This is a genomic window from Sphingomonas canadensis (assembly GCF_026013525.1).
In the GTDB taxonomy this organism is placed as follows: domain Bacteria; phylum Pseudomonadota; class Alphaproteobacteria; order Sphingomonadales; family Sphingomonadaceae; genus Sphingomonas; species Sphingomonas canadensis.
The window spans coordinates 1-109837 of sequence record NZ_JAPDRA010000002.1 but is presented as its reverse complement, the minus strand read 5'-3'; the positions used below and the strand labels follow the sequence as shown (position 1 = coordinate 109837).

Annotated in this window: 116 protein-coding genes, 1 tRNA gene and 2 pseudogenes; 73 read left to right on the top strand and 46 right to left on the bottom strand. The window is 68.2% G+C overall.

Annotation, left to right across the window (positions count from 1 at the left end; genetic code table 11):
* Nucleotides 1–12 precede the first annotated feature (12 nt).
* Nucleotides 13–663, top strand: a complete 651-nt coding sequence (locus OM513_RS05510; protein ID WP_264943155.1) for a YceI family protein — start codon at nucleotides 13–15, stop codon at nucleotides 661–663.
* A 79-nt stretch (nucleotides 664–742) separates the two neighbouring features.
* On the opposite strand, the gene OM513_RS05505 is transcribed toward OM513_RS05510, so the two are convergent.
* Nucleotides 743–3433 carry a TonB-dependent receptor gene (locus OM513_RS05505; RefSeq protein ID WP_264943154.1) on the bottom strand — a complete coding sequence of 897 codons (2691 nt, stop codon included), beginning with the start codon at nucleotides 3431–3433 and terminating at the stop codon, nucleotides 743–745.
* A 234-nt stretch (nucleotides 3434–3667) separates the two neighbouring features.
* On the opposite strand from OM513_RS05505, the gene folE reads away from it, so the two are divergent.
* From folE to OM513_RS05490, 3 genes are read left to right on the top strand one after another with little or no spacing between them, the layout of a single operon-like run.
* Nucleotides 3668–4288, top strand: a complete 621-nt coding sequence (folE, locus tag OM513_RS05500) for a GTP cyclohydrolase I FolE (protein ID WP_264943153.1) — start codon at nucleotides 3668–3670, stop codon at nucleotides 4286–4288.
* Complete coding sequence (locus OM513_RS05495) at nucleotides 4288–5052, top strand: SDR family oxidoreductase (protein WP_264943152.1); 765 nt, start codon at nucleotides 4288–4290, stop codon at nucleotides 5050–5052. The genes folE and OM513_RS05495 overlap by 1 nt, the downstream gene beginning before the upstream one ends.
* Complete coding sequence (locus tag OM513_RS05490; RefSeq protein WP_264943151.1) at nucleotides 5045–5398, top strand: dihydroneopterin aldolase; 354 nt, start codon at nucleotides 5045–5047, stop codon at nucleotides 5396–5398. The genes OM513_RS05495 and OM513_RS05490 overlap by 8 nt, the downstream gene beginning before the upstream one ends.
* Before the next feature lie 67 nt (nucleotides 5399–5465).
* Here OM513_RS05490 and leuA read toward each other — a convergent pair whose 3' ends face one another.
* Nucleotides 5466–7124 (bottom strand): 2-isopropylmalate synthase, encoded by a 1659-nt coding sequence (gene leuA / locus OM513_RS05485; RefSeq protein WP_264943150.1) that lies wholly within the window; start codon nucleotides 7122–7124, stop codon nucleotides 5466–5468.
* Between the two features lie 177 nt (nucleotides 7125–7301).
* Nucleotides 7302–7499, bottom strand: a complete 198-nt coding sequence (locus OM513_RS05480) for a hypothetical protein (RefSeq protein WP_264943149.1) — start codon at nucleotides 7497–7499, stop codon at nucleotides 7302–7304.
* Between the two features lie 230 nt (nucleotides 7500–7729).
* On the opposite strand from OM513_RS05480, the gene OM513_RS05475 reads away from it, so the two are divergent.
* Nucleotides 7730–7987 carry an SWIB/MDM2 domain-containing protein gene (locus OM513_RS05475; RefSeq protein WP_264943148.1) on the top strand — a complete coding sequence of 86 codons (258 nt, stop codon included), beginning with the start codon at nucleotides 7730–7732 and terminating at the stop codon, nucleotides 7985–7987.
* A gap of 105 nt (nucleotides 7988–8092) precedes the next feature.
* Here the strand turns inward: OM513_RS05475 and OM513_RS05470 are convergent, their stop codons facing one another.
* Nucleotides 8093–9130 (bottom strand): M48 family metallopeptidase, encoded by a 1038-nt coding sequence (locus OM513_RS05470; RefSeq protein ID WP_264943147.1) that lies wholly within the window; start codon nucleotides 9128–9130, stop codon nucleotides 8093–8095.
* Nucleotides 9131–9243: 113 nt separating this feature from the next.
* Here OM513_RS05470 and OM513_RS05465 point away from each other — a divergent pair, with 113 nt between their 5' ends.
* Nucleotides 9244–10041 (top strand): metallophosphoesterase family protein, encoded by a 798-nt coding sequence (locus tag OM513_RS05465; protein WP_264943146.1) that lies wholly within the window; start codon nucleotides 9244–9246, stop codon nucleotides 10039–10041.
* Nucleotides 10042–10058: 17 nt separating this feature from the next.
* On the opposite strand, the gene OM513_RS05460 is transcribed toward OM513_RS05465, so the two are convergent.
* A complete protein-coding gene (locus OM513_RS05460; protein ID WP_264943145.1) occupies nucleotides 10059–10817 on the bottom strand; it encodes an alpha/beta hydrolase in 759 nt (252 codons plus the stop codon).
* A gap of 2 nt (nucleotides 10818–10819) precedes the next feature.
* On the bottom strand, nucleotides 10820–11821 hold the full coding sequence (thiS, locus tag OM513_RS05455) for a sulfur carrier protein ThiS (protein WP_319951601.1): 1002 nt from the start codon (nucleotides 11819–11821) through the stop codon (nucleotides 10820–10822).
* Nucleotides 11822–11986: 165 nt separating this feature from the next.
* Here thiS and aroQ point away from each other — a divergent pair, with 165 nt between their 5' ends.
* The 6 genes from aroQ (at nucleotide 11987) to purL (ending at nucleotide 18384) form a co-directional block, all read left to right on the top strand.
* Nucleotides 11987–12421, top strand: coding sequence for a type II 3-dehydroquinate dehydratase (aroQ, locus tag OM513_RS05445; RefSeq protein ID WP_264943144.1), 435 nt, complete (start codon nucleotides 11987–11989; stop codon nucleotides 12419–12421).
* A 34-nt stretch (nucleotides 12422–12455) separates the two neighbouring features.
* On the top strand, nucleotides 12456–12932 hold the full coding sequence (gene accB / locus OM513_RS05440; RefSeq protein WP_264943143.1) for an acetyl-CoA carboxylase biotin carboxyl carrier protein: 477 nt from the start codon (nucleotides 12456–12458) through the stop codon (nucleotides 12930–12932).
* A 4-nt stretch (nucleotides 12933–12936) separates the two neighbouring features.
* The gene (accC, locus tag OM513_RS05435) at nucleotides 12937–14295 is read left to right on the top strand and encodes an acetyl-CoA carboxylase biotin carboxylase subunit (protein ID WP_264943142.1); all 1359 of its coding nucleotides are present in this window, start codon (nucleotides 12937–12939) and stop codon (nucleotides 14293–14295) included.
* A 61-nt stretch (nucleotides 14296–14356) separates the two neighbouring features.
* Nucleotides 14357–15262, top strand: coding sequence for a hypothetical protein (locus OM513_RS05430; protein ID WP_264943141.1), 906 nt, complete (start codon nucleotides 14357–14359; stop codon nucleotides 15260–15262).
* 25 nt (nucleotides 15263–15287) lie between these two features.
* Nucleotides 15288–15626 carry an arsenate reductase (glutaredoxin) gene (arsC, locus tag OM513_RS05425; RefSeq protein WP_264943140.1) on the top strand — a complete coding sequence of 113 codons (339 nt, stop codon included), beginning with the start codon at nucleotides 15288–15290 and terminating at the stop codon, nucleotides 15624–15626.
* A 529-nt stretch (nucleotides 15627–16155) separates the two neighbouring features.
* Nucleotides 16156–18384 (top strand): phosphoribosylformylglycinamidine synthase subunit PurL, encoded by a 2229-nt coding sequence (gene purL, locus OM513_RS05420; RefSeq protein ID WP_264943139.1) that lies wholly within the window; start codon nucleotides 16156–16158, stop codon nucleotides 18382–18384.
* A gap of 389 nt (nucleotides 18385–18773) precedes the next feature.
* Here the strand turns inward: purL and OM513_RS05415 are convergent, their stop codons facing one another.
* Together OM513_RS05415 and OM513_RS05410 are read right to left on the bottom strand one after the other, a co-directional pair.
* Complete coding sequence (locus OM513_RS05415; protein WP_264943138.1) at nucleotides 18774–19112, bottom strand: hypothetical protein; 339 nt, start codon at nucleotides 19110–19112, stop codon at nucleotides 18774–18776.
* A gap of 8 nt (nucleotides 19113–19120) precedes the next feature.
* Nucleotides 19121–19444 (bottom strand): hypothetical protein, encoded by a 324-nt coding sequence (locus OM513_RS05410; RefSeq protein WP_264943137.1) that lies wholly within the window; start codon nucleotides 19442–19444, stop codon nucleotides 19121–19123.
* Nucleotides 19445–19532: 88 nt separating this feature from the next.
* Here OM513_RS05410 and OM513_RS05405 point away from each other — a divergent pair, with 88 nt between their 5' ends.
* From OM513_RS05405 to bfr, 4 genes are all read left to right on the top strand, one after another.
* Nucleotides 19533–19946: a DUF3052 domain-containing protein gene (locus tag OM513_RS05405; RefSeq protein WP_264943136.1), complete on the top strand. Its 414-nt coding sequence runs from the start codon at nucleotides 19533–19535 to the stop codon at nucleotides 19944–19946.
* A 95-nt stretch (nucleotides 19947–20041) separates the two neighbouring features.
* Nucleotides 20042–21301, top strand: coding sequence for a DUF418 domain-containing protein (locus OM513_RS05400; protein WP_264943135.1), 1260 nt, complete (start codon nucleotides 20042–20044; stop codon nucleotides 21299–21301).
* Nucleotides 21302–21391: 90 nt separating this feature from the next.
* The gene (locus OM513_RS05395) at nucleotides 21392–21562 is read left to right on the top strand and encodes a (2Fe-2S)-binding protein (protein ID WP_264943134.1); all 171 of its coding nucleotides are present in this window, start codon (nucleotides 21392–21394) and stop codon (nucleotides 21560–21562) included.
* 103 nt (nucleotides 21563–21665) lie between these two features.
* The gene (bfr, locus tag OM513_RS05390) at nucleotides 21666–22148 is read left to right on the top strand and encodes a bacterioferritin (RefSeq protein WP_264943133.1); all 483 of its coding nucleotides are present in this window, start codon (nucleotides 21666–21668) and stop codon (nucleotides 22146–22148) included.
* A 58-nt stretch (nucleotides 22149–22206) separates the two neighbouring features.
* Here the strand turns inward: bfr and OM513_RS05385 are convergent, their stop codons facing one another.
* The 6 genes from OM513_RS05385 to panB form a co-directional block, all read right to left on the bottom strand.
* Nucleotides 22207–22620: an Hpt domain-containing protein gene (locus tag OM513_RS05385; protein WP_264943132.1), complete on the bottom strand. Its 414-nt coding sequence runs from the start codon at nucleotides 22618–22620 to the stop codon at nucleotides 22207–22209.
* A gap of 71 nt (nucleotides 22621–22691) precedes the next feature.
* The gene (locus OM513_RS05380; protein WP_264943131.1) at nucleotides 22692–22901 is read right to left on the bottom strand and encodes a sulfurtransferase TusA family protein; all 210 of its coding nucleotides are present in this window, start codon (nucleotides 22899–22901) and stop codon (nucleotides 22692–22694) included.
* Nucleotides 22898–24277, bottom strand: a complete 1380-nt coding sequence (der, locus tag OM513_RS05375; RefSeq protein WP_264943130.1) for a ribosome biogenesis GTPase Der — start codon at nucleotides 24275–24277, stop codon at nucleotides 22898–22900. The genes OM513_RS05380 and der overlap by 4 nt, the downstream gene beginning before the upstream one ends.
* 125 nt (nucleotides 24278–24402) lie before the next feature.
* Nucleotides 24403–25722 carry a PQQ-like beta-propeller repeat protein gene (locus OM513_RS05370; protein ID WP_264943129.1) on the bottom strand — a complete coding sequence of 440 codons (1320 nt, stop codon included), beginning with the start codon at nucleotides 25720–25722 and terminating at the stop codon, nucleotides 24403–24405.
* Complete coding sequence (locus OM513_RS05365; protein WP_264943128.1) at nucleotides 25719–26426, bottom strand: tetratricopeptide repeat protein; 708 nt, start codon at nucleotides 26424–26426, stop codon at nucleotides 25719–25721. Before OM513_RS05365 ends, OM513_RS05370 begins: the two co-directional genes overlap by 4 nt.
* Before the next feature lie 80 nt (nucleotides 26427–26506).
* On the bottom strand, nucleotides 26507–27379 hold the full coding sequence (gene panB / locus OM513_RS05360) for a 3-methyl-2-oxobutanoate hydroxymethyltransferase (protein WP_264943127.1): 873 nt from the start codon (nucleotides 27377–27379) through the stop codon (nucleotides 26507–26509).
* A gap of 128 nt (nucleotides 27380–27507) precedes the next feature.
* On the opposite strand from panB, the gene OM513_RS05355 reads away from it, so the two are divergent.
* From OM513_RS05355 to OM513_RS05335, 6 genes are all read left to right on the top strand, one after another.
* Nucleotides 27508–27930 carry a hypothetical protein gene (locus OM513_RS05355; protein ID WP_264943126.1) on the top strand — a complete coding sequence of 141 codons (423 nt, stop codon included), beginning with the start codon at nucleotides 27508–27510 and terminating at the stop codon, nucleotides 27928–27930.
* A complete protein-coding gene (locus OM513_RS05350; protein ID WP_264943125.1) occupies nucleotides 27923–28129 on the top strand; it encodes a helix-turn-helix transcriptional regulator in 207 nt (68 codons plus the stop codon). The genes OM513_RS05355 and OM513_RS05350 overlap by 8 nt, the downstream gene beginning before the upstream one ends.
* Nucleotides 28130–28249: 120 nt before the next feature.
* Nucleotides 28250–28708: a surface-adhesin E family protein gene (locus tag OM513_RS05345; protein ID WP_264943124.1), complete on the top strand. Its 459-nt coding sequence runs from the start codon at nucleotides 28250–28252 to the stop codon at nucleotides 28706–28708.
* 121 nt (nucleotides 28709–28829) lie between these two features.
* Entirely contained in the window at nucleotides 28830–29333 is a 504-nt protein-coding gene (locus OM513_RS20810) for a helix-turn-helix domain-containing protein (RefSeq protein ID WP_380916283.1), read from the top strand.
* 111 nt (nucleotides 29334–29444) lie between these two features.
* Nucleotides 29445–29756 carry a hypothetical protein gene (locus OM513_RS05340; RefSeq protein WP_264943123.1) on the top strand — a complete coding sequence of 104 codons (312 nt, stop codon included), beginning with the start codon at nucleotides 29445–29447 and terminating at the stop codon, nucleotides 29754–29756.
* Nucleotides 29753–30085, top strand: a complete 333-nt coding sequence (locus OM513_RS05335) for a hypothetical protein (protein WP_264943122.1) — start codon at nucleotides 29753–29755, stop codon at nucleotides 30083–30085. The genes OM513_RS05340 and OM513_RS05335 overlap by 4 nt, the downstream gene beginning before the upstream one ends.
* A 329-nt stretch (nucleotides 30086–30414) precedes the next feature.
* Here the strand turns inward: OM513_RS05335 and OM513_RS05330 are convergent, their stop codons facing one another.
* From OM513_RS05330 to OM513_RS05300, 7 genes and pseudogenes are all read right to left on the bottom strand, one after another.
* Nucleotides 30415–31395, bottom strand: a complete 981-nt coding sequence (locus tag OM513_RS05330; RefSeq protein ID WP_264943121.1) for a hypothetical protein — start codon at nucleotides 31393–31395, stop codon at nucleotides 30415–30417.
* Nucleotides 31364–31687 carry a hypothetical protein gene (locus OM513_RS05325; RefSeq protein ID WP_264943120.1) on the bottom strand — a complete coding sequence of 108 codons (324 nt, stop codon included), beginning with the start codon at nucleotides 31685–31687 and terminating at the stop codon, nucleotides 31364–31366. Before OM513_RS05325 ends, OM513_RS05330 begins: the two co-directional genes overlap by 32 nt.
* Before the next feature lie 57 nt (nucleotides 31688–31744).
* Complete coding sequence (locus tag OM513_RS05320; RefSeq protein ID WP_264943119.1) at nucleotides 31745–32005, bottom strand: hypothetical protein; 261 nt, start codon at nucleotides 32003–32005, stop codon at nucleotides 31745–31747.
* Nucleotides 31976–32060: transfer RNA gene (locus OM513_RS05315), tRNA-Leu, on the bottom strand. Before OM513_RS05315 ends, OM513_RS05320 begins: the two co-directional genes overlap by 30 nt.
* Nucleotides 32061–32120: 60 nt before the next feature.
* Nucleotides 32121–33302 carry a FecR family protein gene (locus OM513_RS05310; protein ID WP_264943118.1) on the bottom strand — a complete coding sequence of 394 codons (1182 nt, stop codon included), beginning with the start codon at nucleotides 33300–33302 and terminating at the stop codon, nucleotides 32121–32123.
* Between the two features lie 2 nt (nucleotides 33303–33304).
* Nucleotides 33305–33676, bottom strand: a complete 372-nt coding sequence (locus OM513_RS05305; RefSeq protein WP_264943117.1) for a hypothetical protein — start codon at nucleotides 33674–33676, stop codon at nucleotides 33305–33307.
* A gap of 116 nt (nucleotides 33677–33792) precedes the next feature.
* Nucleotides 33793–34584 (bottom strand): annotated as a pseudogene (locus OM513_RS05300) (ATP-binding protein); the annotation flags it as partial.
* A 68-nt stretch (nucleotides 34585–34652) separates the two neighbouring features.
* Here OM513_RS05300 and OM513_RS05295 point away from each other — a divergent pair.
* Nucleotides 34653–35087, top strand: a complete 435-nt coding sequence (locus OM513_RS05295; RefSeq protein ID WP_264943116.1) for a hypothetical protein — start codon at nucleotides 34653–34655, stop codon at nucleotides 35085–35087.
* 2 nt (nucleotides 35088–35089) lie between these two features.
* Here OM513_RS05295 and OM513_RS05290 read toward each other — a convergent pair whose 3' ends face one another.
* From OM513_RS05290 to OM513_RS05280, 3 genes are all read right to left on the bottom strand, one after another.
* Complete coding sequence (locus OM513_RS05290; RefSeq protein WP_264943115.1) at nucleotides 35090–35692, bottom strand: hypothetical protein; 603 nt, start codon at nucleotides 35690–35692, stop codon at nucleotides 35090–35092.
* A 70-nt stretch (nucleotides 35693–35762) separates the two neighbouring features.
* Nucleotides 35763–35996: a hypothetical protein gene (locus OM513_RS05285; RefSeq protein WP_264943114.1), complete on the bottom strand. Its 234-nt coding sequence runs from the start codon at nucleotides 35994–35996 to the stop codon at nucleotides 35763–35765.
* A 219-nt stretch (nucleotides 35997–36215) separates the two neighbouring features.
* Nucleotides 36216–37175, bottom strand: coding sequence for an IS1595 family transposase (locus OM513_RS05280; protein WP_264943113.1), 960 nt, complete (start codon nucleotides 37173–37175; stop codon nucleotides 36216–36218).
* A 73-nt stretch (nucleotides 37176–37248) separates the two neighbouring features.
* On the opposite strand from OM513_RS05280, the gene OM513_RS20805 reads away from it, so the two are divergent.
* Nucleotides 37249–37512 (top strand): DUF6471 domain-containing protein, encoded by a 264-nt coding sequence (locus tag OM513_RS20805; RefSeq protein WP_406701327.1) that lies wholly within the window; start codon nucleotides 37249–37251, stop codon nucleotides 37510–37512.
* On the opposite strand, the gene OM513_RS05275 is transcribed toward OM513_RS20805, so the two are convergent.
* Together OM513_RS05275 and OM513_RS05270 are read right to left on the bottom strand one after the other, a co-directional pair.
* The gene (locus OM513_RS05275) at nucleotides 37445–38182 is read right to left on the bottom strand and encodes a hypothetical protein (RefSeq protein ID WP_264943112.1); all 738 of its coding nucleotides are present in this window, start codon (nucleotides 38180–38182) and stop codon (nucleotides 37445–37447) included. The two genes, OM513_RS20805 and OM513_RS05275, sit on opposite strands and share 68 nt — an antisense overlap.
* A 303-nt stretch (nucleotides 38183–38485) precedes the next feature.
* A pseudogene (locus tag OM513_RS05270) lies at nucleotides 38486–39211 on the bottom strand (magnesium chelatase domain-containing protein); the annotation flags it as partial.
* A gap of 124 nt (nucleotides 39212–39335) precedes the next feature.
* On the opposite strand from OM513_RS05270, the gene OM513_RS05265 reads away from it, so the two are divergent.
* The 9 genes from OM513_RS05265 (at nucleotide 39336) to OM513_RS05225 (ending at nucleotide 45283) form a co-directional block, all read left to right on the top strand.
* On the top strand, nucleotides 39336–39752 hold the full coding sequence (locus OM513_RS05265) for a hypothetical protein (RefSeq protein WP_264943111.1): 417 nt from the start codon (nucleotides 39336–39338) through the stop codon (nucleotides 39750–39752).
* Between the two features lie 86 nt (nucleotides 39753–39838).
* Nucleotides 39839–39973, top strand: a complete 135-nt coding sequence (gene rpmH / locus OM513_RS05260; RefSeq protein WP_044332822.1) for a 50S ribosomal protein L34 — start codon at nucleotides 39839–39841, stop codon at nucleotides 39971–39973.
* Entirely contained in the window at nucleotides 39970–40296 is a 327-nt protein-coding gene (rnpA, locus tag OM513_RS05255; protein ID WP_319951607.1) for a ribonuclease P protein component, read from the top strand. The genes rpmH and rnpA overlap by 4 nt, the downstream gene beginning before the upstream one ends.
* Nucleotides 40293–40505, top strand: coding sequence for a membrane protein insertion efficiency factor YidD (gene yidD / locus OM513_RS05250; protein WP_264943110.1), 213 nt, complete (start codon nucleotides 40293–40295; stop codon nucleotides 40503–40505). The genes rnpA and yidD overlap by 4 nt, the downstream gene beginning before the upstream one ends.
* A gap of 29 nt (nucleotides 40506–40534) precedes the next feature.
* Complete coding sequence (gene yidC, locus OM513_RS05245) at nucleotides 40535–42247, top strand: membrane protein insertase YidC (protein ID WP_264943109.1); 1713 nt, start codon at nucleotides 40535–40537, stop codon at nucleotides 42245–42247.
* Complete coding sequence (gene yihA / locus OM513_RS05240; protein WP_264943108.1) at nucleotides 42244–42912, top strand: ribosome biogenesis GTP-binding protein YihA/YsxC; 669 nt, start codon at nucleotides 42244–42246, stop codon at nucleotides 42910–42912. The genes yidC and yihA overlap by 4 nt, the downstream gene beginning before the upstream one ends.
* Nucleotides 42913–42981: 69 nt before the next feature.
* Nucleotides 42982–43434 (top strand): hypothetical protein, encoded by a 453-nt coding sequence (locus OM513_RS05235; RefSeq protein WP_264943107.1) that lies wholly within the window; start codon nucleotides 42982–42984, stop codon nucleotides 43432–43434.
* 4 nt (nucleotides 43435–43438) lie between these two features.
* Nucleotides 43439–44545 (top strand): zinc-binding dehydrogenase, encoded by a 1107-nt coding sequence (locus tag OM513_RS05230; RefSeq protein ID WP_264943106.1) that lies wholly within the window; start codon nucleotides 43439–43441, stop codon nucleotides 44543–44545.
* 72 nt (nucleotides 44546–44617) lie between these two features.
* Nucleotides 44618–45283, top strand: coding sequence for a glutathione S-transferase family protein (locus tag OM513_RS05225; RefSeq protein WP_264943105.1), 666 nt, complete (start codon nucleotides 44618–44620; stop codon nucleotides 45281–45283).
* Nucleotides 45284–45337: 54 nt separating this feature from the next.
* Here OM513_RS05225 and OM513_RS05220 read toward each other — a convergent pair whose 3' ends face one another.
* A complete protein-coding gene (locus OM513_RS05220; protein ID WP_264943527.1) occupies nucleotides 45338–45784 on the bottom strand; it encodes a cupin domain-containing protein in 447 nt (148 codons plus the stop codon).
* A 30-nt stretch (nucleotides 45785–45814) separates the two neighbouring features.
* Here OM513_RS05220 and dapE point away from each other — a divergent pair, with 30 nt between their 5' ends.
* Entirely contained in the window at nucleotides 45815–46933 is a 1119-nt protein-coding gene (dapE, locus tag OM513_RS05215; protein ID WP_264943104.1) for a succinyl-diaminopimelate desuccinylase, read from the top strand.
* A gap of 24 nt (nucleotides 46934–46957) precedes the next feature.
* Here the strand turns inward: dapE and OM513_RS05210 are convergent, their stop codons facing one another.
* The 4 genes from OM513_RS05210 to OM513_RS05195 form a co-directional block, all read right to left on the bottom strand.
* Nucleotides 46958–48631, bottom strand: coding sequence for a putative bifunctional diguanylate cyclase/phosphodiesterase (locus OM513_RS05210; protein ID WP_264943103.1), 1674 nt, complete (start codon nucleotides 48629–48631; stop codon nucleotides 46958–46960).
* A gap of 80 nt (nucleotides 48632–48711) precedes the next feature.
* Nucleotides 48712–49296, bottom strand: coding sequence for a Smr/MutS family protein (locus OM513_RS05205; RefSeq protein WP_264943102.1), 585 nt, complete (start codon nucleotides 49294–49296; stop codon nucleotides 48712–48714).
* Nucleotides 49293–50573: a murein transglycosylase A gene (gene mltA, locus OM513_RS05200; protein ID WP_264943101.1), complete on the bottom strand. Its 1281-nt coding sequence runs from the start codon at nucleotides 50571–50573 to the stop codon at nucleotides 49293–49295. Before mltA ends, OM513_RS05205 begins: the two co-directional genes overlap by 4 nt.
* 116 nt (nucleotides 50574–50689) lie before the next feature.
* Nucleotides 50690–51361 carry a Tim44/TimA family putative adaptor protein gene (locus OM513_RS05195; protein ID WP_264943100.1) on the bottom strand — a complete coding sequence of 224 codons (672 nt, stop codon included), beginning with the start codon at nucleotides 51359–51361 and terminating at the stop codon, nucleotides 50690–50692.
* Between the two features lie 192 nt (nucleotides 51362–51553).
* On the opposite strand from OM513_RS05195, the gene secB reads away from it, so the two are divergent.
* The 3 genes from secB to trpS all read left to right on the top strand — a co-directional run bounded on the left by secB (nucleotide 51554) and on the right by trpS (nucleotide 54969).
* Entirely contained in the window at nucleotides 51554–52060 is a 507-nt protein-coding gene (gene secB / locus OM513_RS05190) for a protein-export chaperone SecB (protein ID WP_264943099.1), read from the top strand.
* Nucleotides 52061–52225: 165 nt separating this feature from the next.
* The gene (murJ, locus tag OM513_RS05185) at nucleotides 52226–53794 is read left to right on the top strand and encodes a murein biosynthesis integral membrane protein MurJ (RefSeq protein ID WP_264943526.1); all 1569 of its coding nucleotides are present in this window, start codon (nucleotides 52226–52228) and stop codon (nucleotides 53792–53794) included.
* A gap of 185 nt (nucleotides 53795–53979) precedes the next feature.
* Entirely contained in the window at nucleotides 53980–54969 is a 990-nt protein-coding gene (gene trpS / locus OM513_RS05180; RefSeq protein ID WP_264943098.1) for a tryptophan--tRNA ligase, read from the top strand.
* Nucleotides 54970–55324: 355 nt separating this feature from the next.
* Here the strand turns inward: trpS and dnaA are convergent, their stop codons facing one another.
* The 3 genes from dnaA to mutM form a co-directional block, all read right to left on the bottom strand.
* Nucleotides 55325–56716: a chromosomal replication initiator protein DnaA gene (gene dnaA / locus OM513_RS05175; RefSeq protein ID WP_264943097.1), complete on the bottom strand. Its 1392-nt coding sequence runs from the start codon at nucleotides 56714–56716 to the stop codon at nucleotides 55325–55327.
* Between the two features lie 457 nt (nucleotides 56717–57173).
* The gene (gene rpsT / locus OM513_RS05170) at nucleotides 57174–57437 is read right to left on the bottom strand and encodes a 30S ribosomal protein S20 (protein WP_264943525.1); all 264 of its coding nucleotides are present in this window, start codon (nucleotides 57435–57437) and stop codon (nucleotides 57174–57176) included.
* Between the two features lie 108 nt (nucleotides 57438–57545).
* Nucleotides 57546–58355 carry a bifunctional DNA-formamidopyrimidine glycosylase/DNA-(apurinic or apyrimidinic site) lyase gene (gene mutM, locus OM513_RS05165; protein ID WP_264943096.1) on the bottom strand — a complete coding sequence of 270 codons (810 nt, stop codon included), beginning with the start codon at nucleotides 58353–58355 and terminating at the stop codon, nucleotides 57546–57548.
* A gap of 45 nt (nucleotides 58356–58400) precedes the next feature.
* Here mutM and OM513_RS05160 point away from each other — a divergent pair, with 45 nt between their 5' ends.
* On the top strand, nucleotides 58401–59132 hold the full coding sequence (locus OM513_RS05160) for a class I SAM-dependent methyltransferase (protein ID WP_264943095.1): 732 nt from the start codon (nucleotides 58401–58403) through the stop codon (nucleotides 59130–59132).
* 46 nt (nucleotides 59133–59178) lie between these two features.
* On the top strand, nucleotides 59179–60711 hold the full coding sequence (gene ubiB / locus OM513_RS05155; RefSeq protein ID WP_264943094.1) for a 2-polyprenylphenol 6-hydroxylase: 1533 nt from the start codon (nucleotides 59179–59181) through the stop codon (nucleotides 60709–60711).
* A 93-nt stretch (nucleotides 60712–60804) separates the two neighbouring features.
* Here ubiB and OM513_RS05150 read toward each other — a convergent pair whose 3' ends face one another.
* The gene (locus OM513_RS05150; RefSeq protein WP_264943093.1) at nucleotides 60805–61389 is read right to left on the bottom strand and encodes a hypothetical protein; all 585 of its coding nucleotides are present in this window, start codon (nucleotides 61387–61389) and stop codon (nucleotides 60805–60807) included.
* A 157-nt stretch (nucleotides 61390–61546) separates the two neighbouring features.
* On the opposite strand from OM513_RS05150, the gene OM513_RS05145 reads away from it, so the two are divergent.
* The 7 genes from OM513_RS05145 to OM513_RS05115 are packed head-to-tail and all read left to right on the top strand — an operon-like array spanning nucleotide 61547 to nucleotide 66579.
* The gene (locus OM513_RS05145) at nucleotides 61547–62659 is read left to right on the top strand and encodes a DUF2079 domain-containing protein (RefSeq protein ID WP_264943092.1); all 1113 of its coding nucleotides are present in this window, start codon (nucleotides 61547–61549) and stop codon (nucleotides 62657–62659) included.
* On the top strand, nucleotides 62659–63834 hold the full coding sequence (gene coaBC / locus OM513_RS05140) for a bifunctional phosphopantothenoylcysteine decarboxylase/phosphopantothenate--cysteine ligase CoaBC (protein ID WP_264943524.1): 1176 nt from the start codon (nucleotides 62659–62661) through the stop codon (nucleotides 63832–63834). The genes OM513_RS05145 and coaBC overlap by 1 nt, the downstream gene beginning before the upstream one ends.
* A complete protein-coding gene (locus tag OM513_RS05135; RefSeq protein WP_264943091.1) occupies nucleotides 63824–64657 on the top strand; it encodes an alpha/beta hydrolase in 834 nt (277 codons plus the stop codon). The genes coaBC and OM513_RS05135 overlap by 11 nt, the downstream gene beginning before the upstream one ends.
* Complete coding sequence (gene dut, locus OM513_RS05130) at nucleotides 64657–65103, top strand: dUTP diphosphatase (protein ID WP_264943090.1); 447 nt, start codon at nucleotides 64657–64659, stop codon at nucleotides 65101–65103. Before OM513_RS05135 ends, dut begins: the two co-directional genes overlap by 1 nt.
* Nucleotides 65100–65477, top strand: a complete 378-nt coding sequence (locus tag OM513_RS05125; protein WP_264943089.1) for a hypothetical protein — start codon at nucleotides 65100–65102, stop codon at nucleotides 65475–65477. Before dut ends, OM513_RS05125 begins: the two co-directional genes overlap by 4 nt.
* Entirely contained in the window at nucleotides 65474–66232 is a 759-nt protein-coding gene (locus OM513_RS05120; protein ID WP_264943088.1) for a HesA/MoeB/ThiF family protein, read from the top strand. The genes OM513_RS05125 and OM513_RS05120 overlap by 4 nt, the downstream gene beginning before the upstream one ends.
* Nucleotides 66220–66579, top strand: coding sequence for a DsrE family protein (locus OM513_RS05115; RefSeq protein ID WP_264943087.1), 360 nt, complete (start codon nucleotides 66220–66222; stop codon nucleotides 66577–66579). The genes OM513_RS05120 and OM513_RS05115 overlap by 13 nt, the downstream gene beginning before the upstream one ends.
* Nucleotides 66580–66617: 38 nt before the next feature.
* On the opposite strand, the gene galU is transcribed toward OM513_RS05115, so the two are convergent.
* Nucleotides 66618–67484 carry a UTP--glucose-1-phosphate uridylyltransferase GalU gene (galU, locus tag OM513_RS05110; RefSeq protein WP_264943086.1) on the bottom strand — a complete coding sequence of 289 codons (867 nt, stop codon included), beginning with the start codon at nucleotides 67482–67484 and terminating at the stop codon, nucleotides 66618–66620.
* 172 nt (nucleotides 67485–67656) lie between these two features.
* Between galU and OM513_RS05105 the strand changes: the two genes are divergently transcribed.
* The 16 genes from OM513_RS05105 to OM513_RS05030 all read left to right on the top strand — a co-directional run bounded on the left by OM513_RS05105 (nucleotide 67657) and on the right by OM513_RS05030 (nucleotide 85537).
* Complete coding sequence (locus tag OM513_RS05105) at nucleotides 67657–68952, top strand: hypothetical protein (RefSeq protein WP_264943085.1); 1296 nt, start codon at nucleotides 67657–67659, stop codon at nucleotides 68950–68952.
* Between the two features lie 45 nt (nucleotides 68953–68997).
* On the top strand, nucleotides 68998–70845 hold the full coding sequence (gene asnB, locus OM513_RS05100) for an asparagine synthase (glutamine-hydrolyzing) (RefSeq protein WP_264943084.1): 1848 nt from the start codon (nucleotides 68998–69000) through the stop codon (nucleotides 70843–70845).
* A gap of 22 nt (nucleotides 70846–70867) precedes the next feature.
* Nucleotides 70868–72124: an oligosaccharide flippase family protein gene (locus OM513_RS05095; RefSeq protein ID WP_264943083.1), complete on the top strand. Its 1257-nt coding sequence runs from the start codon at nucleotides 70868–70870 to the stop codon at nucleotides 72122–72124.
* Nucleotides 72121–72933 carry a class I SAM-dependent methyltransferase gene (locus OM513_RS05090; protein ID WP_264943082.1) on the top strand — a complete coding sequence of 271 codons (813 nt, stop codon included), beginning with the start codon at nucleotides 72121–72123 and terminating at the stop codon, nucleotides 72931–72933. The genes OM513_RS05095 and OM513_RS05090 overlap by 4 nt, the downstream gene beginning before the upstream one ends.
* Nucleotides 72934–72936: 3 nt before the next feature.
* On the top strand, nucleotides 72937–73551 hold the full coding sequence (gene hisH / locus OM513_RS05085; RefSeq protein ID WP_264943081.1) for an imidazole glycerol phosphate synthase subunit HisH: 615 nt from the start codon (nucleotides 72937–72939) through the stop codon (nucleotides 73549–73551).
* Entirely contained in the window at nucleotides 73548–74330 is a 783-nt protein-coding gene (locus OM513_RS05080; RefSeq protein WP_264943080.1) for an AglZ/HisF2 family acetamidino modification protein, read from the top strand. The genes hisH and OM513_RS05080 overlap by 4 nt, the downstream gene beginning before the upstream one ends.
* Before the next feature lie 2 nt (nucleotides 74331–74332).
* The gene (locus tag OM513_RS05075; RefSeq protein WP_264943079.1) at nucleotides 74333–75472 is read left to right on the top strand and encodes an N-acetyl sugar amidotransferase; all 1140 of its coding nucleotides are present in this window, start codon (nucleotides 74333–74335) and stop codon (nucleotides 75470–75472) included.
* A complete protein-coding gene (locus tag OM513_RS05070) occupies nucleotides 75472–76641 on the top strand; it encodes a glycosyltransferase (RefSeq protein ID WP_264943078.1) in 1170 nt (389 codons plus the stop codon). Before OM513_RS05075 ends, OM513_RS05070 begins: the two co-directional genes overlap by 1 nt.
* Before the next feature lie 51 nt (nucleotides 76642–76692).
* The gene (locus tag OM513_RS05065; RefSeq protein WP_264943077.1) at nucleotides 76693–77595 is read left to right on the top strand and encodes an NAD-dependent epimerase/dehydratase family protein; all 903 of its coding nucleotides are present in this window, start codon (nucleotides 76693–76695) and stop codon (nucleotides 77593–77595) included.
* An 8-nt stretch (nucleotides 77596–77603) separates the two neighbouring features.
* Complete coding sequence (locus tag OM513_RS05060; protein ID WP_264943076.1) at nucleotides 77604–78719, top strand: glycosyltransferase family 4 protein; 1116 nt, start codon at nucleotides 77604–77606, stop codon at nucleotides 78717–78719.
* Nucleotides 78716–79903, top strand: a complete 1188-nt coding sequence (locus tag OM513_RS05055; RefSeq protein ID WP_264943075.1) for a glycosyltransferase family 4 protein — start codon at nucleotides 78716–78718, stop codon at nucleotides 79901–79903. The genes OM513_RS05060 and OM513_RS05055 overlap by 4 nt, the downstream gene beginning before the upstream one ends.
* A 79-nt stretch (nucleotides 79904–79982) precedes the next feature.
* Nucleotides 79983–81317, top strand: coding sequence for an O-antigen ligase family protein (locus OM513_RS05050; RefSeq protein ID WP_264943074.1), 1335 nt, complete (start codon nucleotides 79983–79985; stop codon nucleotides 81315–81317).
* Nucleotides 81314–82399 (top strand): glycosyltransferase, encoded by a 1086-nt coding sequence (locus tag OM513_RS05045; protein ID WP_264943073.1) that lies wholly within the window; start codon nucleotides 81314–81316, stop codon nucleotides 82397–82399. Before OM513_RS05050 ends, OM513_RS05045 begins: the two co-directional genes overlap by 4 nt.
* A gap of 93 nt (nucleotides 82400–82492) precedes the next feature.
* Nucleotides 82493–83812, top strand: coding sequence for a nucleotide sugar dehydrogenase (locus OM513_RS05040; protein ID WP_264943072.1), 1320 nt, complete (start codon nucleotides 82493–82495; stop codon nucleotides 83810–83812).
* The gene (locus OM513_RS05035) at nucleotides 83812–84408 is read left to right on the top strand and encodes an acyltransferase (RefSeq protein WP_319951600.1); all 597 of its coding nucleotides are present in this window, start codon (nucleotides 83812–83814) and stop codon (nucleotides 84406–84408) included. Before OM513_RS05040 ends, OM513_RS05035 begins: the two co-directional genes overlap by 1 nt.
* On the top strand, nucleotides 84386–85537 hold the full coding sequence (locus OM513_RS05030; protein WP_264943071.1) for a DegT/DnrJ/EryC1/StrS family aminotransferase: 1152 nt from the start codon (nucleotides 84386–84388) through the stop codon (nucleotides 85535–85537). The genes OM513_RS05035 and OM513_RS05030 overlap by 23 nt, the downstream gene beginning before the upstream one ends.
* A gap of 9 nt (nucleotides 85538–85546) precedes the next feature.
* On the opposite strand, the gene OM513_RS05025 is transcribed toward OM513_RS05030, so the two are convergent.
* The 4 genes from OM513_RS05025 to OM513_RS05010 all read right to left on the bottom strand — a co-directional run bounded on the left by OM513_RS05025 (nucleotide 85547) and on the right by OM513_RS05010 (nucleotide 91183).
* Entirely contained in the window at nucleotides 85547–86761 is a 1215-nt protein-coding gene (locus OM513_RS05025; protein ID WP_264943070.1) for a tetratricopeptide repeat protein, read from the bottom strand.
* Nucleotides 86761–88983, bottom strand: a complete 2223-nt coding sequence (locus OM513_RS05020) for a GumC family protein (protein ID WP_264943069.1) — start codon at nucleotides 88981–88983, stop codon at nucleotides 86761–86763. Before OM513_RS05020 ends, OM513_RS05025 begins: the two co-directional genes overlap by 1 nt.
* A 7-nt stretch (nucleotides 88984–88990) precedes the next feature.
* Entirely contained in the window at nucleotides 88991–89716 is a 726-nt protein-coding gene (locus OM513_RS05015; protein ID WP_264943068.1) for a polysaccharide biosynthesis/export family protein, read from the bottom strand.
* A 63-nt stretch (nucleotides 89717–89779) separates the two neighbouring features.
* The gene (locus OM513_RS05010) at nucleotides 89780–91183 is read right to left on the bottom strand and encodes an O-antigen ligase family protein (RefSeq protein ID WP_264943067.1); all 1404 of its coding nucleotides are present in this window, start codon (nucleotides 91181–91183) and stop codon (nucleotides 89780–89782) included.
* 321 nt (nucleotides 91184–91504) lie between these two features.
* Between OM513_RS05010 and OM513_RS05005 the strand changes: the two genes are divergently transcribed.
* The 5 genes from OM513_RS05005 (at nucleotide 91505) to OM513_RS04985 (ending at nucleotide 96298) form a co-directional block, all read left to right on the top strand.
* Nucleotides 91505–92269, top strand: coding sequence for a glycosyltransferase family 2 protein (locus OM513_RS05005; RefSeq protein WP_264943066.1), 765 nt, complete (start codon nucleotides 91505–91507; stop codon nucleotides 92267–92269).
* A gap of 36 nt (nucleotides 92270–92305) precedes the next feature.
* Nucleotides 92306–93442, top strand: coding sequence for a non-hydrolyzing UDP-N-acetylglucosamine 2-epimerase (gene wecB, locus OM513_RS05000; RefSeq protein ID WP_264943065.1), 1137 nt, complete (start codon nucleotides 92306–92308; stop codon nucleotides 93440–93442).
* Complete coding sequence (wecC, locus tag OM513_RS04995) at nucleotides 93421–94719, top strand: UDP-N-acetyl-D-mannosamine dehydrogenase (protein WP_264943064.1); 1299 nt, start codon at nucleotides 93421–93423, stop codon at nucleotides 94717–94719. The genes wecB and wecC overlap by 22 nt, the downstream gene beginning before the upstream one ends.
* A 278-nt stretch (nucleotides 94720–94997) precedes the next feature.
* The gene (locus OM513_RS04990; protein WP_264943063.1) at nucleotides 94998–95222 is read left to right on the top strand and encodes a hypothetical protein; all 225 of its coding nucleotides are present in this window, start codon (nucleotides 94998–95000) and stop codon (nucleotides 95220–95222) included.
* Nucleotides 95223–95293: 71 nt separating this feature from the next.
* Nucleotides 95294–96298, top strand: a complete 1005-nt coding sequence (locus OM513_RS04985) for a M48 family metallopeptidase (protein WP_264943062.1) — start codon at nucleotides 95294–95296, stop codon at nucleotides 96296–96298.
* A 19-nt stretch (nucleotides 96299–96317) separates the two neighbouring features.
* On the opposite strand, the gene OM513_RS04980 is transcribed toward OM513_RS04985, so the two are convergent.
* The 3 genes from OM513_RS04980 to rpsU all read right to left on the bottom strand — a co-directional run bounded on the left by OM513_RS04980 (nucleotide 96318) and on the right by rpsU (nucleotide 98846).
* A complete protein-coding gene (locus OM513_RS04980; RefSeq protein ID WP_264943061.1) occupies nucleotides 96318–97601 on the bottom strand; it encodes a sugar transferase in 1284 nt (427 codons plus the stop codon).
* Between the two features lie 272 nt (nucleotides 97602–97873).
* Entirely contained in the window at nucleotides 97874–98521 is a 648-nt protein-coding gene (locus OM513_RS04975; protein ID WP_264943060.1) for an FKBP-type peptidyl-prolyl cis-trans isomerase, read from the bottom strand.
* A gap of 118 nt (nucleotides 98522–98639) precedes the next feature.
* On the bottom strand, nucleotides 98640–98846 hold the full coding sequence (gene rpsU, locus OM513_RS04970; protein WP_034160206.1) for a 30S ribosomal protein S21: 207 nt from the start codon (nucleotides 98844–98846) through the stop codon (nucleotides 98640–98642).
* A 231-nt stretch (nucleotides 98847–99077) separates the two neighbouring features.
* Between rpsU and OM513_RS04965 the strand changes: the two genes are divergently transcribed.
* The 5 genes from OM513_RS04965 (at nucleotide 99078) to OM513_RS04945 (ending at nucleotide 104847) form a co-directional block, all read left to right on the top strand.
* A complete protein-coding gene (locus OM513_RS04965) occupies nucleotides 99078–99818 on the top strand; it encodes a response regulator (RefSeq protein WP_264943059.1) in 741 nt (246 codons plus the stop codon).
* Between the two features lie 15 nt (nucleotides 99819–99833).
* The gene (locus OM513_RS04960; RefSeq protein ID WP_264943058.1) at nucleotides 99834–101111 is read left to right on the top strand and encodes a sensor histidine kinase; all 1278 of its coding nucleotides are present in this window, start codon (nucleotides 99834–99836) and stop codon (nucleotides 101109–101111) included.
* Between the two features lie 83 nt (nucleotides 101112–101194).
* The gene (locus OM513_RS04955; protein WP_319951599.1) at nucleotides 101195–102136 is read left to right on the top strand and encodes a dioxygenase family protein; all 942 of its coding nucleotides are present in this window, start codon (nucleotides 101195–101197) and stop codon (nucleotides 102134–102136) included.
* 205 nt (nucleotides 102137–102341) lie between these two features.
* The gene (locus OM513_RS04950) at nucleotides 102342–103550 is read left to right on the top strand and encodes a nucleotidyltransferase domain-containing protein (protein WP_264943057.1); all 1209 of its coding nucleotides are present in this window, start codon (nucleotides 102342–102344) and stop codon (nucleotides 103548–103550) included.
* A 1-nt stretch (nucleotide 103551) separates the two neighbouring features.
* Nucleotides 103552–104847 carry an MFS transporter gene (locus OM513_RS04945; RefSeq protein WP_264943056.1) on the top strand — a complete coding sequence of 432 codons (1296 nt, stop codon included), beginning with the start codon at nucleotides 103552–103554 and terminating at the stop codon, nucleotides 104845–104847.
* 64 nt (nucleotides 104848–104911) lie between these two features.
* On the opposite strand, the gene OM513_RS04940 is transcribed toward OM513_RS04945, so the two are convergent.
* The 3 genes from OM513_RS04940 to OM513_RS04930 all read right to left on the bottom strand — a co-directional run bounded on the left by OM513_RS04940 (nucleotide 104912) and on the right by OM513_RS04930 (nucleotide 109122).
* Nucleotides 104912–105298 (bottom strand): response regulator, encoded by a 387-nt coding sequence (locus tag OM513_RS04940; protein WP_264943055.1) that lies wholly within the window; start codon nucleotides 105296–105298, stop codon nucleotides 104912–104914.
* Nucleotides 105299–105364: 66 nt separating this feature from the next.
* Nucleotides 105365–107827 (bottom strand): tetratricopeptide repeat-containing sensor histidine kinase, encoded by a 2463-nt coding sequence (locus OM513_RS04935; protein ID WP_264943054.1) that lies wholly within the window; start codon nucleotides 107825–107827, stop codon nucleotides 105365–105367.
* The gene (locus tag OM513_RS04930) at nucleotides 107827–109122 is read right to left on the bottom strand and encodes a bifunctional diguanylate cyclase/phosphodiesterase (protein ID WP_264943053.1); all 1296 of its coding nucleotides are present in this window, start codon (nucleotides 109120–109122) and stop codon (nucleotides 107827–107829) included. Before OM513_RS04930 ends, OM513_RS04935 begins: the two co-directional genes overlap by 1 nt.
* Before the next feature lie 605 nt (nucleotides 109123–109727).
* Here OM513_RS04930 and OM513_RS04925 point away from each other — a divergent pair.
* Nucleotides 109728–109837, top strand: a 110-nt coding sequence (locus tag OM513_RS04925; protein ID WP_264943522.1) for a hypothetical protein, incomplete at its 3' end; no start/stop codon positions are given.

Below are 109837 nucleotides of genomic sequence, written 5' to 3'. Positions count from 1 at the left end.
AAAGGAGTATCCATGCGTCTGCGAACCCCCGCGCGCCTGCGCGCCATCGCCGTTGCGGCGGCCGTTGTCCTTGCCGCTCCGGTCGTCGCGCATCAGGCGGCCCAGCTTCCGGGCTCGGCCGACGTATCGCGCGTCACCGCCGGCACCTATGCCGTCGATCCGGGCCACACGCTGATCGGATGGCGTGTCAACCATTTCGGGTTCAACGATTATTTCGGCCTGTTCGGCGATTCCACCGGCACGCTGACGATCGATCCGGCCAGGCCGGGCGATGCGAAGGTGGACATCACCATCCCGGTCCGGCTGGTCACCACCGCCAATGCCGCGCTGACCGGCCACCTGCTAAAGCCGGGGCAGGACGGGAAGCCCGCCGACTTCTTCGGCCCCGCCCCCGCCGACGCGCGCTTCGTGTCGAAACGGGTGACGGTGAACGGCACCACCGCCGCCATCCTGGGCGATCTGACGCTGAACGGCGTGACCAGGCCGGTGACGCTCGATGCCAAATTCACCGGCGCGGGCGCCAATCCGTACAACAAGAAGGAGACGATCGGTTTCGCCGCGACCGCGGAGATCAAGCGCAGCGATTTCGGCATCGCCTATGGCATCCCGATGGTCTCCGACGCGGTGCAGCTCGACATCACGGCGGCCTTCGAGAAACAGTAGCGCTGGCCGCTCGCCGCATACGAAACGGGCCGGGGCATCGCTGCCCCGGCCCGTCTTGTCTCGCCGGATCGTCCGCGGATCAGAAGCCGCCGCGGATCGTGATCCCGTAGAAGCGGGGATAGCCCGGATAGGCGGCATAGTTGCCGGTCTGCTCCGGAACCGGGAAGCCGGTGATGTGGTAATACTGGTTGAACAGGTTCTCGACGAAGAACTCCGCGCGCCAGTTGTTGTCCGCAGAGGTGATGCCCACGCGGGCACCGACCAGGGCATAGCCCGGGTTGTACAGCGCGGTGCGGCCGGTGACCGGATCCGGGCTGCCCGACGGGATGTTCACCTCGCTGTTGTAGCGCATGTTGACGTGGATCAGGCCGTTGATCGAGTCCGACAGCGCCGGCGTCCAGGTGGTGGAGATGGCCACCGTGTGCTTCGGCTGGTTGCTGAACTGCTTGCCTTCCTGGCCAGCGAGCGGCGTGCCGGTAAAGTTGTTGCTGCCGGCATATTTGGCGCTGATGTAGCTGTAGCCCAGGTTGAAGGTCAGATCACGCGCCGGACGGATCACCGACTCCAGCTCCACGCCCTTGCTGATGCTCTTCGGCACGTTCTGGACGACGAAGTTGTTGCCGGCGAACACCAGCGACTGCAGGCCCTTGAAGTCCTGATAGAACAGCGCGCCGTTCAGCGTGAACGCGCGGGTCGGGCTGGCCTTGAAGCCGATTTCATAGGCGTTCACCGTCTCCGCGCCGAAGCGCAGGTCCGAACCCTGCGGGCCGTTGCCGCCAAGCAGCACCGAATCGAAGGTCGCCTGATCGAGGTTGTAGCCGCCCGACTTATAGCCGTGGTCGAAGCTGGCATAGGTCAGCAGCTCGTCCGAAACCTTGAACGCCAGCTTCGCGGTGCCGGTGATCTCGTTATCGGTGAAGCTGTCGGCATAGTTGCCGTTGAACTCGGTGTTCACCGCCGGGTTGCAGCCCAGCAGGAACAGGTTGTTGAACAGCCCCATCTGGCGCAGCACATTGGCATAGGCGTTGGCCGCGGCGTTGCCGGCGCGCACCTGATCGAAGAAGCCGCACGAGCCGGTATTGTTGTTGATGGACGCCGCCATCGTCTTCTTTTCGTGGTTCCAGCGCGCGCCCAGCGTCAGCGACACCTGATCGCTGATGTTGATGATGTTGTGGGTGAACAGCGCGAAGGCGTTGGTCTTGACGCTGAAATCGTCGTTGTTGTTGCCCTGGCCGGCGGTGACGCCGGGCAGCGGGCTGGTGACCAGCGCGGCCAGCCCGGGGACCGGAGCCGACGGGAAGCCCGGGATCACGCAGGCGCCGGCCGGAGCCGTGCCCACCTGGGCGCGGAAACAGCCGACCAGCAGGCCGAGCTGCGCGCCATAAGCCGACTGGAGCGCCGGAACGGTGTTCGGCACCAGCGGGTTGAGCAGCGCCTGGCCGACCAGCGGCACACCGCCGCCCAGCGAACCGAAGAACTGCAGCGGCGTGCCGAAGCCCGCCGGCGGCGCAGCGCCCAGCGCGCCCGCGAAAACGGTGTCGACGTAACGGTTGCCGTCGTTGCCGAAGCGCACCGTATCGGTCAGCTTGTTGCTTTCGTTGAGGTAGAAGCCGCCGACCAGCCAGTCGAGCGCGCCGTTGAACGCCGAACCCTGGAAGCGCAGTTCCTGGGTGAAGTCGGTCAGCGCGCTGCGATAGCCGTCGCGATAGGCGCGATCGATGCCCGAGAAATCGATGTCCTGGTTACGCAGCACCCGCCAGTCGCGATAGGCGGTGATCGAGGTCATGCTGACGTCGCCGAAGTTCCAGTTCAGCTCGCCCGAAACGCCCCAGTCGCGCACCGCCTCGCCATAGTCGCGGTTGGGCGACATGGCCTGGATGCGATCGCTGGCCGGGCCGGTGTAGAGGCCGACGCGGCCCTGGGCGGCGGCGACCGACTGGATCACCGGCGCGAGCGAGCCGCGGACCACCGAAACGGCGCCGCAGCACTGCTCGTCGGTCTCGTAATAGTCGGCGATCAGGCGGAAGGTGACGTCGCCATTGTCGTACAGCGCCTGGCCGCGGACGTTCCAGCGATCGATGTCGTTGATCGCGCGATTGCTGTTGGCGTCCTGGATATAGCCGTCGCGCGTGCGATAGCCGGCGTCGACGCGCAGCGCGACCTGCTCGCTCACCGGGCCGGTGATCGCGCCCTTCACCTCGATCGCGTCATAGTTGCCGTAGGAAGCCTCGGCATAGCCGCCCAGCTCGAACTTCGGCTGCGCGGTGAACACGCTGAGCGCGCCCGCCGAGGTGTTGCGGCCGAACAGCGTGCCCTGCGGGCCGCGCAGCACCTCGACACGCTCCAGCTCGGGCAGCTCGGAGATGGCGACGCCCGCACGGGCGCGGAACACGCCGTCGATGAACACGCCCACCGCCGGTTCGAAGCCGGGGTTGTCGCCGCCCGTGGTGATGCCGCGGATGTAGATGGTGGTGCCGGTGGCCGAGGACTGGCCGGTCGAGCTCTGGAACGAGGGAGCGAGCTGTTCCAGGTCGCGGACGTTGCTGACGCCGGCGTTCTGGAGAAGCTCGGCGCCCACCGCGGTCACGGCCAGCGGCACTTCCTGCACCGTCTCGTTACGGCGGGTGGCCGTGACGACGATGTCGTTCGCATTCTCATATTCGGTGGATTCGGCCTGGCCATCATCCTGCGCCGGGGTATCCTGGGCCGCGGCGGGCGCGGCGAAAAGCATCGCAAGTGCCGATGCCGCGAGCAGATCGAACTTCTTCATGGGAAACATCCCCTCCCCTGCTGGCAAGCGCTACGGTCTTTCAGCCGTTCGCGCTTTGCAAAAACTCCTTACAACAACTAACGCTCCGCGCTTCCGTGCGTCAACGGGATTACTTGGGTGAATCGCCCGGAAAACGGCGGTTTTTCCCGACGCGATACAAGCGTGCAACAGCCCCTTTCGGCGAAAGCTAGCTTGCCGTAGCGTCAACTTGTGATGGGAAGGATGACGAAAACGATGGCCGATCTTGCGGAAGGCGCCGACGACGGCGACCTGATTGCCGCTCCCGCGAAGATTCCGGTGCCGGAGAGCGTCGCGGAGGCGGTTCGCACGCTGATCCGCTGGGCCGGCGACGACCCCGAGCGCGAGGGTCTGGTGGACACGCCTGCCCGCGTGGCGCGCGCGTGGAAGGAATATTGCGCCGGCTATGGCGAGGATCCGGCGGTCCACCTCGCCCGCGTGTTCGAGGAGGTCGGCGGCTATGACGAGATCGTGCTGCTGAACGACATCCCCTTCCAGTCGCATTGCGAGCACCACATGGCGCCGATCATCGGCAAGGCGTCGATCGCCTATCTGCCGCGCGACAAGGTGGTGGGCATCTCCAAGATCGCGCGCGTGCTCCACGGCTTCGCGCGGCGGCTGCAGGTGCAGGAACGGCTCACCGCGGAAGTCGCCGACTGCATCTGGGAGCACCTCCAGCCCCATGGCGTGGCGGTGGTGATCGAGGCGAGCCATAGCTGCATGACCGCGCGCGGCGTGCGCACCCCGGGCGTGGGCATGGTCACCAGCCGCATGATGGGCGTGTTCCGCAGCGACGAGCGCAGCCGCGCCGAGGTGCTGAAGCTGATGGGATATTGATGCGCATCCTGGTGACGGGGGCGGCACGGCGGATCGGCGCGGGCATCGCGCGCCGGCTGGCGCTGCGCGGCCATGCCGTGGCGATCCATCACCATAATGCGCCGGAAGAGGCCGCCGCGCTGCGCGATGCGATCGCGGCCGCGGGCGGCAGCGCCTGCATCGTCACCGGCGAACTGTCGCAGGCGGCCACGGCCCCGGCGCTGATCGCCGCGGCGCGCGATGGGCTGGGCGGGCCGGTGGAGGGGCTGGTGAACAACGCCTCGCAATTCGCCTGGGACGCGCTGCCCCTCGCCGATTTCGCGCTGCTTGACCGGCACATGCGCATCAACCTGGGCGCTCCCGTGGCGCTCGCGTCGGCGCTTGCCGCGCAGGACGATCTCGACGCGGGCGCGGTGGTGAACCTGCTCGACCAGAAGGTGGCGAACCTCAATCCGGATTTCCTCACCTATACGCTCAGCAAGTCGGCGCTGGCGGCGGCCACCGAGCTGCTGGCGCGCGGGCTGGCGCCGCGGGTGCGCGTCAACGCCGTCTCCCCCGGCCTGACGCTGCCGAGCCTGGACCAGAGCGCGGAGGAGTTCGCCCGCCATTCGCGCGAGAACCTGCTCCAGCGGCCCGTGGCGCTCGACGATATCGCCGCGACGGTGGAGCATCTGCTCACCTGCCGGTCGATCACGGGGCAGAATATATTCGTGGACTGCGGCCAGCGCTTCCTGGCACGCGACGGCGACGTGATGTTCGAGGGGCGCGAGCGACCGCATGGCTGAATATCTGATCCGGCTGGAGGCGCTGGAGCTGGTGATGGGGCTGGGCATCCATCCGGAGGAGCGCGCGGCGCCGCAGCGCGTGCTGGTGACGGTGGAGATGCGCTGCGCCTATCCCGCGCCGGTCGAAGACCGGATCGACGCGGTGGTCGATTATGATTTCCTGCGCGAGTCGATCCGCAAGCTGGTGGCCGAACGGCATTTCGACCTGCAGGAAGCGCTGTGCGACGAGATCGCCGCGCTGGCGCTGCGCGATCCGCGGGTGACCGAGGCGCGCGTGCGATCGCTGAAGCCCGATTTCTATCCCGACGCGCGCGTGGGCTGCGAGGTGGTGCGCGGCCGGGGCTAGGGCGATCCGCGACCGGCGGAACCGCCGGCCGCAGCACGTCCCGCCGCCGCCTGCATCAACGCCCGGATCAGGCCCGGTTGGCGGCGCTTAGCACGGCGCGGACGCTGGCGGTGGCGATGTCCGCATCGATGCCCACGCCGAAGATGGTGCGCCCATCCTCCGTACGGCATTCGACATAGGCCGCGGCCTGCGCGTCGGCGCCATGGCCGATCGCATGCTCGCTATAGTCCACCACGTCCAGATTCGGCCCGGTGGTGCCCGCCAGCGCGTCGATCACGCCGGAGATCAGGCCGTTGCCCTTGCCCGAAATCGAGCGTTCCTCGCCATCGATCGCGACGCGGCCGACGAAGGTGCGGCTGCCCGTGGCCCCGCTTTCCTCATAATCGACCAGCGCGAAGCGATCCTTCTCGCCCGGCAGGTACACGCGCTCGAACAGGCCCCAGATGTCGGCGGCGTTCAGCTCGCGGCTCGTCTCGTCGGCCAGGCCCTGGACGTGCTTGGAGAATTCCGCCTGCATCCGCTTGGGCAGCTTCAGCCCCTTGTCCTGCTCCAGCACCCAGGCGACGCCGCCCTTGCCCGATTGCGAGTTGACGCGGATCACCGCCTCATAGCTGCGGCCCAGATCGGCGGGGTCGATCGGCAGATAGGGGACGTTCCAGATGCGGTCGTTGCGCTTGCCCTGCGCCTCGAACCCCTTTTTGATCGCGTCCTGATGGCTGCCCGAAAAGGCGGTGAACACGAGGTCGCCGGCATAGGGGTGGCGCGGGTGGACGGGGATGGCGTTGCAATATTCGACGGTCTTGATGACCTGATCGATGTCCGAGAAATCCAGTTCCGGATCAACGCCCTGCGTGTACATGTTGAGCGCCAGCGTGACGATGTCGCAATTGCCGGTGCGCTCGCCGTTGCCGAACAGGCAGCCCTCGACACGGTCCGCGCCCGCCATCAGCCCCAGTTCCGCCGCGGCGACGCCGGTGCCGCGATCGTTGTGCGGATGCAGGCTAACCACCACGCTGTCGCGGTTGCGGATGTTGCGGCAGAACCATTCGATCTGGTCGGCATAGACGTTGGGCGTCGCGCATTCGACCGTGGCCGGCAGGTTGAAGATGATCGGCTTTTCCGGCGTGGGGCGCAGCACGTCCATCACCGCCTCGCAAACCTCCAGGCTGAAATCCAGCTCGGCGGTGGAGAAGGTTTCCGGGCTGTATTCGAACAGCCAGTCGGTGTCCGGCTGGGCGGCGGCGCAATCGCGCAGCACCTTGGCGCCCGTGATCGCGATCTCGCGCACCTCGTCGCGCGTCATCTTGAACACCACCTCGCGCCAGGCCGGCGAGACGGCGTTGTAGAGATGGACGATCGCGCGCGGCGCCCCGCGCAGGCTTTCGAAGCTGGTCTCGATCAGGTCGCGGCGCGACTGGGTGAGCACCTGGATGATAACGTCGTCCGGCACCTTGCCCTGCTGGACCAGGCCGGAGATGAAGTCGAACTCGGTGGCGCCCGCGCTGGGGAAGCCGACCTCGATCTCCTTCACGCCCACCTTGCACAGCAGCTCGAAGAAGCGGGTCTTCTTCTCGCCGTCCATCGGATCGATCAGCGCCTGGTTGCCGTCGCGCATGTCGGTGGACAGCCAGCGCGGCGCGCGGGTGATCGTGCGGCCCGGCCATTGGCGGTCGGGCAGGTCGATGGTGGGGAACGGGCGGTATTTTACGCTCGGATCGCGAAGCATGTGCGTGTCTCTCGGGTACGGCCGGACGGTGCCGGCACGATTGTCGGTCTGTGGCTATGGAAACCCCTTAGGGGAGACGCGCGCAGCACTTCGCCCCTAAGGGCGGATAAGTCGCAGACCGAGGCCGAGCCGCATCGTCATGCGGCCCACATGGCGAATGCAGGTTAATTTGTCCACCTATTCGCCGGCGCTATTCGACATTTCGCCGGTTTCCGGCCCCGTCGAGGGCGTTGCGGACGGGGATGCGGAGGGCACCGGGGTGGGCGTGGCCACGATCTCGGCCATCGGCGGGGGATCGGAATAGTTGGTGCCCGTGGTGCCGCCGCCACCGCATGCCGCCAGCATCAACAGCCCGCCCAGCGCCAGATATCGCATCGCCGCAAATCCCCTTCCAACCGGCCACCGATAGCACGGCCGGGCGCCCTCTCCTACGCCTCTGGGGCGCTAATCCACAGCAAAGAGCGCCTAAGAGCGCGTGGAGGGGGTGCATATCGCAAAGAAGCGCGATACATCACGCCCCGCGACAACGGCGGCCAGGTCCTCGCGAAAGCCGCCGGCGCGACCAACAAATAGGCCCGAACGGGCACGCACAGGAGAACAGGACTATGGCGGAAACGAAGGCACGCGGCGGCATCGCCAAGCCGGTGACCCCTTCCCCGCAGCTTGCGGAAATCGTCGGTGCGGCCGCGCTGCCGCGCAGCGAAGTCGTCAGCAAGATCTGGGAATACATCAAGAAGAACAACCTCCAGAACGCTGCGAACAAGCGCGAGATCATCGCCGACGCGAAGCTCAAGCCGATCTTCGGCGCCGACAAGGTGACCATGTTCGAGATGAACAAGCACCTGAGCAAGCACCTGAGCTGAACCGGTGCCGGGGCCGGCCCGCGCGCCGGCCCCGCCCGAACGCGGGCCGCCCCGGCGCGGTCCGCGACTCGCGCCGGGCATCGGCGCGGCACACCGGAAACCGGCTCAGCGCAGCTCGGGGAGTTCCGGACCTTCCATGAAATCGGGGCGGGGTGATTGGCCCGCGGCCTTCATCTTCGCGATCCGCGCGATCTCGCGCTCGCTCATCGCGATGCGCTGGCGCTCGCTCGAATGGGTGGCGATGCGGAAGATGCCCGCGCCCTTGTCACGGCGGAAACGCTCCCAGAAGCTGGCGATCGCGCTGGTGGGATAGCCCGCGCGATCGAGCAGATAGACGGCCAGCCGGTCCGCCTCGTCCTCCGTGCGGCGCGTCAGCCGGGCGTTGCGGCCGAACATCTGCGGCAGCCCGCGCTTGATCCCGGCCGCGTCCAGCCGCTCGCGATGGCGCAGGATATTGTGCGACAGCTCGTGCGCGACGACCACCGCAAGCTCCTCCTCGCTGTCCGCGTAGAAGATCGTATCGGTGGAGATCTGGACGTAAGTGCCGTCCGCCTTGGACTGGAAGCCGTCCTCGGCGCTCACCTCGAACCGGGAGGCGCAGCCGCGGTCCAGCGCGATGTCGAGCACGCGATGCTCCCCGCCGTGCGATACGCCCAGGGTCAGCGCGCCATCGGCCACTGCCGCGTCGATCTGGCCGATCAGCGCCGCGGTTCGCGCGTAGGAGCTGGATCGCGCGCCGCTGCCCGGCGCGGGCGGCGCGCCGTCGATCGTCTCCAGCGCGTCGCCCGGCTCCAGCCCGGCACGCTCCGCCGCACTGCCCGGCGCCACCGCCAGCACCAGCGGCGCCCCGCCGGCGCCGAAGCCGAAGGTGGCGCGCGCCGCCGCCTGCTCGCCGCCCGGATACTGGCTGATGTCATGCACCACGAAGCCAGCGAGCGGCACCTGGGGGCAGAGATCCCCCGCGGAAACCGCCAGCCGGTAGCCAACCGCGAGCAGCCGGGCGTCAAGCTCCTGGAGCAGCAGCAGCTTCTCATCGCCGGGAGCGGGCTGCGCGATCACCGCAGGGGCATCGCGCGGCACCGCCGAAGCGGCACCCGCGGCCAGAGCCAGCGCCACGGCGGCGATCATCAGGGGCGGACGCATGCCCCCTTGTTCCAGCACCGCCGCCTGTGCGCAACCATTGCGTACACCACGCATGGCCATTTGCGCGCCGGAGCGCTATTGGGGCGCGCGAAAGCCCCCAACCGATCAAGAACATGAATTTTTTCCGACGCTTCGCCAAGGCTCCACGCCAGCACCGAATCCCCCCCGGCCGCCGCATCTATGCGATCGGCGATATCCACGGGCGCGCGGACCTGCTCGATCAGTTGCTCGACGCCGTCGGGCAGGACGACGCCGCCCGCCCGCGCGCCGACACCGAACTGGTGTTCCTGGGCGACCTGATCGACCGCGGGCCGGATTCGGCGGCGGTGGTGCGCCGCGTGCGCGAGCTGTGCCGCGCAGGCGTCGCGCGGCTGCTGAAGGGCAATCACGAGGAGGTGTTCGTCAACGCCGCGTTCGGGGACGCACGCTGCGCCCGCGGCGTAATGGGCCTGGGCGGCGTCGCCACGCTGAAAAGCTATGGCATCAGCGAGGATCAGGCGCGCAACGGCAGCTTCGACGATCTCAGCCGCCTGATCTCGCGCCGCGTGCCGCAGGACGACATCGCCTTCCTGGACGGCGCCGAGGACATGATCGTGATCGGCGACTATCTGTTCGTCCACGCGGGCATCCGCCCCGGCGTCCCGCTGGAGGAGCAGAAGGGCAACGACCTGCGCTGGATTCGCGAGAGCTTCCTGAAGAGCGGCGCCGACCATGGCCTGATGGTGATCCACGGCCATTCGATCACCCCGGACGTGGAGGAGATGCCCAACCGCATCGGCGTGGACACCGGCGCCTTCTTCAGCGGCAAGCTCTCCGCGATCGGGCTGGAAGGCGCGGCGCGCTGGGTCGTATCGGTGCAGGGCGAGGCCGCCGAATATCAGGGCGACGATACCTACAGCCCCAGCATCTGAGGGCCGCTGGCCGGCTCCTAACGCTGGAGCCCCAGCAGGAAATCGAACACCGCGTCCCAGGCCGCCTCGGCGCCTTCGGGATCGCGCTCGGCGATCAGGATCGACGATCCGTGCGCGCCCTTCACGGGCACGAACTGGCGCTTGGCCTGCCCGGGCACCGCCTCCACCAACGCCTTCGCCGACGCGACTTCCTTCGCATCGGCGGACGAGGTGACGAACACCGGCACCTTCACCTTCGCCGCGGCATCGCGCACGCTGGGGTTGCCGTCGAAATATTCGGCGGGCGAAAAGGCGAGCACCGCGGTCACGTCGCGCGGATTGTCTGCCGCCACCAGCAAGGCGAGCGAGGCCGAATAGCTGCTGCCCCACAGGATCACCGGCAGATGTTCGGACTTGGCCCATTCCAGCGCCGCGTCGATATCCTTGCGCGCGTCGAGATAGCTGCCCTCGCGCCCCAGCGATTTGACCGTGAAGTTGCCGCCGAACATGTCGCCGCCCGCGCGCTGGTCGATCGCCAGCGTGGCGAAGCCGCGCGCGGCCAGCCGCGGGGCGATGGTGGCATATTCGCCCTGCCCCGATCCCGCCTGGTGCAACAGCACGATCAGCGCCTTGGCGCCCTGCGGCTTCAGATAGTCGCCATAGACGCGCACGCCATCGGCGGCGATCAACTGCACCGGGGAGCGCTGCTGCGGTGCCTCCGGCGCCTTGCGCGGGGCGGTGCCGCCGCATGCCGCCAGCGCCAGCGCCGCAACCAGCGCGACACCCGGGCGCCACATGCTCAGATCAATCCCGCCAGCGGGCTGGACGGATCGGCGTAGCGCCGCTGGCCCATCCGGCCCGCGCGATAGGCCAGCCGGCCGCTCTCCACCGCCAGCCGCATCGCGGTGGCCATCATCACCGGGTCCTTCGCCTCGGCGATGGCGGTGTTCATCAGCACGCCGTCGCAGCCCAGCTCCATCGCCACCGCCGCGTCGCTGGCGGTGCCGACCCCGGCATCGACCAGCACGGGCACCTTCGCGCCCTCCACGATCAGGCGGATGGTGACGCGGTTCTGGATACCCAGCCCCGATCCGATCGGCGCGCCCAGCGGCATGATCGCCACCGCGCCCGCCGCTTCAAGCTGCTTCGCCGCGATCGGATCGTCGGTGCAATAGACCATCGGCTTGAAGCCTTCGTTCGCCAGCACCTCGGTCGCGCGGAGCGTCTCGCGCATGTCGGGATAGAGCGTCCTGGCTTCGCCCAGCACCTCCAGCTTCACCAGGTCCCATCCCCCCGCCTCGCGCGCCAGGCGCAGCGTGCGGATCGCGCTGTCGGCGTCGAAACAGCCGGCGGTGTTGGGAAGGTAAGTGATCTTCTTCGGATCGATATAGTCGGTGAGCATCGGCGCGCCGGGATCGCTCACGTTGACGCGCCGCACCGCGACGGTGACGATCTCCGCCCCGGAAGCCGCGACTGCGGCGGCATTCTGCTCGAAATCGCGATATTTGCCGGTGCCGACGATCAGGCGCGAACGGAAGGTACGGCCCGCGACCGTCCAGGTATCCTCATCAACCGCCCCGTGATCGCCGCCGCCGACGAAATGGACGATCTCCAGCGCGTCGCCCTCCGCGACGGTGACGCTGGCCAGCGTCGAACGCGGCACCACCTCCAGGTTGCGCTCTACCGCCACCTTTTCGGGCGCGAAGCCCAGTTCGGCGGCGAGCCCCGCGAGCGTAAGCCCCGCGGCAACGCGCCGCGGCTCCCCGTTGAGCATGATCGAGACGGTAGCGGTGCCGTGCAAACCTATAACCTCCGTTCGGGCGTGGCGTGTCGAACCCCCGCCCGCCATGGAGCCACGCCCTTCGGCAAGCTCGGAGCGAACGGGATGACAGGCCGCCCCATTTGATCGCGGACGCGGCGTCATATAGGGAGGCGCACGCCTCGCCCGCAACCGAAAGACTGACAAGTGGCCGATACGATCTATGTCCTGAACGGGCCGAATCTCAACCTGCTCGGCATGCGCGAGCCGGAGATCTATGGCACCGACACGCTCGACGACATCGCCGGCGGGCTCGACGATCGCGCGCGCGAACTGGGGCTGCAGATCGACTTCCGCCAATCGAACCACGAAGGCCATCTGATCGATTGGCTGCACGAGGCGCAGGCGACGGGCGCAAAGGCGGTGCTGCTCAACGCGGGCGCGCTGACGCACACTAGCCTGGCGCTGTACGACGCGATCCGATCGATCCGCACCCCGGTGATCGAGGTACATCTGTCGAATCCGGCCGCACGCGAGGCCTATCGCCATCACTCCTATGTCGGTATGGCGGCAAAGGGGACCATCGCCGGCTTCGGAGCGCAATCCTATGCGCTTGCGCTTGAAGCGGCGGCGCGACTCTGACACAGGGCGCGTTTTCACAGAATAACGGGAAAGCATGAGCGAAAAGACCGAAATGGGCGCGATGCGGATCGACATCGATCTGGTGCGCCAGCTCGCGGCGGTGCTCGATGAGACCCAGCTCACCGAAGTCGAGGTTCAGGACGGCGAACGCCGCGTGCGCGTCGCGCGCAAGGTGAGCGTGGCCGCGGCACCCGCCCTGCTCCAGGCGCCGCCCGTGGCCGCGGCACCCGCAGCCGCCGCCGCGCCGTCGGCAGAGGCCGCGCCCGCCGCGGTTTCGGCGAACGCGGTCAAATCGCCGATGGTGGGCACCGCCTATCTGGCCGCCGAGCCGGGCGCCAAGCCCTTCGTATCGGTCGGCCAGACCGTGAAGGCGGGCGACACGCTGCTGATCATCGAGGCGATGAAGGTGATGAACCCGATCCACGCGCCCGCCGCGGGAACGGTGAAGGCCGTGCTGATCGAGGACGGCCAGCCCGTCGAATATGATCAGCCGCTCGTCGTCGTCGAGTAAACCGGTGCCAGAGATCAAGAAGCTCCTGATCGCCAACCGCGGCGAGATCGCGTTGCGCATCCACCGCGCCTGCCACGAGATGGGCATCAAGACGGTGGCGGTGCATTCGACCGCGGATACCGAGGCGATGCACGTGCGGCTGGCGGACGAGGCGATCTGCATCGGCCCGCCGCCCGCGGGCGAGAGCTATCTCAACATCCCCGCGATCATCTCCGCGGCGGAGATCAGCGGCGCGGACGCGATCCACCCCGGCTATGGCTTTCTTTCGGAGAACGCCAAGTTCGCCGAGATCGTGGAGGCGCACGGGCTGATCTTCGTCGGCCCCAAGCCCGAGCATATCCGGGTGATGGGCGACAAGGTGGAGGCCAAGCGCACCGCGGGCGCGCTGGGCCTGCCGCTGGTGCCGGGTTCGGACGGCGCGATCAGCGACGTGGCCGAGGCGCGGCGGCTGGCCGCCGATATCGGCTATCCGGTGATCATCAAGGCGGCCTCGGGCGGCGGCGGACGCGGCATGAAGGTCTGCACGTCCGAAGACCAGCTCGAAACGCTGATGAAGCAGGCGGGCACCGAGGCGAAGGCGGCGTTCGGCGACGCGACCGTCTATATGGAGAAATATCTCGGCAACCCGCGCCACATCGAGATCCAGGTGTTCGGCGACGGGAACGGGAACGCGATCCACCTGGGCGAACGCGACTGCTCGCTCCAGCGCCGCCACCAGAAGGTGCTGGAGGAGGCCCCCTCCCCCGTGCTCTCGACCGAGGAGCGCGACCGGATCGGCGGCATCTGTGCCAAGGCGATGGCCGACATGGCCTATCGCGGCGCGGGCACGATCGAGTTCCTGTGGGAAGACGGCGAATTCTATTTCATCGAGATGAACACCCGCCTGCAGGTGGAGCATCCGGTGACCGAGGCGATCACGGGGCTGGACCTGGTCCGCGAGCAGATCCGCATCGCCGAGGGCCACCCGCTGACGCTGCGCCAGGCGGACGTCCATTTCCGCGGCCACGCGATCGAATGCCGCATCAATGCCGAGGACCCGCGAACCTTCGCGCCTTCCCCCGGCCAGGTGAAGCAATATCACGCGCCCGGCGGTATGAACGTGCGCGTCGATAGCGGGCTCTACGCCGGCTATCGCATCCCGCCCTATTACGACAGCATGATCGCCAAGCTGATCGTGTACGGCACCACGCGCCAGGGCGCGCTGCGCCGCCTGCGCCGCGCGCTGGAGGAATTCGTGGTGGAGGGCGTGAAGACCACCATACCGCTCCACCAGGCGCTGCTCGACGATCCGCAGTTCCAGGCCGGCGACTATACGATCAAGTGGCTGGAGGAATGGCTCGCCCGCAACGACGAGCAGGCGTGACGCGAACCCGCTGACAGCGCGCCCTGCGGCCGCTACAGCGTTCCCGGAAGGGAGTGCGGTGATGCTGGGAATGCGATCAGCGATGCTGGTTCTGGCGGCGCTTGGCGCGATGGCGGGGGCCGTGCCGGCAGCGGCGCAGCCGCGCCCGATCGCGCCGGGCACGCAGGTGGAATGGTCGGCGGACAAGGCGCCGCGGCCGGTGACCTATCGCTCCGGCGACTTGATGATCGAGGTCCGCCCGCTGCGCGATGGCGAGAATGCCGCGCCGCAGGTGACGGTCAGCGGCCCCGGCTTCCGCCCGGTGACGATCACCGGCTCCAGCATCTGGTCATCCGCGACGCACCGGATCGGCGCCGGGCGGCTCGATCCCCGCGGGCGGCGCTATGTCGAACTCCAGTCGTTCAGCGGCGGCGCGCATTGCTGCAACGAGGTGCAGCTCGTCGTGATCGGCCAGGAGGGCGCGCGCAGGCTGGAGCTGGGGGCGTGGGACGGCGAGCCCGGCGATGCCCCGCGCGACGTGGACGGCGACGGCTTCACCGATTTCGTCCAGCGCGACGATCGCTTCCTCTACGCCTTCGCCTCCTATGCCGGATCGCTGGCGCCGCCGCAGATCCTGAACGTGGTCGATGGCCGGGTGGTGGACGTCTCCGCGCGCGCCGGGTTCCGCCCACTGTTCGTCGAGGCGGTGAACTTCGCCCGCCCCTATTGCCTGGGCCGCGATGCGCAGGGCGAGCCGAACGGCGCCTGCGCCGCCTATGTCGCCGCCGCAGCGCGGATCGGCCAGTTCGACGCGGCCTGGGCCAAGATGCTTCGCACCTATGACCGGCGGAGCGACTGGGAATATCCCACCGGCTGCCGCCTTCCGCTGAGGAGCGGCGAATGCCCGCGCGGCGCTACGATCCGCTATCGCGGCTATCCCGATGCGCTGCGCGCGTTCCTGGTGCGCTCCGGCTATATCGCGCGCTGACCCCCCAACCGACCGAGAGGCACGCATGAAGGCCACGATCTGGCACAACCCCCGCTGCTCCAAATCGCGCGAGACGCTGGCGATCCTTCAGGAGACGCCGGGCGTCACGGTCGAGGTGATCGAATATCTGAAGACCCCGCCCAGCCGCGACAAGCTGGCCGCGCTCTATGCCCGCGCCGGCATCACGCCGCGCGATGGGCTGCGCAAGGGCGAGGAAGGCGCCAAGCCGCTGAAGGACGCATCCGACGACGCGATCCTGGACGCGATGGCCGCCGATCCGATCCTGATCGAACGCCCGCTGGTGGAAACCGGAAAGGGCGTCCGCCTGGGCCGCCCGCCCGAGAAGGTCCGCGAGATCCTGTAACGGCGCCCCGCCGTCCGCGGATCGGCCTTCCGCAGAACGGCCCCGGCAGGCGCGGCGTGATGGGATAACACCGCGCCTTCCGGGACCGCTGCCGGCGCGCATGACGGCGCCGGCTCCGCCACGGCCAGCGCGCGGATGGGGCGCCGGGCCGTGACGAACTGGGATTCGATGGTCACGCGCCGGGATGACCGCGCAACACCTGATCCCCTGGAGTCGAAATTGCGTACAATATAGTTGATCAAATAATCCCGTCGCGTCGCGGAATATCGCCCGCCATCGTCCCGGCCACCTTGATTCTACGCCCGGACGGCATGTTTCGACTCCGAATCAATTGAAATACGTAGGAAATTGATTCCGCTACTTTGCAAGGAATGCAAGCGGGACTCCGTTCGCCGTGGCTCAATTTGGCTCTTTTCTGGAAACGGATTCATTCGACTCCGAAATGGAGAATTGACGCGCCGCAATGGCCGTTCGCCGGCAAGCAGCGCGGGGCTAGCCCCAGGGTGCCGCCGCCGCTAAGGGCTCGCGCATGACCGAGATCACGCCAGAGATCGTCGCCGAGCACGGCCTGAGCCCCGAGGAATATGAGCGCGTGCTGCACGCGCTGGGCCGCGAGCCCAACCTGACCGAGCTGGGCATCTTCAGCGTGATGTGGTCGGAGCATTGCAGCTACAAATCCAGCCGCATCCACCTGAAGAAGCTGCCCACCACCGCGCCCTGGGTGATCTGCGGCCCCGGCGAGAACGCGGGCGTGATCGACATCGGCGACGGCCAGGCCGCGATCTTCAAGATGGAGAGCCACAACCACCCCAGCTACATCGAGCCCTATCAGGGCGCGGCGACGGGCGTGGGCGGCATCCTGCGCGACGTGTTCACCATGGGCGCGCGGCCGATCGCCAACATGAACGCGCTGCGCTTCGGCCGGCCCGATCATCCGAAGATGCGCCACCTGATCGCGGGCGTGGTCCATGGCATCGGCGGCTATGGCAACTGCGTGGGCGTGCCGACGGTGGGCGGCGAGGTGAACTTCCACCCCGCCTATGACGGCAACATCCTGGTCAACGCGATGACCGTGGGCATCGCCGATACCGACAAGATCTTTTATTCGGCCGCGGCGGGCATCGGCAATCCGGTGGTCTATGTCGGCTCGAAGACCGGGCGCGACGGCATCCATGGCGCCACCATGGCCAGCGCCGACTTCACCGAGGATTCGGAGGAAAAGCGCCCCACCGTCCAGGTCGGCGATCCCTTCACCGAAAAGCTGCTGATCGAGGCGTGCCTGGAGCTGATGGCGTCCGACGCGATCGTGGCGATCCAGGACATGGGCGCTGCGGGGCTCACCTCCTCCTCGGTCGAGATGGCGTCGAAGGGCGGCGTGGGCATCGAGCTGGTGATGGACAATGTCCCCCAGCGCGAGACGGGCATGACGCCCTATGAGATGATGCTGAGCGAGAGCCAGGAGCGCATGCTCATGGTGCTCAAGCCCGGGCGCGAGGCCTTTGCCGAGGCGATCTTCCGCAAATGGGAGCTGGATTTCGCGGTGATCGGCACGGTGACCGAGCCGGGGCCGGACGGGGGCCGCATGGTGCTGAAATGGCGGGGCGAGACCGTCGCCGACATCCCGCTCGGCCCGCTGGCGGACGAGGCGCCGCTCTATGACCGCCCGCACGTGCCCACGCCCAGGCCTGCGCCGCTGGCCGACGCGCCCGAGAGCGCCGATCCGGCCGCGGACCTGCTGAAGCTGATGGGATCGCCCGATCTCGCCAGCCGCCGCTGGATCTGGGAGCAATATGACCACATGGTAGGCGCCGACACGGTGCAGCGCCCCGGCGGCGATGCCGCAGTGGTGCGCGTCCACGGCACCGGAAAGGCGCTGGCGATCACCACCGATTGCACCCCGCGCTATTGCTTCGCCGATCCGGTGGAGGGCGGCCGCCAGGCGATCGCCGAGGCGTGGCGCAACCTGACCTCCGTCGGCGCCACCCCGCTGGCGGTGACCAACTGCCTGAACTTCGCCAACCCGCAGCGGCCCGAGATCATGGGTCAGATCGTCGGATGCCTGGAGGGCATGGGCGAGGCGTGCCGCGCGCTCGACTTCCCGATCGTGAGCGGCAACGTGAGCCTCTATAACGAGAGCAAGGCGACCGGCGGCGGCAGCGCGATCCTGCCCACCCCCGCGATCGGCGGCGTCGGGCTGATGGCCGATTGGCGCAAGAGCTGCACCATCGCGTTCAAGGGCACCGGCGACACGGTGATCGCCGTGGGCGAGCGCGGCGGCGACCTGGGCCAGTCGCTGTGGCTGCGCGAGATCCACGGTCGCGAGGAAGGCGCTCCCCCGCCGGTGGACCTGGCGGCGGAGAAGCGGACCGGCGATTTCGTCCGCGCGATGATCCAGAACGGCTCGATCACCGCCTGCCACGATGTTTCCGACGGCGGCATGGCGGTGGCGCTGACGGAGATGGCGCTGGCCTCCGGCATCGGCGTGCTGGTCAACGAGCCCCAGCCCTTCGGCATCGCCGGATCGCTGTTCGGCGAGGACCAGGGGCTCTACATCGTCACCGTCTGCGATACCTGCCTGGCCGATTTCATGGCCGCCGCGCATCGCGCCGACGTGCCCGCCGACCCGATCGGCCGCACGATCCGCGATCGAATCATCTTCGAGCTGGACGAGGGCGACTGGACGGTGAGCCTGGCCGATCTGCGCGCCGCGCACGAGGGCTTCTTCCCGGCGCTGATGCGCGGCGAGGTCGTGGCCTGACCGGGCCGGATGAGCCCGGCGCAGGTTGCGGCATCGCGCCGCGAAACCGGATCGCGTCCTTCGCCAGTTTGAACGCGCGGTTGTCTGGCGCCGGGGCAGCGGTGTCCGGACGGCGGCGTCGGGCCACCGCTATTTGAATCACGCGAAGGCGCGAAGATGCGTCGCCCGCTCGCGCCGAAGGCGCCCATTCAACCGGCTGCGCGCTGCGGCGCGGGAAAGGGAGGGCTGCTGTCGCGGCAAATCCCTCTTCGCGCCTTCGCGCCTTCGCGTGAAACATAAACGAAGGGATACGGCTCAGCGCGAACGGGTCAGATGAAACATACTCGACTTTAGCCCACGCCTTTGCAGGGAGCGCAGCTCAAGAACTGGCCGCAAGCGCCCCCCCCGCGCTATTCGCGCGCGTAGGGCTGGAAGCTGCAGTCGGCGGAGCGAACCATGACGTAGATCACGTCATGCTCCGCCGAATAATCGCCCGCCTCGACGAACACCGGCACGCCATTGCGGTCCGCCAGCGCCTCCAGCTCGGCGGGCGCGAGCTGGCGGGGCAGACCGAATTTCGCGAAGCTTCCGCCCTCTATCGCAATCCTGTCGCCATTCTCGAACCACGGTTTGCCCGCGGCCTCGAACTGCGGCGTCGCGTTGGGCGAGGCGATCAGCACGCCCCGCTCGTCATGGAAGGCGCAGGCCGGCGCCGCCAGCGCGGCCGCGAGCAGGACGCTGACGGGCATCGCGCGGCTCAGCCCTCGACCGCGTAGGGCTGGAACTCGCAATCGGCGAGCCGCACGAGCAGATAGATCACCTCGGGCTGGGGCGTCCCCGGCTCGGCATAGAAATGGCCGCCCTGATAGGATTTGAACGGCACGACATCGCCCTTCGAGAGCACGCGCGGCAGGCCGTATTTGGTGAATTTCCGGCCCGCGATCGTCACCGGATCGTTGTTGATGTACCAGCCCGTCGTGCCGATCCCGGCATAGCCGGCCGCAGGCGCGGCGACGCAGGTTTCGGCCGGCACCGGGGCGATCGCCGCAAGGCTGACCGCGATCAAGGCATGGAACGCCATTACATCCTCCCTAATCCACTATGATTCGCGAGCGATGCTAGCCGATCCGCGCCGGGGCGGTTAGGATGTTTGCGCAGGAGGATTCCCGATGACCACAGGCTATTCCGGAACGCCGCTTGCGCAGAAGCTGGGCTTCGCGCGGGGGATGCGCGTGTGGTTCCACCGGATGCCGGACAGCGTTCGCGACTCGATCGACCCGGAGGGCCTGAACGTCGACGAGCAATTCTGCGCCACCGATGGCATGCAGGCCGCGCATATCTTCGTCACCGAACGCGAGGAGCTGGAGCGCGAGATCGCAGCACTGCGCGAACTGGTGGTGCCCAGCGGCTTCATCTGGGTTTCCTGGCCCAAGAAGGCGTCGAAGGTCCCCAGCGAGATCACCGAGGACGTGGTGCGCGAGGTGGCGCTGCCCACCGGGCTGGTGGATGTGAAGGTCTGCGCGGTCGACGATGTCTGGTCGGGGCTGAAGCTGGTGGTCCGCAAGGAACTGCGCGGCGGGTGAGCCTGGCGGCGGCGCGCGGCGTCCCGCCCTGCCCCTGCCCCCTGCTTGACCCGGAGCGCGTCTGCCGTCACCCATTGGCGCGGGGGGAAATCGCCATGGCCACCAGCGCACCGGACCGCATCATCTCGCTGGACACCGTCCGCGGCGTCGCGGTGATGGGCATATTGCTGCTCAACATCGTCGCCTTCGCGATGCCGCCCGCCGCCTATTTCAACCCCGCAGCCTATGGCGGGCACAGCGGCACGGACCTCTACGTCTATCTCGGCAACCTGGTGCTGTTCGACGGCAAGATGCGCGGGCTGTTCTCCTTCCTGTTCGGCGCGTCGATGCTGCTGGTGATCGAAGGCGCCGAGGCGAAGGGCGAGAGCGCGGCACGGGTGCATTATTCGCGCATGTTCTGGCTGCTGCTGTTCGGCCTGGCGCACCTGTGGCTGGTGTGGTGGGGCGACATCCTGAACCTCTATGCCCTGATCGGTATGATCGCCTTCCTGTTCCGCCGGAAACAGGTTCCCACGCTGATCGGCGCGGCAGTGGCGCTGATCGTAATCCAGACGCTGATGATGGGCTCGCTTGCGGGCATGGTGGCCTATCTTCAGTCGATCGTGGACGGCGGCGATCCGGCGGCGGCGCAGGAGGCGGCGAAGGGGCTGGCGGGTTTCAACGACGGCTTCGGCCGCCCCGGCCCCGAAGCGATCGCCAAGACGCTGGCGGAATATCGCGGCGACTATGCCACCGTCGTCGCCGCGCGCTTCAAGGAGGCCGCCTTCTCTCCGATCAGCAGCGTGCTGCTCTTCGGCTGGGAAACGCTGGCCTATATGCTGCTCGGCATGGCATCGCTGAAGAGCGGGCTGCTGGCGGGCACCTGGGCGCGGGGCCGCTATGTACGGTGGCTGCTGGTCTGCTTCGCGATCGGCATCCCCGCCTATTGCGCGATCGCATGGTGGGTGGTGTCGAGCGATTTCGCGCTGATGGCGGTGGTCGGCGGGGTGATGACTGCGGCCACGCCGGTACGCCCGCTGATGGTGGTGGGCTGGGCCTGCCTGATCCTGCTGCTGATGCGCCCCGGCGGCGCGATCAGCGCCCGCATCGCCGCCGCGGGGCGGATGGCCTTCACCAACTATCTGATGACCAGCCTGATCTGCACCACGTTGTTCTACGGCTATGGCCTGGGCTGGTACGGCTATCTGTCACGCGCGGAGCTGTATCTGGTGGTGGCGCTGGTGTGGCTGGCGATGCTGCTGTGGTCGAAGCCCTGGCTGGATCACTTCCGCTATGGGCCGCTGGAATGGGTGTGGCGCAGCCTTTCGCGCGGATCGCTCCAGCCGATGCGCGGCGCGGCCTCCGCAGGCGGTTGAGCGCAAACCGCCATATTGCGAACGCTACGCAATAGGCATTGCGAATCGGTCGCATTAGCCTTATCTCGACGGCCAGAGAGCGAGGGTTCGATGGTCGTCTGCGTCTGCAATGCGATTCGCGAAAAGGATGTCCGCACCGCCGCGCGTGAGGGCGCGACCAGCGCGTGCCAGGCCTATCGCGCGCTCGGATGCCAGGCGAAATGCGGCCAGTGCGTGCCCTTCGCCCGCCAGATCATCAATGCGGAACGCGCTGCTGCATAGCATTCGCATCTGGGCGAACCCGCAGAAATCAGCCATTTTCAGGGTGTTCGCGCAGCACCGGTGGCGCTAGGATCGGCCCCTTCTCCAGACAGGGGTTCCGGCGATGAAGGGCGACGCGAAGGTTCTCGAATATCTCAACGAGGTGCTCAAGAACGAGCTTACCGCGGTCAACCAATATTGGCTGCATTATCGCATGCTCGGCAATTGGGGCGTCGCGAAGCTGGCCGAGCTGGAGCGCCACGAATCGATCGACGAGATGAAGCACGCCGATTCGCTCGCGGAGCGCATCCTGTTCCTGGAAGGGCTGCCCAACTTCCAGCTCCTCGGTCGCCTGCGCATCGGCGAGACGGTGGAAGAGGTGCTGAAGGCCGATCTGGAGCTGGAGGTGGAGGCGATCGCGCTGCTGCGCGAGGCGATCCCCCATTGCGAGCAGGTGCGCGATTTTGTGAGCCGCGATCTGCTGGTCTCCATCCTCGAAAGCGAGGAGGAGCATGTCGATACGCTGGAGACGCAGTTCGAGATGATCGCCCGCATGGGCCTGGAGAATTATATCCAGCTCAACAGCAAGGCCGCCGAAGCGAGCTGAGGCCCGTCACGATGCGACAGGCGGGGCTGCGGCCGATCCCGCCAAAGGCGGACAGGCTCTAGCCCGCGCGGCGCCCGAAGGCGGGGCGGCGCGCGACCAGCGGATTGGCCTCGCGCTCCAGCAGCGCCAGCGTCGAATCGAACAGCGGCCGCAGCCGCACGACATAGCTCAGTGCCTGATCCGGCGTGTCCTGCCGCTCGACGCAAGCGCGCGCGATCGTCTCGATCGATTCGGCCAGGTCGGCCAGCGGATCGGCCCCGAACTGACGCGATTCGCCCTTCAGCGTGTGCGCGGGAATCACCAGCGCAGCGGCGCTGTTGCCGCGCATCGCGGCTTCGATCTGGTCTACCGACTTGATCCCGTCTTCGCGGAAGTAACCGAGAATGCGGACGAAATTGGCGCCAAGCTCCGCCCGGGCCTGCGAATAGGCAGACCAGTTCACCAGCGCACCGTTACTGACCGTAGCTTCCATTTCCCCGTCTCCGCACAGCGAGGCAGCGGAAGTTCTACGGTAAGGGAAGTAAACAGCTCGTTGATCCGCCTCTACGGAATGACGCGGAAACCACGGATTTCATTCGTTTCTATAGCGTACAGATCCGCGCCCGCGGCCGCGGCGAGCTGTTTCAGCTCGCGTTCGGCATTGGGATCGTCGGCCAATATTTCGAACGGCTCGCCCGGGTGTTCGCGCAGCGCCCGCGCCGCGCGAATCGCCGGCCAGGGGCAGCGCATCCCGCGCGCGTCGATCCGGATCACCCCCGCTGCTCGCGATCGCGATCGAATGGGTTGCGCGGCGCGCGCATCGTCAGGCGCACCGGCACCGCGCCGAAATCGAACTCACGGCGCAGCGAGTTGATCAGATAGCGCTGATAGCTGACGGGCAGCATGTCCACGCGCGTGCCGAACAGGACGAAGCTGGGCGGGCGCGTCTTGTTCTGCGTCACATAGCGCGGCTTGATCCGCTTGCCGCCGGGCGCGGGCGGCGGATTTGCCTCGATCGCGCGTTCGAACCAGCGGTTGAGCTGGCCGGTGGTGATCCGCCGCGACCATGCGTCGCGCGTCTCGAACGCCACCTGCATCAGCGTGTCGAGCCCCTTGCCCGTGGCCGCCGATACCGTGAGCAGCGGCACACCCTTCACCTGCGCCAGCCCTTCGTCCAGCGCGGCCTTCACGCCGTTGAACAGGCGGCTGGCGTCTTCCGCGACGTCCCATTTGTTGAGCGCGAGGATCAGCGCGCGGCCTTCCTGAAGCACGCGATCGGCGATCTTCAGGTCCTGCACCTCCAGCCCCTTGGTGGCGTCGAGCAGCAGCACCACGACCTCGGCGAAATCCACCGCGCGCAGCGCATCGGCCACCGACAGCTTCTCCAGCTTGTCCTGCACCTTGGCCTTCTTGCGCATGCCGGCGGTGTCGATCAGGCGCACGGCGCGCGCGGTGCCGTCCGCCGCCTGCCATTCCCAGGGCACGGCGATCGAATCGCGGGTAATCCCGGCTTCCGGCCCGGTGAGCAACCGGTTCTCGCCCAACAGCTTGTTGATCAGCGTGGACTTGCCCGCGTTGGGGCGGCCGACGATCGCGAGCTTGAGCGGGGCATCGGGCGAATCCTCGTCCTCGTCCTCCGCCTCCTCCTCGGGCAGGTCGATCCAGGGCTGCAGCGCTTCGGACAGGTCGCCCACGCCCTCGCCATGCTCGGCGGAGATCGGCACGGGCTCGCCCAGCCCCAGCGCCATCGCCTCGATCACGCCCGCCTCGCCCGCGCGGCCCTCCGCCTTGTTGGCGGCGAGCACCACCGGAGTTCCCGCGCTGCGCAGCCAGCGGGCGATCTCTTCGTCCAGCGGGGTCACGCCCGCGCGCGCATCGACCAGGAACAGCGCGACATCGGCCTCGCGCACCGCGGATTCGGTCTGCACGCGCATCCGGCCGGGCAGGCTGGCGGGATCCTCATCCTCGAAGCCTGCCGTGTCGATCACGCGGAAGGCGCAGCCCAGGAGCTGCGCCTCGCCCTCGCGGCGATCGCGGGTCACGCCCGGCATGTCGTCGACCAGCGCCAGGCGCTTGCCGACCAGCCGGTTGAACAGCGTCGATTTGCCGACATTGGGCCGGCCGATGATTGCGACGGTGGGAAGGGGCATCGTTCAAAACCTGCTCCCCCTCCCGCATGCGGCGGGAAGGGTCGGGAAAAGGCCCGCAGCGGCGAGCCGTAGCGCCGTACATGCCCTCCCTGCGCCGCTCCCGCAAGCGGGAGGGCCGGAAGCGATCAGCGATAGGCCGTGATGCGGCCCTTGTCGTCGATCACGTACAGCATCTGATTGGCGATCACCGGCGCGAGCGAAAGCGTGCCGCCCACCTCCATCGCCGAAAGCACGCTGCCGTCCTTCGGAGAGACCGAGACGATCTCGCCACGGCTGTTCAGCAGCAGCAGGCGGTTGCCCGCCAGCACCGGACCGACCCAGCCGATCGCGCCCTTCTGCTTCTTCTCGTTGCGGTAATGCTGGAGCTGCGCGATCCAGCGCACCTTGCCGCTGCCGCGCGCGATGCACAGCAGACGGGCATCGTCGGTGACCACGAACAGCCATTCGCCCGCCACCCAGGGGGTGGAGATGCCGGCGATATTCTGTTCCCAGGCGCGCTGGCCGGTACCCATGTCGATCGCGACCATGCGGCCGCCCTGGCCCACGGCAAAGGCGCGGCCGCTGTCGATCACCGGCGCCGCATCGATATCGGAGATCGACGAGACCGAGGTGGAGATGCTGGTGCGCGAAAGCACGTCGGCCCACAGCATGCCGCCGTTCTCGTAACGATAGGCATTGAGCTCGCCCGACGAGAAGCCGACCACGACGGTGCCCTGCGCCGATGCGGGGGCCGCGACGCCGAACACGCCCTGCGTCTCCGGGCTGCCAGCGGCGCTCCAGAAGACCGAGCCATTCTCCTGCGTCAGCGCGAAGATCTGGTTGTCCTGCGTGAGCACATAGATGTTGCCGTTGGCGATGGTCGGCGCGCCGCGCAGCGGGCCGGCCGGGCGCACGCGCCACTTCTCCGTGCCGTTGGCAGCATCGAGCGCGACCACGTCGCCCAGCCCGTTGGTGGCGAACACCGTGCCGCCGTCGAAGCTGACGCCGCCGCCGAAGCGCGAGTTCTTGTTCTCCTTGTCCTTCACCGTCTCGGCCTGCCACAGGCGGGCGCCGGTATCGGCGGCGAAGGCGTTCACGACGCCGTCGGTATCGACCACGAACAGCTTGTTGTCGGCCACCACGGGCGCAGAGGCCAGCCGCTCGCGCTTGCTCGCCCCCTTGATGCTGGCGGTCCAGGCGCGCGTCAGCGTCTCGCCCAGCGCCAGGTGCCCCATCGACTTGGCCGCGTTGCCGCCCGGCTGCGACCAGTCCGCATTGGCATAGGCCTCGGGCACCAGGACGTCGGAACCCGCCAGCGCCTTGTCGGCGACGATGTCGTTCTCCGCCGCCAGGATCGGGCGGCGTTCGCCCAGCACCGGGGTTTTCTTCGCGCCCTTGAACGCGCCGCAACCGCTAAGCAACGCCAGCGCCGCAATCGCGGCGGCAACCCTCACCCTATTCTTCATTGTGCCTTGCCATCCCCAGTCTGAGCCGCGACGTCCACTCCCATCGAGGTCGCCATCTCCGCCGCACGCTGACGGATCGAGTCGGGCACGTCCTTGTTCTTCGCGATTTCGCCAAACAACTTGGCGGCCTCCGCCTTCTTGCCCTGCTTCAGATAGGCGGCGGCGGTAAGCTCGCCCGCGCTGCCGAACCAGGACGATCCGGGCGCGGCCAGGCCCTTCAGGCGATCGACGACCTGCTCGGGCTTGAGCTGGTCGAATTCCAGCGCGGTCTGGCGCAGCAGCGCCTCGTCGCGGAAGGGCTGCGGCAGCTTCGCGTCGCCGGCAACCTCTGCATATTTGGCGGCGGCGCCCTTCGGATCCTTGGCGTCGATCAGCTCGCCCGCCTCGATCAGCTTGGCGATCGCACGATATCCGTCGCCGCCGGAGGCCGCGACCTTGCGCAGCTTCTCCAGCCCTTCGTTACGGCGGTTCTCCAGCAGGTCCTTCACGCCGGCGGCGAATTCCTCGCCCTGCGCGCCTGCGGCCCGTTCGGACCGGGCATGATAATAAAGATAGCCCGCGAAGATCAGCAGGCCGGCCACAACCGCGCCGACGATGATCCGCCCATAACGCTGCCAGATCATCAGCAACTGATCGGCACGCACCCCTTCGTCGACCTCGCGGATGAAGGCCTCGTCAGTGGTGCCGGAAGGGGGAAGCGCCAATTTCAACTCCATGGGGTACAGGTGCGGGCGCGGACATTAGCCGCGGCGGAGACAGAGGGAAAGCTGCTCGATGGGGTCCTTCAGTCCCGCGCCGGATATATCTGTTCTGGCCCGGGAAAAGCCCGCGAGCGCACATCGGCCGCATAGGTCTGAACCGCGGCGGAAATGCGGCCAGCCAGGTCGTCGAAACGCTTCACGAAGCGCGGCGTGCGCTCGAACAGGCCCAGCATGTCCTCCGCGACCAGCACCTGCCCGTCGCAGCGCGCCGAGGCGCCGATGCCGATGGTGGGGCACGACACCGCCTCGGTGACCGCCACCGCGATCGGCTCCACCACGCCTTCGACCACGATCGCGAAGGCGCCGGCCGAATCGATCGCACGCGCGTCCGCCAGGATCTTCTCCTGCTCCGCCGCGCTGCGCCCGCGCGCGCCATAGCCGCCCAGCGCATTGATCGCCTGGGGCGTCAGCCCGACATGGCCAATCACCGGAATCCCGCGATCCGAAAGGAAGCGGACGGTGGGCGCCATCGCCTCCCCGCCCTCCAGCTTCACCGCCGCCGCGCCGGTCTCCTTCAGCAGGCGGGCGGCGCTGGCGAAGGCCTGTTCGGGCGACGCCTCATAGCTGCCGAACGGCATGTCGACCGCCACCAGCGCGTGATAGCTGCCGCGCACCACCGCAGCGCCATGCGCCGCCATCATCTCCAGCGTCACCGGCACGGTGGACGGCAGGCCGTAGACCACCTGCCCCAGGCTGTCGCCGACCAGCAGGATGTCGCAGTGCGGATCGAGGATCTGGGCGGTGCGCACCGTATAGGCGGTGAGCATCACCAGCGGTTCGCCCCCTTCCGCGATCTCCGCCTTGCGCCGCCGGATGGCGGGCACGGTGAGCCGGCGCATCGGCGCGGGCGTGGGGTTCGCACGGCTGGTGGCGGTATCGAGCGTGTAGGTGGACATGGGCGCGCTCCCTAGACCCGCCCCGCCGCGCACACCAGCGCCGCTGCGCCAGATGGACGGTATTCTTGACTCAATGTTATATATATTTTACATTGAGTCGCATATTTCGAACATTGGGAGCATGTGCAATGGCTTTCCGGGAAAAGATCGCGTGGCTCACGCTGCTTGCGATGCTGATCGCCTATTCAATCTATTTCGGGCTGATCCTGTCGCGGCCGGAGCCGCCGACGATGCTGGGGATCATCTGGCTGTTCGGCACGATCTCGCTCGCCCAGCTCGTGGTGGTGATCGCCGGCAGCATAGCCATCGCCGTGCTTTCGGGCCGCGAGGCGCGGGCGCGGGCCGACGAGCGCGAACGGGCGATCGCCCGGCGCGGCGCGCGTGCCGCCTATTATGTGCTGATGGCGGGCATGATCCTGGCCGGCGTGGTGATGCCGTTCAGCGAGCCGCCGTGGAAGATCGTGAACACCGCGCTGCTGGCGCTGGTGATCGCCGAGGCGGTGAACAACATCGTCGTCCTGATGAGTTACCGGAGGGGCTGGCATGGCTAGAATCGCCAACCAGATCCGCACGCTGCGCTTCCTGGCGGGCGAGATGACCCAGGCCGAGCTGGGCGACCGGATCGGCGTGACCCGCCAGACGATCGCGGCGATCGAGCAGGGCAAATATTCCCCCACGCTGGAATCCGCGTTCCGCATCGCCCGGGTGTTCGGCAAGCCGCTGGAGGAGGTGTTCCAATGGGAGGAATGAACACCGCCGCCTCCCCCGCGCACGCGCCAGTGCCTTGATATGGATCGCTTTCCGGCGCGGCGGGCGATTCCAATCCGCGGCAAACCGCCCTATCCTGCCGCCCGGGACGAAGGAGACGGCATGCAACGGGTTATGGGCGGGCTGGCGGCGCTGGCGATGATCGCCACGGCTGGCCCCGCCGCCGCCGAAAGCTGGCGCAGGACCGCGTGGAGCGGCGCCGCGCCCGATCGCGCGGTCTATCTGGTGGACACCGATTCGATCGTGCGGACGGGCGATACGGTGCGTTTCCGCACCACCACGATCTGGGAAAAGCTGGCCGCGCCGCGCGACTTCGACCGTTCGATCGCCGAGCGCGAGGGCAATTGCGCCACCGGTTCCTCGGGCATCCTGCGCACCAGCTATTATGCCGGCGGGCGGATCGTGCGCCAGAACGCCGCAGCAGGCTTGCTGCGCACGCACGCTCCGGGATCGCTGATGGCGCAGGTGCTGAACGCGGTTTGCGGCAAGGCCGGATACCAGTCCGGCCGGATCGCCGACCCGGAGCGCGAGGTGCGCACCTGGCTCAGCGCCAATCGCTGAGGCCGTCTCGGGGCGAGCGATTCGACGGCGCGGAACTTCCCCCGGCCGCGCGGAGCAGGAATGGTGCCCCCAATCGAACGAAGTCCAAACCCGCACAAATGCCAGGGGCAGCGTTCGAGCGATGCGAGAATGGTGCCCCACGTCGGTCGAAACCGCGAACTGGGTGCTTACGGTCCCTCTTCCTGCTTCAGGCCGCTATAATCAAGCCATCGCTCTTTTGGGAAGCGGCGTGCCGATCCGCGAGGTCGCACGTGAGTTAGGCTACAGCACTGGAGGGAATTTCGCCAAGAGCTTCCGGGGTTGGGCCGGGTGCACGCCAACCGAATGGCTAGTTCAAAATGAGATTACGCAACCGCTCTCCGAGCGCGTTGCAGACGCGGAGCGACTGTTGGCGAGCGGCCGCTATACGATCGCGGGCGCAGCTAAGCTGGCAGGATTTTCTTCGGGGACAGCCCTGAGCGTGGCGTTCAAGCGGGTTCACGGTCGCTCCGCCACTCAGTGGCTATCCGAGAACAGAAATGCGCTGGATTGCTCGAAGCCCGGCGTAGAGTGGGTGTCCCCAAGCGGCAGGAAAGTTCTGATCGAGTCGCGGATAATGCCTCCCGCAGGGCGCTCGCGGCGATAGCCATTCGCCGTATCCCACCAAGACGAAAGAGGTTGAGAACACCGCTGCCGTGCGCCATCGTCCTCGGCCAGTGGAGGAGCTATGGTTCAGTATACACTGAGGCAACTAACCATGGCCAGCGACAAGCTGACTGACGATCTGGACGCGGGTCAACTTGCGGTGGCGACTAAGTATATCGATGCTCTTACCCATCCACTTGCACCGGACGATATTCGGAGCGCGATGGCGCTACTTCCAGCTGAAGGAGACACGGCCGCCGGTCTTAATTGGTCGCTCTTGCACGCAATCGAGGCGGCACCGGACTGGCCCATGTGGGAATTGCTCGCAGATCGAAGCAACGAGTGGGTCCGCATCTTGCGCCTGAGACTTGCAAATGCGGACATCCATCCTTCTACAGAAGACGAATGGGAGCGGGGAAAATGATTATCTCGGAGCGCGATGGCGTGTACTCAGCGCAGCACATCACTGGCCCTACGCATAACCTGCTCCGGATGAGGCTCCGCAACGGAGCAGACGCTGATTTCCCCGTGACGGTGCTTCCACCTGTAGGCGATTGTCGCCATCATGATGGGCTAAAGGCTGAAGAAGTGATCCCGGCCATCCGTGCGGGGGTTATGAAAGCAAACACGAAATTGGGAACCGACTTTGCGGTTGAACACGCGGAAATCGTAGAGAACGATAGCCGGCAGCCTGCGGTGTACGAACTCCTCGCCCGTCGGATTGTCGAGACCGCGGTAGCGAAATCGCAGTAACGGGTCCAATCAGCGGTCTTCCACAGGGACAGCCTTCCACGCTTCAAAGCTGGGAAATATTTCTGACCAGGGCCATTCCGCTCGGCTTTCTGCGCGCCACGTTAAATGCACCTGTGCAAAGCGACCGTCCTCAAGGCGGAACAAGACATCATCTCGCCGCCACCGCCTCGCCAATGCTGTACCTGAAAAAGGATACAATACGTGAAGGGGGTGAACCTCCCGAAGCAGCTCAGCCTCAAGCTCCTGCCGCTCGGACTCGCTTTCGATGCCGTACCAATCTCCGTCCCATGAGTATTCAGCCGTCATGCGCTATCCCAGTGTCAAAGAAGTTAGGTAATTGCGACGCTGGCGTGCAGCGTCGAACGTAGCAGGCGGATTTTCTCCACTCGTTCTGGTGCGCCGCTTAAAGTCCCAAGCCGTTGATCGAGCGCGCGGATTGCAGCGCTGATCTCGGCCTCGTCGCAGCGTCCTCTCAGCTTGATAGCCGCGAAGGCCAGTGCAATGTCGGCCTCCTGTCTTATCCAATCCAGCTGAATCTCGTCGATTTGCCCGCGCGCCTTTTCGGGGGTCAGGCCCCATCTTCTCAGTAGCCGATCGACATAGCCTTCGTAGGAGGCGGTGGGGTTACGCTTGTTCCAACCCTTGAATGCGGCGAGCAGATCGCTCCCGGTGTCGTTTCCGTGAGGTGAGTCGTCGTCGGTCTCGGACCAAAAGAATGGCGCATTCAGGGCTCGCCGTGCGTCCGGATGATACTTCGCCCATTCTATGTCCAGATCGTCTACCGAGGTCGGGACTTTTCGAGCCGCCTTTCGGGCCTCGTCCATCTGCCTCATGTAGGCCAGTAGCTCATCCGGACTTGCTGGCAGGGCGGCCTTGGCTTCCTCGATCGCGGCGTTGAACCGCGACACGTCAATTTTGCTCCAGATCGCCGACTTCAGGCGGAGGCCTTCAATGAGCGCCTCAGACAATTCGTCCAACGCTCGTGGCAAGATGTGAGCGACGGCATAGATGCCACCTGGGCGCGCGAACGACTCGGCCTCACGGAGTTTGCTCGGATATTCGAGATCGAGTTTTCCGGCTTTCGCTCGATACCGCGCGCGGACCTGCTGTGGGAATTTCTCGATATGGCGCTCAAGAGATTGCTCCAGCGTCGGTCGCGCCGGGCCTTCGTGCCGAATGAACGCGATGACCTCGATCGCCAAATCCGCCGGCTCGACTGCCTTGAGTGTCAGCTCAAGATGCTGTGACGCACTGGTGAGGATTGACGCCCCGTAGGAGTTATATGCCCTCGCTAAGCACAGAATCTTCACGGGTGAATCCTCGGATGATTTCGTCGGCGATGCGTAGAAGATGAAACTGATGAGAGCTAGCTGTTGGAACAAAGTGGCGGATGACCTTCTCACAGCCGAACGCATTGAAGAGATCGTCGCGCGTGCTGCCGAGCAGCAATCGGAGAGCCGTGAAACGGCGTCCAGCCGCATTGCGCAACTCAAGCGGCAGCTTGTCACCGCAAAGCGCAAGGAAACCAACCTGTGGGACCTCGCTGCGGATCAAGGCGTGAAGGCGCGGCAAGGGTTCTTGAGCAAGCTGGACATGATTCAAGAAGAGGCCGCCGATCTCCAGCGCCAGATCATTGCCAATGAAGAATTGGTGGCTCGGTCAATTCGCCCGCTGACGAGCGCCGAGGCGGCCGAGAAGGCGGCAGAAATGCGCGATTTGCTGCTGAGCGCCGACATTAAGCTCAAGCGCCGTTTCGTGCACGCCGTTATCGAGGATGTCGTTGTAAACGAAGACGAAATCAAGATTGAAGGGGTGAAGTCGAACTTGGCAGAGACCGCCGCCGGCCTGCAAATTGCCACGTCGCCCCCGGTTCGTGGTTTTGACCGCGAATGGTGCCCCTGGCCGGACTCGAACCAGCATGCCTTGCGGCAACCGATTTTGAGTCGGTCGCGTCTACCAATTTCGCCACAGGGGCAGCGCGGGCAGGGGCTAGACGATGCGCCCGCCCGCCGCAAGCGGCCTCCCGGCCGGCGGCCTAGCTATTGGGGCCGTTGGGCGGCGGCCCGTTGGGGTTGCCCGCGCTGGTGCTGGGCGGCGGAGGCGCCGTGTCCACCGATGGCCCGACCGCGTTGGTCGACGGAGGCGGCGGTGGCGGGGGCGGGGGCGGAGGCGGCGGCGCGGACGGCGGCGGAGCCTGCGTATTGGGCGGCGGCGCCTGCGTTGGCGGCGGCCCCTGCGTATTTGTGTTCGGCGGCGGCTGGTTGGTCAGCGGCGTCTGTGGCCCCGGGAACATGGGATTGCCGCCCGGCGTGCCGAAGCCGCCCGGCCCCTGATCGTCGGGCGCGCGCGGGAAATCGCCCGGCAGCGCCCCGGGCGCGCGCGGCGGCAGCGGCATCGGCCCGCGCGAGGGCGCCGGCGGCTGCCACACCGGGCCGCCGTCCATATCCGGCTCGACCACCGGCCAGTCGAAGCGCTGTGCCAGCGAGGGATAGAGCAGCGCCTGAACCTTCAGCAGCCCTTCGGGGGAGATCACGAACGGGCCGATCGGCGCCGCGCCCGGGCGGGGCACGTACACGGCCAGCATCGGGCGATCGAGCGTCACCTTGCGCCCGCCCGATTCGACGTCGATCGCGCCGGGATGCGTCATCCCCTGTGTCGCCGGTCCCGGCCCGCGCAGCAGGATCAGCGAGGCGGTCTCCGGATCGCTGCGCACGCCCGCGGGCACGCCGCGCTCGCCCGCCGCGATCAGCGCCGCGGACGGCCCCACCACGCCCTCCAGGATGGTGCCGCGCACGCCGATCGACGCGACCGGCGTCTTGATCTGCGATCCGCCGCCGTTCGATCCGCGGCCCGACATGAAGCGGAAGGCGCCGCCCGTCACCGTGGCCCCCATCGTCCGCGAGCTGCGGTTGGGATCGTAGACATAGCGATCGATCGTCAGCCGCGCGTTCGAGCCGACGGTGAACACCGATTTGTCGAGCAGCAGCACCTGCATCTGGCTGCGCGCGCCGGTCTGCACCAGATCGGCGATCGCGATCCGCTGGCGCAGCGCCACCGGGCGGGCCATCGGCTGGCCGGGCTTGCGCAGCCGCACGTCGTTCTTCACCGCGGAGGTGACGCCGATGTTCTGCGCGGCGGCGGGCACCGGCACGGCGGCGGCCGCGAACACCGCGGCACCGGCGAGCAGCGGCAGGCGAAAGCGTTGCTTGCGTCCCATGATCAGAACCCTCCCGGCCGGGCGACAGGCCCGCAGGCGCCGGTCACCTCGCCCCACAGCGCTTCGTCCACCTGCACCGATGCGTCCAGCGCGGCAATCTCCGCCCGGCCGCCCTGCTTGTCGTCGAGCCGGCAGAGCAGGCTGGCGTGGAGCAGGACCGCCTTGTCCGCGCCCGGATTGTCCATCAGCACGCGCTCCAGCGTGGCCACCGCGCCGATCAGGTCGCCATCGCCGATCTGCTGGCGGGCGAGCGCGACGCCGCGATCGGGCTGGGTGGAGCCATCGGCCAGCGCGTCCAGCTCGGCAAAGCCGTCCTGCGCATGGGCGGGGCTCGCCATTGCGGCCGCGCCGCCCAGCGCGAGCAACAGGAGCATGCGGTGTCGGAATGCCACGGGCGCTCTCCTCAGGTCCGCCGCGAAATCGAGTCGGCGGCGTAACAGGCTAGCACCCCGGCGCCCGCCCGGAAACCTGCCGCGCCCGGCAGGAGCGTTCAGTTGCGCGGCGGCTGGCGGCGGTAGCTGAGCGCCTCCGCCACATGGATGCGGCCCAATCCCTCGCTGCCCGCCAGGTCGGCGATCGTCCGCGCCACGCGCAGCACCCGGGTGTAGCCGCGCGCCGAAAGCCGCATCGCTTCGGACGCCTGGGCCAGCAGCTTGCGGCCTGCCTCGTCCGGGGTCGCCACAGCATCGAGCAGCGGCCCTTCGATCTCCGCATTGGTGCGCGCCGGGGCATCGGCGTAGCGCGCCGTCTGGACCGCGCGCGCCGCCGCCACGCGCGCCGCGACCTCGGCCGATCCCTCCGCCGGGGGCGGCAGCACCAGATCGGCGGCGGTGACGGCCGCCACCTCGACATGCAGGTCGATCCGGTCGAGCAGCGGCCCGGATACCTTGGCCTGGTAATCCGCGGCGCAGCGCGGCGCCCGCGCGCAGGCGAGTGCCGGATCGCCCAGATGGCCGCAGCGGCACGGGTTCATCGCCGCGATCAACTGGACACGCGCCGGGAAGGTGACGTGCGCGTTGGCGCGCGCGACGCTGACGGTGCCGGTCTCCAGCGGCTGGCGCAGCGAATCGAGCACCGCGCGCTGGAATTCGGGCAGCTCGTCCAGGAACAGCACGCCCAGATGCGCCAGGCTGACCTCGCCCGGGCGCACGCGCAGCCCGCCGCCGACCAGCGCCGCCATCGACGCCGAATGATGCGGCGCGCGGAACGGCCGCGTCCGCGTGAGCCGTCCGCCCGAAAGCGTGCCCGCGACCGAGGCGACCATCGAAACCTCCAGCGCCTCCGGCATTATGTAGCAAACGCACCAACGTCCGGATAGATGTAATCGCCTGTGGTGCGTAATGTCAGCATATGACGGACTATGCAGTTGAGGCGCTGAAACGGAAGCGCGCGGAGACAACCGGCGAGATAGCCCGGTGTCAGGCACGGCTAGAGAAGCTGGCGAGCGACCTTGCCCACATAGACGGCGTGCTGGCGATCCTAGCGCCCGATCTGGTGCAGGAAGCCATACTCCCCAAGGTATTCACGCCTCCGAAGTCATGGAGCAAGCGGGGCGAAATGAGCCGCACCGTTCTCAATATCCTGCGCACGGCCAAGGAGCCGCTGACAACACGGGAGATCGCGGGGATGGTCATGCGCCAGCGCGGGCTACCAGAGCCCGACAGCGCCTCCCTGAACGTCATGACGCGCCGCGTAGGGCATTGCCTCAGGGACAAGCGCGAGCATGGCGCCGTGCGCTCGATCGAGGAAACGGGGCTTTGGTTGCAGTGGGAGATTGTGCGGTAACCTTAGATGGCACCCGGTCGAGTCAGGGCCGCGTAAATCTGTTCCCAAGAGCCGTGCATTACCAAACCGGCGTACTTTGTCGGAATATCCGCTTGGCGAGCGATATCGGCGAGGCTCAACACTTTGCTGTCATAGTACGGCTTAAGAACGCTCCGTGCTTCCAGTGGCATTAGGATAGCAAGCGCGCGCCATTCCGCGAGCCGGTCCAGATTCGTTTCAATGCCCTCTTTCAGAGGGTCCTGCATTTCGGGCGGCAGTCCGATTTCCTCGGCCAGCCTGTCGATCGCTTCCGGGTCTGCCGTCTGCGCCCAAGCAGGGTCAACCGTATGAAAAAGCTCTTTGCAGCAAATCATCCGCTGCCAATCTTTCGAATGGCCGCGATGATAATAGATATTGACCATGCGCTTCGGGTCGCCGCCGTAGACACCCCCGCGATCATGCCAAATTTTGATAGCTCCCTGCAGGATGTCAGGGTCGAGATCAGCGCCGATAAACTCAACGTCGTCGTCGTGACCACCGTCCCGTAATACGGCCAGCACGTCATTGACGTCGATAGGGAGGGTGGTTCGGCCTTCAAAGGCCTTAATTAGATCGGCTGCCTTCATCTGTGCCGGATAGGCAACAAAAAAGCCCGGAGCAAGCCCCGGGCTTCTTGGGTGATTTTGGTGCCGTCGCTCAGAGCGCAGCAACAAACTCGCGCATATCCATTACGGGGTGATCGCTAACCGGCGCTTGCTTGCTGATAGTGGCCGTCCGCTGGCGATGTTGCATCTTCGCCGAGCGAAACTGTTCGTGGATCTCATCGACAGTGATAATGTCGTCCCTCCGGCCTCGGAAGAACTTCACGTTCACCAATTCCTCACCATGCCCAGAGAATGGGCACTCGGCCTTATCAATCTCATTCGACATAGCGGTTCCCTTTCCGTTCACTCATCCACAACATTTATAGAAGCTAAATGCTGTCTATGAGGTGAATCTGTTTAAATTACGTCACTACCTAAAAGCAAGTGCATCTTAAATGATTACAATCGCCTATGTGGGTGTTGTAACTGCCTCTTGCAAGGCGCGCTTGCTCAAAAAAAAGATTCTGTCAAGGCTTGAACCGCGCGAAAAGTGATTCGGTTCCGGTCATCCGGCCTTCCGCTGCCAGTACGCCGCCCACTTGCGCGACACAGGCGAAGCCATCGCGCTTTCCGCCACCAGCATCGCCTGCGAGCCGTTCGACACGCGGCGGTTATCCTCGCGCCACGAAGCTTCCTGCGCGTAGGCATACAGGTACGGCCCGGCGATATGGTGGTGCGTGCCGATCTCCATGCGACGCAGGCGGGAGAAGTAGCTTTCGGCCTGATTGGTGCAGGCGCCTTCGTCCATGAACTGGACCGAGTGATTGACGCGATGCACGTTCCAACCGGCGTGCAGCGCATCCCAGCCGGTGCCTTCGTCGGCGTGGATCGTGGCGAGCGTGCCGACATGATCGCGCACCATCGGCACCGCATCGCCTTCGTTGCGCACTACGAAGGACAGCGACTTGCCTCCGCGCTCGCGCATCACAACGACGCACTGGCGCTTGCCGGTGCGGTTCATGGCTAGGCGGCGGTCCTTGCGATCCGCCTTCTCATTCTCAGGCTTCACGTATCCGCCGAAATAGGCGCCGTCGATTTCCACCACGCCATCAAGGCGGCGGTTCTGCTGTTCGAGCGCCATCGCCTCGCGCAGCTTGTGGCTGAGAACGAAGGCAGTCTTGTACTGGACATCAAGATCGCGGCTCACCTGGAGCGCCGAAACGCCCTTGGCGCCATTCACGAAGATGACGATCGCGGCGAGCAGGTCAACGAACGTGAGCTTGCGGCTCGCGAAAATCGTGCCGCTCGTGACGCTGAACTGGTGGTGACACGCGACGCACTTGAAGCGGCGGCGCGACGTGATGTTGTACGTCTCGGCGCAACCACAGCGCGGGCAAACCGCTTCGCCGTCCGTCTCCGGCCAGCGAAGCTGGCAGAACGTCTCGTAGGCCTCGGCGTCCGACATGCGGAAAACCTGCTTGAGGCTCAGCGTGCGGGCGGCGGCGGAAAGAAGGAAATGCTGCATGTCATCGTTTCCAGTGCTTATGCACTGTGCATGATGGCAACATGTACCGTTGTCAACGGCAAATGCATCGCATATGATGGCGTTTCACATCACAGGACGCGATACAATGCCGGTTGCTGAGAAGGAATGGGAGGACCGCGTTAAGCGGCTGCTGAAAGCCGAGCTGGCGCGCAAGGGGATCACCTACGCGCAGCTCGTTGGGAAACTTGCCGATATCGGCGTCCACGATACGGAACCGAACATTCGCAATAAGATTAGCCGTGGGAAGTTTACGGCCGTGTTTCTCGTTCAGTGTCTTGAGGCCGTCGGAGCGAGGGGGATTGATGTATCACCTTAACCTGCGCCTCCAAATCTTTGCCGGTCTTAATGGACAGCAATACATCGGTGTAATATGGATTGCCAGAATGGAGTTCAATTCCGACAAGATATTCTTTATTCTCTTTTAATGGGAAATCTCTTTCTGCCAAACGGATAAGAAATGGTGGCTTGCTAACTTTATCCGAAATATCACGCGATAGCAGTAATATATTTTTCCGTTGTCCAGGTTCTATTTTATTTAAATTCTTCGCAACTTTCATTGCGCCATGGAGATTAAGTGATTCACCTTCAACTTGAATTCGATCCAATATGGCATACCACTCATTGATAGCTTTATCGTGAACATTCTCTATCTGGATGATGATACTCATCTTGTAAGGCACGCCGTCCTGTCGAGCTTCAAGTGTGCCTTTTGGCTTTGCGATGGACGCTTGCAACACCGCCTTTGGGTAGGGATAGTCGAAGCCGGTCGAGTCCAATGGGCGATGCGTAGCTAAAGTTGGCAACTGAAATGGGGGCGCCAAGCGTGGCGAATCCGGCTCATCCATGGCGGGTTTTGGCGCTCGCGATGGCGAGCGCTCCCTTCTCGCCAAAAGCGTATCTATCCATACGCCAGCAACCATCCCCCCAAGAGCCGTCATAGAGTAGAGGACAGGTGATGACGTGGCAAAATCGATGATGGCGCCCATCACGCGATCCCATGTCCGGCCGGCGTTCGCGTACCAACCCTTGTCCTCGGCGACGTGAATGAACCACTCCCCAAGGACCGCGACGATAATCGCGCCGACGCCACCGACCAGTAGCCAAGTAAGGACAGCCCTAACGGTATTCCGCATGGCGCCAGTTCTGAAGCGAAGTCATCGCGTTGTGGAGTCGAAATAAAAACTGACACGCCCTAGCTCCTTAGTTGGAGCGGCACAGCGCAAACGCAGGCGGACGTATCGCGGGCGATGATACCCGTAACCGCCTTGGTGCGTTTGCTACATAATGCCGAGCGCCTCGGCCGCGTCGAGCGGGGGCAGGATGCCCGGCAGGCACGAGGCGAGCAGCGACTTTCCCGCGCCCGGCGGGCCGGACATCAGCAGATTGTGGCCGCCCGCCGCCGCGATCTCCAGCGCACGCTTGGCTGTTTCCTGCCCCTTCACCTGGCGCAGGTCGGGGCCGTGGCCCGGCGCCTCCACCTCGCCCGCGGCGGGCGCGGGGAGGAGCTGGCTGCCCTTCAGATGGTTGAGCAGCCCGATCAGGTCGGGCGCGGCGATCACCTCCACGCTGCCGGCCCAGGCGGCCTCCGGGCCCTGGGCGGCGGGGCAGATCAGCCCCTTCCCCGTCTCCGCCGCGTGCAGCGCCGCCAGCAGCACGCCCGGCGACGGCGCGATCCGCCCGTCCAGCCCCAGCTCGCCCACCACGACGTGTCCCGACAGCGCCTCCGCATCCACCACGCCCATCGCGCCGAGCAGCGCCAGCGCGATCGGCAAATCGAAGTGCGAACCCTCCTTGGGCAGATCGGCGGGCGAAAGATTGAGGATGATGTGCTTGGGCGGCAGCGCCAGCCCGATCGCGGCCACCGCGGCGCGCACCCGCTCGCGGCTTTCCGCCACCGCCTTGTCGGGCAGGCCGACGACCGCGAACTTGGGCAGCCCGGCGACGAGGTTGCACTGCACCTCCACCGCGCGCGCCTCCAGCCCCAGATAGGCGACCGTCGAAACGCTCGCGATCATGCCGCTCCCCCCGATTGCGGGCGCGACGATAGCGGCTTTTCTCCATTGTGGAATGGCTTGCGGCCGGAACGGAGCAAGCAGGCGCGTCTTGTACCCGCAACACGCATCGCCCACATGGGGGCCGATGCCCGCCCACGCCCCCCGCCGCCGCAACCCGCTGGTGCGGTCGATCCTGTTCGCGACGGGCGTGCTGGTGATCATCGCATCGCCCATCGTCGGCGCGATTCCCGGGCCGGGCGGAATCTTCGTGTTCGCGGCGGGCCTGGTGCTGGTGCTCCAGAATTCCGCCTGGGCGCGCAAGCGGTTCGCCCGGTGGAAGCGGCGCTATCCCAAATTCGGCAACCTGGCCGACACCGCGCTGAGGCGCCGCAGCGCCCGCCGCCGCTACAAGCGGGAGCAGGACGCGATCCTGGACGCGGGCCTGCCGCCCGCCGATCCCGACTGGAGCATCCCTTCCGACTGGCCGCGGCTTGCCCGGCACGCGCTGCGCCGTCTGCTGGGCCGCACGCCCCCAGCCGGGCCGCGGGATTCGACTCGTTGACTTGCCGTCCGGCCTTCTCTAAGGGCACCGCTCACAGGGCCGCCCCAGTGGCGGCTTTTTCCGTTTACGAATACCGAGGATGAGCGATGAAGCGGACCTTTCAGCCGAGCAACCTGGTGCGTGCGCGCCGGCACGGCTTCCGCGCGCGGATGGCGACCCCCGGCGGCCGCAATGTGATCCGCGCCCGCCGCGCCCGCGGCCGCAACAAGCTGTCGGCCTGATCCGGCTTACCCGGCGGCAGGACTATCTTGCCGCCAATTCGGGCCGGCGCGCGCCGATGCCCGGCTTCGTGCTGCTCGTCCGCGATCGCGCGGACGGCGATCCCGCGATGCGAATCGGCATCACCGTTTCGGGCAAGGTCGGCAATGCGGTGATTCGCAACCGCATGAAGCGGCGCTTCCGCGCGCTCGCGCGCGAGCTGCTGCCCCAGGCCGGGATGGCTGGCGCGGATCATGTGCTGATCGGCCGCCAGGGCGGCATCGAACGCCCCTTCGCGGAGCTGAAGGCCGAGCTGGCGAAGGCGCTGGCGCGGGTGAAGCGATGATCGCGAAGCTGCTGATCCTCGTCGCGCGCGCCTGGCAGCTCGGGCCGTCGCTGATCCTGCCGCCAAGCTGCCGCTACAGCCCAAGCTGTTCGGCCTATGCAATCGAGGCGCTTCGCCGCTATGGCGCCGCAAAGGGCGGCTGGCTCGCGATCAAGCGAATCGCCCGCTGCCATCCGTGGGGCGGCCACGGCCATGATCCGGTGCCTTAGTTCAGGCAAAACTCCAGGGAAGCTGTAAGGTGAAGGAAGACCAGAAGAACCTCGTGATCTTCGCCGTTCTGGCGGCGCTGATCCTCTTTGCCTGGGGGCCGCTGACCCATTGGCTGGCGCCGCAGCCGGCCAAGCCGCCGGTAACCGCGAGCGCGACGCCCAAGCCAGGCACCGCCGCCACCCCCGGCAGCGCGCCGTCCGCCGCGGACACCACGCCGCTGCGGGACCGGACCGAGGTTCTGGCCGCAAGCGCCGGCGAGCGCGTGGTGATCGACACCCCCAAGCTGAAGGGATCGATCAACCTCAAGGGCCTGCGCTTCGACGACCTTGAGCTCGCCCGCTACGACGAGACGGTCAAGAAGAACTCGCCGCCGATCCGGCTGCTCTCGCCCTCGGGCGCGGAGACCGCCTATTTCGCCGAGTTCGGCTGGCTTGGCCCCAATGTCCAGCTCCCCGGCCGCGATACGCTGTGGCAGGCGAGCGCCAAGCGGCTGGCGCCCGGATCGCCCGTCACGCTCACCGCGACCAACGCTTCGGGCCAGCGCTTCCGCACCGAGATCGCGGTGGACGCGGACTATATGTTCACGATCCGCCAAACGGTGGAGAACCCCACCGGCAGCGCGATCAGCCTGACCCCCTATGCCCGGCTGAACCGCGCCGAGCGTTCGCGGGATATCGATCAATGGGCCGCCCACGTCGGCCCGATGGCGGTGGCCAACGGCGCCGCCAACTATATCGACTATAACGAGGTCGATAAGGGCGAGAAGAGCTTCGACACCCAGGGCGGCTGGGCCGGCTTTACCGATCATTACTGGCTGACCGCGCTGATCCCCGCCCAGGGCGCACAGGTGACGCTCAAGCAGCTCGCCACCGCCGACAAGCGCTACCAGGCCGAATATGCCGTGAAGGAGGCGTTCGACGTCGCTCCCGGCAAGGCGATCACCTACACCAGCCGCTTCTTCGCCGGCGCCAAGGAGGTGAAGCTGCTCGACGCCTATCAGGAACAGCTCGGCATCAGCCACCTGAACCGCGCGATCGACTGGGGCTGGTTCGAGATCATCGAGATTCCGATCTTCTACTATCTCGACTGGCTGTTCCGCCTGGTCGGCAACTTCGGCGTCGCGATCGTCCTGTTGACGATCACCATCCGCGCCCTGCTGTTCCCCGTGGCCCACAAGCAGTTCCAGTCGATGGCGAACATGCGCGCCATCCAGCCGAAGATGAAAGCGCTGCAGGAACGCTACAAGGACGACAAGCCCAAGCAGCAGCAGGAGATCATGAAGCTGTACAAGGAGGAGAAGGTGAACCCGCTCGCGGGGTGCCTGCCGATCCTGCTGCAGATTCCGATCATGTTCGCGCTGTACAAGGTGCTGCTGATCACCATCGAGATGCGGCACCAGCCCTTCGTGCTGTGGATCCGCGACCTTTCCGCGCCCGATCCGGCGACGATCCTGAACCTGTTCGGGATGCTGCCCTTCACGCCGCCCAGCTTCCTGGCGATCGGCGTGGTCCCGGTGCTGCTGGGCGTTTCGATGTACGTCCAGATCAAGCTGAACCCGGCGCCGATGGACGAGATGCAGAAGCAGATCTTCGCGTTCATGCCGTGGATGCTGATGTTCATGATGGCGCCGTTCGCGGTGGGCCTGCAGGTCTACTGGATCACCTCCAACGTGATCACGATCGCGCAGCAATGGTGGCTGTACAAACAGCACCCGGTGCTGTCGCAGAAGCCCGCGAAATGACGGAGCCAGCCCCGGAGGAGGAGACCGGCCAGGCCTTCTCCCCGGAGGCGCTGGAGGCGGCGCGCAAGCTGTTCGCGGGGCCGGTGGCCTTCCTGAAATCGGCGCCGGCGCTGAAGTTCCTGCCCGATGCGGAGGTGCCGGAGGTGGCCTTCGCCGGGCGGTCCAACGTCGGCAAGTCCTCGCTGCTCAACGCGCTCGCCGGGCGCAACGCGCTGGCGCGCACCTCCAACACGCCGGGACGCACGCAGGAGCTGAACTTCTTCGACGTGGGCGATCCCCTCGCCTTCCGGCTGGTGGACATGCCCGGCTATGGCTTCGCCAAGGCGCCGAAGGACATGGTGCGCCAGTGGCGGTATCTGGTGAACGACTTCCTGCGCGGCCGCCAGGTGCTGAAGCGCGCGCTGGTGCTGATCGATTCGCGGCATGGCATCAAGGAGGTCGACCGCGACATCCTGGACATGCTCGATCAGGCGGCGGTCAGCTATCGCATCGTGCTGACCAAGGCCGACAAGGTGAAAGCGACCGAGCTGGACGCCGTGCGCCAGCGGACCGAGGCCGAGGCGCGCAAGCGGCCCGCCGCGCATCCGGACATCCTCGCGACATCCAGCGAGAAGGGCATGGGCATTCCCGAGCTGCGCGCCGCCGTGGTGGAAGCGGTCGGCTGACCCCGGCCGCGCGGGGTTGACCCGGCGTCCCGCTGCGGCTCCAATCGCGGCAAAACACCGGAGGATGCCGTGAAACCCATTGCCGCCCTCGCCGCCGCCGCGGCGCTGTTCGCCGTTCCCGCCGCCCAGGCCGCGCCGCTCTGCAAGACGTTGAAGGCCGTGCTGCCCGTGGCGAAGAAGGACAAGTGGATGGCGGCCCTCAAGACCGGCGAGCCGGTAAATGGCGAATGGATGGCGAAGGAGCAGATCGACGGCTTCAAATGCGTGATCACCACGGGCAGCACCCCGGGGATGACGCGCGGCTTCTTCAACTGCACCTGGGCGGGCAATCGCACGGGCCAGCCGGTGACCGTCACGGTGGCCGAGATCGCCCGATGCCTGGGCAAGGAGGGGACCGTCGAGAAGAAGACCTATACGACGACGACCCTGTGGGACGTGCGGGCCAAGCCCCGGATTCTGATCGCGCTCAATGAGTTCAGCGACCGTCTGACCAAATTCTCCTTCTCGGTCATCGCGGAGTAAGGTCATGGAAACGCTGGAAATCCGCTCCACCGTCACGTCCGGCGGCCAGCTCGTGCTGACGCTCGACGCGGTGCCGCTCCCTGCGCTGGAGGCGGACCAGATCCTGGTCCGGATCGAGGCCGCGCCGGTCAACCCATCGGACCTGGGCCTGCTGCTCGGCCCTGCAGACGTGGACACGATCGCCGCCGCCGATGGCAGGGTGACCGCCACCATCCCGGCGGCGCGCATGCCGATGATGGCGGCGCGGCTGGATCAGGCGATGCCGGTCGGCAACGAGGGCGCGGGCGTGGTGATCGACGCGGGCACGGGCGCACGCGCGATGATCGGCAAGACGGTCGCGCTGGTGGGCTGCTCCACCTACGCCACCCATCGCATCGTCCGTGCGCACGAGGCCTGGGTGCTGCCCGAAGGCGCCACCCCGGCGCAAGGCGCGTCGGTGTTCGTCAATCCGCTCACCGCGCTGGCGATGGTGGAAACGCTGCGCAAGGAAGGGCACAGCGCGCTGGTCCACACCGCCGCCGCGTCCAACCTGGGCCAGATGCTCAACCGCATCTGCATCGCAGACGGCGTGCCGCTGGTGAACATCGTGCGCAGCGCGGCGCAGGCGGCGATCCTGCGCGGCATCGGCGCGAAGCATATCGTGGACAGCAGCGCGCCCGATTTCGCCGAGGCGCTGGCCGCCGCGGTGGCGGAGACGGGCGCGACGCTGGCGTTCGACGCGGTGGGCGGCGGACCGCTGGCCAACCAGATCCTGCGCGCGATGGAAGCGGCGGCGCAGGCGCGGATGCCCGCCTACAGCCGCTATGGCTCCTCGACCTGGAAGCAGGTCTATATCTATGGCGCACTCGATACCGGCCCGACGCAGCTCGACCGCAGCTATGGCCTGGCCTGGGGCGTCAGCGGCTTCCTGCTCACGCCCTTCCTGATGAAGGCGGGGGCGGAGACGATCCAGCGGCTGCGCGCCCGAGTGGCGGCAGAGCTGAACACCACCTTCGCGAGCCATTACAGCGCCGAGATATCGCTGCGAGAGGCGCTCGATCCCGACGTGATCCGCGCCTATGCCCGCAGGGCGACCGGCGAGAAGTATCTGATCAACCCGGCAAAGGGCTGAGGCCGCCCTGCGCCGGGGCGGGACAGGTCCAGCGGTTGCCGCCCCAGCCCCGCCCGGCTATCCCCTGCGGCCATGCTAAAGCTCATCATCGGCAACAAGGCCTATTCGAGCTGGTCGCTCCGCGGCTGGCTGGCGTGCAAGCTTTCCGGCCTGCCGTTCGAGGAGGTGGTCGTCCCGCTCTATGACGAGAGCTGGGACAAGCGGCGCGAGGGCGACGAGTTCGCCCCTTCCTCCGGCAAGGTGCCGATCCTGTGGGACGGCGACGCCGTGGTGTGGGACAGCCTGGCGATCGTCGAATATCTCAACGAGAAGTCCGGCGGCGACAAATTCTGGCCGGCGGACCCGGCCGCGCGGGCGATGGCGCGTTCGATGGCCGCCGAGATGCACTCGGGCTTCGCCCCGCTGCGCCGCAAGCACGGCATGAACATCCGCCAGGTCTATCCGCCCAAACAGCCCGACGAGGACGTGCTGCAGGACATCGGCCGGATCATGGAGATCTGGGCACAGGCCCGCGCGCGCTATGGCGGCGACGGCGAGTTCCTGTTCGGCCCATTCGGCGCGGTGGACGCGATGTTCGCGCCGGTGGTGACGCGCTTCGTGACCTATTCGCTGCCCGTCGCCCGCTTCGCCCCGGCCTATATGAACGCCGTTCTCCAGCACCCCTTCATGCAGGACTGGATCGCCGCCGCACAGGCCGAGGACTGGGTGATCGAGAAGTTCGAGCAGCCGGCGGATTGAGCGCGATAGCCTGAACGACCCGGTGGAAGGCGAAGCCCCTCCCCGGCAGCCGCTTCAGAACCCGCTGCCGTCCTTGCGGCGGAAGCCGGTGCCGTCGAACAGGTGCATGTCGATATCGGGATAGTGGCAATCGCTGGCGGCGGGCCTGCCCACGGCGATGAAGACGCAATCGGCGTCGCCGCGGTTCTGGAGGACGTGGCCGTTGGCGACGCCCTTGGGGAACACGGCGATGTCGCCGGGACGCAGCAGCGTCTCGCCCCCGTCCTCGACCAGCACCGCCTCGCCGGACAGCATCACGACGAACTCGTCCTCGCCCTCATGCCAGTGGCGCTGGGCGGACCAGGCGCCGGGCTTCAGCGTCGCATGGGTGAAGCCGAAATCGCTGATCCCGCTGGCCGGCGCCAGGCGGCGATACCAGCGATCCTTCACCACGCCCGCATATTCGGGCGGATAGCCGGTGGTATTCACCTGCGGGATTGCGTCTAGATCGAGCTTGGGCAATGTCGCCTCCACCTGTTCCGGAGCGCTGCTTTGCCCGATCCCATCGAACTGACCAAGGCCCTGCTCGCCGCCGAGAGCGTGACGCCCGCGCGCGGCAGCGTTTTCGACGTGCTGGAGGCCGCGCTGACGCCGCTGGGCTTCATCGTCGAACGCTTCGTCGACGGCGAGGCGCCGGACGGGCCGGTGGAGAATATGCTCGCCGTGCGCGGCAGCGGCGGGCGCCACTTCGCCTTCGCGGGGCATCTGGACGTGGTGCCCCCCGGCAAGGGCTGGGCCAGCGACCCCTTCGGCCCCGAAGTGCGCGGCGGCCTGCTCTACGGGCGCGGCGCGGTGGACATGAAGGGCTCCATCGCCTGCTTCGCCGCGGCGGTGGCGCGGGTGGAGACGCCGGGCACGGTGAGCTTCATCATCACCGGCGACGAGGAAGGCCCCGCCACCTGGGGCACCCCCCGGCTGATCGAGCGGATGGTGGCGCGCAACCTGATCCCCGATATGTGCATCGTCGGCGAACCCAGCTCGCACGTCCGGCTGGGCGACATGATCAAGATCGGGCGCCGCGGCTCCACCATCATCTGGATCGACGTGCCGGGCAAGCAGGGCCATGTCGCCTATCCCCATCTGGCCGACAATCCGATTCCCAAGCTGGTGGCCGCGCTGCACGAGATCGAGGGCATCGTGCTGGACGAGGGGACCGACTGGTTCCAGGCATCGAACATCGAACCGACCGACATCACCGTCGGCAATCCGGCGGGCAATGTGATCCCCGGCCATGCCGCCGCGCGGCTGAGCATCCGCTTCAACGACCTGCATCGCGGCGCCGATCTGGTGGAGCGCATCCGCGCGATCGTCCACGCCCACGCACCCGAAGCGGTGGTGAAGGGCACCGTCTATGGCGAGGCGTTCCTGACCGCGCCGGGCGCGCTCTCCACGCTGGTGCAGGACGCGGCCGAAGCCAGACTGGGCATCCGCCCCCAGCTATCGACCACCGGCGGCACCAGCGACGCGCGCTTCCTGTCGAAGATCTGCCCGGTGGTGGAATTCGGCCTGGTCAACGCGACGATGCACAAGCTGGACGAGGCGGTGGCGCTGGACGACCTGGAGGCGCTGACCGGAGTGTATGAGGATATCCTGCGCCGGGCGTTCGCCTGAGGCCCGGGGCGAACCGGGGCAGCGTCAGCCCGCCGCGCGTTCCCAGCCTTCGGTGCGGACCCATTCCAGGAAGGCGCCCTCGGCCATCGGCTGGGCGATCGCATAGCCCTGGAGAATGTCGCAGCCGATCACGCGGAGCACCGCGGCCTGGGCCTCGCTCTCGATCCCTTCGGCCACCGCTTCGCAGCCCAGGCCATGGACCAGGCCGATCACCGCCTGGGCGATGGCGCGGGCCTCGGCGTTCTCGGCGACCTTCTCGATCAGGCTGCGATCGAGCTTGACGCGATCGACCGGCAGCTCGCGCAGGCGCGCCAGGTTCGAATAGCCGGTGCCGAAATCGTCGATCGCGATGCTGGCGCCGTCGGCGCGGAGCAGCGCGATGGCGTCCACCACCTCTTCGGAACAATGCATCGCCAGCGTCTCGGTGATCTCCAGCTCGAGCAGCTTGGCGGGGGCGCTGGCGGCCAGCATCGCCTCGCGCAGGCGGCGGAAGAAGCTGGCGTGATCGAGCTGGCGCGGGCTGATGTTGACCGCGAGCCGCTGGGGAATGCCCATGCGGCCCCAGCGCGAGATGGTCTCGGCCACCTCCTCGATCACCCATTCGCCGATCTCGACGATCAGGCCGGTTTCCTCGGCGCGCTGGATGAAGGCGGCCGGCATCTTCAGCCCGTCGCGGTGCTTCCAGCGCAGCAAGGCCTCCGCGCCGACGATATGGCCATCGCCTGCGCTCACCTGGGGCTGGAAGACCAGCGCGAACTCGTCCTTGTCCACCGCCTCGCGCAGGTCGCTCTCAAGCTGCGCGCGCTCGGCGATCTCGGCGGCAAGCAGATCGGTGAAATGCTCGGCGCGGCCGCGGCCCAGCGACTTGGCGTGATACATGGCGGCATCGGCGGCACGCATCAGATCGTGCAGCGTCGTGCCATGCTCGGGGCGCATCGCGATGCCGATCGAGGCGCCGATCGACACCTCCTGATCGGCCAGGTCGAACGCCTCCGACAGCGCGTAAAGGATGCCCCGGCCGATCCGGTCGGCATCGCGCACGGTGCGGATTTCGGGGAAGAACATGGTGAACTCGTCGCCCGCCAGCCGCCCGATCAGCGGCGGCCGCCCATTGCCCTCCGCGGTAAAGCGGTCGGCCACGGCGCGCAGCCGGTTGGCCACCATGCCGAGCAGCATGTCGCCGGTGGCGTGGCCCAGCGTGTCGTTCACCGCCTTGAAGCGATCGAGATCGATGAAATAGAGCGCCGCGACCGTGCCGGGCTGCATATCCGCCAGGACGCGCTCCGCGGTCCGGCGGAAATTGGTGCGATTCGCCAGCCCGGTGACCGGATCGAACATCGCCAGCCGCTGGACGCTGTCCAGGTTGGCGTTGAGCTGGCGGAACAGGCCCTCCATCGCGGTGGCGAGCGGGGGGACGCATTCCTTCACCTCTTCGGGGATTTCTCCCTCAAGGTCGCCGTTGGCGGCGCGCGAGAGGCGGGCGATGGCGGCGTCGATGGCGGAGGCGGTGGAGGCGACGGTACGCTCGGCCGAGGCCCAGCTCATCACGCCGCAGACTATCGCGGCGATCAGCGCGCGGCCCGCGCTTTCGACGCTGAGCGTGTGGGTGGAGCCTGCGGCGAGCGCAAGGATGAACGCCACCGCACCGGCGCACATCGCGAAGGCGATTGCGCGGCTCTTTAGCGAAAATCCTTCCACCGGTCCGATTGACCCCTCGCTACGGCTTACCGGGACACCCTCCTGTCCGGTTCGGCAGCGCGCAGAGTTGCAGAAAGGGGTTAAGAATTTCGTTCCGATACCGGGGCGGAACGATCCCGCCGCAGGACAATATAGAGCGCCCCCGCCCCGCCGTGGCGCGGGTGGGCGGCGCGGACCGCGGCGATCCGCTCCGCATGGCGCGATGCCGCCAGCCAGTCGCCCACCGCCGCCCGGATCGCGCCGCGGGCGTGCGGGCGCTGCGATTCCGGCCGCGGCGGCTTGCCGGTGACGAGCAGCAGCACGCGATCGCCGCGCGCGATGGCGTGCGCCAGCCCGCGATCGAGCCGGTCATAGGCGGAGCCGAGCGTATGGCCGTGCAAATCCACGGTGCTTTCGGGCGCGACCAGCCCACGCGACAGGCGGCGGTCCCATGAGGCGTCGAGCGTGGCGGCGGCGGCCGGGACGGCACGGGCGGCGGGCTGCTGGACCGGCCGCGCGGGGGCGGGATGCGAACGCGCCCGGGGCGCAGGCGCAGGCGGCTGGGCGGCGGCGGGCGCGACCCCCTCCCCCGCCGCCGTCCGGGCCGGGCGCGGCGGATGGAGCGGCGTGACGCTCTGCGCCACCCGCCGCCACAGCGCCGCCTCCTCAGCCGAAAGGCGCCTCACTGCGCGGGCGGCGGCAGCCGGGAGAGCGTGCCCAGCGGCAGCAGCAGCCAGGCGCTCCCGCGCGCGGACATGCCGCCCGCGATCGCGCGCGCGTCGTCGCCCGCGCCCCAGAAGGTGTCGAAGCGGTTGGCGCCCTTGATCGCCCCGCCCGTGTCCTGCGCCACCCAGATGCCGGTCGCGTCGGTGCGGTCCATCGACAGGAACACCGGGGCGCCGAGCGGCACATAGGCGGGATCGGCCGCCACGGTGGTCATTCCCGTCACCGGCAGCCCCATCGCGCCGAGCGGGCCGGCGCCCTTCAGTTCCTGGAAAAACACGAAGCTCTTGTTTTCGCGCATGATCGCGCGGCCCTGTTCGGGATTGGCGCGCAGCCAGGCCATGATGCCCTGCATCGAAGCCTGGCCGGGCGCGAGCAGCCCGCGCTGGCGCATCAGCGCGCCGATGCCGGTATAGTCGCGCCCGTTCTGCCCGGCATAGCCGATGCGCATCACCCCGCCATCGGGCAGCCGCAGCCGCCCCGATCCCTGGACCTGGAGGAAGAATATCTCCACCGGATCGGCCGCCCAGGCGATGATGGGCGCGCGACCGTTCAGCGCGCCCTGCTCGATCGCGGTCCGGTCGTGATAGGGGACGAAGCTCTGCCCATCCACGCGGCCGCGGATGCGCTTGCCCTTCAGCGCGTCGGAGAAGAGGCCCAGGTCCACCTCCACCAGATCGGCCGGCTTGGCGTAGATCGGCACCTCATAGCCCGGCCGGCGCTCACGCGACCCGGCGATTTCGGGCTCGTAATAGCCGGTGGCGAAGGCCTTTCCGTCGGCGATCTGCACCGTTTCGAAATAGCGGGCGAAGAAGGCGGCGGCATCGCGGCCCGGCCAATCCTGCGCAGCGGCGCAGGACGGCGCCCAATCGGCCCCGCGCGTCAGCCCGGTGACATCGGGCCGGCGCTGGAGCGCGCCGCAGCTCAGCTTGTAGGCGGCCAGCGCGCGCGCCGCTCCGGCGGCATCGATCGGCAGATCGGCCACGGCAGGGCCAGGACGCGCCCCAGCGGCGAGCGCGGTGGCGCTGCCCGCGGGCGCGGCTGGCGCGGGAGCGGCCGGGATCGGCGTGGCCGCCGTCGGCTGGCGCACCGGGATATTGGTGGAGGGGTGCGAAGGCGCGGGCGTATAGGATGGCTGGTACGGCCGGGCGGGCGGCGGCCCGCGCTCTGCCGAGGGCGGCACGAGCCCGCCGCATCCGCCCAGCAGCGCGGCCGCGGCAATGGCAGCAATTCGGCGCATCGCGGGTTCCCCTTGTCGATCCGGTTGTCGATCAGGCCGACAGACCTAACCCGGCGCGGCGCCGCGCTCAATCACCCGATATGACGGAGAACCCCGCGGCGCGCGCGGAGCACGGATCACACCTCGTCGGTGTCGACCAGCTTCCAGTTGGGATCGGAGCTGCGCAGCGTGCGCTGGAAGGTCCAGATGTCGTGCGTCTCGACCGCGTCAGTAAGCGATCCGGCGACGACGTTGCCCTCCTGGTCGCGCGTCACCGCGGCGATATCCGCGTCGAAGCGCACCGCGATCCGCGCCACCTTGTTCTCGACCGAAGCTTCGATCACCTGGACGCGCTCGATCGCGATCAGGCGGTTCTCCAGCACATGGCCCGCCGCCTTTCGCTCGGCGATGGCCTCGCCGAAGGCGCGGCGCACGTCATCCTCGACCAGCCAGTCGAGCGTCTCCTCGTCGCCCTTCCAAAAGGCTTCCAGGATCATGCGATAGGCCGCCTTGGCGCCTTCGAGGAACTGGGGCAGGTCGAACGCCGGATCGGCGGAGATCACGGCGCGCAGGCCGGTTTCGGCTCCCACATCCACGTTGCGGCCGCCCGGCTCGCGCGCTTCGGGCGGGCTTTCGATCCCGCGCGGCATCGGCGGGGCCGGCATCCGCTCCTCGGCGGGCTTGGGCAGCGGCTGCTCGTGCCCGGTGCGCTTGCCAAGGACGGCATAGAGCCGCAGCGCCAGAAACGCCGCCACCATCGCGAACAGGATTACGTAGAAAAGCACCAAGCCTCCTGAGCGTTGTCGCATCCAACATAGGGGGAATGGCCGCAGGATTCAAATCCGGCGGACGACGCGATCGTGCGGCACCTCCGCGCGCCGGAGCGGGACGCCCCGGCCCCGAAGCGCGCCGTTGAATCGCGGGTGCGGCCCTGCTAGGCGCGGCGCCTGAAATTGCCGCGCGAAAACCGCGCGGATCCCCGTTGAAGAGGAAATATTCTGATGGCCGAGCCCGAGAACGAAGCCTTCGGCGAGCCCGTTGCCAATGGCGCAGACACCGCGCCCGCGGTCGGCGTGATCTCGCAATATGTGAAGGACCTCTCGTTCGAGAACCCCAACGCTCCGGCGATCTACCAGAACCAGAACGCGCCGCAGATCGAGGTTAACTTCAACATCGGCTTCGGCCAGGTGGCCGAGGAAGTGTTCGAGGTGATCCTGAAGGTGGACGTCCGCGCCACCGCAGAGAGCACGACCGCCTTCGTCGTCGATCTGGAATATGCCGGCCTGTTCGGGCTGCGCAACGTTCCGGCCGAGCAGATCGAGCCGTTCCTGCTGGGCGAGGCGCCGCGCATCCTGTTCCCCTTCGCCCGCCGCATCATCGCCGACGCGGTGCGCGACGGCGGCTTCCCGATTCCGCTGCTGCTGGAGCCGATCGATTTCGGCGCCGTCTACATGCAGCGGCTGCAGGCGCAGGCCGAGGCGGCCGCGCAGGAGGCCGGCCAGGCCTGACCGCCTGAGGCGGCCCGGCCCGTTCCATGATATCCTCCCCCGCCGGGGGAAGGAGGACGGCGGAACGCGGTGGAGGGGGAGGATGCCAGTGCCCAGCCGACTCGCCCCCCCGCCGCCAAGCGCCGCCCCATGGCCATCCGCGCGGCCGGACCCGAGGACCGCGCGATGAAGCTGGCGCGCACGCTGGGATCGGTGGGCGGGCTGACGCTGGTCAGCCGCATCCTGGCGCTGGTCCGCGATTCGCTGCAGGCGACCTTCGTCGGCGCCAGCTTCGCTTCGGACGCCTTCCTGGTTGCGTTCCGCCTGCCTAACATGTTCCGCGCCTTCTTCGCGGAGGGCGCGTTCAATGCCGCCTTCATCCCGATGTTCAACCGCAAGGCGGGCGAGGAAGGCGGCGGCATGCCCGCCGCGCTGGCCTTTGCCGAACGCGCGCTGGCGGTGCTGTTCGCCTTCCTGCTGCTGTTCACGGCGGTGATGCTGGCGGCGTCCTGGCCGATCACCTGGGGGCTTTCGGGCGGCTTTTCCAAGCAGGCGCCGAGCAGCGAGGAATTCGCCTTCGCGGTCACGCTGTCGCGGATCACCATCCCCTATCTGATGCTGATCAGCCTTGCCTCGCTGCTGGGCGGCATCCTGAATTCGCTCGACAAATTCTGGGTCAACGCGGCGGCGCCGATCCTGCTCAACGTGGCGATGGTGGCCGCGCTGCTGTTCTTCAACGGCGATCCGTTCGAAACCGCGCAGGCCCAGGCGATCGCGGTACCCGTGGGCGGCGTGCTCCAGCTCGGCTGGCTGTGGTTCGCGTGCCGGCGCTCGGGCGTGTCGCTGAAGCTCAGATGGCCCCGGCTGGACGACGATGTGCGCCAGCTCATGAAGCTGATCCTGCCCGCCGCCGCAGGCGCGGGCGCGGTGCAGATCAACCTGGTCATCTCCACCGCGCTCTCGGGCTATCTGCTCGACGAAGGCTCGATCTCGTACATCTATTACGCCGACCGGCTGAACCAGCTTCCGCTGGGGATGATCGGCATCGGGCTGGGCACGATCCTGTTGCCCACCGTATCGCGGCTGCTGGGCGCGGGGCGCGAGGCGGAGGCGATGGAGACGCAGAACCGCGGCATAGAGCTGGCGCTGTTCCTCACCCTGCCCGCGATGGTGGCGCTGATCGTCGCCGCCGAGCCGATCGTCCGCGGACTGTTCCAGCATGGCGTATTCACCGGCGAGGATACGGTGCGCTGCGCCTGGGCGCTGGCGGCCTTTTCGGCCGGCCTGCCCGCCTATGTGCTGGTGAAGGTGCTGACCCCCGGCTTCTATGCGCGAGAGGATACGCGGACGCCGGTGCGCTTCGCGATGATCGCGGTGGGGGTGAACCTGGCGGGCAACCTGGCGCTGATCCCGCTGATCGGCCATGTCGGCCCGCCGCTGGCGACCGCGGCGGCGGGGTGCGTCAACGTGGCGCTGCTTTATCGCACGCTGCGGCTGCGCGGCGATTTCGTGGCGGACGCGCAGCTCCGCCGGCGCATCCCCCGGCTGGCGCTGGCGGCGGTGCTGATGGGCGCCGCGCTGTGGGCTGGTGACCGCGTGCTGGACCCGTGGCTCACCGGTTCGCTGGTCGAACGCGGCGTGGGGCTGAGCCTGCTCGTCTCGGGCGGCGGGGCGGTCTATGGCCTCGCCTGCTTCGTCACGCGCGCGTTCACGCTGGGCGACCTGAAGGCGCTGATCCGGCGGCGGCGGGCCTAGAAGCTGTCTGCCCCTGGCGGAAGCGGGCCGGCCGGAAGTTCCCCATCTTCGCGCTTTCCTGGCCCCGCCAGCCCCGCTAGAGCCCGCGCGTTCCCGGCACAATCGAGCGCGGCGCGCCCCCGCCGCCGGGAATCCGCGGCCGGTCCAACGGCCGAACGGTCAACCGGGCGCGGAGTAACGATTTCATGCGCGTCGTTTCAGGCATCCAGACCACCGGCAACCTGCACCTGGGCAACTATCTGGGCGCGATCAAGCAGTGGGTGGCGATGCAGGACCAGGGCGAGTGCCTGTTCTTCCTCGCCGATCTCCATGCGCTGACCGGCAACGTCAGCCCGCAGGAACTGGCGAATTCGACGATCGAGATGGCCGCGACGCTGATCGCCGCCGGGATCGACGATCGTTCGACGCTGTTCAACCAGGCGCGCGTCCCCGCCCATGCCGAGCTGTGCTGGATCCTGAACGGAACCGCGCGGATGGGCTGGCTGAATCGCATGACGCAGTGGAAGGACAAGGCCGGCAAGAACCGCGAGGGCGCCAGCGTGGGGCTGTTCACCTATCCGGTGCTCCAGGCAGCCGACGTGCTGGTCTATAAGGCGACGCACGTGCCGGTGGGCGAGGACCAGAAGCAGCATCTGGAGCTGGCGCGCGACATCGCGGCAAAGTTCAACACCGATTTCGGCGTCGAGCTGTTCCCCCTGCCCGAGCCCTTCATCAGCAAGGCCGCGCCGCGAATCATGAGCCTGCGCGACGGCAGCGCGAAGATGAGCAAGTCCGACCCCTCCGACATGAGCCGGATCAACCTTTCCGACAGCGACGAGACGATCGCGCAGAAGTTCCGCAAGGCGAAGACCGATCCGGAGCCGCTGCCCGATGTGTTCGACGCGCTGGACGCGCGGCCGGAGGCGAAGAACCTGGTCACCATCTTCGCCGCGCTGTCCGATCGCGATCCGCAATCGGTGGTGGACGAGTTCGCCGGAAAGGGCTTCGGCGCGTTCAAGCCGGCGCTGGCGGACCTTGCCGTGGCGGTGCTGGGGCCGGTGCGCGAGCGTCTGGTGAAGCTGCTCGACGATCGCGGCGCGGTGGCGGCCGAACTGGCCAGGGGCGCGGCCAAGGCCAACGCGCTGGCGGCGCCGACGCTGAAGGCCGCGCAGCAGGCGGTGGGGCTCCAGGTCTAGCGGGCGGGGCGTTCCCGTCGCCCCTTCCCGGCCCGTCGCCCCTTCCCGGCGGGGAGGGGTGACGCTTCCCGGCGCAGGCCGGGAGAGTAGACAGACTGAAGCGGCCCCACGCCGCTTTCCCGCCGCTCGTCACGAGCCGGTCGAAGGGCGCGGCGCCGCGAAGCCATCGCCTGCGGGAACGCCCTTCGACAAACTCAGGACGAACGGATCGGCTGCGGGATAGTCACGCGCGGAGCACGCGGGCGGACGCGCCCGCATCCGCAACCCGATCGGGGTGGAGGCGTGACCAAGCTTGCCCCGCTCTCGTCTCCTCCACCCCGCCCCCACCCTGGGGGGTGGGATTGCGCGGGGACCCTCAGGCCCCTTCGAGCTGACGCATCAGCTTACGGACGGCGCCGTCGATCTCAACATCCTTTCCGCGCAGCTCCTCGATGCGGCGGACGGCGTGGATCACGGTGGAATGGTCGCGGTTGCCGAACTTGCGGCCGATCTCCGGCAGCGAGCGGGTGGTGAGCCGCTTGGCGAGATACATCGCGATCTGGCGCGGGCGCGCGATCGCCACCGCGCGGCGTTCCGAGATCAGGTCGATCTTCTTCACCTCGAAATGGGTGGAGACGGCGTTCTGGATCTCGTCGATGGTGATGCGGCGCTGGGTGGCGCGCAGCACCTCGCCCAGCGTCTGCGTCGCGAAATCGAGCGTGATCGCTTCATTGTTGAGCTGGGCATAGGCGACCAGCCGGTTGAGCGCGCCTTCCAGCTCGCGGACGTTGGCGGTGATGCGCTGGGCCAGCAGCTCGATCACCTCGCCCGGCATCGCCACCTGGGGCATGTCTTCCAGCTTGCGCTTCACGATCGCGCGGCGCAGCTCCAGCTCCGGCGCGCGGATGTCCGCCACCAGCCCCGCGCCCAGCCGCCCGGCCAGCCGCGATTCGAAGCCCTCCAGCGCCTGGGGCGCGCGGTCCGCCGCGATCACCAGCCGCTTGCCCGACGACATGAACTCGTTGACCGTGTGGAAGAATTCCTGCTGCGTCGAATCCTTGCCGCCGATGAACTGAAGATCGTCGATCATCAGCAGGTCAACGCCGCGCAGCCGCGCCTTGAAGGCATGGGTGTCCTTCGCGCGCAGCGCCTGGACGAATTCGAACATGAAGCGTTCGGCGGGCATGTAGATCGCCGTCGCGCCCGGATTGGCTTCCAGGAAAGCGTGGCCGATCGCGTGCATCAGGTGCGTCTTGCCCTGGCCGGTGCCCGAATGGAGGTAGAGCGGGCTGAAGCGCGGGCTGCCCGGCTCGGCCACCATCGCCGCGGCGTTGAACGCCACGCGATTCGACGAATCGACCACGAACCGGGCGAAGGTGAAGCGCGCGTCGAACGCGGGCCGCTCAGCGGGCGCCGCGACGGGGGCGTCCGCCACCGGCCCGGCCGCGGCGGCAGCGGCGGGCGCCGCGATCCGGCGGCCCGGCTCGGCCAGCGTCTCCAGCGTGACGCTGCGCACCGACGGCAACACCGCCTTGAATTCCAGCAGCAGCCGTTCCGAATAGTGATTCTTCACCCACTGGGTCATGAACGCCGAGGGCAGGCCGAGTCGTACCGCGTCCGAATCGCTCGATTCGATCAGCACGACGGGCTTCAGCCACTGGTCGAACAGGCGCTGGCCCGCGGAGCGGCGCAGATTGGCGCGCACATGGGCCCATGCCTTCGCGACGGCGCTATTCTCTCCCTGATTCAAGGCGCAAACCTCTGCCATCTTTCCCGACAACCCCTTAACTCACGGAAGCATCTGCCCCCTTCCGTGGACGCCACATCCACCGCGACAAAGCTCTCCCGTCACCGGAAACGCATCCGGCGCCACTGCACATTCGTCGCTTGTCGGGCTGCCAGAACGCGGCGCCCGGAGGACTGTTCTAAGAACCCGAAACTGAGTCGTTCAAGAGGGCCGCGCGCAATAAAATTGAAATAGTTTTGTTGACATCGCGGAACTCAAGGAATTCTGCGGAACAGCCAGTTGCACGCTAATTACATCGTTGAAATGAAACGATATTAATCAAGATTGCGGGCGGGATGGCACGCGACTCGCGCGTTCCTGCGGGTTCCGCCGATTCGTCTTTTCGCATGCAATAACGGGGCCGAAACGGCCATTTCGCACACGCAAAAAGAGCCGCCGGAGACTCTCCGGCGGCATCCCGATTTCAGAAAAATGACGGTTATGCGAGCGCTTCGAGGCGCTTCGTGAGACGCGAAAACTTGCGCGAGGCGGTGTTCTTGTGAAGCACGCCTTTCGCAACGCCGCGAGCCAGCTCAGGCTGCATGGCGGCCAGCGCGGCGGTCGCGGCAGCCTTGTCGCCCGACTCCAGCGCGGACTCGGCCTTCTTCACGAAGGTCCGGATGCGGCTGACGCGCGCACCATTGATCTCCGCGCGGCGCGCATTGCGCCGGATACGCTTCTTCGCCTGCGGCGTATTCGCCATGCCGTCTTGTTCCTGCTCGAAAATGAAGGGCGCGGGAAACTGGCCCACGCCCGGAAAGCCCGGCCCCTTAACGGCTGAGGCGATTCGGGTCAACCACCGGATGCGCGTTCACCGCTGGCATTTCGCGCACCAGAAGGTGGAACGCCCGCCATCCACCCGGCGCAGCACCGGGGCGCCGCATGCGCAATCCTCCCCCTCGCGCCCGTACACGCGCCACTGCTTGGCGAAATAGCCCAGCTCGCCATCGGGCCGGGCATAGTCGCGCAGCGTCGATCCGCCCGCCGCGATCGCCGCCTCCAGCACCTCGCGCACCGCATCGACCAGGCGGGCCAGCCGCGCGCGCGCGATCCGCCCCACCTCGCGCACCGGGGCGATGCCCGCCATGTGCAGCGCCTCGCACACATAGATGTTGCCCAGCCCGGCCACGATCCGCTGATCGAGCAGCAACAGCTTCACCGGCGCGATCCGTCCGTCGAAGGCGGCGGCCAGATGCGCGGCGGAGAAATCCGGCCCCAGCGGCTCCGGCCCCAGCGCCGCGAAGGGGGGCCAGGCGGCCAGCTCAGCGCTGGGCACCAGATCGACCGAGCCGAAGCGCCGCGCGTCGTTGAGCGCCAGCCGGTGCCCCGGCGTATCGAGCAGCAGATGATCGTGCTTGCCCGCCTCCGCCGGATCGATGCGCCATCGCCCGGACATGCCCAGGTGGAACACCATGGTGTCGCCCCGGTCGGTCTCGACCAGCCCATATTTGGCGCGGCGGCCCAGGCCGGTGACGGTGGCGCCGGTCAGCCGCTGGCCCAGGTCGTGCGGGAAGGGGCGGCGCAGATCGGGGCGGTTCACCGTCACCCGTTCGATGCGCTGCCCTTCCAGCACGGGGCGCAGGCCGCGGACGGTGGTCTCGACTTCAGGCAGCTCTGGCATCGCCGCCCCCTAGCCTCCCCCGCCGCGCCCCGCTAGAGCGCCCCCATGTCCGACACCGTTTCCTTCGGCTACGAAGACGTCGCCCCCGAGGAGAAGACGCGCCGCGTGGGTGCCGTCTTCTCGAATGTGGCCAGCCGCTACGACCTGATGAACGACGCCATGTCCGGCGGCCTGCACCGGCTGTGGAAGGATCGCTTCGTCCGCCGCGTGAAGCCGCAGGCGGGCGAGACGATCCTCGACATGGCCGGCGGCACCGGCGACATCGCCTTCCGCCTGGCGAAGTCCGGCGCGGCGGTGACGGTGGCCGACATCAACCCGGAGATGCTGGCGGTGGGCGTCGAGCGCGCCGCCGAACGCGGCATCGACAATCTGGTGTGGACCGAGGCGAACGCCGAGAAGCTGCAGTTCCCGGACCGCTTCTTCGACGGCTATACGATCGCCTTCGGCATCCGCAACGTGACCGACATCCCCGCGGCGCTGCGCGAGGCGCATCGCGTGCTGAAGCGCGGCGGCCGTTTCTTCTGCCTGGAATTCTCGACCACCGTCTGGCCGGGCTTCGCCCAGGTCTATGACGCCTATTCGCACCATCTGGTGCCCAAGCTGGGCAAGCTGCTGGCCGATGACGAGGACAGCTATCGCTACCTGATCGAATCGATCCGCCGCTTTCCCGACATGCCCAGCTTCGAACGGATGATCGGCGAGGCGGGCTTCATCCGCACGCGGGCCGAGCCGGTGCTGGGCGGGCTGGTCGCGATCCATTCGGGCTGGAAGATCTGATGCGCGCCGGCGCCATGCCCGCGCGGGACGCGGCGCGAACCGCCACGTGACCCACCCCGTCGTCCACCTCTGGCGGCTCCTCAAGTGGGGCCGCACGCTGGCGCGGCATGGGGCGCTGACCGGGATCGAGCGCGATCCGCACACGCCCGCGCAGGTCCGCCGCCTGGCGCGGATCGCCCGTTTCGGCGCGCGCGTGCCGGCGGTGCCGCGCTATGCCGATGCCTTCCAGGCGATCGGCCCCGCCGCGATCAAGCTGGGCCAGACGCTGGCCACCCGCCCCGACATCGTCGGCGAAGCGGTGGCGAACGATCTGTTGCGCCTTCAGGACGCGCTGCCGCCGCTGCCCTTCGCCGTCATCCGCGCGCGGATGCAGGCCAGCCTGGGCAACGGGCTGGAGCGGATGTTCGCCGCGATCGAGGAGGTGCCCGTGGGCGCCGCGTCGATCGCCCAGGTCCACCGCGCGGTAACCACCGACGGGCGCAAGGTGGCGGTGAAGGTGCTGCGCCCCGGCGTCGAGAACGAGTTCGCCCGGGCGATCGAGACCTATGAATGGGCCGCAGCGCAGCTAGAGGCGCTGGGCGGCGAGGCTTCGCGCCTGCGCCCCCGCCTGGTGATCGAGACCTTCAAGCGCTGGACCGCGCGCGAGCTGGACCTGCGGCGCGAGGCCGCGTCCGCGTCCGAACTTAAGGAGCATATGACGTCGGAGCCGGGCTATATGGTCCCGGAGATCGACTGGCAGCGCACCACCGGCAAGGTGCTGACGCTCGAATGGATCGACGGCATCAAGCTCTCCGACCGCGAGGCGCTGGTCGCCGCGGGGCACGACACGCACGCGCTGGCCGAAACGCTGGTCCGCGCCTTCCTGCGCCAGGCGATCTCGGACGGCTTCTTCCACGCCGACATGCACCAGGGAAACCTGTTCGCGCTGCCCGACGGGCGGATCGCGGCGATCGATTTCGGCATCATGGGCCGGATCGACCGGCGCGCGCGCGTCTGGCTGGCGGAGATCCTCTACGGGCTGATCACCGGCAACTACAAGCGCGTGGCCGAGATCCATTTCGAGGCCGGCTATGTCCCGCCGCACCATAATGTCGACGAGTTCGCCACGGCGCTGCGCGCGGTGGGCGAGCCGATGCGCGGGCTGCCGGTGAAGGAAATGTCGGTCGGCGGCATGCTCGACGGGCTGTTCACGATCACCCGCGATTTCGACATGCAGACCCAGCCGCACCTGCTGTTGCTGCAGAAGACGATGGTGATGGTGGAGGGCGTGGCGCGCGGGCTCGATCCCGAGATCAACCTGTGGGAGACCTCCGGCCCGTTCGTCGGCGAATGGATCCGCACCGAGCTTGGCCCCGAGGCGATGGTGGCCGACCGGCTGGTGGAGGATTTCCGCACGCTGGCGCGGCTGCCGCAGCTCATCCGCAACATCGAACGCCGCTTCCCCACCCCCGGCGGCGCGCCGCCCGCCCCGCCGCTGAAGGCGATCGAGGTGGTGCGCGTGGGCGGCGGCTGGCGCTACGGCCTGGTCGCCGCGCTGGCGGCCGCGGCGGGCGCCGCCGCGATGTACCTGCTGGGCTGAGCCCCCCGATCCATGAAACCTGCCCGCCTATGAAAAAGGGCCCGCCGCGCGTGCGTTGCGGCGGGCCCCGCCGGCCCCGGGAAGAGGGCCGGATCAGCCTTGCGAACAGGCGATCAGCTTGCCCACCGCATCATGGCTCTGCCTGAGCGGGATCACCTGGACATGCTCCTTGCCGTCCACCTGATAGGCGAAGTTGACCTGGCCCGAATTGGCGAACCCGTCGGTCGAGGGCATGTCGGCAACCTTCTCGACGATCGTGCGCCATTCGAATCCGTTGGAATCCGGCACCAGCGCCGCGGTGGCCTCCAGCACGCCCTCGCGCGCCGTGCCGAACCAGTAGGAGACCTTCATCGGCGCATTGTCCGCCGCCGAGCCGAGGCCGGAGAAGCCGATCTTGAACTCGGTCGCGTTGCTTTCCAGCCGCACGCCTTCCTCGCTGCCCGTCAGCACCATCGCGGAGCAGCCGCTGGCCAGCTTCTCGATCTCCCAATCGCCCACCTTGGCGAAGGGCGTGCCGGCCGCCGGCGCGGCTGCGGGGGCAGCAGCGGCAGCAGCAGGGGTGGCCGCGGGCGCGGCGGCATTGGCCGGCGCGGCGCCGTTCCCGGCGGGTGCCCCGCCCCCGCCGCAGGCCGCCAGACCGGCTGCGAGAAGCGGCGTCAAAATGCTGAGATTACGCATGTTTCTTTCCCCGATAACGCGGCCCCGCACGCGGCGTCCGCCCTACCCCGCAACAACCCCGCGGGCCGCCCCAAGTCAACGGGACGAATGTACAGTCCGCGCCGCTGCCGGTCGCATCTCGACACCGCTCCCGCTGCCCGTGTAGTCCCGCGCGGGAATGGCCCGTTCGGATCCCCTCTGGCTTGCCGCGCCGTCGCGTTTCGCGGGCCTGCGCAAGGCGCACGCGCGGCTGGCGCTTGCGCTGCTCGCGCTGCTCGTCGCGGCCTGCTTCGCCGCGCTGGCGATCGGCGATCCGCCCGCGCTGGGCGCGTCCTCCGGCGGCGATCGCAACCGCACCGATCTGGGCGTCTATGAGGATATCGTCGCCGGGGTGCGCGGCGGCGGCAATTATTACGAGGTGGCGGCGGACGCGCTGCGCGCGGGCGGCTATCCGCTGCGCCCCTTCCTGACGATGCGCCAGCCCGCGCTGGCGGCGGCGGAGGCTTCGATGCCGCCCTGGCTGCCCGGGATGCTGCTGGTGGCGCTGGCGCTGTTCACGGGCATGGCGTGGATGCTGCGGCTGACCGAGGCGATGCCGCGCCTCGCCCCGCGGCTGATCGCAGCCCTCCTGCTCGCGGGGTCGATGCTCGCCTTCTTCCAGCCGGGGCTGGCGGCCTTCCACGAGATCTGGGCCGGGCTGCTGGTGGCGCTCAGCCTGGCGCTGCGGCGGCCGGGGCGCTGGATCGAGGCGGCGGCGATCGGGCTGGCCGCGATGCTGATCCGCGAGACCGCCGCGCTCTATGTCCTCGTCATGGCCGTCTTCGCCTGGCGGGAGGGCGCGCGGCGCGAGGCGATGGGATGGGGCGCGGCGCTGCTACTGTTCGCCGCGGTGCTGGGCGTCCATGCCTGGGCGGTGGCAGGCGTCACCGGGCCGAACGATCCCGCCTCGCCCGGCTGGCTGGGGCTTCAGGGGCCGGGACTGTTCGTGAAGGGCATCGCGCTTTCCACCGCGCTCCAGCTCGTGCCGCTGTGGGCCGCCGCGCCGCTGGTCGGGCTGGCGCTGTTCGGCTGGGCGAGCTGGAACGATCCGCTGGCGGCGCGCGCGCTGGCGCTGTTCGCGGGCTATGCGCTGGCGCTGGCGCTGTTCGCGCGGCTCGATACCTTCTATTGGGCGCTCATGGCGTCCCCCGTGATACTCGCCGGACTGGCCTTCGTTCCGGACGGGCTGCGCGATCTGGCCCGCCAGTCGCTCGACAGGCGGCGGGTTACCGTGACAAGGATCGCCCAGTGATCCAGCGCATCCTCCTGATCGTCGGCGGCGGCATCGCGGCCTACAAGGCGTGCGAGCTGGTGCGCCTGTGCCGCAAGGCCGGGATCGCGGTGAAATGCGTGCTGACCGATGGCGGCTCCCATTTCGTCACCCCGATGACGCTGGCGGCGCTGAGCGAGAACCAGGTCTTCACCACGCTGTGGGACCTGAAGGACGAGGCCGAGATGGGCCATATCCAGCTCAGCCGCGAGGCGGATCTGATCGTCGTCGCCCCCGCGACCGCCGATCTGCTGGCCAGGATGGCGGCGGGCATCGCCGACGATCTGGCGACCACGCTGCTGCTCGCCACCGACAAGCCGGTGCTGGCCGCCCCCGCGATGAACGTGCGGATGTGGCAGCACGCCGCCACCCGCCGCAACGTCGCCCGGCTGCGCGCCGACGGTGTGACCGTGCTGGAGCCGGACGCGGGGCCGATGGCCTGCGGCGAATACGGCCCCGGCCGCCTGCCGGAGCCCGAGGCGATCCTGGCCGCGATCCAGTCGCATGGACGTCCCGCGCAGGGCAGGCTCGCGGGCCGCCACATCCTTGTCACCGCTGGGCCGACGCATGAGCCGATCGATCCGGTGCGCTACATCGCGAACCGATCGTCGGGGAAGCAGGGCTTCGCGATCGCCGGGGCGCTGGCCGCTCTGGGCGCGCGGGTTACGCTGGTGGCCGGACCGGTGGCGCTGGCGACACCGCCGGGCGTAACGCGCGTCGATGTGGAGACCGCGCGCGAGATGGCCGCCGCTGCCGCCGCCGCGCTGCCCGCCGACGCCGCGGTGATGGTCGCCGCCGTCGCCGACTGGCGGACCGAGGCGACCGGCCAGAAGATCAAGAAGGACGGCAAGGGGCCGCCCATGCTGACGCTGACCGAGAACCCCGACATCCTGGCAACGATCGCCGGGGATGCCCGCCGCCCGCCGCTTGTGATAGGATTCGCGGCGGAGACCGGGGACATGATCGAGCACGCCATCGCCAAGCGGGCACGCAAGGGCGCCGACTGGATCGTCGCCAACGACGTTTCCGGCGACGTGATGGGCGGCGACGACAACAGCGTCCATATCGTCACCGCGCAGGGAGTCGAGCATTGGGATCGCATGCCCAAGGATCAGGTGGCGGCACGGCTGGCGGAGCGGATCGCCGATGCGCTCTAGGCTGATCGCCCTCCCCCTGTTCGCCGCCGGGCTGGCGCTGGCGGGCTGCGCGCCCCACGCCGGCGGCCCGGCCGGCCCCGGCGCGCCCCGTCCAGCGCCGGGCCTCAGGCTCCATGTCGAGACCTTCCGCACGCTGGCGCCGCGCCGCGTGCGCACGCTGGTGGTGGTGCTGCACGGCGATGCCGCCCCGGGCACGCGCGGCGACGAACTCGCCTTCGCCGCCGCCTCGCAGCAGGCGGTGCCGGATAGCGCCGCGGTGACGATCCTTCGCCCCGGCTATTCGGACGCGAAGGGCAACAAATCCCCCGGAGATCCCGGCAATGCCACCGGCGACAGCTATGACGCGCCCCGGCTCGCCGATGTCGAGCGCACCATCGCCCGCCTGCGCGCCGCCTATCCGCGCGCGCGCGTCGTGCTGGTGGGCGACGATGGCGGCGCGGCGATCGCCGCCAACCTGGCCGGGCTGCATCCCGCGCTGGTGGACGGTATCGTGCTGGCGGGCTGCCCCTGCTCGCTGCCCGAATGGCGCGCGCACATGGCGAAGCGCACCGGGAACAAGGCCTGGTCGGCGGCCACCGCCAGCCTGGACCCGCTCAAGACGGCGGGCGGCGTATCACCCGCCTTGCGCGCCGCGGTGCTGGTCGGCGCCGATGATCCGCTCATCCCGGTCCGCTTCGCGCGCGCCTATGCCGAATCGCTGGTGCTGCGCGGCGTGGCGACCGATTATCGAATCCTGCCCGGCAAGGGCCACGACCTGCTCGGCGATCCGGAGGTGCTGGCCGCCACCGTCCGCCTTGCCGCCAGCCTGCCGGAGAAGCGTTGATGCTGCCCCCGATCCGTATCGCGATCCTGCGCCTGCCGCATGGCGAGGGGCTGCCGCTGCCCGCCTATGCCACCGCCGGGGCGGCGGGGATGGACGTGGTCGCGGCGGAGGACCTGACGATCGCGCCGGGCGCGCGCCACGCGGTCGCCACCGGCTTCGCCATGGCGATTCCCGAAGGCTTTGAGGTGCAGGTGCGCCCGCGTTCGGGCCTGGCGCTGAAGCATGGCGTGACCTGCCTCAACACCCCCGGCACCATCGACAGCGACTATCGCGGCGAGGTGAAGGTGATCCTGGCGAACCTGGGCGCCGACCCGTTCGTCATCGCCCGCGGCGATCGCATCGCCCAGCTCGTCCCCGCCCCCGTCCAGCGCGCCGAGCTGGAGGAAACGGCCTCGCTGGACGAGACCGCGCGGGGCGCGGGCGGATTCGGGTCCACCGGCCGGTGAGCCTTGTCGCGATCACCCTGGCCGCGGCGCTGCAGATCGGCCCGATCGACTGGAACGCGCTTCCGGTCCTGCCGCTGCGTTCGCCGCCGGCGATCACCCCCGCGATGAACGCCTTCGTGGGACGCGAGGCCGTCTCGCGCCACTGCAAGGTTCAGGGCACGGCGCGCCGCGGCAGCCTGACCGTGGACGTCGCGATGCTGATCGACGGATCGGGCGAGTTGCGCACCGCGATACCGCGCGCGATCAACTGCCCGACGGTGGAGCAATATGCCGCGGGGCTCGCCGCCGGCTTTGCCCGGGGCAACATGCTGCCGCGGGTGGGTGACAATCCGCTATGGTACAAGACGAGCTTGACCTTCTCCTGGCAGCGATGACGCTGACCGACGATGAGCTCGACCGCTATGCGCGGCATATCGTGCTGCGCGAGATCGGCGGCAGCGGCCAGGCCCACCTCACCGAATGCCATGCGCTGCTGATCGGCGCGGGCGGCATCGGATCGCCCGCGATCCAGTATCTTGCCGCCGCGGGCCTTGGCCGGTTGACCGCGATCGACGACGATCGGGTCGCGCTCTCCAACCTCCAGCGCCAGACGCTCTACGCCACGCGCGAGATCGGGCGGCCGAAGGTGGAGGCGGCGGCCGATGCGGTGGCGCGGCTGAACCCCGGCGTCGCCTTCACCGGCATCGCCCGGCGCATCACCCGCGAGAATGCGCGCGAGCTGCTGGCACAGGCCGCGCCGGACGTGATCCTGGACGGCAGCGACAATTTCGATACCCGGCTGGCGGTGGCCGACGCCGCGCACCGGCTGCGCATCCCTCTCGTCTCCGCCGCGGTCGCCGAGTTCGAGGGACAGCTCGGCGTGTTCCGCGGCTGGGAGAAGGACAAGCCCTGCTACCGCTGCTTCGTCGGCAGCGATCCGCAGCGCGAAGGCGTGAGCTGTTCCGAACAGGGCGTGCTGGGCGCGCTCACCGGCATGATGGGCAGCCTGGCCGCGCTGGAGACGATCCGCGCGCTGGTGCCCTTCGGTGAAGACAGCGCGGGCAAGCTGCTGCTCGCCGACGCGCTGTCGCTGCGCTTCCGCACGCTGACGCTGCCCAAAGACCCCGGCTGCTTCGCATGCGCGGGCTGACGATCCTGGTCGCGGGCGCCGACGCCGGCCGGCTGCGATCGGCGCTGACGCTGGCCTGCGCCCATGCCGCGCTGGGCGGGCGCACGCGGCTGTTCGTCCATGAGGCCGCGGTGCCGCTGCTCGCGCCCGGCGCGGACCCGGACGCCGCGCTGCTGGCCGCGCACGGGCTTCCCGATCGCGCCGGGCTTATCGCCACCGCGGCGGAGGCGGGCGTGGCGCTGATCGCCTGCCAGACCGGGCTCGCGCTGGCCGGACTGGCAGAGCGCGACCTGCCCCCCGGATTCGAGACCGGGGGACTGATGGGCCTGCTAGCGACGCTGGACGACGACCGGCTGGACAGCGTCTAGAGTCTGTCCTGTTCCGGCGGCACCGGAGCCCCCTGCCCTCACCCCAGCGTGGTCAGGAACTCGCGCACCGAAGGCCCGATGTCCTCACGGCCCAGCGCCATCGCGATGTTGGCGTGGATGAAGCCCGCCTTGTCGCCGCAATCATAGCGCGTGCCCGCGAAGGTGACGCCGTGGAACGGCTGGTCGCCGATCATCCGCGCCATCGCGTCGGTGAGCTGGATCTCGCCGCCCGCGCCCTTCTCCTGCCCTTCCAGCACGCGCATCACCTCGGGCTGGAGGATGTAGCGGCCGATCACCGCCAGGTTCGACGGCGCCGTGCCCGCCTTGGGCTTTTCGACCAGGCCCTTCACCTCGGTCAGCGCGCCGTCGCGCGTGCCGGGGGTGATGACGCCATATTTGTCGGTCTGGTCCCAGGCGACTTCCTGGGCGCAGATCATGTTGCCGCCGGTCTTGTTATAGGCCTCGACCATCTGCTTCAGGCAGCCCGGCTGGCCGACCATGAAATCGTCCGCCAGCAGCACCGCAAAGGGCTCGTCGCCCACGATGTCGCGCGCGCACCACACGGCATGGCCCAGCCCCATCGGCTCCTGCTGGCGCACATAGGCGACGTTGCCCGGCTTCAGCCGCGATCCGTCGAGCACCGCGAGCGATTTCCCGCGCGAGGACATGGTGTGCTCGAGCTCGTAGGAGATGTCGAAATGGTCCTCGATCGCGCTCTTGCCGCGGCCGGTGACGAAGATCATCTGCTCGATCCCCGCCTCGATCGCCTCATCGACGGCATATTGGATCAACGGCCGGTCCACCACCGGCAGCATCTCCTTGGGAATCGCCTTGGTCGCGGGAAGAAATCGCGTTCCCAGTCCCCCGACCGGGAACACTGCCTTGCGCAGCGGTTTGATCGACATGCTGACCCCTTCGTTGTGGTCCGCTGGATATACGGCGCTTCGCTGCGGTGCAATACAATGTGGCAAACGGCGCGATTACCTGCACGGATATTGAAATGTCAGGGAAAGCGATAGCTCCTAGCTTCGGGGCCGGGACATTCGAACCCGTCCCCGAAGATCAGGAGAGAATAGCATGGCAGGATTCGACATCCTCACCCTCAACGGCGAGGAATGGAACGACGCGGGAAGCGTATTCGGCGGAATCAAGGTGAACGTGACGGACACGGCCTCCTCCGCCGCGTCGAAGTTCCTTGAGTTCACCTCGGGCGGCGACACGATCTTCAAGGTTGTGAAGGATGGCGAGATCGTCATCAGCAACGCGGCGGGAACCTCGCTGGGCGGTATGGTACGCGCCGGCAACGCAGGCGAAATGGCGCTCACCTCGCTGACCAGCCCCAGCACCGGCCGTCCGGCCCAGGTGATGCGCTATTATTGGGAGAACGCCGCCGCCATCGGCGATGCCGCGGTGCTGCGCGGCATGGGCACCAATCGCTTCTCGCTCGAAAGCGCGGCGACGATGACGATGATCGCGCAGAATGCCCGCTTCGAATGGGAAGGGCTGGGCGCCACGCGGCTTTCGGTGATCGGCTATGAGGCCGGCTCCTCCACCGGCCGTACGATCGATTTCAACAACAGCGGCCAGCCGGGCACGCGCGCCAGCCCGGTGGTGTCCTTCTCGGTGGTCGATCCCGCGGACGACATCGTCCATTTCGGCACCTATGATTCCGGCACAACCACCTGGACCACGCTGGCCAAGGTGGACGGCACCGGCACGATCGAGGCGCCGGCCGCATCGCTGGGCTCGCTGGCGCTGGCCCCGGACGCGGACGCGGGCGCGATCGCCGTCACCGGCTATTCGGTCACGGGATCGGGCGCGACGCCTGCGATCACGGTGACGGGCGAATGGAACACCAGCGGCACGCCCGCCGCGATCGATGTCGATATCACCGATACCGCCAGCAACGCCGCATCGGCGCTGGCGGACCTGAAGATCGGCGGCACCACCCGCTACCGGTTCGACAAGGTGCGCGCGACGATTACGGGCACCACCAATCCCGCCGCGCGGCTTCAGAGCAGCACGAGTTCGGGCACCCCGGCGCTGGAATTCGCCAATTCCACCAACACCGTATTCTCGAAGCTCGCGCACAACCTGAACACCGGCGAAGTCTATCTCGGCGCGACGGGCGGCAGCGGTCACTATCTCTCGTTCCGCGTCAACGCCTCTAGCGAGATCATGCGCCTGCTCGCCAATCTGAACGTGGGGATCAACGGCACGTCGTTCGGCGGCGGCGTGAAGTGCATCTTCATCGCCGACGCCACCACCGTCCCGTCGAGCGACCCGTCCGGCGGCGGCATCCTGTTCGTTGAGAACGGCGCGCTCAAATGGCGCGGCTCCAGCGGCACGGTGACCACCGTCGCGCCTGCCTGACCGTCGCGCGTTGACAAAACCGGTGGCGCGGAGGAAGGCCGTGGAATGTGCGGGATCAACGGCATATTCGCATGGTCTGGAGAGGCGCCGCCGGTTGACCGCGACGAACTGATCCGCACGCGCGACCACATGGCGCCGCGCGGGCCGGACGGCGAAGGGCTGTGGACCGGCGAGGGCGGGCGAATCGGCCTGGGCCACCGCCGCCTGGCGATCATCGAGCTTTCCGCGGCGGGCGCCCAGCCGATGGCCAGCATCGACGGCCGGCTGATGCTGACCTTCAACGGCGAGATCTACAATTACCGCGCGCTGCGTGCCGAGCTGATCGCGCAGGGCGTCACCTTCGCCAGCCATTCGGACAGCGAGGTGATCCTGGCGCTCTATGCGCGCGAGGGGGCGGCGATGCTGCCCCGGCTGCGCGGCATGTTCGCGCTGGCGATCTGGGACCTGGAGCGGCGCGAGCTGTTCGTCGCGCGCGACGCGCTGGGCATCAAGCCGCTCTATTACAGCAACCGCGCCGGCACGTTCCGCTTCGCCAGCCAGGTGAAGGCGCTGGCCGCGGGCGGGGCCATCCCGACCGCGATCGAGCCCGCCGCGCTCACCGGCTTCTACCTGTGGGGCAGCGTGCCCGAGCCGTGGACGATCCTGGCGGACGTGTTCGCGCTGCCCGCCGGCAGCTCGATGGCGATCGGCGCGAACGGCGCCGCCGCCCCGGTTCCCTTCCACTCCGTCAGCGCCGTCTATCGCGAGGCGGAGGCCGCATCGGCCGCGGGCGGCGCCGTGCCGGACCTCGCCGCCGCGCTGCTGGACAGCGCCCGCCATCATCTGGAGGCCGATGTGCCGGTCGGCTGCTTCCTGTCGGCAGGGGTCGATTCGGGCGCGCTGCTGGGGCTGATGCGCGATACCGGCGCGCGCGACGTGCCGACGGTGACGCTGGGCTTCGACGAGTTCGCCGGCGCGCATGATGACGAGGCCGGGCTGGCCGCCCAGGTGGCGGCGCATTACGGCATGCCCCACCGCGTCCGCCGCGTGTCCGAAGCCGAGTTCGCCGAGGATCTGCCGCGCATCCTGGCGGCGATGGACCAGCCGACGATCGACGGCGTGAATAGCTGGTTCGTCAGCAAGGCCGCGCGCGAGATGGGGCTGAAGGTCGCCGTGTCCGGGCTCGGCGGCGACGAGCTGTTCGGCGGCTATCCCGCCTTTCGCGACCTGCCGGCCTGGACGCGGCGCTTCGCCATGGCCCGCCCGTTCGGCGCGCTCGCCCGCCAGTTGCTCAGCGGCATCGGGCCGGAACGGCTGGGCCTGAACCCCAAGGCGGCGGGGATGCTGGAGCATGGCGGGAGCTGGACCGGCGCCTATCTGCTCCGCCGCGGCGTGTTCATGCCCTGGGAGCTGCCGGAGCTGCTCGATCGCGATCTGGTCCGCACCGGGCTCGACCGGCTCGGCCCCGGTTTCGGCGCGGAACGCGCGTTCGAGGGCGGCGAGCCCGCGAGCGATTTCGGCAAGGTCGCGACGCTGGAAGCCGCGCTCTACATGCGCAACCAGCTCCTTCGCGACACCGATTGGGCCAGCATGGCGCATTCGCTGGAGGTGCGCGTGCCGCTGGTCGATCCGGTGCTGATGGCCGCCACCGCCCGGGCGATGACCGCCCCCGGCGCGCGCCTGGGCAAGGCGCCGCTGGCCGCCGCCCCCGCCCTGCCCCTGCCCGGCGCGATCCTGCACCGCGCCAAGACCGGCTTTTCCACCCCCGTGGGCAGATGGGCGCAGAAGCTGATGGGCGATGCTCCGCTGCCCGCGATCGCCGCCGGCCCCCGCTCGCCCTGGGCGCGGCGGTGGACCTGCCACGTCGCGGCCAGTCTGGGCGGCGGCCCCCTCGTGGCGAGCGCAGCCGCGTGATCGAAACAACAGCGCTAACCGCATGACCAGCTCCCGGCCGGTTGGCGGCTATTGGCGCCAGGTCAGCACGCTGATGGGCGGCACCGCCGCCGCGCAGGCCATCGGCATCCTCTCGATGCTGGTTCTGGCGCGGCTCTATTCGCCGCATGAATTCGGCGGATACGCGCTGTTCTTCGCCATTTCGGGCCTGCTCGCGCTGATCTCGACCGGTAAATATGATGGCGCGGTGTTCCTGGCGCGCGATGCGGACGAGGCAGCGGAGCTGGCGCTGCTTTCGCTCTGCATCGCCCAGGCCGCGGGCATCGCCCTGCTGGCGCTGCTGCCTTTGTCGGCCCTGCTCGCCGGCGCCGCAACCGACCATCCCTTCCTGTTCATGTTGCTGCTCGCGCCCGCCACCGCAAGCGGCGGCGCCGTCGCCGCGCTCACCGCCTGGGCCACCCAGATCAAGCGCTTCGCCGATATCAGCGCGGCCAGGCTGCTTCAGGCGGCTGCGGCCGCCGCGATCAGCATCCTGCTCGCCTTCGCCAATTGGGGCGAGATGGGGCTGATCGCCGGGTTCGTCGCCGGGCAGGTGCTGTTCGCGGCGATGCTGGGGTTCCGCCTGGGGCTTTTCGGATACCTCCGGCGCCTCCGCCCGGGGACGGTGCTGACCCATGCGAAGGCCAACGCGCGCTTCCCGCGCTACCTGGTCCCGAGCGAGGTGTTCAACTATCTCGGCGCCCAGCTCGTCGCCTTTGTCACGCCCGCGCTGTTCAGCGCGGCGGCGCTTGGCCAGTACAGCCTGGGCCAGCGGGTGGCGGCGATGCCGATCAGCGTGATCGGATCCGCGATGGGATCGGTGTTCCGCAGCGCCGTCGGGCCTCAGCACAGCACTCCCGAGGATATCCTGCCGCTGTTCCGGTCGACGCTGAAGCGCCTGTGCCTGGCGGGGGCGCTGGTGACGCTGCCGCTGCTGGTAGCGGGGCCGCAGCTCTTCGCGTTCGTGTTCGGCGCGAAATGGCACGATGCCGGCTTCTACCTTCAGCTCATGTCGCCGGTCGTCTTCGCCCGGTTCGTCGTAAGTCCGCTGAGCGTGATACTGCTTCTCGCGGGCCGCCAGCGGCTGGACGCGATACTTCAGGCCATGTACGCGATGTCCGCTCTCGCCGCGGTGGGAACGGGTGCCTGGCTCGGCAGCTTCGTTGCAATGGTGGTTTCGCTCACGGTCTTTCAGATGCTGCTGTACGCCGGGTATCTGATCATCTCCTACAGGCTCGCAAAGGACATGAGCGCTCGATGAGCATCGAAACCGCCTATTACGAGAATCCTGACTTCTGGACCGACGAAGCGTTGGCGGGCGAGCATGATCGCTATGCCACCACCGCCTCGCTGATCCCGGGCGACGCGCAATCGCTGATCGATGTCGGCTGCGGGAACGGCGCCTTCGTCCACTATCTGATGGCAAGCGGGCGGCCGTTCGGCTCCATCCACGCGGTTGACCGTTCGGAAGCCGCCCTGCGATGCGTGCGCGCCGAAAAGTCCCAGGCCCCGATCGATGCCCTTCCCTTCGCGGATCGATCGTTCGATATCGCGACCTGCCTGGAGGTGATCGAGCACCTGCCCTTCGGCGTCTATGAGCGCGGGCTGGGCGAGCTGGCGCGCGTCGCCTCCCGCTATGTGCTGATCAGCGTGCCCTATGAAGAGGATCTGGAAGGCACGCTGATCCGCTGCCCTTCCTGCACCTCCCGGTTCAATCCGGACTATCACATGCGCCGCTATGACGATGCGATGCTGGCGAGCCTGCTGGAACCGCACGGCTTCGCGCCGGTGGACAAACGGATGTCGGGTGCGATGGCGCGCTATTGGCTGGTGCCGGACTGGACCGAGAAGCGCCGCCGCGACGCGGGCAAGCGCGGCAACCCGTTCCACACCCCGATCCCCTGCCCGATCTGCGGCTTCACCCTGCCGCCGGAGGGAAGCCTGCCTTCGGCCCGGCCGGCCGCGCAGTCCCCGGGCACGAGCGGCGGGCTGAAAGGGCTGGCCAAGCGGCTGCTCCGCCGCGACACGCGCTACGGCGCCATCGCGATGCTGTACCAGCGGCGGGACTGATCGATGATCGTGATCGTCGACTATGACGCCGGCAACATCGGCTCGGTCGCCAACATCTGCCGCAAGGCGGGTGGCAAGGCGGAAATCTCCGCCGATCCCGATCGCATCGCAGCGGCATCGAAGCTGATCCTGCCCGGCGTCGGCCATTTCGGCCGCGCGATGGAGCGGCTGAACGCCAGCGGCATCCGCGCCGCGCTGGACGCCGCACATGCCCGTGGCGCCCCGGTGCTGGGCATTTGCCTCGGCATGCAGCTCCTTTCAGGCCACAGCGTCGAGGGCGACGCCGATGGGCTCGGCTGGATACCCGGACGCACGATCCGCTTCGACGTGCCCGCGCCGCTCAAAGTGCCGCACATGGGCTGGAACGCGGTGCGCTTCGTCCGGCCCGATCCGCTGGCCGAAGGGCTGGAGGAGGAGGCGCGCTTCTATTTCGTCCACAGCTATCATGTCGTGCCGGAGGATGAGGGCGACGTGCTGGGCGTCACCGATCACGGCGGGCGCGTGGTGGCGGCGGTGCGGCGCGGCAATGTGTGGGGCATCCAGTGCCACCCGGAGAAGAGCCACCGCTACGGCCTCACCTTCATCCGCAACTTCATCGAGAAGGTGCCGGGCGCATGAGCATCGGCGTCTCCGCGCGCGCCATCCCCTGCCTGCTGCTGCGCGGCGAAGGGCTGGTGAAGACGGTTCGCTTCCGTAACCCGAAGTATATCGGCGACCCGATCAACGCGGTGCGGCTGTTCAACGATCTTGAGGTGGACGAGCTGATCCTGCTCGACATCACCGCCAGCACCGAGCGGCGCGAGCCGCCGTTCGATCGCATCGCGGAGATCGCGGGCGAGGCGTTCATGCCGATCTGCTACGGCGGCGGGGTCACCAGCCTGGATGCCGCGCGGCGGCTGTTCAAGTCGGGCGTGGAGAAGGTGGCGGTGACGACCGCGCTGGTCGAAAACCCCGCGCTGGTGCGCGAGATCGCGGACACCTTCGGCGAACAGGCGGTGGTGGCGGGCATCGACGTGAAGCGCGACCTGTTCGGCCGCCAGCGCGCGCGCATCCTGGGCGGGCGCAAGGGCACCGGGCTCGATCCCGTCGCGCTCGCCGTGCGCGCGGCGGAACTGGGCGCGGGCGAGATCCTGCTGAGTTCGATCGATCGCGAGGGCACCTACCAGGGCTATGACCTCGATCTGGTGCGCGCGGCAGCGGCGGCGGTGCCGGTGCCGGTGATCGCGCTGGGCGGCGCGGGCGAGCCGGAGCATCTGCGCAGCGCGGTGGACGCGGGCGCCCAGGCGGCGGCGGCGGGCAGCCTTTTCGTCTACAAGGGGCCGCACCGCGCCGTGCTGGTCAACTACCCCAAACGCGCACGGTTGCAGGCGCTGTTCGCGGCGAATACCCCCGCCTGAGCATGGCCGGCCCGCTATCCTACCGCGTCTGCACGCGCTGCGTGATGGACACCACCGATCCGGACATCCGCTTCGATGCCGCCGGGGTGTGCAACCATTGCCACGAGCATGACGCCGCCATCGCCACCCAGGTGCTGCATGGTGCCGAGGGTCAGGCGCGGATGGTGGCGATCGCGGACAGGCTACGCCGCCGCAACGCCGGGCGCCGATATGACTGCATCATCGGCGTCAGCGGCGGCGTCGATTCCACCTACGTCGCATGGCTGGTCAAGGATCTGGGCCTGCGCCCGCTGGCCGTCCATCTCGACAACGGCTGGAACTCGGAAATCGCGGTCAGCAACATCGCCGCGACGATCGATGCGCTGGAGATCGACCTCTACACCCATGTCATCGACTGGGAGGAGTATAAGGACATCCAGCGCGCCTTCCTTCTCGCCTCCGTGCCGGACGTGGAGGTGCCGACCGATCACGCGATCAACACCATCATGTTCCGCGTCGCGGAGAAGTTCGGCGTGCGCACGGTGATGCGCGGCGGCAATGTGATGACCGAGAGCCATCATCCTCCGGCCTGGTCGCAGGGCCATATGGACTATGGCTATATCTCCGGCATCCACCGCCGCTTCGGCAGCGGGCGCGTGAAGACCTTCCCGCACATCAATTTCGTCGAGTTCCTGCGCATGTACCGCGGCGGCTTCGTCGAGACGATCGACGTGCTCAACTATGCCGATTATTCGCGCGAGAAGGCGCTGGACCGCATCCAGGCGGACCTGGGCTGGCGCGATTATGGCGGCAAGCACCATGAGAGCGTGTTCACGCGCTGGTTCCAGGGCGTGTACCTTCCGCGCAAGTTCGGCTTCGACAAACGCAAGATGCACCTCTCCAGCCTCGTCTCGACGGGCGAGATCACGCGCGATCAGGCACGCGCCAAGCTCCAGCAGCCGACCTATGACGAGCAGTTGCAAGAGGATGACTGCGCCTTCGTGGCGAAGAAGCTGGGGTTCACCCGCGCCGAGTTCGACGCGATCATGGCCGCCCCGCCCGCGAGCTTCGCGGACTTCGAAAGCTGGGAGAAGCGGCTGACAGGCCCTTTCTTCAACGCTGCGCGCAAGGTGTACCGGACGATGAAGAAGGGCGGCGCCTGATGCGGATCGCCTATCTCACCGAATGGTCGCCTTATGCCGAGAGCGGGGTGCTGCGGAAGATGATCGGCCAGATCGCGGCATGGCGCGCGGCGGGGCACGAGGCGGAGATATTCACCGTGGTGCCGCCGCAGGACCGGCCCGCCGCGCCTGGGTTCGACGCGCACGGGCGCGTGATCGGCGCGATCGGCCAGGCGATGCTGGACCGGCATCCCCGCGCGCGGCTGGGCTTCGTCAACAAGATCGTGACGGTGCCGCGGCTGCGCCGCGCGCTGCGCGCGTTCGGCACCGATCTGATCTACTATCGCCAGAACGGCCCCTGGTATCCAGGGCTGGGCGGTATCCTGCGCCGCTGGCCGTCGGTGGCGGAGATCAACACCTATGAGGGCGCCGAGAACCGGCTGTGGGGCGGCACCTTCAACCGGTTCCAGGCGGCGACGCGAGCGCGCGTGCTGACCTCCGTCGGCGGGTTCGTGTGCATGACGCGCGAGATCGCCGAGCACGAGGCCTGGGCCGGCAAGCCCGCGGCTGTGATCGGCAACGCCTTCTGGGGCGATCCCAGCCCCGCGTCGCCCGCCGGCAATGCCGATCCGGCCTTCGTCTTCACCGGATCGCCGATGACGCTCGACGATTCCGCCAACTGGCACGGCGTGGACAAGATCTTCGCGCTGGCCGAGGCGATGCCCGCCAGCGCCTTCCATGTCGCCGGCATGACCGCCGCCGATTTCGCGGACCGGCCGATCCCGCCCAACCTGGTCTTCCACGGCATGCTCGGCGCGGCGGCGCTGTCGGCGCTCTATGCCCGCTGCGACATCGGCCTGGGCACGCTGGCGCTCCACCGCAAGGCGATGGAGGAGGCCTGCCCGCTTAAGGTACGCGAATATCTGATGCACGGCCTGCCGGTGGTGATCGGATACCGCGAGGCGCAGGAGGAGCTGAACACGGCTCCCTATGTCCTGCCCGTCGGCAACCATGAGGCGAACGTGCGCGAGGCGATCCCGCGCATCGCCGCCTTCGCGCGCGAATGGACCGGGCGCCGCGTGACCGCCGACCTTTCGTTCCTCACCAGCGCGGCGATCGAGGCGAAGCGCCTCGCCTTCCTGGCCCAAGTCGCCGGCCGCCAGGAACCTGTTCTGCCAAAGTTGGCGTCTGGCACGGTGCCGGCTTCCTGACTATAGCCGCGTGCGAGCGCCGCAATTGTTCGACGTGCGCGAGGGGATTGCATGCAGCGGGTATTGGTGACGGGCGGCGCGGGCTTCATCGGCTCGCATGTGGTCGACGAGCTTCAAGATCGCGGGGCCGAGGTCCACGTCATCGACAATTTCCTGAACGGGCGGCGCGAGCATCTTGCGGGGCTTCCCGCCGGGCGGCTGCACGAGGGCGACCTGCGCGACCGCGAATGGCTCGCCGGGGCCGTCGCCGCGATCGCGCCGGAGGAGGTATATCACCTCGCCGCGATACATTTCATCCCCTATTGCGACGCGCATCCGGCCGAAGCGGTGATGATCAACGTGGCCGGCACCCAGAACCTGCTCGATTCGCTTGCGGGCACGCCCGTAGCGCGGCTGTTCTTCGCCTCCACCGCAGCGGTCTATCCTCCCAAGGAAGGCGCGCATGTCGAGGGTGACCCGGTGAGCCCGATGGACGTCTATGGCGCCACCAAGGCCGCGGGCGAGACGCTGGTGCGCGCCTTCGGCCGGGCCAGTGGCGTCGCGGTGACGATCGGCCGCCTGTTCAACGCCGTCGGCCATCGCGAGACCAACCCCCACCTGCTGCCGGAAATCATGAAGCAGCTCGCCACGGGCACGCGCACGCTCAGCCTGGGCAACATCGATCCGCGCCGCGACTTCATCGACGCGCGCGACATGGCCCGTGCGATCACCGCGATCACCGGGCATCCGGGCACCTACAACATCGGTGCCGGCCGCCAGTACAGCGTCGAGGAGGTCGTGCGCATGTGCGAGGCGATCCTGGGCGAGCCGATCGCGATCGTTCAGGACCCCGCCCGCATCCGCAAGGTGGAGCGCCCCAGCCTGCTCGCGGGGACGGAAGCGCTACGCTCCGCCTCCGGCTGGGAGGCGCGCATCCCGTTCGAAACCACCCTCGCCGAACTGCTCCGCGCCTGAACGGCCGCATGCGGATCGCGATCATCAACCACGGCCTGTTCCCCTTCCTGATGGGCGGGATGGAGCGGCACACCCATTTCCTCGCCCACCACCTGGCGCAACTGGGCGAGGACGTGGAGGTGATCGTCCCCGAGCTGAAGCCGGAGCAGACGGCGGCGTTCGCGGCTGCGGGCAATCCCTACAAGCTCGTCCAGTTCCCCTGGCCGTCCGCGCGGCTCTGGCTGCGCTCAAACTATCTCTTCTCGGCGCAGGCCGCGCCCTATCTGCGCAGCGGCGGCTTCGACGCGGTCTATGCGCAGGGCTTCAACGCCTGGGCCTATCTGGCCGGCCCGCGCGACGACGGGGCGGTGACGCTGTACAATCCCCATGGGCTGGAGATGTTCAAGACCGTGGGGCTGGAGCAGACGCTGAAGAGCTGGCCGATGCGCTGGGCCGGACGCGCGCACGCGCGGCTGGCGGACCGCACCGTGTCGCTCGGCGGCGGGCTGACCGATGAGGTGCGCCGCTTCCTGCACGCGCCCGGCGCGCGGATCGTAACGCTGCCGAACGCGGTGGACCTGGACTATATCGACGGCTTTACCGGCGGCGCGCGCGCGGCGGACGGCATCCCGCGCTTCGTGTTCGTCGGGCGGCTGGAGGCCAACAAGGGCGTGGCCTATCTGTGCGAGGCGTTCGCCGGGCTGGATCGCGCGCACCTGACCATCGTCGGATCGGGGCCGCTGGAGGCCGATCTGCGCGCCCGCTTCGCCGGCCCCAATATCGAGTTCGCCGGCCGGCTGGACGATGCTGCGCTGTTCGCGCGCTATCGTGCGAGCGACTGTTTCGTCTTCGCCAGCCTGTACGAAGGCATGCCCACCGTGATCCTGGAGGCGATGGCGTGCGGCCTGCCGGTGATCGCGACGCGGATCGGCGCGGTCACGACCATGGTGGACGATGCCAACGGCTTCGTCGTGCCGCCGGCCTCCTCCGCCGATCTGCGCGGCGCGATCGAGGCTTTCCTGGCGCTGCCGCCCGCCGCGCGCGCGGGCATGGGCGCCGCATCACGGGCGCGGGTGACGGACAACTTCACCTGGCAGCACGTCGCGCGCGCGACGCGCGATACCGTCGCGGAACTGCGCCGATGAGCAATCCGGACGGGCCGCGCCTCCTGTACCTGGACGATATCCCCACGCCCTATCGCCTGGGCGTGCAGCGGCGCATCGCGGAGGATTGGCCGGGGCCGTTCCGCCTGGCCTATTGCGCGCAAGCCGAGCCGGGGCGCACCTGGGACCTCGACTTCACCGGGCTCGATCCGGTGATCCTGCCGGGCAGCCAGTGGCGGCCGCCGCGCCAGGTGAACCCCTTTTCAGTCAAGTGGAACCCGGGGGTGGGCCGCGCTCTGGATGCCTTCCAGCCGGACGTTGTGGTGCTTTCCGGCTATGTTCACCCCACCATGTGGATGGCGGCCCGCTGGTGCATCGCCAATCGCGTTCCCTATGCCGTCAGTTGCGAGACGAGCGCGCGCAACTCCGCCAGCTCTGGCCTGCGCTGGTTCGTCAAGCGCGCGGTGGCGGGATGGCTGGTGCGCAACATGGCGTTCGGCCTGCCGGTCGGGCGCGAGGCGGCGGAGTATCTGCGCCGCTTCGGCCCGTGCGACGTGCCGATGCACTATTTCCCCAACACGCCGGACACCGCCCCGATCGTGGAGGAGGCGGAGCGGCTGCGCGCCAACGGCGGCGAGCCTTCGCTGCGCGCCGAGCTGGGGATCGCGCCGGACGCGCGGATATTCCTGTTCGTCGGCCGCCTGATCCCGGCCAAACGCCCGCTGGACGCCGTGGTGGCGCTGAGCCGCGCCGCCGGAGCGGAGGGCGCGGCGCTGGTGATCGTCGGCGATGGCGAGCTAATGCCCCAGGTGCGCGCCGCCGCCGATGCCGATCCGCGGATCGTCACCACCGGCTGGATCAGGGATCAGGCGCTGATCGCCGGGCTGATGTCCATCGCCACCGCGATGATCCTGCCATCCGGGCACGAACCCTGGGGGGCGGTGGTCAACGAGGCGATGGCGGCAGGAACGCCGGTGATCTCGTCCGACCGGGTGGGCGCCGCCACCGAGCTGATCGACGACGGCGTCAACGGGTTCCTGGTGCCGGCGGGCGACGTGGCCGGCATCGCCGCGGCGATGGAGGCGCTGCTCGCCGATCCCGCGCGCGCCGATGCGATGGGTGCCGCCGCGCGCGCCACCGCGATCGCCCAAGGCGAGGAATTCGCAGCCGGAAACTTGATTTCGGGCGCGCTAGCGGCGACTGCTGCGAGGCGGGAGAGCAAGTGATGGCGGCCCATGCGAGCGATGCGTTGATCCAGTTCGGCTGCGGGCTTTCCGCGTCGGTCTGCCGGGGATTGATCGTTCGATGAACGGGCCGCTCGCCCAGCTCTTCGCGCGCCTCTCCGGCGACGTGCAACGCCCGCCGCGGCTGATGTACGCGCTGCTGATTGTCACGATCCTGGCCTTCACCGCCGCGAACAGCTTCGGCTCCGCCTTCTCCCGCGCGATGACGCTGGGCAAATGGGCGCCGCTGGCGGCGCTTACGGTGGTTTCGATCATCACCTTCTTCCGGCTGCGCACCCACCCGAAGGCGCCGGCGCTGGCGTCGATCATGATCGGAGCGCTGGCGCTGCTCACCGCCAGCTCGGCCATCAGCTCGCGCTCGCCCACGGTGTTCCTTAACGCGCTGACGGTCTTCGGCACGATCGCGGCGGGCTATTCGATCTCGGCCGTTCTGGTCGCGACCAACAGCCGGATGGCCTATTACCAGCTCATCGCGAACCTCTGCCGCATCATCGTCCTCTCGACGCTGCCCTTCTACATCCTGAACATCGATCTGGGCCGCGGCGGCGGCGCGATGGGCCTCAATGCCTGGACCGACAACGCCAACACGCTGGCGACGATCCTGGCGCCCGGCACGGTGGTGTTCGTTGCCGGCTGCCTGGCCCGCGGCGAGGGGTGGCAGTACAAGCATCTGCCCTTCCTGATGATCTCGCTCGGGCTGATCTGGGTCACCGGTTCCCGCGCGACCGTGGTGTGGATGATCCTCTCGGTCGGCGCCTTCTGGATCTATCGCCGCGGACTGGCGCTCAACACGCTGCTGGTGCTCGGCTTCGCGATGATCCTTACCATCTGGTGGCAGCCGATAATGGCCTATCTGGGCGACGCGCTGGGCCTCACCTCCGAATCGCTGCGGCGGCGCACCAGCGTGCTCAGCGGACGTGAGGAGGTGTGGCGCTACGGCTGGTCGCTGTTCGAGCGGCGGCCGTTCGAGGGCTATGGCCTGGGCACGTCGGAGGAGATTCTGACAGCCGCCAAATGGCGCTTCGTCCGGCACCAGGGCGGCCACTTCCATTCCTCCTACCTCACCGTCCTCGTCGAGCTCGGGCTCTGGGGACTCGTCACCTTCGTGCTCGGGCTGGGCGCCACGATCGTGCAGGCGCTGCGCGATTCGCGGCGCACGCAGAATCTGTCGAACGAGGCGTGGGTCTATTCCGCCCTGCCCTTCGCCTTGATGATGGGCGCGCTGGGCCATGCCGGGTTCGAGACCTGGGTGCTTTCCGCCGGCAATGTGAATACGCTCAACTTCTGGACCTGGTTCTGGCTGATCCACCACCAAACCCAGGTCAAGGTGCGCGCCAAGCCGCAACTGCTGCTGCCTGCGCCGAACGCATCGCAAAGGCTGCGGCCCGCCGCATGAAGCTGCTGCTGGTGTCGGCGAGCTTCGACCGGAGCCACGGCGGCCCCGCCTATTCGGTGCCGACGCTCGGCGCGGCGCTCGCGCGGGCGGGCGCCACCGTGGGCCTGTGGTGCGCGGACGGCGCCACCCCGCCCGAACGGCCGGGCGACGCGGCGTTGCTGGGCGGGACGCTGGACGAAGCGATCGCCGCATTCGGCAGGCCCGATCTGATCCACGACAACGGCATCTGGCTGCCCCACAACCACCGGCTGGCGGGGCTGGCGCGCCGGCTGGACATCCCTCGCGTCGTCAGCCTGCGCGGCATGCTGGAGCCCTGGGCGTTCAACCATAAGTGGCTGAAGAAGCGCATCGCCTGGCACCTTTACCAGCGCGCCGACCTGCGCTCCGCCAGCCTGCTCCACGCCACCAGCGAGGCGGAGGAGCGCAATGCCCGCGCCCGCGGGCTCGACGGCCCCTATTGCATGATCGCCAACGGCATGGACCTGCCCGCCGGCGCGCCGCGCCTGCCCCGCGCGCCGGGTGCGCCGCGCACCGCGCTGTTCCTGGGCCGGGTCTATCCGGTGAAGGGGCTGCCGATGCTGGTAGACGCCTGGGCGCGCGTGCGGCCGGCGGGATGGGAGCTGGTCATCGCCGGGCCGGACGAGGCGGGCCATGCCGCCGAGGTCGCCGCACGCATCGCCGCACACGGGCTAGGGGGAACGGTGCGGCTCCGCGGCCCGGTCTGGAATGGCGAGAAACGGGCGCTGCTGCGCTCCGCCGACCTTTTCGTACTGCCCAGCTATAGCGAGAATTTCGGCATCGCCGCGGCCGAGGCGCTGGCACACGGCCTGCCGGTGATCGCCACCACCGGGGCACCGTGGCAGCTTCTGGAGGAGCATCGCTGCGGCTGGTGGGTCGCGCCCGAAGCGGAAGCGATCGCCACCGCGATCGCCGCCGCCACCTCGGCGAGCGATGCCGAACGCGCGGCGATGGGCGACCGCGGTACCGCGCTGATCGCCGAACGCTTCCGCTGGGACGGCATCGCCGCCCGGTTCCTTGCCCAATATCGCGCGCTGACCACGCGGGACCTTGGAGAATCCTGAAGGGCGCGGCGTTTTTCTTTGTTCAATTGCACTTCCGGGGCAGACAAGCCCGGCACAAGGCGGCATTGCAGCGCCGAAATACGGGGACCGAGGATGCTGGACGAACTGCTTGCACGTATCGAGGGGCGCGATTTCACGATCGGCATCATCGGCATGGGCTATGTCGGCCTGCCGCTGGCGCTGACTGCGGTGGACCGCGGCTTCCGCGTGCTGGGCTTTGATGTCGATCCCGATCGCGTCGCACAGCTCAACGCGGGCGTCAGCGCGATCAAGCATATCCCCAGCGCGTCGATCGCCGCCGCCGTCTCCGCCGGCAGCTTTTCCGCGACCTGCGACATGAACCGGCTGGGCGAGCCGGACGCGATCCTGATCGCCGTCCCCACCCCGCTCGACCGGCATCAGGACCCGGATCTGTCCTATGTCGTGAAGAGTACCGAAGCGATCGCCCGGCGGCTGCGCGCGGGCCAGCTCGTCGTGCTCGAATCGACCACCTGGCCCGGCACCACGACCGAGGTGATGAAGCCGATCCTGGAGGCGGGCGGGCTGCGCGCGGGCAAGGACTTCTTCCTGGCCTTCTCGCCGGAACGCGAAGACCCCGGGAACCCGAAATACTCCAACGCCATCATCCCCAAGGTGGTGGGCGCCGACGATCCCGCATCGCGCGCGCTGGCCTGCCGCCTCTACGACAATCTGGTCGCGGGCACCGTTCCCGTCAGCTCCTCGGCTACCGCCGAGGCGGTGAAGCTGACCGAGAATATCTTCCGCTCGGTCAACATCGCGCTCGTGAACGAGTTGAAGCTTATCTACGACGCGATGGGCATCAACGTGTGGGAAGTGATCGACGCGGCGAAGAGCAAGCCCTTCGGATATATGGCATTCTATCCCGGCCCCGGCCTGGGCGGGCACTGTATCCCGATCGACCCCTTCTACCTCTCCTGGAAGGCGCGCGAGTTCGAAGTGCCCACGCGCTTCATCGAGCTTGCCGGCCTCATCAACAACGCGATGCCCCAGCACGTCGTCCACCGGCTGGCGGAGGCGATCGACAAACAGAGCGGGCGCGGCCTGAACGGCGCGCGCGTGCTGATCATCGGCATGGCCTACAAGAAGAACGTCGACGACATGCGCGAGAGTCCGTCGCTGCGCCTGACCGAACTGATCGAGGCGCGCGGCGCGCACACCGATTATCACGATCCCCACATCCCCGTTATCCCGCGCACGCGGGAGCATGCCGCCCTTGCCGGGCGACAGTCGGTGGCGCTGACGCCAGAGGTGCTGGCGAGCTATGACGCGGTGCTGATCGCGACCGATCATGACGATGTCGATTGGGGCCATGTCGTCGCGCACGCCCGGCTGGTGGTCGACACGCGCAACGCCTGTGCCGGGATCGATACGGACAAGGTGGTGCGCGCCTGATGGCGGCTGGCGGCCTTCGCGAGCTGCCCGGGCATCCGGGAGCGCTGGCGCATGAGAGCAGCTATGTCGATTCCCCCGCCACGATCGGCGCGGGCACGCGCATCTGGCATTTCTGCCACATATTGCCCGGCACCGTGATCGGCCGCGATTGCGTGCTGGGCCAGAATGTGATGGCCGGGCCGGACGTGCGGATCGGCGATCGCTGCAAGATCCAGAACAACGTCAGCATCTATAAGGGCGTGACGCTGGAGGACGGCGTGTTCTGCGGCCCCAGCGCCGTGTTCACCAACGTCAACAACCCGCGCGCCGAAATCGTGCGGATGGATGAGGCGCGGCCCACGCTGGTGCGCCGCGGCGCTTCGATCGGCGCCAATGCCACGATCGTGTGCGGCCATGTGCTTGGCGAATATTGCTTCATCGCCGCGGGCGCGGTGGTGACGCAGGACGTGCCCGATTTCGCGATGATGGCGGGGGTGCCCGCGCGCCGCATCGGCTGGATGAGCCGGGCCGGCGCCCGGCTCGGCCCCGGCCTTGTCTGCCCGATCGACGGATCGCGCTACCGGGAGACCGGCGATGGCCGACTTGCAGCCGAATAAGCCCCCGCGCATCGAACTGATCGATCTCGCCGCCCAGCAGGCGCGGCTGCGCCCTGCGATCGACGCGGCGATCGCCCGTGTGCTCGATCACGGCCAATATATCATGGGGCCGGAGGTCGCCGAGCTGGAGGGCGCGCTGGCGACCTTCACCGGCGCGCGGCATGCGATAAGCTGCGCCAGCGGCACCGATGCGCTGCTGATTTCGATGATGGCGCTGGGCGTGGGGCCGGGCGACGCGGTGCTGTGCCCCGGCTTCACCTACACCGCCACGCCGGAAGCGATCGCGCTGCTGGGCGCGACGCCGGTGTTCGTCGATGTCGATGCGGGGAACTTCAACCTTGACCCGGCCGGAATCGCCGCCGGCATCGCGCTTGCCCGCGCAAGGGGCCTGCGCCCGTCGGGGCTGATCGCCGTCGATCTGTTCGGCCTGCCCGCCGACTATGCCGCGATCCGCCAGGCGGCGGAGGGGCTGTGGATTCTGGCCGATGCGGCGCAATCCTTCGGCGGCGCGACGCCTGCCGGGCGCGTCGGCACCTTCGGCACGCTCACCGCGACCAGCTTTTTCCCGGCCAAGCCGCTCGGCTGCTACGGCGATGGCGGCGCGCTGTTCACCGATGACGACGATCTGGCCTCGATCTGCCGTTCGATCCGCCTTCATGGCCGCAGCACGGTGGACAAATATGATATCGAGCGGATCGGCGTGAACGGCCGGCTCGACACCATCCAGGCCGCGATCCTCCTCCAGAAGCTCAGCGTGTTCGAAGAGGAGATCGCGCTGCGCCAGGCGGTGGCGCACCGCTATGCGGAGGGGCTGGGCGACGTGGTGCAGGTCCCGGTGGTGCCGGAGGACGCCGTCTCGGTCTGGGCGCAATATACGATCCGCGTGCCCGGCGGCCGCCGCGATGCCGTGCAGGCCGCGCTGAAGTCCGCAGGCGTGCCCAGCGCCGTCTATTATCCGCGGCCGGTCCACCATCAGGGCGCCTACCGCCACTATCCGTTCACCGGCAACGGCCTGCCCGTGTCGGAGCGGCTTTGCGCGGAGGTGCTGAGCCTGCCGATGCACCCCTATCTGGCCGCGCAGGACCAGGATTACGTCATCGCCGCGCTCAGGGCCGCGATCCGGGGCTGAGGCTCCGCGTCAGCGGACGCGGCGTTGCGCCGAAATCCGCACGTCGCCCAGCCGCGCGCTGGCCGAGCTGGAAGCGTCGATCGCGGAAAACTCGATCTCCAGCCACCGGTAGCGGCAGGAATCGGGTTCCGCGGTGAAGCGCAGGTCCACCTCGCCCTCCAGCCGCGCGAGCAGGGGGGGCGTGGCGCCCGCCCCGGCGCAGCGCAGGTGGAACAACAGCTCCGATCCGCTCGGCAGCGTGGCCGTGGCGAGCTTGGCGAGCAGCGCATAATCCCCCGGCGGCACCTCCACCAATTGCCGCGCCACGACACCGCTGGAGCCCGATTCGGCGCTGACCTCGAGCACTCCGGCAACCGGATCGAGCGCCGCGCCGGTGCGTCCGTCGCTAAGCAGATCCCAGTCGAGCGGCGGCAGCGTCTCTTCTTCCGCAAAGCCCGGGTTGCGCACCAGCCCCACCGACAGATCGATCGGCGCGAAGCGGCGGCCGAGCTGCATCGCCAGATCGAACCGCTCGTTCTTGACCAGCGCCAGCACCAGCTCGCGATCGATGTCGCCGGCTTCCTTGGTACCGCCCAGCATCTGCTCGCGCAGTTGCACCGCGTTGGGGAGCGCCGCCGGGACTTCGGTGACGGCCGACCAGAACTGGCCGCTCCAGTCCGGATTGCGTGCCAGCGCCGCGCGGAAGAAGGGCACCACGCCCGGCTGGGCCAGGCCCTGCGCCAAAGCCGGGACATAGAGCGTGGCCTGATCCGGGCGCACGCGCAGCGCCTCGTCCACCAGCCGCAGCGCCGCAGCGCCATCGCCGGACTTGCTGGAATCGAGGATCAGCCACGAATTGGCGATCTGTTCGCGCTTGCTGAAGGCGTTGGCCATGCGGAACAGCTCGCCTGCACGCCGCCCGTCGCCGCGCGCCTCGCTCGCCATGGCCAGGATCGAGATCGCGGTGACGGCATAGGGCTCGCGACGCAGCGCCTCGCGCGCCAGCGCCGCCTGGCCCGCCGCCGCGCCGCCGTTCTGGAAATTGGTGCCGGCCAGGATCAGCTTCTGCGCCGCCAGATTCTGATAGGCGAAGCCGTTGCGCGGGCTGACCGACAGCGCCAGCGCCGGGCTGGAGCCCTTGGCCACGCCGCCCAGCGCCGATGCGCCCAGGAACACCGCAGCCAGCAGCGCCACGCCCCAGATCAGCAGAACCCGGGGCTGAAGGATCGAACCCGCAACCGGCATCAGGCGCGCTGCCCCGCCGCTCCTTGCTGCCGGGCCTCGCGGCCCTGGCCATAGCCGTACCCATAGCCATAGCCGTAGCCATAGCTGCTGTTACGCCCGTCGAGCTTGGTAACCAGCGCACCGAAGATCTTGGCGCCCGGTAGCTCCAGCCGCCGCAGCGCGCCGCGCACCACGCGGATCTTGCCCACGTTCGATTCGATCACGAACAGCACGCCGTCGACGAAGCGGCTGAGCAGCGGCGCATCCGCCAGGCCCAGAACCGGCGGCGCATCGATGATGATGTGCGCATAATCGCGCGACAGGGTAGCCAGCAGCTCGCGGAACCGCTCCGACGCGATCAGCTCGGCCGCGTTCGGCGGCGTCGGGCCTGCGGTGATCACCGAGAAGGGCTGCCCCTCCGGCCGCTGGATGATGTCGCTCACCTGCACCGCGCCGACCAGATAGTTGCTGAGCCCCGGGCCGTGCGATCCTTCCACCAGATCCTCGAGCCGGGTGTTGCGCATGTCGGCGTCGATCAGCAGCGTCGACGCCCCGGTCTCGCCGAACAGGCGCGCCAGCGCGAAAGCCGACAGGCTCTTGCCCTCGTTCGGGCGCGAGCTGGTGAGCATGAAGACCTTCGGCGCGCCCTTCTCGGTAAGGAACGACAGGTTGGTGCGCACCGCCAGATAGCTCTCGTAGAGATGCGTCTTCTTGTCGCGAAGCTGCGCCGCCACGTCGCGTTCGTCGACGCGCGGGATCGTGCCGAGCAGCGGAAGGCCCAGCTCCCGCTGCACATCGGCCGGATCGCGCAGGCTCTGGTCGATCTCCTCGGCCACGATCACATAGGCCGCCGACAGCATGATGCCGACCAGCAGCGCAACCAGGATGTTGCGCGGCAAATAGGGATCGGACGGGCTGCCGGGCACGCGCGCGACATCGACGATGGCGATGTTGTTGGTGCCCACGCCCGCGACGCCGATTTCCTTGTAGCGCTGGAGCAGCCCGTCATAGAGCTGGCGGTTGGTGTCCACCTCGCGCTCCAGGATCGTGTACTGGATCAGGTCGCTGCGCTGGGTGTTGTAGTTCTGCTTCAGCCCGTCGAGCTGGGTGCGGAGCTTGGCCTCCTTGGCCGCGGCGCTGCGATAGGCCGCCTCCGCATCGCCGCGCGAACGGCCGGATTCCTGCTGGATGCTCTGGTCGAGCGCCAGGATCTCCGAACGCAGCGCCTCCGCCTCGGGATAGCCGGGCTCGAACTTGGTGAGCAGCGCCGAATAGCGCGCGGCAAGCTCGGCACGGCGCTGGCGCAGGCTGGCGACGGTGCCCTGCGACGGCGCGTTCGGATTGGCCACGGAGGCACGCATCGCCGCCTCGGCCGTGATCCGCTCGGTAATCGCTTCGGACAGCGCGGCGTTGAGCGCGGTCAGCTCGTCGCCGACCAGCGTCTTGCTGCCCGCCGAACGGCCCTGCGCGTCCGTCGCGGTCAGCGCCACGATGCCGCGGCTGGAGGCATAGGCCACCAGCTCGCGCTCCGAAGCCTCAAGCCGGGTACGAAGCTGGTTCAGCCGCTGCTCCAGGAAGGCGCGCGCGTCGGACGTGGTGGCGAAGCGGCGGTCCAGGCTAGCCTGCACATATTCCTGCACCCAGGCGTTGGCGACCTTCGCGGAGAATTCCGCGCTCGGGCTGACGAAGTTCACGTCCACCAGGTTGGAGTTGCCCACCGGATCGACCTCGATCCCGTCGAGCAGGATCGACGCCGCGCTCTTCAGCCGCGCCGCCTGCTCGCCGGCGCTGCGCTTCGCCTTGGGCGCGCTGCCGGCGTCGGCGCTGCCGCCCGAATACATCGCGAAGAAGCGGTCGTCGTTCTGGAGGCCCAGCACGCGCGCGACACGCTCGGCCAGCGAATGCGCGCGCAGCAGATTGTACTGGGTTTCATAGAATTGCGCGTCGCGGCCGCGATCCTCCACCTGCACGCCTTCCAGGTTGGTCACCTTCGGCTGGATGCGGCTGATCTCCATGCGCGCGGTGGCGCTGTATTGCGGCTGGGTGAGCAGATAGACGATCACCCCCACCGCCATGCTGAGTGCGAGGATGATCGCGATGACCAGCCAGCGGCCGACGACCGCCTGCCAATAGCGCTCGAGGATCGAAACCGCCTGCTCGTCCAGCGACATCCGCCGCTGGGCCGGCGCCGCCGCTTCCACCGTCTCGCCGCCGAAGGGCGCTTCTTCATACACCGTCGACACGCGCGGATTACCTCGTCAGCAGAAGGATGAGCGGCGCGGTGAGCACCGGTGTTGCGGCCAGGAAGTCCTGGAACATGCGGCGTGCCTTCGAATCGCCGACGATCACGATGTCGTTCGCGAAGACCTCCGGATCCTCGTAATTGCCGCGCCGGATCGCCGCGAGGTTGTAGAGGCCCACATAGCGCTGGCCGCCGACGGTGCGGAAGATCACCACATCGTCCAGCCGGGCATATTCGGATGTTCCGCCCGCGGTGGCGACCGCGCGCATCAGCGTCTGGCGGCCGATCACCTGATACTGGCCCGGCTTCAGCACCTGGCCGTCGACCGTGAGCGCCTGGCTGACGCGCTCGACCACGTTCACGCTGACCTGGGGGTTCTTGACATAGGGCCGCAGCCGCTCGGTCAGGTCGGCCACGATCGTGCGCGGATCGCGGCCGGCGGCCTGAACCTCGCCCACCAGCGGGAACAGGAAGGTGCCGCTGGCGTCCACCGTCACGGCGCGGTGCAGGTCCTGCACGCCGTATACGTCGATATCGATCTTGTCGAAGGCGCCGATCAGCAACGGCTCGCTCTCGGTCAGCCGGTCCGCCGGCTGGGGGCGCGGCATGCCGGTTTCGGGCGCCATCTGGATGCCCGGGGCCTGCGCCATCTCGCGGATGCGGCCCTCGCAGCCGGAAAGCAGCATCACGGCCAGAAACGCGCCTGCCACGGCGGCGGCGGGTCTGAACTTCATTCGCCTTCCCCTCGAATCACGGTATCCTCCGGTCATTGGGATACAGCCAAGCCTCTGCACCATCTAGCGCCGCTGCGACGATCTGCGCCGCCCCGCGTCGGCCGCCGGTTCGGGCGGGTCGGCGAACAGGGCGATCAGCAGCACCGCATAGAGCATCATCGACGGGACGCGCAGCGGATAATCGAGCAGGCTGGCGGCCAGCAGCAGCACCAGCGCGAAGCCGGCGCACGCCGCCAGCCGCACGCGCTGCTTCGCTGCGCCGCGCAGCCGCCAATGCTGCGCCCCCCGCTGCACCGCCCAGGCCGCAAAGGCCCCGGCCAGCGCCAGCGCGGGCAGCCCGCCTTCGATGATCCACTGCAACCAGTCGTTATGGGCGTTGTTCAGATAGGTTTCCTGCAGCAGCGCGGCCGTCTCATAGCGCGGAAAGACGTTCTCGAACGCGCCGAAGCCGATGCCGAACAGGAAATTGTCCGAAGCCATCTTGCTGATCACGCCGAACGCCCGGACGCGCAGCTCGTCCGCGACGGAGAGGTTCACCAGCCGGTCGATCGTCTCCCCGCGGGCGAACAGCAGCGCCAGCGCCACCAGTGCGGCCACGCCCAGCACGGCAAGGCTCAGGTTGCGGCGCAGCCGGTCCGCCCTGCGCATCGCATCGGCCCGCCGCGTTCCCAGCTCCACTGCCGTGCGATATGCCGCGACGAAGCCGAGCGCGAGCACGCCGACCAGCAATCCCGCGCGCGATCCGTTGATCAGCAGCACGACCAGCAGCAGCAGACCCGCGCACAGGGGCAGCACCAACCCCAGATCCGGCCCGCGCCTGCGCCCGGATGCCGGCCGCCGTTCCAGCACCAGATGACCGACGAAGATCAGCATCGTGGCGGCCAGCACCGCGTTGTGATTGCGATTGGCGAACAGGCCGACGGCGTTGCCCTCATTGGTGATCGCATAGAGGTACAGCGGGCCGTGCCCGCCCATGGCGAGCTGGGCGAGGCCCAGCAGCGCGCTGGCCGAGGCCGCGATCACCAGCACCATCGGCAACAGCCGCCGCCGCTCGTCCGGCAGCACCGAATAGAGCAGCAGCCCGGCCAGCGGCACGACCAGCGAACACAGCGAATTCAGCGTCTTGGACGGCGAAAGCGAGATCGGGCGCCAGATGCCGTCCAGCCCCGCCGCATGGTCCATCGCGGCGATGGCGGCACGATCGGGCAGCGATTGCCACAGCGCGGGCGGCAACGGGACGAGCTGGAGGATCATCCACCCCGCCAGCCCCAGCAGCAGCAGCAGCGGCACGCGCAGCCGCGCCAGCCCGGTCCCGCTGCCGACGGTCAGCGCATAGGCGATGAAAAAGGCGCAGGCCGGGCGCAGGAAGACCAGCGACTGGATGTCGTCACGCGATCCGCCGCCGGTAAGGAATACCAGCGCGACAAAGGCCAGGAACACGATGAAGCGGCGATCGCCGCTGCGCATTCCCCGGCGCGCGGTAAGATGCGCGGCGCCGCCGCCCGGGGCCGGACCGAATCCCGATGATCCTGCCAAAACCCCTTACCCCTCGAACATCCCTGGATTGATTGCTTCGCAAGGGGCGATCCCGAACCCCGCGCTTCGATTTTTTCTCGAATGGTCACGGGGCTATAGGTCCGCCCATCCGGAACCGCAACCGCCATCGTCCGGGCGCCGCGAACGGCCGCGCGTTGACCCCCGCCCCGCCCGCTGCCAAGGCGGGCGGATGGAGAAGAGGCGATCCCGCAGCATCGGCCCCGCCACGGGCAACCGGGGCGTACAGCGGCGATGAAACTGTCGATCGTCACCGTTTCCTGGAACGCGGCCGCCACGATCGGCGACACGCTCCGCTCCGTCGCCGCGCAGACGGGCGCGGACATCGAGCATATCGTGATCGACGGCGGATCGCGCGACGACACGATGGCGATCGTCGGCCGCTTCCCCCATGTCGCCAGGGCGGTCAGCGAGCCCGACAAGGGCATCTACGACGCGATGAACAAGGGGCTGGCGCTGGCGACCGGCGACGCGGTGGGCTTCCTCAACTCCGACGATTTCTTCTGCCGCACCGACGCGGCGGCCCGGATCGCCGCCGGGCTGGAGGCAAGCGGCGCGGACCTCGTCTCCGGTGCGGTCGCCATCGTCGCGCGCGACGACATGGCGCGGGTGCGCCGCCATTACCGCGCCCGCGGCTTCCAGCCCTGGATGCTGCGCTTCGGCCATATGCCGCCCCACCCGGCCTTCTATGCCCGGCGCGAGGCGCTGGTGCGCGCGGGCGGGTTCGACGCCGGGTTCCGCATCGCGGGCGATTTCGAGCTGATCGTGCGGCTGTTCGCGGGCGGCGCGCGGCTGCACACGCTGGACGAGACGCTGGTGGGATTCCGCGACGGCGGCGCCAGCGTGGACCGCCGCACGATGAATGGCGAGATACTGGGCGCGCTCCGCCGCAACGGCATCGCCAGCGCGCCCGCGCTGCTGTGGGCGCGCTATCCGTTCAAGGCGGTACAGCTCCTGCGCAGGCCCAGCGACTATCATGTGCCGCCCTGGATCGGTTAGCGCTGCCTTAAGCCCCGGCTGCTAGGTGCCGGGCGCATGAGCAAGCCGCGCGTCCTGATCGTATTCGGCACCAGGCCCGAAGCCATCAAGCTGTTCCCCGTCGTCTCCGCATTGAAGGCGGAGGGCAGCGTGGAGGTGCGCACCTGCGTCACCGCCCAGCATCGCGGGCTGCTCGATCAGGTGCTGGCGATCGCCGGGCTGGTTCCCGACAGCGATCTGGACATCATGCAGCCGGGCCAGACGCTCGACGCGCTCACCGCGCGGCTCCTGCTCGCGCTGGGCGAGGTGTTCGACCGCGAGAAGCCCGACCGGGTAATCGTCCAGGGCGACACCACCACGGTGATGGCCGCCGCGCTCTCCGCCTATTACCGCAAGGTGCCGGTCAGCCATGTCGAGGCCGGGCTGCGTTCGGGCGACATCTACCAGCCCTGGCCGGAGGAGGTGAACCGCCGCGTCGTGGCGCCGATCGCCGACCAGCATTTCGCGCCGACCCAAACCGCCGCGGACGCGCTGCTGCGCGAAAACATCGATCCCGCCACGGTGCATGTCACCGGCAACACGGTGATCGACGCGCTGCACTGGACGCGCGACCGGATCGCGGCCGATCCGTCGCTGGCCGCCGGGCTCGATCCGATCGCGGCGCGCTTCGCGGGCAAGCGGATCGTGCTGGTCACCACCCACCGGCGCGAGAATTTCGGTTCGGGGATGGAGGGGATCGCCCATGCCATCGCCCGCATCGCGGACCGGCCGGACACCGCGATCCTGTTTCCGATGCACCCCAACCCCAATGTCGCGGTGGCGATGGACGCGATCCTGGGCGACCGGCCCAACGTCGCGCGCATCGATCCGCTCGACTACCCCCATTTCATCCGCGCCCTGGAACTGTGCGAGGTCGTGCTCTCCGATTCGGGCGGGGTGCAGGAAGAGGCGCCCGCGCTGGGCAAGCCCGTGCTGGTGATGCGCGAGACCACCGAGCGGCCGGAGGGCGTGGCCGCCGGCACCGCGAAGCTGGTCGGAACGGGCACCGCACGTATCGTTTCCGAAATCTCAACCCTCCTCGACGTACCTGAGGCCTATTCCGCGATGGCGCGCGCCCACAATCCGTTCGGCGACGGTCACGCGGCAAAACGGATCGCAGGGATAGTCGCCGAATGGGCCCGGAATCTGAACTGAAGGTCGCAGTCGTCGGGCTTGGCTATATCGGCCTGCCCACCGCCGCGGTGATCGCGCGCACGGGCGCGATGGTGCTTGGCGTGGACGTGCGCGAGGACGTGGTCGCCACGGTCAACTCGGGCAGGGTGCATATCGAGGAGATCGACCTCGACGGCCTGGTCTCCGGCGTGGTGGCGCGCGGCACGCTGCGCGCGTCGACCCAGATCGAGCCGGCCGACGTGTTCGTGATCGCGGTGCCGACGCCCTTCTGCGAGAATCACGCCCCCGACATCGGCTATGTCCTGAAGGCCACCACCACGGTGGCGACGGTGCTGAAGCCCGGCGACACGGTGATCCTCGAATCGACCTCGCCGGTGGGCACTACGGAGAAGCTGGCCGAATTCCTCTCGCAACTCCGCCCGGACCTGAAGATCCCCGGCCATTGCGATGGCACGCCCGATGTCGCCGTCGCCTATTGCCCGGAGCGCGTGCTGCCCGGCCGCATCGTCGTCGAGCTGATCGACAATGATCGCTGCATCGGCGGCATTACCGCGCGGTGCAGCCGCAAGGCGCTGCAATTCTACCGCCGCTTCGTGCGCGGCGCCTGCGTCACCACCACGGCACGCGCGGCGGAGATGACCAAGCTGGTCGAAAACGCCTTCCGCGACGTCAACATCGCCTTCGCCAACGAGCTTTCGGTGATCGCGGGCGGCATGGGGATCGACGTTTGGGAGGTGATTCGCCTGGCCAACCGCCATCCGCGCGTGAACATCCTGTCGCCCGGCCCCGGCGTGGGCGGGCATTGCATCGCGGTGGACCCCTGGTTCATCGTCCATGGCGATCCCGAGAACGCCCGGCTGATCCGCACCGCGCGCGAGGTGAACGATGGCAAGACCGACTATACCATCGCCCGCGCCGAGGAGCTGATTGCGCAGATTCCGGGTGCGCCGGTCGCGTGCCTGGGCCTGGCGTTCAAGGCGAACATCGACGATTTCCGCGAGAGCCCGGCGCTGAAGGTCGCCGAGCATCTGGCCGAACGGCACGGCAGCCGCATCCGCGTCGTGGAGCCGCATGCCGGCGCGCTGCCGCCCAGCCTGGCGCAGCATGGCGCCACGCTGATCGACATCGACACCGCGATCGAAACCTGCCCGGTCTTCATCGTGCTGGTCGATCATGAGGTGTTCAAATCGATCCCGCTGGGCGAGCGCGCGAACAAGCTGGTGTACGATACGCGCGGCATCTGGCCGGATCAGCCCAGGCCGGACGCACCGTCGGCGGGATTGCGCCTGGCGGTCTGAACCGGCGGCGCGTTCCTGCTCCAAAGCGGGACTCGCGATCGTTGCCGGAACGCAACGCGCTGCGCAGCATTTTGCATATCGGGCCTGCGCGGGCTTGCCCGTAACGATCGAATCGCCTAGCCCGTTTGATAAGTAGCGCAGGTTTCGCAGCAATTGGCATCGCATCTTCTGATGGACGCTAAGCACCGGGACCAGCAAACAGTTCCGGGTGGACACCGCCAATCCTATCGGATAAGGCTGGGGAAAGCCCGACAATGGCTTGAGAGGGAGAACGCGAAGTGAAATCCAAGAAGTTGGTGGCAATCGCGACCGCGCTTTCGCTGGTCACGATTTCCTCGGCGGCGATCGCCCAGTCGGCGGCTCCCGCCCCCGCGACCGAAGAGGTTTCGGGTGAGAGCCAGATCAAGGGCAGCACCGCGGTTGTCGGCCTGCTGGCGCTTGCGGCGATCATCGCCGGCTCGGTCATTGCGGCCGGTGGTAAGAAGAGCCCGACCAGCCCGTAACAGGCGCGCGATATATCGCGTTTCGAAGGAGCCGGGCCGAAACGCCCGGCTTTTTCTTTTTTGGAGCTTCCGTGGTCCTTCGCTCCCACCCGGCGGCACCCGCCGCGTTCCTGATCGCCGCCGCGCTGCTCCCGGCCGCCGGAATCCCCGCGACGGCCATCGAGGCGGCCATTGCCTCGCCCCTTACCCGGCCCCAGCCCGAATCGGGCAGCTTCCTGCGCGAAGCCGACTATCGCATCGCCCGCATCGGCTATCGCATCGCCACCCGCGGCAGCGCGCTCTGCCCGCAGCAGGTTCCGCTCGGCGGCATGCTGCTCCACCATCTCGCCGAATATGGCCGCGCGGATCGCCCGGCGATGGCCACGCAGGGCCTGGACCGCGGGCCGGGCGTGCTCGCGGTGGTTCCCGGCGGCCCCGCCGATGCCGCCGGCCTGCGTGCGGGCGACGTGCTGCTCGCCGCAAACGGCGCTGCCTTCGCCTCCCCGGTCGAGATCGCCGCGCTGCCGGACCGCGACCAATGGCGCCCCCGGCTGGAGGCCGAGGAGGCACGGCTCGAATCGCTGATGGCTGCCGGCCCGGTCCGGCTCGCGCTGCTGCGCGACGGTGCCCCGCTAGCCGCCACGCTGACCCCGGTGAGGGGCTGTCCGCTGCGCGTCCGCCTGGCCGCCTCGTCCCAGCTCACCGCGGTCACCCAGGGCGGCCGCTACATCGTCCTCACCGATGCGCTGGTGGCGCTGACCCGCAACGATGACGAGATCGCGTTCCTGATCGCGCATGAGCTGGCCCATATCGCGCTGGAGCACACCGCCCGGATGGCGGAGGCGGGCGTGCCCAGGCGCGGCATCGCGCGGGGCGCGGGCGCCAACGGCCGGGTCGTCCGCCGGACCGAGGAAGAGGCCGACCGGCTGGGCGGAGAGCTGGTGCTGGCCGCGGGCTATGACCTGGCGCTGGGCGTGGAGATACTGGCGCGCATGCCGGAGGGGCTGCCCAACTTCGGGCTGTTCCGCACCCATCCGCCGACCGGGGAACGCATCCGTGCGATGCGCGCGCTGGCGGCCGCCCACGCCGCGCGCTGATCCGGCCGCGCGGGGCGCGCTATTTCGATCCGAAGCCCGTCAGCATCGTGCCCACGGTCCGCATCATGATCAGGATGTCGAGCCAGGCCGAGAAATGCTTGATGTAGTAAAAGTCGTAGTGGAGCTTGATGTGTACGTCGTGCAGCGCCGCGACATGCCCCTGGTTCACCTGCGCCCAGCCGGTGATCCCCGGCCGCACGATGTGGCGATAGGAATAGAAGGGCAGCTCGCGCTCATACCATTCGGATAGCGCCAGCGCCTCGGGCCGCGGGCCGATCAGGCTCATCTCGCCGCGCAGCACGTTCACGAGCTGGGGCAGCTCGTCGATCCGGGTGCGCCGCAGGAAACGCCCGGCGCGGGTGATGCGCTGATCGTCGTCCTGGGTGATCGCGGCGTCGCGGCAGGCGGTATCGTCGGGGCGATGCTCCATCGTGCGGAACTTGAGCACGTCGAAGGGCCGCGAGCGATAGCCCATGCGCTGTTGCCGGAACAGAACCGGCCCCGGCGAATCGAGCCGAATCCACAGCGCGATCAGCAGCAGCGGCACCGCCAGCAGCGGCAGCGCCATCGCGGCGAGCATCACGTCGCCGGTCCGCTTGATCTTGCGATAGGCCAGGTTGGGCAGCAGCGATCCGAAGCTGTTTTCCGAAAGATGCTCGATCTCCACCCGCCCGGTGAGCGATTCGCGGAGCTGCTTGGTGTGATAGACGACCCGGCCCGAAACGGCCGCCTCCGCCAGCATCCGCTCCCATTCGGCGGGGTGATCGTGGCGCAGGTCGGCCACGATCGCGCCGTGCCGGTCATGGTCGGGCACGCGCGGCTCGTGCAGCACGATCCACTGCACCCAGGCCGCGTCATAGGCGATTTCGGTATTGCCAAAGGGCACGAGGTAGAAATGCCGCCGCATGAACTTCTGCGACAGATGCGTCGCCAGGAAGCCGAATACCATCGACGCGACATAGCCCGTTGCCAGCATCGCCCCCGAATAGGGCAGGCGCAGCCCGAACATCATCAGCACGGCGATGCCGAAGGCGGCGGTGAAGGTGGGGATAATATAGGCAAAGCCGCGCGTGCCCGGGAACGACGTCACCCGCCGGTAGAGGAACAGCGATACCACCGCCGAGCCATAGCTGGCGATCGCGCTGTTGATGATCGTCGCCTCGGCGAAATGATCGAGTGCCTGGGTGAAAAGATAGAGCAGCGGTACGAACAGCGCCGCCACCGTGATGCCGATCAACTGGAATCCGAGCGATTCCCAGAAGCTGCGGGTAATTGGCGCAGTCCGGTCCCGCGTCATCAGCATTTGGCATCCTCGCTCACTGCGTAGTTCCGAAGCATTCCCCGGCCGCAACGACGGATCATCTTGTTGTGATTCGATCCATCCTGCGGTGCTTCGCTACGCCATACACTGCCAAGCCGCCCGCCCGCCGCGCAGTCATAGTCCAACATCGCCGGCGATACACCCGCTTTTTCCGGAACCCGCGCGCCATGCGGGACACGGGCGAAGGACGGGCCGCGCCCGCTCCTTAGCATCAGGGGGTGGGGAACCGGGGCGGCTTGCGCCCCGGCGCGGGATCAATGCCCTTCGGCACCCGGCGGCAAGGCGGGGGCTTCACCCGGCGGGGGAAGCGCGCCCTGCTGCTCGAGCTGCTGGCGCATCGCCTCCTGCTGCTGGCGGCGCTGCTCCTCCACCTCGGCGGCGGACATCAGCTCGGACATCTCGACGTCGAACACCACCATCTTGCCCCGCATCTCCGGCGGCACGCCCGGAAGCGCATCGAAGCCGAGCGAGGCAGGCAGCCAGATGCGGAAGGACGAGCCCTTCTTCATCAGCTTCATAGCCTCCAGGAAGCCCGGCATCATCGAGGGGCGGGTGGGATCGTTCGGCTGGATCGGAAGCGGCGCCGTGGTGCGCGGCTGGAAGACCGTGCCGTCGCGGAAGCGGCCCTCGAGGCTCAGATTGGCCATGTCGCCATCCTTGGCGAGCGGCCCGCTGCCGGACTTCAGCACCACATATTGCAGGCCGGACGCCGTGGTCTGCACGCCGATCTGGCCCTTGTTCCAGGCCAGATAGTCGGCGTCGGTGCCCTTGGCCGCCACCACCGCGCGCGTTCCCGTCCAGGCCAGCGCGACGGCAAGGAGCGCTGCCAGAACGATGCCCAGCCACAGCCACAGCTTGTAGCTGGACTTGACGGGCGCGATGGGCACGGCGGTCACGGACATGCGGCGTAATCCTGGCTCTGCCGGTGCGCCGGATCGGGCGCGGCCGGGGTCTATGGGCTGGGCGTCAAATGTCACGGGACGCCCGCGGGCGCAAGCGCGCCCGGCGGGCTATCGGGCCTCAACGGGCGCCGTCGCGCTCCAGGCGCTTGCGCTCGAGCTTGCGCGCGCGGCGGACCGCGGCGGCGCGCTCGCGGGCGCGCTTCTCGCTCGGCTTCTCATAGTGACGGCGCAGCTTCATCTCGCGGTAGACGCCTTCGCGCTGCAGCTTCTTCTTGAGCGCGCGCAGCGCCTGATCGACGTTGTTGTCGCGAACGATGATCTGCATAAAGCCGTCTTTGCTCCAGTATCAATTCAATAGAATAGGGTTCGCCGGAGCGCGGGGCTACGGCGTTGCGGCGCCCCTATCAGGGGCACGGCACGATTACAACCCTCGCGGGGCCGGGACCGGGCCGGCGGCGCATGCAGACTGTGCCCCAAAAGCCACAATGCCGCCATATTACACGGGATTGCAGCGCCGTAATGCCGCGGATAGGTTCGCAGCACAGCCCGGCTGGGCATGACACCGATCGCCGACGCCTTGAACTACGAAACCCGTCTTCTGATTGTCGACGACGATCCCGGCATCCGCGAGCTGACGGCCGCGTTCCTGTCGCAGCATGGCTATGTCATCGATTCAGCCGCCAACGGCGCCGAGATGCGCGAGGCGATGGCGCACCACGATTACGCACTGATCATTCTCGACGTGATGATGCCCGGCGAAGACGGGCTGCAGTTGCTGATGACGCTGGATCGCAGCACCGGCCCCGCGGTTATCCTCCATTCCATCATCGGCGGCGACGTGGACCGGATCGTGGGGCTGGAGATGGGGGCGGACGATTATCTGCCGAAGCCGGCGAACCCGCGCGAACTGCTGGCCCGGGTCCGCTCGGTGCTGCGCCGCGCCCGCGCCGGAACGGGCACCGCGCCCGATCCCGTGCGCCGCTCGCTGCTCCATTTCTCCGGATGGCGGCTCGATCCCGTCGGCCGGCAGTTGCTCGATCCCGACGGCGTGGTGATCAACCTTTCCGATGGCGAGTTCCGCCTGCTGCTCGCGCTGGTCGAAAATCCCCGCCGCGTGCTTTCGCGCGACATGCTGCTCGATCTGTCGCGCGGCGTGAACGCGGAACATTTCGATCGCGCCATCGACGTTCAGATGAGCCGCCTGCGCAGGAAGCTCGGCCGGCCGGGCGACGCCGACATGATCCGCACCATCCGCAACGAAGGCTATATGTTCGTTGTAGACGTTGTGCGGCGCTGAGAACGGGGTGATCGGATGAACGCCGAAGACGCGCGCGCGCCATCGATCGTCCGGCCGATCGTCCTGCTGGTGGTGGCGGCGGTGGCGGTCGCGACGTTCGTGCAGTTCGCGGTGACCTTCAGCGGCCCGCCGCCCCGCAGCGCTCCGGTGGCCTTCTCGCGCATCGCCGAAACCCTGCGTACCGGAACGGACCCGTCGCCCATGGGCCGCCCATTGAAGGTGACGATTCAGGGCGCCCCTCCCCCGCCCCTGCCGGGCGGAGAGCCCTCCCCGGCGCTGGATGCGCGCATCGCCACGCTGATCCCGGGCGCCGCGGGAAAGGTGATCGGAGATTATGTCTGGCGCGGGCCGGCGCTGGGCGACGCGGTTCCCGACACCTTCAGGATCGCGATGGCCACGCGCGGCGGATTCCGCGTCGTGGAGACGGCGCCCGAAGCCTGGTTCACCCGATGGCATGCCGTGACGCTCACCTCGATGTTCGCGGTGCTCGCGGTGCTCGCCTATGCCGCCTGGAGGATAGCGCTCGCGATTTCCGGACCGATCGCGCGGCTGGCGCGCGCGGCCCATGGCGTCCGGCTGGAAAGCCGGACCCCGATTCCGCGCGAAGGCCCGCGTGAGGTGCGCGAGCTTGCCGACGCGATCGATTCGATGCGGGCGCGCATCCTGGAATCCGCGGAGGCGCGAACGGCGATGCTCGTGGCCATCGCGCACGATCTGGGCACACCGCTCGCCCGGCTCGCCTTCCGCATCGAACAGATGCCCGAAGGCGCCCGCGAACGCGCCGCCGCGGATATCGACGAGGCCCGCTCGATGCTCGCCGACGTGCTCCGCCTGTCGCGCGATTCCCGGACGAGCGAGCAGCGCGAGCGGATCGAACTGGGCAGCATGATCGAAAGCGTCGCGGAAGACCTGCGCGACGGCGGTATGCCCATAGACGTCTCCCCGGGTCCGCGCGCCGTGGTGGCCGGAGACGCCCAGGCGCTGCGCCGCATGCTCGTCAATCTGGCGGAGAACGCCGTGCGATACGGCGGCATCGCGCGAATGGGCTGGACCAGGTCCGAAGGCCGCGTCGATCTCTGGGTCGATGATGACGGACCCGGCTTCGGCCCGCATCCGGAATTGCTGTTCGCGCCCTTCGTGCGCGGCGAGGGTTCGCGCAGCCGCTCCACCGGCGGCACCGGCCTGGGGCTGGCCATCGTGCGCGGAATCGCCGAAGCGCACGGCGGCCGCGTATCGCTGGAAAGCCGCACGGGCGGCGGCGGACGCGCCATGGTGCGGCTGCCGGCGGAGTGACGCCGGGCAAGGCGCGCGCTGTAACACGCTGAAACATGTTGCGATGCCAAGAAATCCTGCGGCGCGGCGAGGCTGCGACTCCGGTGGCCGACTTGGAACGGCCGATGGAGACGGAGCTGATGCTCATGGCGCACGAAGACCATGCCGGCGAACACGGCCACGGGCTGGCGCAGGATATGAAGATGCTGACCGCGCTGGCCAGCCGCCGCCGGGCGCTACGCTGCTTTGCCGGCGCCGGAACGGCGGGGCTGCTCGCCGGATGCGACAGCGGAGGGGTTACCAGCGGCTCGGTCGTCGCGCCGACACCCACACCGACACCGACCTCCACCAGCGCGACACCGACGCCGACGCCGACGCCCGCCGGCTCGTGCGTCGCCGATTCCAGCGAAACCAACGGCCCCTACCCGGCCGACGGAACCAACAGTTCGGCCGGCGCCACCTCGAACGTGCTGACACTCAGCACCGCCGTGCGCAGCGACATCCGTTCCAGCTTCGTCGGAAGCTCCACCGCCACCGCCGCAGGGGTCACGATGACGATCACGCTGACGGTGGTGAACGTCAACGCCGCCTGCGCGCCGCTGGCGGGATATGCCGTCTACATCTGGCAATGCGATCGCGACGGCAATTATTCGCTCTATAACCTGCCCGCGGAAAGCTATCTGCGCGGCATCGGCGTTACCGACAGCAACGGCCAGGTCACCTTCACCACGATCTTCCCGGGATGCTATTCCGGCCGCTGGCCGCACATCCATTTCGAGGTGTTTTCCAGCCTCTCGACCGCCACCAGCGGCCGCTACGCGACGTTGATCGGCCAGTTGGCGATGCCGGCGGCGATCTGCGCCACCGTCTACGGCAGCGCGTCGGGCTATTCGGCCAGCGCATCCAACTATTCCCGCATCACCCTGGCGAGCGACAATATCTTTGCAGACAACAGCGCCGCCCAACTGGCGCAACAAACTCCCGCGATCTCCGGCAGCGTCGCCGCCGGATACACCGCAAGCGCGCTTATCGGCCTGGCGCGCTAATCCGATCAGCCCCGCCCGCCATTGCCGGGGCGGGGGGCGTACCCGGTTTTCTCCCCTGAAGGACCCGGTGCGCCGACGAGGGTCTTTGCCGTCCCAGGCCCCTTGGACGGTCAAAGGCCCTCGTCCTGCCCTTGCCGGGGGGCAAGCGTGTCCCGCCCGCCAGCGGTGCTTCCTGCGGGCGGGACATTGCGATAGGGACCGGGGGATGCCGCCGCTGTCCCCCGAGTTCCGCCTCGTCTGCGCTACGTGCCGCTGGCCGCGGGGTGAGGCGCGCATCGCGGCGGTGCGCGCCGCGGCGGCGGATCCCGCACTCGACTGGGACCGGGTGATCGCCGTCACGAAGCGCCAGCGCGTATGGGGCATGGTGGCCAACGGCCTGGCCGAAGCGGGGGTCGCTGCCCCGCCCCATGTCGCCGAGGCGCTGGACAAGCGCGCCCAGCGGATCGCCCGGACCAACCTGTTCGCCGCGGCGGAGGTCGCGCGGATCGGCGCGGCGTTCGATGCGGCGGGCATCGACTGGATGTGCTTCAAGGGGATGCCGCTCGCGATCGAGGCGTTCGGCAACCTGACGGTAAAGATGTCCAACGACATCGACCTGCTGGTGCCGCAGGATCAGGTTCCCGCGGCATGCCAGGTGCTGCGCGACGCCGGCTATGCGCGGTTCAGCCCGGGTCCCGAGGTAGCCGACGCCCAGATCCCGCGCTGGATGGAATTGTGCAAGGAGAGCGGCTGGCGGCATCCCGGCAACGGGCTGATCGTCGAGCTGCACGCGCGGCTGATGGCCAATCCCGCGCTGCTGCCCCAGGCCGCGCTGGGCATGCCGCGGCGGCGCATCGCGATTTCGCCCGCCACCACGGTGCCCACGATGGGGCGGGAACTGCTGTTCGCCTATCTGGTCGCGCATGGCGCGCACCACGGCTGGTTCCGCATCAAATGGCTGGTGGACGTCGCCGCGCTGCTCTCCGCGAGCGACGCCGTCGCGATCGAGCGTCAGTACCGCGCCGCGCAGGCGCTGGGCGTCGGCCGCTGCGCCGCGCAGGCGCTGCTGCTGGCGCATGACCTGCTCGCGCTGCCGCTCGATCCCGCCTTCGAGCGCGAGCTGCGCCGGCCCGCGATCCACCGGCTGCTGGTGCGGATCGCGCTTTCGGTGATGGCCGGGCGGCACGAGGCGGAGGAGCATGACGGCCCGGCGGCGCGCTCGCTGTTGCCCGCCACCTTCGGCAACCTGCTGCTGCGCCGGGGCATCGGCTATAAATGGCGCGAGCTTGCCAGCATGGCCGCCAACCCGGTGGACCGCGCGACGGGGCGGCTGCCGAAGGGGCTCGGTTTCCTCTATCCGGTGCTGGGCGGGTTCCGCTGGATCCGCCGGATGACGGGCCTGATGGACGGGCACGCGCCGGCCAGGGGAGGATAGGATGGCGCAAGCCGGGGGCATGTCGCGCACGCAGCGCATCCGATCGATCGTCGGCGGATCGGCCGGCAATCTGGTCGAATGGTACGACTGGTATGCCTATGCCGCCTTCGCCCTCTATTTCGCGCCGCATTTCTTCCCCGCCGACGATCCTACAACCGAGCTGCTGAACTCGGCCGGGGTGTTCGCGCTGGGCTTCCTGATGCGGCCGATCGGCGGCTGGCTGATGGGCATCTATTCGGACCGGCACGGGCGCAAGGCGGGGCTGGCGCTGTCGGTCACGCTGATGTGCGCGGGATCGCTGATGATCGCGCTGACCCCCGGATACGAACAGATCGGCGTGGCCGCGCCCGCGCTGGTGATCCTGGCGCGGCTGATGCAGGGCCTGTCGGTGGGCGGCGAATATGGCGCCAGCGCCACCTATCTCAGCGAGATCGCGGGAGAGAAGCACCGCGGCTTCTTCGCCAGCTTCCAATATGTCACGCTGATCTCCGGCCAGCTCGTCGCGCTGTGCGTGCTGCTGCTGCTCCAGGCGACGCTGGGCAAGGGAGCGCTGGACGATTGGGCGTGGCGCATCCCCTTCCTGCTGGGCGGCGTGCTGGCGGTGACGGTGTTCTGGCTCCGGCGCGGGCTGGTGGAGACCGAAAGCTTCCAGAATATCGAGCATCAGGCCCAGGGCCCGCGATCGGGCTTCTGGAAGCTGCTGACCGAGCATCCGCGCGAGACGATCACGGTGATGTTCCTCACCGCGGGCGGCACGCTCGCCTTCTATGCCTATTCGATCTACATGCAGAAGTTCCTGGTCGATACCTCGGGCTTCTCGAAAGAGGCCGCCTCGCGGATCAACGCGGCCGCGCTGTTCGTGTTCATGTGCCTCCAGCCGCTCGTCGGCGCGCTGTCGGACCGGATCGGGCGAAAGCCGCTGATGGTGGCGTTCGGCGTACTGGGCACGCTGCTGACCTATCCCATCTTCATCGCGCTGGAGGGCACGCGCGACGCGCTGAGCGCGTTCCTGTTCGTCACCGCCGCGCTGGTGATCGTCAGCGGCTACAGCGCGATCAGCGGCGTGGTGAAGGCAGAGATGTTCCCCGCGCACATCCGCACGCTGGGCGTCGCCCTGCCCTATGCCATCGCCAACGCGATCTTCGGCGGCACGGCGGAAACGATCGCCTTCTGGTTCAAGAAGGGCGGGTGGCAACAGGGCTTCTACTGGTATGTCACCGCGATGATCGCGATCTCGCTGGTCACCTATCTGCGCATGCGCGACACGCGCCGGCACAGCCTGATCCTGGAGGATTGATCAGCCGTCCGGATGCTCCGGTTCAGCCGCATTGCGGGCCGGAGCGGAGCAAACTGGAAAGCCGCTACAGTATCCCGCCGCCGCCGCGGATCGCGAGCACGCGGCCGATCGAATCGAACAGCGCGTCCATCGCCACCGGCTTGAACAGCACATCGTCGGCCCCCGCCTCCAGGCAGCGTTCGCGCAGGTCGATCGCGGTATCGGCGGTGACGACGATGATCGGCAACTCGGCCTTGGCGTCGCCGCGCGCGCGGATGCGGCGAATCGCCTCCATCCCGTCCATCCCCGGCATGCGCAGATCGACCAGGACGACGTCGTAATCGTCCTCGTCGATTCGCTTCAGGCCTTCCTCGGCCAGAGCCGCCTCGGCCATGGTGGCCCCGGCGACATCGAGCATGTCTTTCACGACCCGTCGGTTCATCGGATCGTCCTCGATGAAGAGGATGTTCATCCGATCCCGGCCCTTTGAAGGGAGGTTGTTTTTGCGACCTTGTACATATCGGACATGGGTATCGCGCTATGCGGCGCGCGAAACAAGCGGCCCCGGACTCGGGCTGTCGGAATTTTCTTTCGTATCCGAAATGATTTTTTCTACCAAAGCCGCCCCCGCCACAGGCTTTTCAATGACTTGACCGATTCCGGCCGCCGCCAGCGCATCGCGCACGGCATCGTCCGGCTTCAGCCACAGGATCGTGGTTTGCGCGCCCAGATCGCCCGCTGCCCGCGTCAGCGGCGCAAGTGCCGCGAACGGGTCCTCCCCGGCGGCCTTCAACGTCATTTCGTCGACCAGCAGATGGGTGACGCCGGGCGCGGCCAGCTCAGCCGCGGCCTCATCGGGATTCGCGGCGAATTTCACCGCGCCGAAGCGCGGCTCGAACAGCGTCTTCAGCATCGAACGCGCGATCGGATTGCGATCCAGGATCAGCAGCGTGCCCGCGCCGGCGCCCTTGGCCTCCTGCTCGGGCGCCTCGGCGGGCACCAGCGGCAGATCGACGGCGAAGGCCGAACCCTCGCCCTCGCGGCTTTCCACGGCGATGTCGCCGCCCAGCGCGCGCGCCAGGTTGCGGCAGATGGTAAGGCCCAGCCCCGTGCCGCCGAACCGGCGCGTCGTGCCCGAATCGGCCTGTTTGAACGATTCGAAGATCTCGTCGAACTTCTCGGCCGGAATGCCGATGCCGCTGTCGCGGACCTCCAGGCGCAGGCGCCGCGCGTCGCCCTCCCCTTCCGCGGCCGCGCGCACGCTCACCGCGCCCTTCTCGGTGAACTTGATCGCGTTGGAGAGAAGGTTGAACACGATCTGCCGCAGCCGCCCGGCATCGCTGACGATCCAGTGCGGCGCATCGGCCAGGTCCAGCGAAAAGGCCAGGCCCTTGGCGCGCGCCTGCTCCTCCCACATGCGCGTGACTTCCTTCATCGTCGCGCACAGGTCCATCGGCGCGGCGTCCACGGTCAGGTTACCCGTCTCCATCTTCGCCACGTCCAGGATGTCGTCCACCAGGCTGCGCATGGTGACGCCCGCGCCATGGACGATGCCGATGCGGTCGCGCGTGCCCGCGTCCAGCTTCGGATCGGAGAGCATCACCTGGGTCATCCCCAGGATGCCGTTCAGCGGCGTGCGGATCTCGTGGCTGGTGGTGGCCAGGAACTCGGTCTTGGCCTTCAGCGCCTTCTCCAGCGCCTCGTTGGTCTCGCCCAGCACCACATTGGCCGCGCGCACCTTGTTGCGGCTGCGGCGGATGCTGATCAGGCCCCAGGCCAGCGCGCCCATTACCACCAGCGTGGCGGCGCCGATGCTCAGGAACATGGTGCGCTGGAACTGTGCGGCGCGCTCCACCTGCTCGGCGCGCAGCGTCGCGATCTTGGCTTCCCTGCCCGCGGTATCGAAGCGCGCGGCCATCAGCGCGGCGCTGGTGCTGGTCGCCACCTTCGCCGATTCGTCGTTCAGCCGCTTGAGCGCCTCCAGATGCTGCAGCGCCAGCGCCGGCTCGCCGACATGGCTGAAGATCTCATGCGCGTAGAGATGGGCGTTGCGATAGTCGATCGAGGTGGTCTTCAGGTCAACGCCGTCGAAGGCGTCGCGGATCAGCTCGGTGGCACGGCGCCAGTTGCCGCGATCGGCCGCCATCCGCGCCGAGGTGGCGAGCAGGTGGCGGCGCAGCATCGGCGGCGCATCCGCATCGCGGATCAGCGCGAATCCCCGCGCCAGCGTGCGTTCCGCATCGGCGAACTTGCGCATGTTCACCTGGCTGCGCACCAGGTTCACCAGCACGCGCGCCTCCAGCAGCGGCTTGCCCAGCTTGCGGGCGATCTCCACCGCCTTCAGATGCTCGGCCTCCGCCTCCGGATAGCGTTCGAGCACCAGCAGCACGTTGCCGCGGTTGTTGTGCAGCGACAGCGACAGCATCGGATCGCCGTCGAACAGCTCGGCGGCCTCGCGCAGATATTGCTCGGCCTTCTCGTTGTCGTTCGCGGTCGAATAGAGCGTCGCCATGTTCTGATAGGCGATCGCCTGGCTGCGCGGTTCCTTCACCTCGCGGAAGATGTAATAGGCCTGCTGGAAGTTCGATAGCGCCTCCGCGGCCTGGTCGCGCTGCATGAACAGCGCGCCCTGCGACATCAGCAGGTCGCCGCGCAGCTTGATCGGCTCGCGGATGCCGTTCACCAGCGCCAGGCCCTGGGCGAGCAGCGGCGCGGCCTTGTCCGGCGCGTTGGATCGCAGGTGCGCCTCGCCCGCCAGCCAGCGCGCGGTGGCCAGCGCCAGCACGCGCTGCCGCTCGTCGGGCAGCTTCGCCGCCAGCGCCTCCGCCTGCGCCACATGGCGCAGCGTGGCCTGCTGGTCGGTCATCATCTCCGCCTTGGCGGCGGCAAAGGCGTCCTCGACCGGCTTGGGAAAGGGTTGCGCCAGCGCCGCGCCGGGGATCGCCGCCAGCGCCGCGAGCCACAGGAGCGCCGCGGAGAACAGACGCAGCGCGCCGCGCATCACGCGCGCTTCCAGAAGCTCTCGGGGCGGATGAACGAATGCTGCGCGCCGCCGGGCGAAAGCAGCGGGTTCTCCTCGACGAGGAAGTGGCGGAAGGCCTCGATCGCGAGCGGGCGCGAGATCAGGAAGCCCTGCACCATGTCGCAACCCATCACGCTGAGCAGCGCCAGCGCCGACGGGGTCTCCACGCCTTCCGCGGTCACCTCCATCTCCAGCGCGTGCGCCAGATCGATGGTGGAACGCACGATCAGCGGATCGCGATTGCTGCTGGTAAGCTGCAGCACAAACATCTTGTCGATCTTCAGCTCGCGCGCAGGAAGCTGTTTCAGATAGGCGAGCGAAGAGAGGCCTGCGCCGTAATCGTCGATCGCCAGCTCGACACCGATGTCGGCGAACTGCTGGAGGTGGCGGATCGCGACGTCCGGATCGCGGATCACCGCGGTCTCGGTGATCTCGAAGCCGATGCGCGCGCCGCCGCGGCGGATCAGGTCGCACGCCTCGGCCACGAACACCGAATCGGCCAGCAGCACGCCGGAGATGTTGATGAAGATCGGGAAATCGTGCCCGTCCTGGGCCAGCCGCTTCTGGTCGGCGATCACCTGCTCGAGCGTCCACATCGTCAGCGCGCCGATCTCGCCGGCCTGTTCCGCCACCGAGATGAAGTCGCCGGGCAGGATCAGCCCGCGCGTCGGATGCTGCCAGCGGATCAGCGCCTCGGCCGATGCGATCTCCTGGCGGCGGACATGGACCTTGGGCTGATAGGCCAGGAACATCTCGCCATTGCTGATCGCGCGTGGCAGCTCGCGCATCAGGGTCAGCTTGTCGAACGCCAGGTCGGCGCGCGACAGGTCCAGCATCACCACGCGGTTCTCGCCGCGCGCCTCGTCCAGCGCGGTCTCGGCGGCTTCGGAAAGGCGGACGTCGTCGGTCTCGGAAGCCGGGGCGGCGGCGATGCCGAACACCATCTGCAACTGATGCGCCTCGCCGTCCAGGTCGAGCGGGCGCTGGAAAGCCTGGCGCAGGGCGTCAATATCGGCGGCGGCATGTTCCGGCGCCTCACGCTCGAACGCGATCTCCACCATCCACCGCGCCGCCGACGAAATCCGCGCATCGGGGCAAAGCGCAAGGATATGATCCGCCACGTCGAGCGACAGCCGGTCGGCGCGCGGCCTGCCCAGATGGCGGCGCAGCGTGGCGAAGTTGGTGATCTCGCACAGGCAGAGCACGTGCCAGTAGCGGCCCTCGGCAGCCGGCACGCGCGACGCGGCGGCGCCGGCGCCGTTACGCGCGGCCATCCGGCGGGGCCGTGCCGCTTTTCGCGCAGGATGCATGGGCATTTCCGCAGCCGTGCGCCGCACAGGCAGCGTTCCGCCACGCGCGTCCGCATTGGCGTTCGCGCGCGATGCTTTGCCGTCGGCGGCCACTATTGTCTCTCTCGCTGCAGACATCTGCCCGAGGACTAGCCCGACAGCCTTGAAGGAACGGTTAAGTCTGCCGCTAACCTCTGATTAATAATGGTTAACAGTCTGCAATATCGTGGAATCCCGGATTGCATCATGGTTAATTTCCCGTTAACCACCGAATCGCGCAAAATTGCGCACGATGGGAGACTAACGATGTTCGCGTTCAACCTTTTCTTCCGCGACGGTGAGGGCGGCGAAGACATTCGTCCGTTCTGAACGATCGCCACTTCCGGGCCGGCGGTGATGCTGTCTCACTGGTGAGGCAGCGCTGACCGGCCCGGATGGTTTCAAAGGCCGCGCCCTTCGTGGGACGCGGCTTTTTTGTTGCACCTTCGTTTCGGCTGCGAAAGTTCCCGCATCCTGCGGCGGTCGCGCCCTTGCCCTCCCCGTGACGTGCGTTAAGGGCAGGCGGAACGTCGGCACCAAGGGGATCACCATTGCGTATCACGATGATAGGGACGGGCTATGTGGGCCTGGTATCTGGGGCGTGTTTTTCGGATTTTGGCCATGAGGTCGTGTGCGTGGACAAGGACGCGCGCAAGATCGA

Bases quoted from the DNA above. Each gene is read 5' to 3' on its own strand.
- OM513_RS05490 (WP_264943151.1), top strand. From the start codon at position 5,045: ATGGCTGAATATCTGATCCGGCTGGAGGCGCTGGAGCTGGTGATGGGG.
- galU (WP_264943086.1), bottom strand. From the start codon at position 67,484: ATGTCGATCAAACCGCTGCGCAAGGCAGTGTTCCCGGTCGGGGGACTG.
- OM513_RS05320 (WP_264943119.1), bottom strand. From the start codon at position 32,005: ATGCTGGTTCGAGTCCGGCCAGGGGCACCATTCGCGGTCAAAACCACG.
- OM513_RS05305 (WP_264943117.1), bottom strand. From the start codon at position 33,676: ATGCTCCTGTTGCTCGCGCTGGGCGGCGCGGCCGCAATGGCGAGCCCC.
- OM513_RS04930 (WP_264943053.1), bottom strand. From the start codon at position 109,122: ATGGCCGCGCGTAACGGCGCCGGCGCCGCCGCGTCGCGCGTGCCGGCT.
- OM513_RS05510 (WP_264943155.1), top strand. From the start codon at position 13: ATGCGTCTGCGAACCCCCGCGCGCCTGCGCGCCATCGCCGTTGCGGCG.
- OM513_RS05400 (WP_264943135.1), top strand. From the start codon at position 20,042: ATGGCCACCAGCGCACCGGACCGCATCATCTCGCTGGACACCGTCCGC.
- OM513_RS05470 (WP_264943147.1), bottom strand. From the start codon at position 9,130: ATGCGTCCGCCCCTGATGATCGCCGCCGTGGCGCTGGCTCTGGCCGCG.
- bfr (WP_264943133.1), top strand. From the start codon at position 21,666: ATGAAGGGCGACGCGAAGGTTCTCGAATATCTCAACGAGGTGCTCAAG.
- OM513_RS05285 (WP_264943114.1), bottom strand. From the start codon at position 35,996: ATGTCGAATGAGATTGATAAGGCCGAGTGCCCATTCTCTGGGCATGGT.
- OM513_RS05095 (WP_264943083.1), top strand. From the start codon at position 70,868: ATGACCAGCTCCCGGCCGGTTGGCGGCTATTGGCGCCAGGTCAGCACG.
- OM513_RS05120 (WP_264943088.1), top strand. From the start codon at position 65,474: ATGACGCTGACCGACGATGAGCTCGACCGCTATGCGCGGCATATCGTG.
- OM513_RS05265 (WP_264943111.1), top strand. From the start codon at position 39,336: ATGCCCGCCCACGCCCCCCGCCGCCGCAACCCGCTGGTGCGGTCGATC.
- rpmH (WP_044332822.1), top strand. From the start codon at position 39,839: ATGAAGCGGACCTTTCAGCCGAGCAACCTGGTGCGTGCGCGCCGGCAC.
- OM513_RS20810 (WP_380916283.1), top strand. From the start codon at position 28,830: ATGCGAGAATGGTGCCCCACGTCGGTCGAAACCGCGAACTGGGTGCTT.
- OM513_RS05505 (WP_264943154.1), bottom strand. From the start codon at position 3,433: ATGAAGAAGTTCGATCTGCTCGCGGCATCGGCACTTGCGATGCTTTTC.
- OM513_RS05460 (WP_264943145.1), bottom strand. From the start codon at position 10,817: ATGTGGCGCCCGGGTGTCGCGCTGGTTGCGGCGCTGGCGCTGGCGGCA.
- accB (WP_264943143.1), top strand. From the start codon at position 12,456: ATGAGCGAAAAGACCGAAATGGGCGCGATGCGGATCGACATCGATCTG.
- OM513_RS04965 (WP_264943059.1), top strand. From the start codon at position 99,078: ATGACACCGATCGCCGACGCCTTGAACTACGAAACCCGTCTTCTGATT.
- OM513_RS05395 (WP_264943134.1), top strand. From the start codon at position 21,392: ATGGTCGTCTGCGTCTGCAATGCGATTCGCGAAAAGGATGTCCGCACC.
- OM513_RS05005 (WP_264943066.1), top strand. From the start codon at position 91,505: ATGAAACTGTCGATCGTCACCGTTTCCTGGAACGCGGCCGCCACGATC.
- dnaA (WP_264943097.1), bottom strand. From the start codon at position 56,716: ATGGCAGAGGTTTGCGCCTTGAATCAGGGAGAGAATAGCGCCGTCGCG.
- yidD (WP_264943110.1), top strand. From the start codon at position 40,293: ATGATCGCGAAGCTGCTGATCCTCGTCGCGCGCGCCTGGCAGCTCGGG.
- wecC (WP_264943064.1), top strand. From the start codon at position 93,421: ATGGGCCCGGAATCTGAACTGAAGGTCGCAGTCGTCGGGCTTGGCTAT.
- leuA (WP_264943150.1), bottom strand. From the start codon at position 7,124: ATGCTTCGCGATCCGAGCGTAAAATACCGCCCGTTCCCCACCATCGAC.
- OM513_RS05045 (WP_264943073.1), top strand. From the start codon at position 81,314: ATGAAGCTGCTGCTGGTGTCGGCGAGCTTCGACCGGAGCCACGGCGGC.
- OM513_RS04945 (WP_264943056.1), top strand. From the start codon at position 103,552: ATGGCGCAAGCCGGGGGCATGTCGCGCACGCAGCGCATCCGATCGATC.
- OM513_RS05415 (WP_264943138.1), bottom strand. From the start codon at position 19,112: ATGCCCGTCAGCGTCCTGCTCGCGGCCGCGCTGGCGGCGCCGGCCTGC.
- panB (WP_264943127.1), bottom strand. From the start codon at position 27,379: ATGTCCACCTACACGCTCGATACCGCCACCAGCCGTGCGAACCCCACG.
- OM513_RS05405 (WP_264943136.1), top strand. From the start codon at position 19,533: ATGACCACAGGCTATTCCGGAACGCCGCTTGCGCAGAAGCTGGGCTTC.
- OM513_RS05480 (WP_264943149.1), bottom strand. From the start codon at position 7,499: ATGCGATATCTGGCGCTGGGCGGGCTGTTGATGCTGGCGGCATGCGGT.
- mutM (WP_264943096.1), bottom strand. From the start codon at position 58,355: ATGCCAGAGCTGCCTGAAGTCGAGACCACCGTCCGCGGCCTGCGCCCC.
- OM513_RS05070 (WP_264943078.1), top strand. From the start codon at position 75,472: ATGCGGATCGCCTATCTCACCGAATGGTCGCCTTATGCCGAGAGCGGG.
- purL (WP_264943139.1), top strand. From the start codon at position 16,156: ATGACCGAGATCACGCCAGAGATCGTCGCCGAGCACGGCCTGAGCCCC.
- OM513_RS05280 (WP_264943113.1), bottom strand. From the start codon at position 37,175: ATGCAGCATTTCCTTCTTTCCGCCGCCGCCCGCACGCTGAGCCTCAAG.
- trpS (WP_264943098.1), top strand. From the start codon at position 53,980: ATGCGCGTCGTTTCAGGCATCCAGACCACCGGCAACCTGCACCTGGGC.
- OM513_RS05350 (WP_264943125.1), top strand. From the start codon at position 27,923: ATGGCTAGAATCGCCAACCAGATCCGCACGCTGCGCTTCCTGGCGGGC.
- OM513_RS05345 (WP_264943124.1), top strand. From the start codon at position 28,250: ATGCAACGGGTTATGGGCGGGCTGGCGGCGCTGGCGATGATCGCCACG.
- OM513_RS04975 (WP_264943060.1), bottom strand. From the start codon at position 98,521: ATGTCCGTGACCGCCGTGCCCATCGCGCCCGTCAAGTCCAGCTACAAG.
- OM513_RS05385 (WP_264943132.1), bottom strand. From the start codon at position 22,620: ATGGAAGCTACGGTCAGTAACGGTGCGCTGGTGAACTGGTCTGCCTAT.
- OM513_RS04935 (WP_264943054.1), bottom strand. From the start codon at position 107,827: ATGCGCGGCGCGCTGCGTCTGTTCTCCGCGGCGCTCCTGTGGCTCGCG.
- OM513_RS04980 (WP_264943061.1), bottom strand. From the start codon at position 97,601: ATGCTGATGACGCGGGACCGGACTGCGCCAATTACCCGCAGCTTCTGG.
- OM513_RS05340 (WP_264943123.1), top strand. From the start codon at position 29,445: ATGGCCAGCGACAAGCTGACTGACGATCTGGACGCGGGTCAACTTGCG.
- OM513_RS05055 (WP_264943075.1), top strand. From the start codon at position 78,716: ATGAGCAATCCGGACGGGCCGCGCCTCCTGTACCTGGACGATATCCCC.
- OM513_RS05115 (WP_264943087.1), top strand. From the start codon at position 66,220: ATGCGCGGGCTGACGATCCTGGTCGCGGGCGCCGACGCCGGCCGGCTG.
- OM513_RS05090 (WP_264943082.1), top strand. From the start codon at position 72,121: ATGAGCATCGAAACCGCCTATTACGAGAATCCTGACTTCTGGACCGAC.
- OM513_RS05050 (WP_264943074.1), top strand. From the start codon at position 79,983: ATGAACGGGCCGCTCGCCCAGCTCTTCGCGCGCCTCTCCGGCGACGTG.
- OM513_RS05275 (WP_264943112.1), bottom strand. From the start codon at position 38,182: ATGGGCGCCATCATCGATTTTGCCACGTCATCACCTGTCCTCTACTCT.
- folE (WP_264943153.1), top strand. From the start codon at position 3,668: ATGGCCGATCTTGCGGAAGGCGCCGACGACGGCGACCTGATTGCCGCT.
- OM513_RS05465 (WP_264943146.1), top strand. From the start codon at position 9,244: ATGAATTTTTTCCGACGCTTCGCCAAGGCTCCACGCCAGCACCGAATC.
- OM513_RS05025 (WP_264943070.1), bottom strand. From the start codon at position 86,761: ATGCCGGTTGCGGGTTCGATCCTTCAGCCCCGGGTTCTGCTGATCTGG.
- asnB (WP_264943084.1), top strand. From the start codon at position 68,998: ATGTGCGGGATCAACGGCATATTCGCATGGTCTGGAGAGGCGCCGCCG.
- secB (WP_264943099.1), top strand. From the start codon at position 51,554: ATGGCCGAGCCCGAGAACGAAGCCTTCGGCGAGCCCGTTGCCAATGGC.
- OM513_RS05040 (WP_264943072.1), top strand. From the start codon at position 82,493: ATGCTGGACGAACTGCTTGCACGTATCGAGGGGCGCGATTTCACGATC.
- rpsU (WP_034160206.1), bottom strand. From the start codon at position 98,846: ATGCAGATCATCGTTCGCGACAACAACGTCGATCAGGCGCTGCGCGCG.
- wecB (WP_264943065.1), top strand. From the start codon at position 92,306: ATGAGCAAGCCGCGCGTCCTGATCGTATTCGGCACCAGGCCCGAAGCC.
- murJ (WP_264943526.1), top strand. From the start codon at position 52,226: ATGAAGCTGGCGCGCACGCTGGGATCGGTGGGCGGGCTGACGCTGGTC.
- OM513_RS05335 (WP_264943122.1), top strand. From the start codon at position 29,753: ATGATTATCTCGGAGCGCGATGGCGTGTACTCAGCGCAGCACATCACT.
- OM513_RS05075 (WP_264943079.1), top strand. From the start codon at position 74,333: ATGGCCGGCCCGCTATCCTACCGCGTCTGCACGCGCTGCGTGATGGAC.
- OM513_RS05030 (WP_264943071.1), top strand. From the start codon at position 84,386: ATGGCCGACTTGCAGCCGAATAAGCCCCCGCGCATCGAACTGATCGAT.
- OM513_RS05080 (WP_264943080.1), top strand. From the start codon at position 73,548: ATGAGCATCGGCGTCTCCGCGCGCGCCATCCCCTGCCTGCTGCTGCGC.
- OM513_RS05135 (WP_264943091.1), top strand. From the start codon at position 63,824: ATGCGCTCTAGGCTGATCGCCCTCCCCCTGTTCGCCGCCGGGCTGGCG.
- yihA (WP_264943108.1), top strand. From the start codon at position 42,244: ATGACGGAGCCAGCCCCGGAGGAGGAGACCGGCCAGGCCTTCTCCCCG.
- OM513_RS05230 (WP_264943106.1), top strand. From the start codon at position 43,439: ATGGAAACGCTGGAAATCCGCTCCACCGTCACGTCCGGCGGCCAGCTC.
- hisH (WP_264943081.1), top strand. From the start codon at position 72,937: ATGATCGTGATCGTCGACTATGACGCCGGCAACATCGGCTCGGTCGCC.
- dut (WP_264943090.1), top strand. From the start codon at position 64,657: ATGCTGCCCCCGATCCGTATCGCGATCCTGCGCCTGCCGCATGGCGAG.
- arsC (WP_264943140.1), top strand. From the start codon at position 15,288: ATGAAGGCCACGATCTGGCACAACCCCCGCTGCTCCAAATCGCGCGAG.
- OM513_RS05145 (WP_264943092.1), top strand. From the start codon at position 61,547: ATGGCCCGTTCGGATCCCCTCTGGCTTGCCGCGCCGTCGCGTTTCGCG.
- OM513_RS05015 (WP_264943068.1), bottom strand. From the start codon at position 89,716: ATGAAGTTCAGACCCGCCGCCGCCGTGGCAGGCGCGTTTCTGGCCGTG.
- OM513_RS04950 (WP_264943057.1), top strand. From the start codon at position 102,342: ATGCCGCCGCTGTCCCCCGAGTTCCGCCTCGTCTGCGCTACGTGCCGC.
- OM513_RS05310 (WP_264943118.1), bottom strand. From the start codon at position 33,302: ATGGGACGCAAGCAACGCTTTCGCCTGCCGCTGCTCGCCGGTGCCGCG.
- OM513_RS05295 (WP_264943116.1), top strand. From the start codon at position 34,653: ATGACGGACTATGCAGTTGAGGCGCTGAAACGGAAGCGCGCGGAGACA.
- OM513_RS05035 (WP_319951600.1), top strand. From the start codon at position 83,812: ATGGCGGCTGGCGGCCTTCGCGAGCTGCCCGGGCATCCGGGAGCGCTG.
- OM513_RS05355 (WP_264943126.1), top strand. From the start codon at position 27,508: ATGGCTTTCCGGGAAAAGATCGCGTGGCTCACGCTGCTTGCGATGCTG.
- OM513_RS05195 (WP_264943100.1), bottom strand. From the start codon at position 51,361: ATGCGACAACGCTCAGGAGGCTTGGTGCTTTTCTACGTAATCCTGTTC.
- OM513_RS05065 (WP_264943077.1), top strand. From the start codon at position 76,693: ATGCAGCGGGTATTGGTGACGGGCGGCGCGGGCTTCATCGGCTCGCAT.
- OM513_RS05495 (WP_264943152.1), top strand. From the start codon at position 4,288: ATGCGCATCCTGGTGACGGGGGCGGCACGGCGGATCGGCGCGGGCATC.
- OM513_RS05150 (WP_264943093.1), bottom strand. From the start codon at position 61,389: ATGCGTAATCTCAGCATTTTGACGCCGCTTCTCGCAGCCGGTCTGGCG.
- OM513_RS05370 (WP_264943129.1), bottom strand. From the start codon at position 25,722: ATGAAGAATAGGGTGAGGGTTGCCGCCGCGATTGCGGCGCTGGCGTTG.
- OM513_RS05105 (WP_264943085.1), top strand. From the start codon at position 67,657: ATGGCAGGATTCGACATCCTCACCCTCAACGGCGAGGAATGGAACGAC.
- OM513_RS04960 (WP_264943058.1), top strand. From the start codon at position 99,834: ATGAACGCCGAAGACGCGCGCGCGCCATCGATCGTCCGGCCGATCGTC.
- OM513_RS04940 (WP_264943055.1), bottom strand. From the start codon at position 105,298: ATGAACATCCTCTTCATCGAGGACGATCCGATGAACCGACGGGTCGTG.
- OM513_RS05225 (WP_264943105.1), top strand. From the start codon at position 44,618: ATGCTAAAGCTCATCATCGGCAACAAGGCCTATTCGAGCTGGTCGCTC.
- OM513_RS05290 (WP_264943115.1), bottom strand. From the start codon at position 35,692: ATGAAGGCAGCCGATCTAATTAAGGCCTTTGAAGGCCGAACCACCCTC.
- OM513_RS05060 (WP_264943076.1), top strand. From the start codon at position 77,604: ATGCGGATCGCGATCATCAACCACGGCCTGTTCCCCTTCCTGATGGGC.
- der (WP_264943130.1), bottom strand. From the start codon at position 24,277: ATGCCCCTTCCCACCGTCGCAATCATCGGCCGGCCCAATGTCGGCAAA.
- OM513_RS05410 (WP_264943137.1), bottom strand. From the start codon at position 19,444: ATGGCGTTCCATGCCTTGATCGCGGTCAGCCTTGCGGCGATCGCCCCG.
- mltA (WP_264943101.1), bottom strand. From the start codon at position 50,573: ATGCGCCGAATTGCTGCCATTGCCGCGGCCGCGCTGCTGGGCGGATGC.
- OM513_RS05160 (WP_264943095.1), top strand. From the start codon at position 58,401: ATGTCCGACACCGTTTCCTTCGGCTACGAAGACGTCGCCCCCGAGGAG.
- OM513_RS05010 (WP_264943067.1), bottom strand. From the start codon at position 91,183: ATGCGCAGCGGCGATCGCCGCTTCATCGTGTTCCTGGCCTTTGTCGCG.
- OM513_RS05475 (WP_264943148.1), top strand. From the start codon at position 7,730: ATGGCGGAAACGAAGGCACGCGGCGGCATCGCCAAGCCGGTGACCCCT.
- OM513_RS05430 (WP_264943141.1), top strand. From the start codon at position 14,357: ATGCTGGGAATGCGATCAGCGATGCTGGTTCTGGCGGCGCTTGGCGCG.
- rpsT (WP_264943525.1), bottom strand. From the start codon at position 57,437: ATGGCGAATACGCCGCAGGCGAAGAAGCGTATCCGGCGCAATGCGCGC.
- OM513_RS20805 (WP_406701327.1), top strand. From the start codon at position 37,249: ATGATGGCGTTTCACATCACAGGACGCGATACAATGCCGGTTGCTGAG.